This is a genomic window from Ruegeria sp. CI5, assembly GCF_056536885.1.
On record NZ_JBQFQN010000002.1, the window covers coordinates 227,634 to 342,976 of the forward strand.

At 61.6% G+C, this 115,343-nt stretch carries 97 protein-coding genes and 2 pseudogenes (2 of these 99 cut by a window edge); 37 read left to right on the forward strand and 62 right to left on the reverse strand.

Going from position 1 to position 115,343, the window contains the following annotated elements:
* The 10 genes from ACR0BA_RS09890 to ACR0BA_RS09935 all read right to left on the reverse strand — a co-directional run.
* Positions 1 to 71 carry the 5' portion of a glycosyltransferase family 4 protein gene (locus ACR0BA_RS09890; RefSeq protein WP_480727721.1) on the reverse strand. It extends 1,063 nt beyond the left edge of the window, so the window shows 71 of its 1,134 coding nt (coding positions 1–71); it begins with the start codon at positions 69 to 71; the stop codon falls past the left edge of the window.
* Positions 68 to 1,069, reverse strand: coding sequence for a glycosyltransferase family 2 protein (locus tag ACR0BA_RS09895; RefSeq protein WP_170341704.1), 1,002 nt, complete (start codon positions 1,067 to 1,069; stop codon positions 68 to 70). The genes ACR0BA_RS09890 and ACR0BA_RS09895 overlap by 4 nt, the downstream gene beginning before the upstream one ends.
* On the reverse strand, positions 1,066 to 2,019 hold the full coding sequence (locus ACR0BA_RS09900; protein ID WP_480727723.1) for an NAD-dependent epimerase/dehydratase family protein: 954 nt from the start codon (positions 2,017 to 2,019) through the stop codon (positions 1,066 to 1,068). The genes ACR0BA_RS09895 and ACR0BA_RS09900 overlap by 4 nt, the downstream gene beginning before the upstream one ends.
* A 215-nt stretch (positions 2,020 to 2,234) precedes the next feature.
* Complete coding sequence (locus ACR0BA_RS09905) at positions 2,235 to 3,449, reverse strand: DegT/DnrJ/EryC1/StrS family aminotransferase (protein WP_480727724.1); 1,215 nt, start codon at positions 3,447 to 3,449, stop codon at positions 2,235 to 2,237.
* A 19-nt stretch (positions 3,450 to 3,468) separates the two neighbouring features.
* Positions 3,469 to 4,596 carry a CDP-glucose 4,6-dehydratase gene (gene rfbG, locus ACR0BA_RS09910; RefSeq protein WP_480727726.1) on the reverse strand — a complete coding sequence of 376 codons (1,128 nt, stop codon included), beginning with the start codon at positions 4,594 to 4,596 and terminating at the stop codon, positions 3,469 to 3,471.
* Positions 4,597 to 4,603: 7 nt separating this feature from the next.
* Positions 4,604 to 5,413 carry a glucose-1-phosphate cytidylyltransferase gene (gene rfbF / locus ACR0BA_RS09915; protein WP_093963249.1) on the reverse strand — a complete coding sequence of 270 codons (810 nt, stop codon included), beginning with the start codon at positions 5,411 to 5,413 and terminating at the stop codon, positions 4,604 to 4,606.
* Positions 5,414 to 5,520: 107 nt separating this feature from the next.
* Entirely contained in the window at positions 5,521 to 7,143 is a 1,623-nt protein-coding gene (locus ACR0BA_RS09920; protein ID WP_170341715.1) for a hypothetical protein, read from the reverse strand.
* A 164-nt stretch (positions 7,144 to 7,307) separates the two neighbouring features.
* On the reverse strand, positions 7,308 to 9,431 hold the full coding sequence (locus tag ACR0BA_RS09925; RefSeq protein ID WP_480727728.1) for a polysaccharide biosynthesis protein: 2,124 nt from the start codon (positions 9,429 to 9,431) through the stop codon (positions 7,308 to 7,310).
* A 474-nt stretch (positions 9,432 to 9,905) separates the two neighbouring features.
* On the reverse strand, positions 9,906 to 10,772 hold the full coding sequence (locus tag ACR0BA_RS09930) for a sulfotransferase family protein (RefSeq protein ID WP_170359606.1): 867 nt from the start codon (positions 10,770 to 10,772) through the stop codon (positions 9,906 to 9,908).
* A 65-nt stretch (positions 10,773 to 10,837) separates the two neighbouring features.
* Positions 10,838 to 12,058 (reverse strand): polysaccharide biosynthesis/export family protein, encoded by a 1,221-nt coding sequence (locus tag ACR0BA_RS09935; protein ID WP_480727729.1) that lies wholly within the window; start codon positions 12,056 to 12,058, stop codon positions 10,838 to 10,840.
* A gap of 668 nt (positions 12,059 to 12,726) precedes the next feature.
* Between ACR0BA_RS09935 and ACR0BA_RS09940 the strand changes: the two genes are divergently transcribed.
* The 14 genes from ACR0BA_RS09940 (at position 12,727) to ACR0BA_RS10005 (ending at position 30,207) form a co-directional block, all read left to right on the forward strand.
* On the forward strand, positions 12,727 to 13,353 hold the full coding sequence (locus ACR0BA_RS09940) for a sugar transferase (protein ID WP_480727730.1): 627 nt from the start codon (positions 12,727 to 12,729) through the stop codon (positions 13,351 to 13,353).
* Positions 13,350 to 14,264: a methionyl-tRNA formyltransferase gene (locus ACR0BA_RS09945; RefSeq protein ID WP_480727732.1), complete on the forward strand. Its 915-nt coding sequence runs from the start codon at positions 13,350 to 13,352 to the stop codon at positions 14,262 to 14,264. The genes ACR0BA_RS09940 and ACR0BA_RS09945 overlap by 4 nt, the downstream gene beginning before the upstream one ends.
* A complete protein-coding gene (locus ACR0BA_RS09950) occupies positions 14,261 to 14,956 on the forward strand; it encodes a PIG-L deacetylase family protein (protein ID WP_170391568.1) in 696 nt (231 codons plus the stop codon). Before ACR0BA_RS09945 ends, ACR0BA_RS09950 begins: the two co-directional genes overlap by 4 nt.
* Positions 14,957 to 14,969: 13 nt before the next feature.
* Positions 14,970 to 16,151, forward strand: a complete 1,182-nt coding sequence (locus ACR0BA_RS09955; protein ID WP_480727734.1) for a DegT/DnrJ/EryC1/StrS family aminotransferase — start codon at positions 14,970 to 14,972, stop codon at positions 16,149 to 16,151.
* A gap of 78 nt (positions 16,152 to 16,229) precedes the next feature.
* Positions 16,230 to 17,348 (forward strand): glycosyltransferase, encoded by a 1,119-nt coding sequence (locus ACR0BA_RS09960; RefSeq protein ID WP_480727735.1) that lies wholly within the window; start codon positions 16,230 to 16,232, stop codon positions 17,346 to 17,348.
* A 12-nt stretch (positions 17,349 to 17,360) separates the two neighbouring features.
* On the forward strand, positions 17,361 to 19,307 hold the full coding sequence (asnB, locus tag ACR0BA_RS09965; RefSeq protein ID WP_480727737.1) for an asparagine synthase (glutamine-hydrolyzing): 1,947 nt from the start codon (positions 17,361 to 17,363) through the stop codon (positions 19,305 to 19,307).
* A gap of 129 nt (positions 19,308 to 19,436) precedes the next feature.
* A complete protein-coding gene (locus tag ACR0BA_RS09970; protein WP_480727738.1) occupies positions 19,437 to 20,780 on the forward strand; it encodes a hypothetical protein in 1,344 nt (447 codons plus the stop codon).
* 176 nt (positions 20,781 to 20,956) lie between these two features.
* Positions 20,957 to 22,465: an ArnT family glycosyltransferase gene (locus tag ACR0BA_RS09975; RefSeq protein WP_480727740.1), complete on the forward strand. Its 1,509-nt coding sequence runs from the start codon at positions 20,957 to 20,959 to the stop codon at positions 22,463 to 22,465.
* Between the two features lie 106 nt (positions 22,466 to 22,571).
* Complete coding sequence (locus tag ACR0BA_RS09980; RefSeq protein ID WP_170341738.1) at positions 22,572 to 23,012, forward strand: GtrA family protein; 441 nt, start codon at positions 22,572 to 22,574, stop codon at positions 23,010 to 23,012.
* Positions 23,013 to 23,321: 309 nt separating this feature from the next.
* Positions 23,322 to 25,163, forward strand: coding sequence for a GumC family protein (locus ACR0BA_RS09985; RefSeq protein ID WP_170341739.1), 1,842 nt, complete (start codon positions 23,322 to 23,324; stop codon positions 25,161 to 25,163).
* Positions 25,164 to 25,305: 142 nt separating this feature from the next.
* Positions 25,306 to 26,736 (forward strand): hypothetical protein, encoded by a 1,431-nt coding sequence (locus ACR0BA_RS09990; RefSeq protein ID WP_480727741.1) that lies wholly within the window; start codon positions 25,306 to 25,308, stop codon positions 26,734 to 26,736.
* 75 nt (positions 26,737 to 26,811) lie between these two features.
* Positions 26,812 to 27,750 (forward strand): UbiA family prenyltransferase, encoded by a 939-nt coding sequence (locus ACR0BA_RS09995; RefSeq protein WP_170372067.1) that lies wholly within the window; start codon positions 26,812 to 26,814, stop codon positions 27,748 to 27,750.
* A 252-nt stretch (positions 27,751 to 28,002) separates the two neighbouring features.
* The gene (locus ACR0BA_RS10000; RefSeq protein WP_480727743.1) at positions 28,003 to 28,722 is read left to right on the forward strand and encodes a class I SAM-dependent methyltransferase; all 720 of its coding nucleotides are present in this window, start codon (positions 28,003 to 28,005) and stop codon (positions 28,720 to 28,722) included.
* Between the two features lie 393 nt (positions 28,723 to 29,115).
* Complete coding sequence (locus ACR0BA_RS10005) at positions 29,116 to 30,207, forward strand: hypothetical protein (RefSeq protein WP_480727745.1); 1,092 nt, start codon at positions 29,116 to 29,118, stop codon at positions 30,205 to 30,207.
* Positions 30,208 to 30,216: 9 nt separating this feature from the next.
* On the opposite strand, the gene ACR0BA_RS10010 is transcribed toward ACR0BA_RS10005, so the two are convergent.
* The 5 genes from ACR0BA_RS10010 to ACR0BA_RS10030 form a co-directional block, all read right to left on the reverse strand.
* Positions 30,217 to 31,452, reverse strand: coding sequence for an O-antigen ligase family protein (locus ACR0BA_RS10010; RefSeq protein WP_170444769.1), 1,236 nt, complete (start codon positions 31,450 to 31,452; stop codon positions 30,217 to 30,219).
* 125 nt (positions 31,453 to 31,577) lie between these two features.
* Positions 31,578 to 32,465, reverse strand: a complete 888-nt coding sequence (locus ACR0BA_RS10015) for an NAD-dependent epimerase/dehydratase family protein (protein WP_480727746.1) — start codon at positions 32,463 to 32,465, stop codon at positions 31,578 to 31,580.
* The gene (locus ACR0BA_RS10020) at positions 32,462 to 33,496 is read right to left on the reverse strand and encodes an ATP-grasp domain-containing protein (protein ID WP_170444776.1); all 1,035 of its coding nucleotides are present in this window, start codon (positions 33,494 to 33,496) and stop codon (positions 32,462 to 32,464) included. Before ACR0BA_RS10020 ends, ACR0BA_RS10015 begins: the two co-directional genes overlap by 4 nt.
* A gap of 1 nt (position 33,497) precedes the next feature.
* Positions 33,498 to 34,283 (reverse strand): metallophosphoesterase family protein, encoded by a 786-nt coding sequence (locus ACR0BA_RS10025; protein ID WP_170367453.1) that lies wholly within the window; start codon positions 34,281 to 34,283, stop codon positions 33,498 to 33,500.
* A 315-nt stretch (positions 34,284 to 34,598) separates the two neighbouring features.
* Positions 34,599 to 36,812, reverse strand: a complete 2,214-nt coding sequence (locus tag ACR0BA_RS10030; protein WP_480727747.1) for an NADP-dependent isocitrate dehydrogenase — start codon at positions 36,810 to 36,812, stop codon at positions 34,599 to 34,601.
* 297 nt (positions 36,813 to 37,109) lie between these two features.
* Between ACR0BA_RS10030 and ACR0BA_RS10035 the strand changes: the two genes are divergently transcribed.
* A complete protein-coding gene (locus ACR0BA_RS10035; protein ID WP_480727749.1) occupies positions 37,110 to 39,416 on the forward strand; it encodes a Tex family protein in 2,307 nt (768 codons plus the stop codon).
* A 21-nt stretch (positions 39,417 to 39,437) separates the two neighbouring features.
* Here the strand turns inward: ACR0BA_RS10035 and ACR0BA_RS10040 are convergent, their stop codons facing one another.
* Positions 39,438 to 40,712 (reverse strand): replication initiation protein, encoded by a 1,275-nt coding sequence (locus ACR0BA_RS10040; protein ID WP_480727750.1) that lies wholly within the window; start codon positions 40,710 to 40,712, stop codon positions 39,438 to 39,440.
* Between the two features lie 582 nt (positions 40,713 to 41,294).
* Between ACR0BA_RS10040 and ACR0BA_RS10045 the strand changes: the two genes are divergently transcribed.
* From ACR0BA_RS10045 to ACR0BA_RS10060, 4 genes are all read left to right on the forward strand, one after another.
* Positions 41,295 to 42,680 (forward strand): AAA family ATPase, encoded by a 1,386-nt coding sequence (locus ACR0BA_RS10045; protein ID WP_170371875.1) that lies wholly within the window; start codon positions 41,295 to 41,297, stop codon positions 42,678 to 42,680.
* Positions 42,673 to 43,740, forward strand: a complete 1,068-nt coding sequence (locus ACR0BA_RS10050) for a ParB/RepB/Spo0J family partition protein (protein WP_480727752.1) — start codon at positions 42,673 to 42,675, stop codon at positions 43,738 to 43,740. Before ACR0BA_RS10045 ends, ACR0BA_RS10050 begins: the two co-directional genes overlap by 8 nt.
* Before the next feature lie 509 nt (positions 43,741 to 44,249).
* Complete coding sequence (locus tag ACR0BA_RS10055) at positions 44,250 to 47,396, forward strand: adenylate/guanylate cyclase domain-containing protein (protein WP_480727754.1); 3,147 nt, start codon at positions 44,250 to 44,252, stop codon at positions 47,394 to 47,396.
* Positions 47,397 to 47,551: 155 nt separating this feature from the next.
* The gene (locus tag ACR0BA_RS10060) at positions 47,552 to 48,472 is read left to right on the forward strand and encodes a hypothetical protein (RefSeq protein WP_480727755.1); all 921 of its coding nucleotides are present in this window, start codon (positions 47,552 to 47,554) and stop codon (positions 48,470 to 48,472) included.
* Between the two features lie 86 nt (positions 48,473 to 48,558).
* Here ACR0BA_RS10060 and queF read toward each other — a convergent pair.
* The 6 genes and pseudogenes from queF to ACR0BA_RS10090 form a co-directional block, all read right to left on the reverse strand.
* Positions 48,559 to 49,004 (reverse strand): annotated as a pseudogene (gene queF / locus ACR0BA_RS10065) (preQ(1) synthase).
* Between the two features lie 74 nt (positions 49,005 to 49,078).
* On the reverse strand, positions 49,079 to 50,542 hold the full coding sequence (locus ACR0BA_RS10070; protein ID WP_480727756.1) for an aldehyde dehydrogenase: 1,464 nt from the start codon (positions 50,540 to 50,542) through the stop codon (positions 49,079 to 49,081).
* Positions 50,543 to 50,553: 11 nt separating this feature from the next.
* Positions 50,554 to 51,591 carry an LLM class flavin-dependent oxidoreductase gene (locus tag ACR0BA_RS10075; protein ID WP_480727758.1) on the reverse strand — a complete coding sequence of 346 codons (1,038 nt, stop codon included), beginning with the start codon at positions 51,589 to 51,591 and terminating at the stop codon, positions 50,554 to 50,556.
* 1 nt (position 51,592) lies between these two features.
* Complete coding sequence (locus ACR0BA_RS10080; RefSeq protein WP_480727760.1) at positions 51,593 to 52,507, reverse strand: flavin reductase family protein; 915 nt, start codon at positions 52,505 to 52,507, stop codon at positions 51,593 to 51,595.
* Complete coding sequence (locus ACR0BA_RS10085) at positions 52,504 to 53,319, reverse strand: alpha/beta fold hydrolase (RefSeq protein WP_480727762.1); 816 nt, start codon at positions 53,317 to 53,319, stop codon at positions 52,504 to 52,506. Before ACR0BA_RS10085 ends, ACR0BA_RS10080 begins: the two co-directional genes overlap by 4 nt.
* A complete protein-coding gene (locus ACR0BA_RS10090; protein WP_480727764.1) occupies positions 53,291 to 53,893 on the reverse strand; it encodes an amino acid synthesis family protein in 603 nt (200 codons plus the stop codon). Before ACR0BA_RS10090 ends, ACR0BA_RS10085 begins: the two co-directional genes overlap by 29 nt.
* A 102-nt stretch (positions 53,894 to 53,995) precedes the next feature.
* Here ACR0BA_RS10090 and ACR0BA_RS10095 point away from each other — a divergent pair, with 102 nt between their 5' ends.
* Positions 53,996 to 54,697 (forward strand): GntR family transcriptional regulator, encoded by a 702-nt coding sequence (locus ACR0BA_RS10095; RefSeq protein WP_480727765.1) that lies wholly within the window; start codon positions 53,996 to 53,998, stop codon positions 54,695 to 54,697.
* 12 nt (positions 54,698 to 54,709) lie between these two features.
* On the opposite strand, the gene ACR0BA_RS10100 is transcribed toward ACR0BA_RS10095, so the two are convergent.
* The 27 genes from ACR0BA_RS10100 to ACR0BA_RS10230 form a co-directional block, all read right to left on the reverse strand.
* Positions 54,710 to 56,212, reverse strand: coding sequence for a mannitol dehydrogenase family protein (locus ACR0BA_RS10100; RefSeq protein ID WP_480727768.1), 1,503 nt, complete (start codon positions 56,210 to 56,212; stop codon positions 54,710 to 54,712).
* A complete protein-coding gene (locus ACR0BA_RS10105) occupies positions 56,212 to 56,985 on the reverse strand; it encodes an L-iditol 2-dehydrogenase (RefSeq protein ID WP_480727769.1) in 774 nt (257 codons plus the stop codon). The genes ACR0BA_RS10100 and ACR0BA_RS10105 overlap by 1 nt, the downstream gene beginning before the upstream one ends.
* The gene (locus ACR0BA_RS10110) at positions 56,982 to 57,986 is read right to left on the reverse strand and encodes an ABC transporter ATP-binding protein (protein ID WP_480727771.1); all 1,005 of its coding nucleotides are present in this window, start codon (positions 57,984 to 57,986) and stop codon (positions 56,982 to 56,984) included. Before ACR0BA_RS10110 ends, ACR0BA_RS10105 begins: the two co-directional genes overlap by 4 nt.
* 10 nt (positions 57,987 to 57,996) lie before the next feature.
* Positions 57,997 to 58,827, reverse strand: coding sequence for a carbohydrate ABC transporter permease (locus ACR0BA_RS10115; protein WP_170341115.1), 831 nt, complete (start codon positions 58,825 to 58,827; stop codon positions 57,997 to 57,999).
* 13 nt (positions 58,828 to 58,840) lie between these two features.
* Positions 58,841 to 59,707 carry a carbohydrate ABC transporter permease gene (locus ACR0BA_RS10120; RefSeq protein WP_149775359.1) on the reverse strand — a complete coding sequence of 289 codons (867 nt, stop codon included), beginning with the start codon at positions 59,705 to 59,707 and terminating at the stop codon, positions 58,841 to 58,843.
* Positions 59,708 to 59,814: 107 nt separating this feature from the next.
* The gene (locus tag ACR0BA_RS10125; protein ID WP_170341744.1) at positions 59,815 to 61,116 is read right to left on the reverse strand and encodes an ABC transporter substrate-binding protein; all 1,302 of its coding nucleotides are present in this window, start codon (positions 61,114 to 61,116) and stop codon (positions 59,815 to 59,817) included.
* Between the two features lie 98 nt (positions 61,117 to 61,214).
* On the reverse strand, positions 61,215 to 62,246 hold the full coding sequence (locus ACR0BA_RS10130) for a LacI family DNA-binding transcriptional regulator (protein ID WP_170359665.1): 1,032 nt from the start codon (positions 62,244 to 62,246) through the stop codon (positions 61,215 to 61,217).
* A 112-nt stretch (positions 62,247 to 62,358) separates the two neighbouring features.
* Positions 62,359 to 63,258: an FAD:protein FMN transferase gene (locus ACR0BA_RS10135; RefSeq protein ID WP_480727774.1), complete on the reverse strand. Its 900-nt coding sequence runs from the start codon at positions 63,256 to 63,258 to the stop codon at positions 62,359 to 62,361.
* Positions 63,255 to 63,773, reverse strand: coding sequence for a nitrous oxide reductase accessory protein NosL (locus ACR0BA_RS10140; protein WP_480727776.1), 519 nt, complete (start codon positions 63,771 to 63,773; stop codon positions 63,255 to 63,257). The genes ACR0BA_RS10135 and ACR0BA_RS10140 overlap by 4 nt, the downstream gene beginning before the upstream one ends.
* On the reverse strand, positions 63,770 to 64,591 hold the full coding sequence (locus ACR0BA_RS10145) for an ABC transporter permease (RefSeq protein ID WP_480727777.1): 822 nt from the start codon (positions 64,589 to 64,591) through the stop codon (positions 63,770 to 63,772). Before ACR0BA_RS10145 ends, ACR0BA_RS10140 begins: the two co-directional genes overlap by 4 nt.
* On the reverse strand, positions 64,588 to 65,481 hold the full coding sequence (locus ACR0BA_RS10150; protein WP_480727779.1) for an ABC transporter ATP-binding protein: 894 nt from the start codon (positions 65,479 to 65,481) through the stop codon (positions 64,588 to 64,590). The genes ACR0BA_RS10145 and ACR0BA_RS10150 overlap by 4 nt, the downstream gene beginning before the upstream one ends.
* Positions 65,471 to 66,727 carry a nitrous oxide reductase family maturation protein NosD gene (locus ACR0BA_RS10155; RefSeq protein WP_480727781.1) on the reverse strand — a complete coding sequence of 419 codons (1,257 nt, stop codon included), beginning with the start codon at positions 66,725 to 66,727 and terminating at the stop codon, positions 65,471 to 65,473. The genes ACR0BA_RS10150 and ACR0BA_RS10155 overlap by 11 nt, the downstream gene beginning before the upstream one ends.
* A 3-nt stretch (positions 66,728 to 66,730) precedes the next feature.
* Positions 66,731 to 68,644 (reverse strand): TAT-dependent nitrous-oxide reductase, encoded by a 1,914-nt coding sequence (gene nosZ / locus ACR0BA_RS10160; RefSeq protein ID WP_170439455.1) that lies wholly within the window; start codon positions 68,642 to 68,644, stop codon positions 66,731 to 66,733.
* A 14-nt stretch (positions 68,645 to 68,658) separates the two neighbouring features.
* Positions 68,659 to 70,839, reverse strand: a complete 2,181-nt coding sequence (locus ACR0BA_RS10165) for a 4Fe-4S binding protein (RefSeq protein WP_480727783.1) — start codon at positions 70,837 to 70,839, stop codon at positions 68,659 to 68,661.
* Positions 70,830 to 71,294, reverse strand: coding sequence for a DUF2946 family protein (locus ACR0BA_RS10170; protein WP_480727785.1), 465 nt, complete (start codon positions 71,292 to 71,294; stop codon positions 70,830 to 70,832). The genes ACR0BA_RS10165 and ACR0BA_RS10170 overlap by 10 nt, the downstream gene beginning before the upstream one ends.
* Positions 71,295 to 71,414: 120 nt before the next feature.
* Entirely contained in the window at positions 71,415 to 71,678 is a 264-nt protein-coding gene (locus ACR0BA_RS10175) for a hypothetical protein (RefSeq protein WP_480727786.1), read from the reverse strand.
* The gene (locus ACR0BA_RS10180; RefSeq protein WP_480727788.1) at positions 71,635 to 73,188 is read right to left on the reverse strand and encodes a cytochrome D1 domain-containing protein; all 1,554 of its coding nucleotides are present in this window, start codon (positions 73,186 to 73,188) and stop codon (positions 71,635 to 71,637) included. Before ACR0BA_RS10180 ends, ACR0BA_RS10175 begins: the two co-directional genes overlap by 44 nt.
* Entirely contained in the window at positions 73,163 to 74,377 is a 1,215-nt protein-coding gene (gene nirJ / locus ACR0BA_RS10185; RefSeq protein ID WP_480727790.1) for a heme d1 biosynthesis radical SAM protein NirJ, read from the reverse strand. The genes ACR0BA_RS10180 and nirJ overlap by 26 nt, the downstream gene beginning before the upstream one ends.
* 5 nt (positions 74,378 to 74,382) lie before the next feature.
* Positions 74,383 to 74,865: a siroheme decarboxylase subunit beta gene (ahbB, locus tag ACR0BA_RS10190; RefSeq protein ID WP_480727792.1), complete on the reverse strand. Its 483-nt coding sequence runs from the start codon at positions 74,863 to 74,865 to the stop codon at positions 74,383 to 74,385.
* A complete protein-coding gene (locus ACR0BA_RS10195; protein ID WP_170341142.1) occupies positions 74,862 to 75,314 on the reverse strand; it encodes an Lrp/AsnC family transcriptional regulator in 453 nt (150 codons plus the stop codon). Before ACR0BA_RS10195 ends, ahbB (ACR0BA_RS10190) begins: the two co-directional genes overlap by 4 nt.
* Positions 75,311 to 76,300, reverse strand: coding sequence for a siroheme decarboxylase subunit beta (ahbB, locus tag ACR0BA_RS10200; RefSeq protein ID WP_480727793.1), 990 nt, complete (start codon positions 76,298 to 76,300; stop codon positions 75,311 to 75,313). Before ahbB (ACR0BA_RS10200) ends, ACR0BA_RS10195 begins: the two co-directional genes overlap by 4 nt.
* Before the next feature lie 3 nt (positions 76,301 to 76,303).
* Positions 76,304 to 77,452, reverse strand: a complete 1,149-nt coding sequence (locus ACR0BA_RS10205; RefSeq protein ID WP_480727795.1) for a cytochrome D1 domain-containing protein — start codon at positions 77,450 to 77,452, stop codon at positions 76,304 to 76,306.
* On the reverse strand, positions 77,449 to 77,799 hold the full coding sequence (locus tag ACR0BA_RS10210) for a c-type cytochrome (protein ID WP_170391604.1): 351 nt from the start codon (positions 77,797 to 77,799) through the stop codon (positions 77,449 to 77,451). Before ACR0BA_RS10210 ends, ACR0BA_RS10205 begins: the two co-directional genes overlap by 4 nt.
* Positions 77,792 to 78,553 carry a uroporphyrinogen-III C-methyltransferase gene (cobA, locus tag ACR0BA_RS10215; protein WP_170366048.1) on the reverse strand — a complete coding sequence of 254 codons (762 nt, stop codon included), beginning with the start codon at positions 78,551 to 78,553 and terminating at the stop codon, positions 77,792 to 77,794. Before cobA ends, ACR0BA_RS10210 begins: the two co-directional genes overlap by 8 nt.
* A 213-nt stretch (positions 78,554 to 78,766) precedes the next feature.
* Complete coding sequence (locus tag ACR0BA_RS10220) at positions 78,767 to 79,174, reverse strand: cupredoxin domain-containing protein (RefSeq protein ID WP_170359694.1); 408 nt, start codon at positions 79,172 to 79,174, stop codon at positions 78,767 to 78,769.
* 54 nt (positions 79,175 to 79,228) lie between these two features.
* The gene (locus ACR0BA_RS10225; protein ID WP_480727796.1) at positions 79,229 to 81,016 is read right to left on the reverse strand and encodes a NapC/NirT family cytochrome c; all 1,788 of its coding nucleotides are present in this window, start codon (positions 81,014 to 81,016) and stop codon (positions 79,229 to 79,231) included.
* A 145-nt stretch (positions 81,017 to 81,161) separates the two neighbouring features.
* Positions 81,162 to 82,838, reverse strand: coding sequence for a cytochrome D1 domain-containing protein (locus tag ACR0BA_RS10230; RefSeq protein WP_170359698.1), 1,677 nt, complete (start codon positions 82,836 to 82,838; stop codon positions 81,162 to 81,164).
* 233 nt (positions 82,839 to 83,071) lie between these two features.
* Here ACR0BA_RS10230 and ACR0BA_RS10235 point away from each other — a divergent pair, with 233 nt between their 5' ends.
* Entirely contained in the window at positions 83,072 to 84,265 is a 1,194-nt protein-coding gene (locus ACR0BA_RS10235; protein WP_170452722.1) for an NnrS family protein, read from the forward strand.
* A 5-nt stretch (positions 84,266 to 84,270) separates the two neighbouring features.
* Here ACR0BA_RS10235 and ACR0BA_RS10240 read toward each other — a convergent pair whose 3' ends face one another.
* On the reverse strand, positions 84,271 to 85,377 hold the full coding sequence (locus ACR0BA_RS10240) for a Hint domain-containing protein (protein ID WP_480727798.1): 1,107 nt from the start codon (positions 85,375 to 85,377) through the stop codon (positions 84,271 to 84,273).
* Between the two features lie 244 nt (positions 85,378 to 85,621).
* Here ACR0BA_RS10240 and ACR0BA_RS10245 point away from each other — a divergent pair, with 244 nt between their 5' ends.
* From ACR0BA_RS10245 to ACR0BA_RS10270, 6 genes are read left to right on the forward strand one after another with little or no spacing between them, the layout of a single operon-like run.
* Positions 85,622 to 86,071: a c-type cytochrome gene (locus tag ACR0BA_RS10245; protein ID WP_005977183.1), complete on the forward strand. Its 450-nt coding sequence runs from the start codon at positions 85,622 to 85,624 to the stop codon at positions 86,069 to 86,071.
* A gap of 15 nt (positions 86,072 to 86,086) precedes the next feature.
* Positions 86,087 to 87,454, forward strand: a complete 1,368-nt coding sequence (locus tag ACR0BA_RS10250; protein WP_170341159.1) for a cbb3-type cytochrome c oxidase subunit I — start codon at positions 86,087 to 86,089, stop codon at positions 87,452 to 87,454.
* Positions 87,455 to 87,459: 5 nt separating this feature from the next.
* Positions 87,460 to 88,269 carry a CbbQ/NirQ/NorQ/GpvN family protein gene (locus ACR0BA_RS10255; RefSeq protein ID WP_260066647.1) on the forward strand — a complete coding sequence of 270 codons (810 nt, stop codon included), beginning with the start codon at positions 87,460 to 87,462 and terminating at the stop codon, positions 88,267 to 88,269.
* A gap of 8 nt (positions 88,270 to 88,277) precedes the next feature.
* On the forward strand, positions 88,278 to 90,200 hold the full coding sequence (locus tag ACR0BA_RS10260; protein ID WP_480727800.1) for a nitric oxide reductase activation protein NorD: 1,923 nt from the start codon (positions 88,278 to 88,280) through the stop codon (positions 90,198 to 90,200).
* Positions 90,197 to 90,745 (forward strand): cytochrome c oxidase subunit 3, encoded by a 549-nt coding sequence (locus tag ACR0BA_RS10265; protein WP_480727801.1) that lies wholly within the window; start codon positions 90,197 to 90,199, stop codon positions 90,743 to 90,745. The genes ACR0BA_RS10260 and ACR0BA_RS10265 overlap by 4 nt, the downstream gene beginning before the upstream one ends.
* A gap of 4 nt (positions 90,746 to 90,749) precedes the next feature.
* Positions 90,750 to 91,025, forward strand: a complete 276-nt coding sequence (locus ACR0BA_RS10270) for a cytochrome C oxidase subunit IV family protein (RefSeq protein WP_480727803.1) — start codon at positions 90,750 to 90,752, stop codon at positions 91,023 to 91,025.
* A 58-nt stretch (positions 91,026 to 91,083) separates the two neighbouring features.
* Here the strand turns inward: ACR0BA_RS10270 and hemA are convergent, their stop codons facing one another.
* On the reverse strand, positions 91,084 to 92,307 hold the full coding sequence (gene hemA, locus ACR0BA_RS10275; protein ID WP_480727804.1) for a 5-aminolevulinate synthase: 1,224 nt from the start codon (positions 92,305 to 92,307) through the stop codon (positions 91,084 to 91,086).
* A 179-nt stretch (positions 92,308 to 92,486) separates the two neighbouring features.
* Between hemA and ACR0BA_RS10280 the strand changes: the two genes are divergently transcribed.
* Complete coding sequence (locus ACR0BA_RS10280) at positions 92,487 to 93,188, forward strand: Crp/Fnr family transcriptional regulator (protein WP_170359769.1); 702 nt, start codon at positions 92,487 to 92,489, stop codon at positions 93,186 to 93,188.
* Positions 93,189 to 93,198: 10 nt separating this feature from the next.
* Here ACR0BA_RS10280 and ACR0BA_RS10285 read toward each other — a convergent pair whose 3' ends face one another.
* The 6 genes from ACR0BA_RS10285 to ACR0BA_RS10310 form a co-directional block, all read right to left on the reverse strand.
* Entirely contained in the window at positions 93,199 to 94,194 is a 996-nt protein-coding gene (locus ACR0BA_RS10285; protein WP_170366031.1) for an ABC transporter ATP-binding protein, read from the reverse strand.
* Between the two features lies 1 nt (position 94,195).
* Positions 94,196 to 95,224, reverse strand: a complete 1,029-nt coding sequence (locus ACR0BA_RS10290; protein ID WP_480727806.1) for a Gfo/Idh/MocA family protein — start codon at positions 95,222 to 95,224, stop codon at positions 94,196 to 94,198.
* Positions 95,221 to 96,060 carry a carbohydrate ABC transporter permease gene (locus tag ACR0BA_RS10295; RefSeq protein ID WP_170341791.1) on the reverse strand — a complete coding sequence of 280 codons (840 nt, stop codon included), beginning with the start codon at positions 96,058 to 96,060 and terminating at the stop codon, positions 95,221 to 95,223. The genes ACR0BA_RS10290 and ACR0BA_RS10295 overlap by 4 nt, the downstream gene beginning before the upstream one ends.
* 14 nt (positions 96,061 to 96,074) lie before the next feature.
* Positions 96,075 to 96,989: a carbohydrate ABC transporter permease gene (locus ACR0BA_RS10300; protein ID WP_093963180.1), complete on the reverse strand. Its 915-nt coding sequence runs from the start codon at positions 96,987 to 96,989 to the stop codon at positions 96,075 to 96,077.
* A 68-nt stretch (positions 96,990 to 97,057) separates the two neighbouring features.
* Complete coding sequence (locus ACR0BA_RS10305) at positions 97,058 to 98,308, reverse strand: ABC transporter substrate-binding protein (RefSeq protein WP_480727808.1); 1,251 nt, start codon at positions 98,306 to 98,308, stop codon at positions 97,058 to 97,060.
* A gap of 31 nt (positions 98,309 to 98,339) precedes the next feature.
* A complete protein-coding gene (locus ACR0BA_RS10310; RefSeq protein WP_480727809.1) occupies positions 98,340 to 99,233 on the reverse strand; it encodes an N-acetylmuramic acid 6-phosphate etherase in 894 nt (297 codons plus the stop codon).
* A 157-nt stretch (positions 99,234 to 99,390) separates the two neighbouring features.
* Here ACR0BA_RS10310 and ACR0BA_RS10315 point away from each other — a divergent pair, with 157 nt between their 5' ends.
* The 7 genes from ACR0BA_RS10315 to ACR0BA_RS10345 all read left to right on the forward strand — a co-directional run bounded on the left by ACR0BA_RS10315 (position 99,391) and on the right by ACR0BA_RS10345 (position 107,137).
* Positions 99,391 to 100,278: a glucosamine kinase nucleotide-binding domain-containing protein gene (locus ACR0BA_RS10315; protein ID WP_480727810.1), complete on the forward strand. Its 888-nt coding sequence runs from the start codon at positions 99,391 to 99,393 to the stop codon at positions 100,276 to 100,278.
* Entirely contained in the window at positions 100,275 to 101,042 is a 768-nt protein-coding gene (locus tag ACR0BA_RS10320) for a GntR family transcriptional regulator (protein ID WP_170341797.1), read from the forward strand. Before ACR0BA_RS10315 ends, ACR0BA_RS10320 begins: the two co-directional genes overlap by 4 nt.
* Positions 101,043 to 101,050: 8 nt before the next feature.
* On the forward strand, positions 101,051 to 102,082 hold the full coding sequence (locus ACR0BA_RS10325; RefSeq protein ID WP_480727812.1) for an SIS domain-containing protein: 1,032 nt from the start codon (positions 101,051 to 101,053) through the stop codon (positions 102,080 to 102,082).
* Positions 102,079 to 103,230: an N-acetylglucosamine-6-phosphate deacetylase gene (gene nagA / locus ACR0BA_RS10330; protein WP_480727813.1), complete on the forward strand. Its 1,152-nt coding sequence runs from the start codon at positions 102,079 to 102,081 to the stop codon at positions 103,228 to 103,230. The genes ACR0BA_RS10325 and nagA overlap by 4 nt, the downstream gene beginning before the upstream one ends.
* Before the next feature lie 152 nt (positions 103,231 to 103,382).
* Positions 103,383 to 104,300, forward strand: coding sequence for a dihydrodipicolinate synthase family protein (locus ACR0BA_RS10335; RefSeq protein ID WP_170444875.1), 918 nt, complete (start codon positions 103,383 to 103,385; stop codon positions 104,298 to 104,300).
* A 3-nt stretch (positions 104,301 to 104,303) separates the two neighbouring features.
* Complete coding sequence (locus tag ACR0BA_RS10340) at positions 104,304 to 105,800, forward strand: aldehyde dehydrogenase (protein ID WP_480727815.1); 1,497 nt, start codon at positions 104,304 to 104,306, stop codon at positions 105,798 to 105,800.
* Positions 105,797 to 107,137, forward strand: a complete 1,341-nt coding sequence (locus tag ACR0BA_RS10345; protein WP_480727817.1) for an NAD(P)/FAD-dependent oxidoreductase — start codon at positions 105,797 to 105,799, stop codon at positions 107,135 to 107,137. The genes ACR0BA_RS10340 and ACR0BA_RS10345 overlap by 4 nt, the downstream gene beginning before the upstream one ends.
* A 42-nt stretch (positions 107,138 to 107,179) precedes the next feature.
* Here ACR0BA_RS10345 and ACR0BA_RS10350 read toward each other — a convergent pair whose 3' ends face one another.
* Complete coding sequence (locus ACR0BA_RS10350; RefSeq protein ID WP_480727819.1) at positions 107,180 to 108,730, reverse strand: trimethylamine methyltransferase family protein; 1,551 nt, start codon at positions 108,728 to 108,730, stop codon at positions 107,180 to 107,182.
* A gap of 161 nt (positions 108,731 to 108,891) precedes the next feature.
* On the opposite strand from ACR0BA_RS10350, the gene ACR0BA_RS10355 reads away from it, so the two are divergent.
* Together ACR0BA_RS10355 and ACR0BA_RS10360 are read left to right on the forward strand one after the other, a co-directional pair.
* On the forward strand, positions 108,892 to 110,517 hold the full coding sequence (locus ACR0BA_RS10355) for a GMC family oxidoreductase (protein ID WP_480727821.1): 1,626 nt from the start codon (positions 108,892 to 108,894) through the stop codon (positions 110,515 to 110,517).
* Between the two features lie 34 nt (positions 110,518 to 110,551).
* Complete coding sequence (locus tag ACR0BA_RS10360) at positions 110,552 to 111,517, forward strand: cation efflux transmembrane domain-containing protein (protein ID WP_480727822.1); 966 nt, start codon at positions 110,552 to 110,554, stop codon at positions 111,515 to 111,517.
* Here the strand turns inward: ACR0BA_RS10360 and ACR0BA_RS10365 are convergent.
* The 4 genes and pseudogenes from ACR0BA_RS10365 to ACR0BA_RS10380 all read right to left on the reverse strand — a co-directional run.
* The gene (locus ACR0BA_RS10365; RefSeq protein ID WP_480727823.1) at positions 111,511 to 112,176 is read right to left on the reverse strand and encodes a D-lyxose/D-mannose family sugar isomerase; all 666 of its coding nucleotides are present in this window, start codon (positions 112,174 to 112,176) and stop codon (positions 111,511 to 111,513) included. The genes ACR0BA_RS10360 and ACR0BA_RS10365 overlap by 7 nt on opposite strands.
* An 18-nt stretch (positions 112,177 to 112,194) precedes the next feature.
* A complete protein-coding gene (locus tag ACR0BA_RS10370) occupies positions 112,195 to 113,121 on the reverse strand; it encodes a carbohydrate kinase family protein (RefSeq protein ID WP_480727825.1) in 927 nt (308 codons plus the stop codon).
* Positions 113,122 to 113,160: 39 nt separating this feature from the next.
* The gene (locus ACR0BA_RS10375) at positions 113,161 to 114,204 is read right to left on the reverse strand and encodes a glucokinase (protein WP_480727892.1); all 1,044 of its coding nucleotides are present in this window, start codon (positions 114,202 to 114,204) and stop codon (positions 113,161 to 113,163) included.
* Positions 114,190 to 115,343 (reverse strand): annotated as a pseudogene (locus ACR0BA_RS10380) (GH1 family beta-glucosidase); its annotated part runs 145 nt beyond the window's last position; the annotation flags it as partial. The pseudogene ACR0BA_RS10380 and the gene ACR0BA_RS10375, both read right to left, overlap by 15 nt.

Consider the following 115,343-nt stretch of genomic DNA (forward strand, 5'->3'; position numbering starts at 1 on the left):
GCTGCAAGAACCGAGACAATCTTTTCGGCACCGCCAGCTCCGAACCCACCCTGAACGATCAGTATCTTCACTGCGCCCGCTCCACCATTTGCGTGCTGTCGGCACGGTTCTGTTTCCCAGACGTGTTCAATTGTTCCACCGGGCCATTCAACTCGGTTTCGACCACGGGCTGGTTAAGGTTTTTGGCCTGCAGAAAAATCCGGCCGACATATTCCCCAAGGATGCCAAGGAACATCGCATTCAGGGTCATCGACAAGAGCAGCAGGATTGTCGTGGTTGCAAAACCTGCGGGCCAATCCTGGCCAAAGAACAGCTTGCCGACAAGGTAGCCGATCATCAACAGGAACATCGACAGCCCTACTGTAAGGCTGATCAGCGAAGCCAGGCGCAGCGGGAGCAGGGAATGGTTGATCAACCCGTCCACAGCCAGCGCCAACATCGCCCGGACCGGAAACTTGGATTCACCCGCTGTCCGGGCCGCGCGATCATATTCGAATCCGACCTGCGAAAACCCCATGCCGCTGATCAGTCCACGAACATAGGGCGAGCGGTCATCAACCCGGCGCAATTCGTCCAATATCCGCCTGTCAGTCAGACGAAACTCACCCGCGTTTCGCGGCAGATTATCGTTGCTGATCAAGTCGATCAGTGCATAGAACCCCCGCCGTGCAGCGGCAACGACAGGGCCATCGGGCAGGCTGCGGCGAATACCATAGACGACATGATTCCCCTGCCGCCACAGATCCAACATCTGAGGGATCAACTCGGGCGGGTCCTGCATATCGCAATCGAGCTGCACCGCGCAGGCCCCGGTCGCCGACCTGTATGCTGTCAGAACCGAAGCCTGGTACCCCATGTTCCGCGCAAAGCGGATCACACGGACCCGAGGATCCTCCCCCGCGATTTCGGACAGGATTTCAAACGTCCGATCCTCGGAATGGTTGTCGGTGAAGATGATTTCAGGCTCGTACCCATCCAGTTTGTCGAACACCGCCAGCACGCGCTCATAGGCCATACGGACGTTGTCTTCCTCGTTGTAGGCGGGGATCAGAATGGAAATGACCGTCATGCGTTTTGTCCTGCCATGTTCTTCCGCGCATCCAAAGAGATGGCCCAATCGACTGTATCCCGCAGGCCGTCCTCCAACCCGATCCGCGCGGTCCAGGGATAAAGGGAATGGATAAGTCCGGGATCGTTGACCAGGTGCATCGGCTCACTTGGCGGGTCGGCATAGTCGAGCTGACCGGGTCCGGAACCGGTCAGCTCAGCCAGGATCGCGGCCGCGTCACGGACTCGAGTAGCCACTCCGGTACTGACATTCACCAGCGGAACGTCAACCCGCGGTGCATCGGCCAACATCAGAAGGGCACGCACGGCATCGCCGACATGCAGAAAATCCCGGATATCATCGGGGCGTCCGATGCGCGCGGCATCCCCGTTCAGCAACGTGCGGATCAGATACGGGACCAACTGGGGCCCGGTCTGACCCGGACCATAAGTCAGCGAAAGCCGTGCCGTCATAGCCGTGAATGGCAGGCGCGGCCGAAGCATGGTCAAGTACTTGGTCCCTGCCAGCATAGATGCCCCATAGCTGTCGCGCGGCATTTCGCATTGGGTTTCAGTGTAGGGAGAAGGAACCTCACCGTATTCGGCAATGGTTCCAAGACGGATGAATACATCCGGCGGTGCGTCGCAGGTCGCAGCGGCGCCCAACACAGCCATCAATGGCACAAGATTGTCGCTCACGCTGGCTTCGGCATCTTTGAGGCCGGGCCGCGCTACAGCCCGGGTGTTTGCCGCCGCATGAAACACAACCTCTGGCCGGGACGTGTCAAACACGCGGCGCAAAGCATCCCTGTCGCTCAGGTCGACACGCTGCAATTCCACATCGGGCATTCCATCAGAGAGGAATCCGGGTCGGACCACGGCCACGACCTGATCCCCTCTGTCCATACAGGCTCGGAGCAGATGCTGTCCGATGAACCCTCCGGCCCCGGTGATCAGAACGCGCCTCGTCATGACAAACCGCCGCCGGCCATGTTCTGGGCCGGATTGGTGAAAACCGCGCTTTGCGGGTCACCCGTATCATGATCAGTTGTCATCAGTTTCATTCCTGCGCCCTGGCCGGTCCCTTCGATACTATGGAATTTGGGACCATTGGGATAGTTGCGCCAACACCGATCACTCCGCACCCACCACCCGCAGACGGAAAGCGACCACTGGAAGACCTCGGATCAAGATGCCTTGCGCGGCATCCCGGTCAAATACGGCTTGAGGAATTCCTGCGTCTTTTCATGCATATAGTCGATATGAGCCTGAGTCAGCCCGTGATGGCATGCCAACAGAATGCCCCCGCGCATCACGGCATCGGACACAGGATAACCTGCGGCATCCGCGCGATACTCAACATCTTTCATGGCCGGTTGGCGCATAATGTTGCCGGTAAAGACCGGCCGGGTCTGGATGTCCGCCTTCTCCAGGAAAATCTGCATCTCGCGACGGGTAAACGGAGCACCTTCTCGCAGAGTCAGCGGAAACGCCAGCCAACCGGTGCGTGCGCCCGGCAGCTGTTCGGGCAGAATGAACCATTCCTCATACTGCGCAAAGAACGCGCGATGCGCAGCAAAGGCTTCCTCGCGGACCCGAATGTTGTTCTCAAGCTTGCCCAACTGCACCAGGCCGAAAGCAGCGCTGATCTCGGACGGTTCAAGATTGTAGCCGAGCGCCTCAAACAGGAACTTGGCATCATATTCGATCCCATCCAGCTGAACGTTGAAGCGGTTCTCGATGGCCTCGGATTCGACGAACAGAGACGAGCTACGCCCCCACGACCGCATCAGCAATGCCTTGCGTGCCAACTCATCATCATTGACGCACAGCATTCCGCCATTTCCTGCGCCGTTGATGACATGGCTGCCGTAGAAGCTGGTGGTCGAAACATCCGACCAGACGCCCGTGCTGGTACCGTCGATCGTGGCACCCAATGTGTCAGCGCTGTCTTCGATGACCTTCAGGCCATGTGCGTCGGCCAGTTCCCGGATCCGACGCCAGTCCGGGAGGTTGCCAATCAACGAGGGGATCATCATCGCCGAGGTTTTGGGCGATATCATCCGCTCGATCTGTTCGACATCTATGTTGTAGGTTCCCTCGGCCGCATCAACGAATGCAGGTACAAGCCCTTGCCGCACCAGCGGAGCGACCGTGGTAGCAAACGTCAAAGCCGGGGTGATCACCTCGGATCCTTTGGGAAGATCCAGGATTTCGACGGCCAGATAGTTCGCCGAGGACCCGGAATTGACCATGATCCCATGTGCCTTCGAAAACAGTGCAGCGACTTTCTGCTGCATCTCCCGGACTTTGGGTCCCATTTGGGTGGATGTTTTCAGAACCTCGACGACGGCGTCGATCTCTTCCTGGCCGTGGACTGTCTGTCCGTAATTCACTCTCATCAAATAATCTCCTGAAAATCTACTGTGCGGCCAGCCCGGTTTGGTCGCAACCCGTGCCGGACATGAGGTCTTGGTACGCGGCGATCTGCGATTGAGTGACCTTACCCATGTCGTCACCCGCCGCGTGTGCCTTGTACCAGTCGGTTGTCAGTTCAACGGCTTGAGACAGTTCAAGCCGAGGCCGCCAGCCCAAACAGGTCTGCGCCTTGGTGCTGTCCAACCGAAGTATGCCAGCTTCGTGGGGCGCCGTTGCGGACTCATCCGGGAACCGGAACCCGGGCGCGCCTGCCCCCCAGGCGCGCCACATCATATCCGCCAGATCCCGGACATTGACGGTGCCCGAAACGTCTGGCCCGAAATTCCATGCCCCGGTAAAACGCTGTCCGTCGCTCAGAATCTTCTGGGCCAGCAGCAAATACCCTGCGACCGGCTCCAGCACATGCTGCCATGGCCGAACGCTATCCGGGTTTCTGATGGTCACCGGCTGGCCATCATGCCAGGCTCGAATGATGTCCGGTATCAACCGGTCTTCGCCCCAGTCTCCTCCGCCAAAGACATTGCCCGCCCGAACCGTCGAAAGCTGAGGGCCATTCGCGTCAGAAAAGAAAGAATGCGCATAGGACTGAGCCACAAGCTCGGTTGCCGCCTTGGAGGCACTGTACGGATCCTTGCCGCCCAAAGGGTCGTTTTCGCGATAACCCCACAGCCATTCCCGATTGTCATAACACTTGTCGCTGGTGATCACGACCGCGGCCTTCAGCGATGGCATTCGACGCACGGCCTCCAGAACGTTGACCGTACCTTGGACATTGGTCGCAAATGTCTCGGCCGGTTCGCGGTAGGATTTGCGCACCAGAGGTTGCGCAGCCATGTGAAACACCACTTCGGGATCCAGACCCTCGGTCGCCCGTGCCAAGGCCGCCGGATCGCGGATATCGGCAAAGCGGCTGTCCATGGTCCGATCAAGTCCGCACGCCTGATAGAAGGAAGGCCCGGGCTCGGGCGGCAAGGCAATGCCTGTGACCTGCGCACCCAGCCGGTTCAGCCAGGTCGAAATCCACCCGCCCTTGAACCCGCTATGCCCTGTCACAAGCACCCGGCGGCCGGTGAATTGACCGCCGAAGATCTGATCGGACTGACCAGTCATTGGTTCCTCAGATCGCTATGGCGGGGTAATCAGAGGAGGGCTTGGCATCAAATTGCAGCCAAGGCGGCGTATCATCCTCGCAAAGGGCCTCCAACGCGTTGCGGTCACGGATCGTATCCATCGGATGCCAGAAACCCTCGTGGCGATAGGCCATCAGTTCACCGTCGCGGGCCATCTGAGACAGCGGTGACTGTTCCAGCGGCTCCATATCGTCGACCATGTAATCCATGACCCCCGGCTCGAATACGAAATACCCACCGTTGATCCAGGTTTCGCGGCGGCGCACCTTTTCGGTGAACGCATCCACGCGGTCGCCCTTTAACTCGATGTTGCCGAAACGCGCTGGCGGCTGAACCGCCGTAACCGTTGCCAGCTTGCCGTGCGACTTGTGAAAATCGATCAGCGCGTTGATGTCGATATTCCCCAGACCATCAGAATAAGTGCACATGAAGGTCTCGCCCGGATCCAGCCATTCCTTCAGACGCCGGATGCGCCCGCTTGTCATGGTATGAGCCCCGGTATCGACCACCGATACGTTCCAACCGCCGGGCGCCGAAGGCACCAGCTTGAGCTCGCCCGTATCCAGAGCGACCGAGATATTGTTGGCGATGAGGTGGTAATTCGCGAAGAACTGCTTGAGCAAAAGCGCCTTGTATCCGGCGGCTACGACGAAATCGCGGTGCCCGAAATGGCTGTAGATATCCATGACGCGCGCGATGATCGGCCGGCCGCCGATTTCGACCATCGGCTTGGGGATCGAGACTGTTTCCTCGGCCAGCCGAGACCCCAGACCGCCAGCAAGCAGTATCGTTTTCATTCGTGCCACTCCCTCAAAATACTTGTTACTAAAATCTGCATGTCTGCGTGGGCCTCACACCGGCCGCTTGACGAACCGACCACCAGAGACCGCGGATCGAATTGGGCTCATTCCGTTGCTCCCGATGGCTTCAAGTATACCACACCTTGCCCGTAGCGGTTGCCCAATCCCGAAATTTCCACGGGCTGGTAGCCGTTTGTTTCCGCATAGCGCAACAATGGCTGCTCAAGAGCCGGATCATATCCCAGCAGGAAAGCGGAGGGAGGATTGGAATCAAACACTGCCTGCAACCCGGCCGCATCCGCCATCACGTATTTCGAGGCCAAGTCAGGTTCCGTGTAAGGCGCGATCCGATAGGCAAAGGGGCCAGTAGACAGTTCGGGATAGACCGGCAGTTGCGCTTCAAGCGGATAGATCGGCATGATCGTCGCTACGGGTCCGTCCGGATGGGCACTCTCGGCAAGTGCGGTCTTCAAAGCCTCGGCACCCTGCGCCACTCGGGTGGTCGTGAAGCCGCTGGGATCGCTCAGCGCTGCCAGACCAGGAACGAGGCGCGGCGCGCCCAGCACTGCCAGGAGAACGAAACCGGCGGCAAGGACCGGGGTGACCTGCGAACGCTGCTCTGACCCGACCTTTCGGAAGACCAATGCGCCCAGCAGAGGGATCATGACCAAGGGCTGAATGTAGTACTGCGGAAACCCAGGCGACGGTACAAAGCTGAACGCGGCTGTCACGGCGATCAGAACCAAAACCAACAGAACCGCGCCGAGCTCGGAGAGCAGCATGCCGCCCGATCTGGCCAAAACTGTCAGATAGGCAACGACGAACAGGCAAACCAGCGCCGCTCCACCCAACCAGACCGAATAGGCCAACTGCACTTTGCCCCCAATGCCCAGAGCCAGATCGGGTTCAGAGGCGGCGTTGGCCTGCCAGTAGGCCACGTGCGGACCCGTATGGAACTTGAGGACATGCGCGATGAAAACCGCGGGATCAACGGCCATGTACCAGAACAGCGGCAAGGCACCCAGCAGCCCACCCACCAGCATCGGCAGGGTCACCCGTCGAACACGTTCTGCAAACGCCATATATCCCGGCATCAGAAAAGTGGCAATCGCGACGGGCGGAATGAAAACCACCGCGCTGACTTTCATCCCCGCTGCGATCGACAGGCAGACTCCAATCAGTACAAAAACAACTGGCCGCGGATGGTCGCGCTGGGTTTCAAGCAGAAAACCCCCGACACCCCATACGACGAAGGGTAACGGCAGCAGGTTGTTGCTTGCGGCCATTCCGGCCTGGGCCAGAAGTGTTCCGTCAACCATCAAGACCGTGATGAAGAATGCCGCAAGCAGAGCCGATCCGGACAGGCGCCAGGTCACCCAACCGGTACCGCCGATCAACGCAATCCAGCCAAGAAACACACCAAGGCGTGCTGAGCCCAGCAGACCCTCCTGACCTGTGATCAAATAGAGACCGCGGAAATACCACGCCGAATCCGGAACGTGATTGTAGAAGAAGTCCTGGTACAGGCGCCATTGGCCCAACAATTCTGCCGGTGCCACGAACATCAGTTCGTCCCGACGCAAACCAAACGACATGATCCGGCCGAACAGAGCCGCCAACATCACGGCCAGCAGCCCCCCAAACAAGAGCCACAGCACCGCGCGACGACGACCAGACCCGGCCTGAGAAACGGCCCGGTCACGCATATGTTCGGCCTCAGCCGTCATATCCCTCTCGCTTTGCCCGTTCGGACGGGCCCGCCAAAATCTGCAGGTTGCCGTAAACCGCCAAGGTCGCAAATAAACATCAACGATATGCTCCGAAGAGCCCTCTTGAAATCGTAACCCGCGGCTGAAAATGCCGCTCACTTAAATGTACTTTTGACAAAATTTTAGCGACCGGCGTTAATCGTCTCCAGGTTTTTCTGCAGTGCGAAGTTTGCAATCCGCTTGGGCGTCGGCACAGGTTTGATCTGCGACTTGCCGGTACGCGCGGCCAGCTCTTTGCCATCGATCGGGCGCAGACCGTTTGCACCGTAACCCGGCACCAGATCCTTGAGCAGCTTTTTGACCCCAAGATCATTGCCGTCCTGAGCAGCCTGTTCCAGCTTGAGGATCAGCGCCCGCAAACGCGCGGCAGAGACGCCTTCGGGAATTGCCGAGGAAACGCCAGGAATACCGCTTTCGCGACGCTCTTCGGTCACGTCGAACAGCTCTTCGTACAGCTTTTCACCCTGACGGATACCGATGAATTTGATGTCGATGTCCTGATAGGGCTCGAGGCCGGCCAGACGGATCATGCGCTCGGCCAGGTCCACGATCTTGACCGGCCGACCCATATCCAGAACGAAAATCTCGCCGTGGCTGTCTTCAAGGTTCAGACCCCGCGCGGCGGCAACCAGCGTCAGCTGCACGGCTTCACGGATGGTCATGAAGTACCGCTCCATTTTCGGATCAGTCACCGTCAGCGGGCCACCTTCCGAGATCTGGCGCTGGAACAGCGGGATCAGCGAACCGGACGACCCCAGCACGTTACCGAACCGAACCGAGAAGAAGCGGGTCTTCTCGTCGGTTTCGTTGGTCACACGGTCCTGAGCCTGAACGTAGAACTCGGCCACGCGCTTGGTGGCGCCCATGACGCTGGTGCTGTTCACCGCCTTGTCCGTCGAGACCTGAACCATGGCGATTGCCCCCACATTGCGGGCCGCGTCCGCCACATTCCGGGTTCCGATCACGTTGGTCAGAACGCCTTCGCAAGGGTTCAGCTCAACCATCGGCACATGCTTCAGTGCGGCAGCATTGAAGACCAACTCGGGGCGGTGACGTTCAAAGATCGCGTTCACGCGGGACGCGTTGCGAATGTCGGCCACGTAGATGCGGCGTGCGACATCCGGGAAGTTTTGCCCCAGATCCATATCGATGGAATAGGCGTTATATTCCGTGTTCTCGATCATCACCAGCTCGGCCGGCTCGAACGAGGCGATCTGGCGTGTCAGCTCGCTACCGATCGACCCTCCGGCGCCGGTGATCAGGACACGGCGGCCCTTGAACATCTCGCGCAGCATCGAGCGTTCGACCGCTTTCTGCGGACGGTCCAGGATGTCTTCGGGATTGACGGTCCGGATGCCATTGCTCTCGGTGCCAAGTTCTTCGAGTCCCGCCAGACGCGATACCGGAATGCTGTTGGCCTCAGCCCAACGGGTCAGCTTGCGAATGCCATCGCTTTCAAAATGGGTTACGGGCTCGGTCAACAAAACGCGCTGCGGCAGTTGGTCATAATACTTCAGACGTTCGATGACGGCGTCAGCATCCAACAGCGACCCGATGATCTTCACATCGTGGAAATACAGGCCCTGCGTGTTCCGCGCATCGTCGATGATCCCGACAGGTTCATACTTGGATTCCTGATTGTGCAGCGACCGCACGAACAGGTCGCAGCTGGCGCCGGTTCCGACCAGAATAACCGGGATTTTCCCGTTAGACGCATCCGGGCAACGGCGCGCCGGATCGCTCGTCAGCTCGGTGCTGCGCGCCAGGACGCGCAGAGTACCAAAGGCGGGAACCAGCAGCAGGAACTGAATGACATAGACCGCCAGCGGCACCTGCGCGGTAACGGGAAGGGCAGCACCCAGCAATGCCAACAAAACAACCGACAGCCCTGCAGCACGCACGATCAGCGTCACATCGCGCAGCGAAGTCGACCGTGTGTGCCGTTTGTAGATACCGGAAAGCGGCAAAACCGCCAGCGCCACCAGGCAAGTCATCACCACCAACGGCAAAAGAACGGACCCGAACTGTTCAGGAACGATGCCACCATTAGCCAGAACGACGGCCGCGGCCACAGCTCCGGCGGATGCGAATACATCTCCGATCAGCAGGCGCCGGTTGGCGCTCAATTCGGTCAGCTTCTGTCGCAGCTTCGACTGGATGTCTCCGAAGGCGCGATCCTGTTCGATCGTGCTATCTGCATCCGGTCCACTCTTGAGCTTAACCAACTCTTGCTCGTACATACTCATAAGAACCCCCGGCAAAAATTGCCACTTACCACTCGACTGAAATGAGACGGGCCAAACACACCCGCTCCACCACTAAAAAGCCTCAATTCCCGATCGACACCACATGGCGCCGGCCGGCAAACACATTGCTTCGCTAAAAGTCCCCCACGTGAATCCGGGCGCCTAGAAACCTCCGCCCTGAACCAAACCCCCTTTTAACTCGTCAACTCGTTACACTACACGTGGTCTGGCCCATCACACGGTCCCGACCACGAACCCACGACTTCAACGCTACCACACCAACATTGGTATCAAAATCCCCTTTCCACCACTTGGACACCATAAAATCACAGAAATGCCATTTTTTGCAGCAGGTGACCGCCGTCGCAGTTTCATTTGTTGTATCCTCACGGCCCGATATTCCCGGTTCATCGTGCACGCACAAAGCCCTAAGGCGCTTTTGTTTCCTGAATGGAAACCAAATTCTGGCTTCGATCATGACATGGCCTGCGATTCGCTTCTGTGAATTGCATCCGAAACCGTCCAATTCAGGCAGAGTCCCGGATTGCGGCGGGCAAGCCATTCCACGTCGGTCGCATAGAACTCGGTCATCTTCGCCTCCAGCTCGGGCGACAGGGCCGGGTAGGTCACCTTTCGAGCGACAGCGTTTCGGATGGACCGCACCGGCCAGGTGTGACGTACAGGGTCCAGAACAGCTCGAACCGGCTTTAGCACACGACGCAGCGACAGTGGCACCATGGGTGTATTCTTATCTTTGACTTTCTGCTGCACAGGCGGCTCCAGCTGTCCGTCATATCCAATATGGCCGGCCACCTTCTTCAGGTTCCCATGAGGGTTCACGCGGACATCCTCATAGGCCAACAGCAGGATCTGGTCCTCTGGGAACAAGTCGTAGAACCGCTTCAGATGGTGGCCATATCGCCCATCGGACAGAAAACGCTGGTCGGCCGCGACCGCCGGATCCAGATAATCTTCGATCCTTCCCGAGACCTCGCCGCGGCGGAACAACATGCAATAGTCGGAATAGGCGCGCTGAACCGGGTCCCGCATCTGCAGGATCAACCGAGTTTCAGGGAAATGCTCCCGAATGCGTTGCGCAGCCGGGGGTTCAGTCAGGTACGAATTCGATTTTTCACCAATCAGATCTGCGCCATCGCAGTCTCCGAACTGGTCACGATACCAGTCCAGTCCGTTTGCATAATACCGAGAAAAGAAATGCAACTCGGGACCCGGCATATGGATGGCCGGCGTCTGCATCAGCGACTTTTGCAACCAGGTGGTTGCACATTTCGCGGCACCGAAAATCAGAAAGTCGACTGGACGACCGTCAGGGAGAGACATAGGAATACTCGTGACCTTGCGAACAGACTAAAAAAACAAACCCGGCAAACCCCGCGCCGGAACACTCAATTCGACGTGACAATGGTTCTTCGTACGACTTCTATGGTATCCCCGGGCTGAACCGCCTCGGTCCCTTCCATCTTGCGTGGCGCCGTGCCACCCGCCCGTGTGACGATGTAGTCAATTACAACTTCACTGGCGATATCATCGTCGCTGAGCAAACCAGCGGCAGCCAGTTCTCCGTGCAGGCTTGCCGCGGTATCAAGACGCGTCCGAAGCGAGGCCAACTCGCGTTCGACCGCATTCAACTGGACCAGAGCATCCGAGCGCGCCTTGTCATCCAGTTCCAACTCGTCGCGCTCGGCACGGTTCAGCTCCTGACGAGCCAGCATCAGCGCAACCTCCTGATCCAGACGCTTGGATTCCAGATCGTTCAGAAGATTGGTCATGGTCGTCACCCGGTTCGATACGGTCAGACCTTTCTCCTTGAGCTGGTTCAGGTTTTCCAACTCCCGGCTGACATTCTCGATCTGGGTTTTGCGAAGCTCCAACTGGATGGTCAGGCTCGAGATCTGCTCTTTGAGCATCTCCTGCAGATCCCGAATTCGTTCACCCAAACCCTCGCGGGCGTTCATTGTCGCCTCGAGGATTTCACCCTCGAGCCCTCCGGGAGCGTCAGGCGCCGCGTCGGTGCCGGTCTCAATCCCTTCTTCCTGGAGGCTCGCAAGGTCAGCTTTCAGCCTCTGCCTCTCGTCTTCCAACTCATCGATCTGAGTGGAGAGCAGCCGCATTTCGCCGCCCATCCGCATGATCTGAAAATCATTGTTTGCCCCAAACTGGATCGGAGGACGGATCGGACCACCTGCAAGGGCCAGAACCTGCTGGGCAGTCATCCCGGGATGGTAGGCATAAGCGCCCGGCGAATTGACGTCTCCAAGAACAAAGACCGGAAGATGGCTGATCACTTCAAGCGCGACCTTGGGCGGCTCGGCCATGCCGGTCTGGCTGCTGAGCTCAAGCTCCAACATCTGCGACAGTTCCAGCGTGGTCAGCCCGGCCGCCTCAACCTGTCCCACCAGCGGAAACATCAGCGTTCCATCACCGGCCAGAGCGAACTCGCCGGACACGCCATCCCAAATCATGTAACTTGCGGACAATGGGTCCCAACGCATGGCACGAACCGACAGGCGATCCTGCGGCAGCAGGCGATAGCTTTCGGCCAGGGCCGGCAGAGCGGCCAGCGCAAACAACAGCGTCGCCAGAATTACTCGAAAGAAGCTGCGCAAAACCTTGCCTCCCAACTCTTAAACACCAACAAGCCGGGCGTGGGTGCCGGGCACGATACTCAAATCTCGAAAACACAAACCGCACCCACAGCGCAAGTCGGTCGTCAAAAGCAATTTCGGTCATCGGCGGGACAGAAACGATCCCGCTCGGCAAATCATAGGCGCTTGGCCTCAGGCTGACAAGCAAAGCCAATGGCGCGTCGCCTTTGGCGCTGGCTTTCCTGTCGACACTGACCTGTCAGCGCCTGGGCCGCCGCCTCCGCCGCGTTCACAACCCCCTGTGAATGCAGCCCGAAGGCTGGGTGTTTTACGCGAAACACCCGATCAGAACACCCCGCCTTGTTTCGCGGCAATCACGGCGCGGCTTGGGCTCCTGCTTTTCCTGACTGGCAACAATTCACGGCATTAGTTCGAATCGTTGACGCAATACAGCAGCCAAATCAGCATCAGCGTCTAGTCAGCCCTGCATTCTCAGCCCCCGCATCCCGCGGCGGCATCGACGGCTTGCAAACAGAATCCGTTTCGACCAATCTTGCTGTATCGCCGCTTGTCGACCCGGGTTGTCGGTATTTCAGTCGCGGTTGCTCGGGTGGCGTGTCGCGTCCCTTTGTATTGGTTGATTTTTTGTGTGTCGCGGGACCCCGCGTGTTGCGAGTTGGATTTGATTTGTGAACCGGTTGCTTGAAATCCTGATCTGCCTGCTGCTGGGCCTGCTCGCGCTTCCCTTCTTTGTCATTGCGTGCGTCGTGGTGCTTTTGTCCATCGGCCGTCCCTTGATGTTTTCGCAGATCCGAGCCGGACGACAGGGTCGCAATTTCCGGCTCTACAAACTGCGCAGCATGAAAGAGACACGCGCGGCGGATGGATCGTTGCACCCCGATGCGGATCGCCAGACGCGCGCCACGGCAATGATCCGGCGCCTGCGCCTCGACGAGATCCCGCAACTTGTCCTGATCCTGCAGAACAAAATGGCCCTGGTTGGGCCACGCCCCTTGCTGCCTGAGACGATCGAAGACTTCGGACCCGCCGGGCAATACCGATGTTCCGTTCGGCCTGGGCTGACCGGGTGGGCGCAGGTCAGCGGCAACACCAACCTCAGCAACAGTGAAAAGCTGAGCCTTGATCTATGGTACGTGGCGCATCGGTCACTGGCGCTGGACCTGCAGATTTTGGGCGAAACAGTCGGAGCGGCCCTACACAACGAACCCCGCCGCGACGACCGGATCGAGGCGGCGCGGAAATGGATGGACTCGAATGGCTCGCTAGCCCAGGACATGCAGGAGATGAACGCGTGAATATCGTACTTGTCGGCGCCGTCGAGACCACGCTTGCAGCTCTGATGTCGATGTGCGGCGCCGGGCATGTGCCGGCCCTTCTGGTAACCCTGTCGCCGCGCCTGTCCGCGCGGCATTCGGATTTCGTCGACCTGTCACCGACGGCCGAGAAGTATGGCGTCCCGGTTCTGCATATCGAAAAAACCAACGACCCCGAGACCCTTGAACAGATTGCCAAGGTCAAACCCGACCTGATCCTTGTGCTCGGTTGGTCACAGATCTGCGGCCCCGAGTTCCGGGCATTGGCGCGGATTGGCTGCATCGGGTTTCATCCGTCGGCCCTGCCCCGCCTGCGGGGGCGCGGTGTCATCCCCTGGACGATCCTGTTGCAGGAACGAAACGTCGGGTCCTCGCTTTTCTGGTTGGGCGAAGGCGCAGATGACGGCCCTATTGCCGCTCAGGCCATCTATGCGGTCGATCCCGAAACCGTCACCGCACGCGAGTTGTACAATCGAGCCTTGCGTGCCGTCTCAGGACTGCTGCCGCCTCTGTTGAACCAGATCTCCAATGGCGACATCCCGGCCGAACCGCAACGCACCGACGGAATCAGCCTGTGCGCCCGCCGCCGCCCCGAAGACGGCCTGATTGACTGGACCAATCCTGCCGCGGACATCCACCGCCTGATCCGTGCATCGGGTCCGCCCTACCCCGGCGCCTACACCTTTGGCCCCGATGGCGTGAAACTGGTTCTGACAGGGGTCAGGTATACCGAGCCGGAGGGCTACTTCATCGGCTTGCCCGGCCAGATCCAGGCCATCGGCAACGGCGGCTTTACGGTGGCCTGCGGCGACGGGCGTTGTCTGGACATAACTGAATGGTCAGGGGCCGTCACACCCCCTGCCCTTCACGCGAAACTGAGGACACGTCCATGATCGCTTCCGACCTGACCACTGGCCACGCCGGCCCCGCGCTGATCGTCGCTCCGCATCCCGATGATGAGGTTCTGGGCGCCGGCGGCACGATGGCCCGCATGGCCGATGCTGGGCGCGAAGTGCATGTGGTTGTCGTCACTCGTGGCAAACCCCCGAAGTTTACCGATGAACAGGTCGCAACCACACGGCGCGAGGCACTCAATGCGCATCATCTGCTGGGCGTCACCGAAACACATTGGATGGACTTCAATGCGGCGGAGTTGTCAGAACATGCCCATTCGGACCTGAACGGCGCGCTGGGAAAGCTGGTCCGCGACATCGCCCCCAGCCTGATCCTGGCTCCGCATCCAGGCGACATCCATATGGATCACCAGCTGAGTTTTCTGTCCACGCTGGTGGCAAGCCGCCCGCATCAACATGACTATCCGGCCAATATTCTGGCCTACGAAACCCTTTCCGAAACAAATTGGAACGCCCCCTATCTGACCCCGGCCTTCGTGCCAAACGTGTTTGTCGACATCTCGGACACGATCGAGCGGAAGCTGGAGGCGTTCGGCAAGTTCGAAAGCCAGGTCAAACAGGCGCCGCACGAACGATCGGTCGACAGCTTGCGCGCACTGGCCACCCTGCGCGGCGCGACGGTGCACCGGTCGGCGGCTGAAGGCTTTGTTCTGGTCCGATCGGTGATTTGACAGGAGGTGCGAAATGCAGATGTGGCCCATCTATGATCAGGAACAGATCGACGCCGTAGCGCAAGTTCTGGCCTCTGGCAAAGTCAACGCCTGGACCGGCCCAGATGTTCGCGCATTCGAGGCCGAATACTGCGCATATACCGGAGCCAAACACGCGATCGCCATGGCCAACGGGACAGTAACGCTGGACGCCGCGATGCTCGGGCTAGGCCTGCAACCAGGTGATGAGGTCATTGTAACGCCGCGCAGCTTCATCGCCTCGGCCAGCTCGGTGATGCTGGCGGGCGGAGTTCCGGTCTTTGTCGATGTCGATCCCGACACCCAGAATATCACGCCCGAAACCATCGCCCCGGCGATCACGCCGCGCACCCGGGGGATCATACCTGTGCATCTGGGTGGTTGGCCCTGTGACATGGACGGCATCATGGATCTGGCCCGCGCCCACGACCTTTGGGTCATCGAAGACTGCGCCCAGGCCCACGGTGCGATGATTGGCGACCGCCATGTCGGAACCATCGGGACCTTGGGCTCGTTTTCCTTCTGCCAGGACAAGATCATGACCACAGGCGGCGAAGGCGGACTGCTGCTGACCGACGACTCTGATCTCTGGAGCCGCATCTGGAGCTACAAGGATCACGGCAAAGGTTATAACACCGTGTTCAACACCGAACACCCGCCCGGCTTTCGCTGGCTGCACGACTCGGGACCCGGCACCAATCTGCGGATGAACGGCCCTTCGGCGGCACTTGGTCGAATACAGCTGAAACGCCTGGACGCATGGCGCGCGCACCGGACGGCAAATGCGGATATCCTGCACAACGCCCTTGCGACCTGCCCGGCCTTTCGCGTGCCAATGCCACCCGACGGCGTTACCCACGCATTTTATCGGTTCTACGCATTTGTGCGGCCGGAAACACTTGCGCCCGGCTGGAGCCGGGACCGCATCATCGCCGAGATCGCCGAGGCCGGCTTTCCCGCCTTTTCCGGCAGCTGCTCTGAGATTTACCTCGAGAAAACCTTCACCAGCCGAGGCCTGGGACCCAAGGAACCGTTGCCCGTGGCGCGCGAGCTGGGCGAAACCAGCCTTGCCTTCCTGGTCGACCCGGCCTGGTCCGCCGAGAACGTCGCTCGTCTGGCGCAGGTCATCGTTGATGTGGGCCAAAAGGCAACGGCCCGCCACATGGCGCAGGGCTGAGCGCGAACTGGTGATGTGTGGCCGATCAACATACAGCTTGAATCGAACACCCGCCGGTGAGCTGCGGAGGGTGACCCGATGATCTTGCATGTCACCACTGATTTCTCGGGCCAAGGTGGCGCACAAGCCATGTTGGCCCGACTTTTGGCCCATTCGGGCGAACGGGCCTGCGTCGTCGCCCTGACCGAGGTTTCGGAGCGCTGCCGCGCGATGGCGGCGAATGACAAGGTCGAATACGTTTCGCTGCGTGCCAGATCGCCATTGGCCCTGTTACGCGCGGTTTGGCAGATCCGACGTTTGATCCGGACCCATCAGCCTGATGTGGTTCTGTGCTGGATGTACCATGCAATGGTACTCGGCCTGATTTCCGGCAAACTTGCCGGGCGGCGCGTTCCCGTCGTTTGGACCGTGCGGCAAGCGCTGGACGACCCGGCTGCCTTCACCCGCAGCACCCGCGCTGCGGTGGCGCTGTCTAAGGTGCTTTCCCGATTCTGTCAGGGGATCCTCTACAACTCGACCCGCGCTCAAACTCAGCACGAGAAATACGGCTTTGCCGGGGACCATTCCACGGTGATTCCAAACGGGTTTATCCTTCCGCCCAATCCAACGGCGCGGCCGGGGCCCGCCCGCGTGCTTGGAGTGGCGGCAAGGTTTCACCCGCAGAAAGACTTCGAAACCTTCTTCCGCGCCTTCTCGGTTGCGCGCCAGTCCGTCCCGGACCTGCACGCCCGTCTGGCCGGAGACGGCGTGACGCTGGAGAACCCCGAGATCCGCGCGATGCTGGCCGACAACGATCTGCCCGAAGACAGTGTGACATTGTGCGGCGACCTGCACGATATGTCCGAGTTCTATGCGAGTATTGACCTGCTGGTTCTGGCCTCGCGCACCGAAGGCTTTCCGAATGTGATCGCCGAAGCCATGAGCCACGGCCGCCCGGTCGTGACGACTCATGTCGGCGACAGCGCCAGAGTGGTGGACTCGTGCGGCTATGTCGTGCCGCCACGTGATCCGCAGGCATTGGCGAAGGCCCTCGTCCAAGCTTCCAACTGGCCGCCCGAAACCTACAAATCCCATAGCAATGCTGCCCGCGACCGCATCGCCACACATTACTCCCTCGACGCGATTGCCCGCGCCTATGATCAGGCCCTGAACCAAGCTGCCAACCCTGCGCCACCCACAGCGCCCCAAGTCGAATAAAGGACCTGACCCATGTGCGGTATCGCCGGATTTCTGACTTTTCAGCCGATGGGCTCCGACTCGGGCCGCGCCACGCTGCAGGCCATGTGCGACGCTATTCAGCACCGGGGTCCCGATGCCGACGGGTTGTTTGTCGATCCAGACGCCGGCGTGGCTCTGGGCCACCGCCGCCTTTCGATCGTCGACCTGTCGGAGACCGGGGGGCAGCCAATGACCTCGCCCAGCGGCCGGTTCACCATCGTCTACAATGGGGAAATCTACGGCTTTCTGGCCCTGCGGCAGACGTTGCTGAACAAGGGCGTCACGTTTCGCGGCACATCCGATACCGAGGTGCTACTGGCGGCGATGGACCGCTGGGGCATCCGCAAGACACTGGAACAGGCGCACGGCATGTTCGCCTTCGCGGTCTTGGATCGCAAGCTGAACCGGGTGGTTTTTGCACGCGACCGGCTGGGCAAGAAACCCCTGTATCTAGGCCTCAAGTCCGGCCAGCTTTTGTTTGGTTCCGAACTCAAGGCGCTGCGCGCGAACCCCGCATTTGGCTCGCCGGAAGCCGACCGGCGGGCCCAGGCGCAATACGCCCGCTACGGATATGTGCCGGCACCACTTTCGATCTATCGCGAAGTTATGAAGTTGCCCGCCGGATCAATGGTCGAAGTCCGCTTGGACCAGCCGCCCGCGACGGCTCAGGACCTGGTAGATGCCATCCGGACGTTCTGGGACCTTCGCGACTGCGCGAAACGGGGACTTGCCGCACCGATCCACGACGAAGAACGGGCGCTGGCTCGTATTGAAGAGGAACTGCAGCGTGCCGTGCAGGAGCGCATGGTCGCGGACGTCTCGGTGGGGTCCTTCCTGTCCGGCGGGATAGATTCAACCCTGATCACTGCCATGATGCAGGAACAAACCAACGGCAAGGTAACAAGCTTTACAGTCCGTTTCGAGGAAGAAGGCCTGAACGAAGCAGACCATGCCGCCGCAATCGCTGCACATCTGGGCACGGACCATCACGAGGTCACTGCAACACCATCCATGGCGTTCGAATTGCTCGATGACCTACCACACGTTTATGACGAACCTTTTGCCGACCCGTCCGGCGTTCCAACCCTGCTGGTTTCCAAACTGGCCCGCGACCAACTGACCGTCGTGCTGTCGGGTGATGGCGGCGACGAGTCCTTTGGCGGGTACGAACGCTATGCCCGAATGATGGCGATGGAACGCCTGGGCCGAAAGCTTCCTCGGCCGGCTGCGTCGATTTTGACAGCATCGCCTGATGCCCTGCGTGCAGCCGTTGCGCCGATCCTGCGTAAATTCGTTTCAGGCACTATGCGCGACCAGATCACAGCCGACAGGATCTCCAAAGTCGCCTCGGTCATCGCGCAGCCTGATTTCAGAAGCCGATACAATACCCTGTTCAGTCTTTGGGACCCGGCAGCAGCGCTGAAGGACGTGAATGACGGCGGGGTCTATCAAACACTCGGATTGCCCAACGGCCTTGATGAAATCGACACGATGCTGCTGCTGGATTCCTGCCTGTATTTGCCCGAAGGCATTCTTGTGAAAGTCGACCGAGCATCGATGGCCGTCGGTCTTGAGGCGCGTGCGCCCTTGTTGGATGACCGCGTCGTCGCCGCCGCTTGGCAGGCGCCCCGATCCCTGCGTTTCGACGGCAAACAGGGCAAGGTGGCCCTAAGGCGCCTCGTGGACAAGCGCGTACCAAAGGCCTTGTATGATCGCCCAAAACAAGGGTTCGGAATTCCCGTCAACGACTGGCTGCGTGGCCCGCTGAAGCCTGTGGCAAACGAGGTTTTTTCAACAGGACAAGGGGTCGAGGACGTATTCGACACAGCCACCTTGGCGCGACGATGGCGCGAGCATCTCAGCGGGCGTCGCAATTGGGGGCCCCATCTGTGGACGGTTCTGATGTATCATTTCTGGCAGAAAAAATGGCTGGTCTGATCCTCGAAGCGCGGACTTCTGTTCACCAAATTCGCACAAAAGGACGCAATTCAGCCGATTATCATGCGAAACAGACGTGCACGCCCCTATTGTTTGTCACGCGCCGTACCGACGTGCCTAAGTCTGTTCATGGCTGAACTGATTGCATCCTGCTCGGGCCTTTGGCGCGATATCCGGTCCGAATTTCGGTCTTCACACTCTTCTTCAACGAGACGGCGGGCGGGCCTGGCGCTACTGCTTCTGTTTGGCGTGGTCTTTGCATTTTTCTATTTCCGGCTGGAATTCGCGCGGCAGTTTCTGGACATGCCCGCACCGCCGGGCAAACCGTTTTACAACGACGACTGCATCCTTGCCTCGGACCCTGGCCGTTACTCGCATGGCTTGTTTCAGGGGCACTACCTGGCTTTCCACCTTGCGCGCCACCCACTGGTCGTGATGCTGAACGCCGCCATCGCCGAGCCGTTGACTTGGTTGGGCATCCGGCAGCCTGTCGCGATTTCGATCAGCCTCGCATTCTGGGCTGCCATGTCGTCTGTCACGATTGCACTATTCCTGCTGCGCCAACACCTGTCGCTCTCCGTTTCCATTCTGGCGACGCTTGCTGTTCTCCTGACCTTCGGAACCGTCACCACGCTCAGCGTTGTCGAGACCTACAGCGTCTCACTCTGGGCGATCGCCATGTCATTGTTGATCATGGCCGAGATGGCCAGACACTGCGGCAAATACCCGGCCCTTACCAGCGTGATCGCTGGCCTGGCTTGCGGTGTGCTGGCCGGATGGTCCCATTTGCCGGCGGCTGCATTCTCACTGGTTTATGCTGGATTTGCATGGGCGTCTCTCAACGGAGGTGTCGGGCGGAAACTAACTTTCGGACTGGTGGTTCCGTCGGTGATCGCCGTAATCTGCATGATGGCTCCGGTCGTTTTTCTGGGCATCGTTCTGGACGGTGATCCTTTCATGGAACCGACCGAGATGGTTGGCCGGTACGCGGACGCTGCGAACTTCACCAACCCGGAAATCTTCAAAGACTATGCCGCCGGCTTCTTCCTGTTTTCCTGGGTCTCGCCGGCCGAAACCGTTCAGTGCCGCTTTTTGCTGGATCGGCTATGGGAGATTCTCCGCGATCCAAGCCGCTTGGCCCTGACAATTCTGGCGACAATCCTGGTCGGATGGGCAATTGTTTCCGGCACCAGAACACCTGGCCGCGCCCCGCTTGTGCTGGCCGTGTGGACGTTGGTGGGCACGTTCTTTGTGTTCTACCTGTTTTTCAACCCACTCGAAGTGTTGCTTTACAGCTCTCACTGGACCACGGCCATTATCTTGGGTTCGGTCGTTCTGCTGAGGGAAAAGCCGGGACTTGTCTTGCTGTTTAGTGGAATTGTGGCGCTCAGCCTGTATGTGAATGTATCGCCTCTTGCGGATCCGGCTTCATTCGATCCGGCGCAATGCTGTCCGCACGGAGGTCGAAACTAGGCCGGTCTGGGCGGCGGCTGTGGGTAAACTTGACAACAAAAGTGACCCTACTTAGCGTTCTGGGTCATCGTCTCCGCCGGTGAAAATTTAGGACACGCCGAATTCGCAAACGGTTACTTGCGCCATTCGGCAATGTTTCACGCTGTTGGTTGTAAAAGTGTTTTTGGGTTGAATTCATGCGGCAGTCCACCGAACTGAAGGTATTTTTCTTTTTCCTCGTTGCCTGTGCGGCCGGGCTTTTTGCCGCCGGCACATGGCACGGAATCGGAATGCGTCCGGATTCTATGGCCTATCTGGGGCTGTCCCCCGACCGGTTTCAACAGGCGCCAACCTATACCGCGCTTATTGATCTGCTGGCCGGAATGGGTGTCCAGCCCGTGCTTGCGGCCACCGTACTGAATATCCTCAGCCTGATCCTGAACATCACTTTGATGTTCTTGATCCTGAACGACTGCAAGGTTCGGCCACGGATGATCTTTCTGGCAGCACTGATCATGGTCCTGAGCCCCCAGTTCATGTACGCGCATGTCACGATCCTGTCGGAACCGCTCACGACAAACTGCTTGCTGGGCACCTATTTCTTCATGTCCCGTTACCTGCGCGGCGACAACGTGTCCGCCTTTGTGTTGGCAAGCTGTCTGGCCGCCCTGTGCGTGCTGACCCGGTTCGCATTGGTCCCACTGATCGCGGCCTGCTCGCTGACAATCCTTGTTTATGGGCACGGTGATCTGCGCCGTCGACTGGTTTCGGCGATTGTGTTTGGCCTGATCGCATCCGCAATCATCATCGGGTGGTACTTGTACAATCAAACCTCCGGTGGGACCGGCATCGGGCGTCAAGCAGCGTTCCTTGGGGATCCCGACACCGAGACCTTCCGCGCGGCACTGACCACGCTATCAGCCTACGTGCTGCCAAGCTCTCTGCCGCCGATTATCACGTTGACCGCTTTGGTTGTGGTTTTGGGATTCGTCATTGCTCTGATCGGCACAGCTTTGAAGGTTCAGACCAACCCTGATGACCTTCCCGGTCTGCCAGTTGCGCGTACGATCTCATTCTTTTTGCTGGTCTACGTTCCTTTCCTTGTTCTGGCCCTGTTTATCGAGGCCAATCTGACCATCCATGCCAGGTACCTGTTGCCAGTGTTCATTTCGACTCTGGTTCTGGGGTTTGCTCTCGTTGGCGGTCAGCCCGGAACGGATATGATGAACCGGCTGCGTCCCGCAGCTCTCATACTTGCGCTGGCGTTGACCGGAACCTATGCCGTACGTACGGCAGCGATGACCCGCACCCACATGACGGAGGGGAATTTCTATGCCTCACCGGTCTGGAAGAACTCTCCGACTTTGGCGCATCTGGACAATCTGCGGGACGGTGTCGTGGTTTACTCAAACGGCTATGATGTCATTCGGCTGGTCAAGGGTGTGGATGCGCTCAAGTCCCCTGAGTTGTTCGAGCGCAGAACCGGCAGGCCGGACCCTGGTACGTCGCCAGAAAAAGAAATTCAGGAGGTCCGCAAACGCGTGGCCGACCAAAACGCGGTTGTCGCCATCCTGAACGAGATCGACTGGCGGTTCTATCTGGTCGATGAGGAACGGCTGATCCGCGAAGCTGATCTGACCCTACTCTATGAGGAGGCCGACGGGCGGATCTATGGATCTCCCGCCAGTTTCAAACCGACCGAATGAAGGATCGTATGTCATGAAGCTTGTTCCAACACTCGGGGCCGAACAATGATAGGATCGATGATATTCAATCGGGTGGCTCTGCATTCACGCCCTGAAGGATTGATTGATGAAGTTTGAAGACCTCAAACACGTCTCGGTTCTGGTCGGTCGCTATTTCGTGACCGGGTGCACGGCCGTCGTCATCCATTTCTCGGCGATGGCGTTCTCGGTCGAGGTCTTGGGCATCTACGAAACGATCGCTTCGGCAATCGGGTTCCTGATGGGGGCCACATTCAATTACTGCATCCAAAGACTATGGGTGTTTCGGTCCAGCGTTCCACATCGCAGTGCCCTGCAGAGGTTCATTTTGGTCACGGCGACGACGTCGGCGATAAACGTGGCGCTGTTCTCTCTTCTCTTTGCGTTGTTGCCTTTCCACTACTTGATCATTCAGGCGTTCGTGACCGGGTGCATATTCCTTCTGAATTTTACCCTGAACTGGAAAATCACCTTTCGCGAGCCTGCTGCTGAACCACCGGAAGCCCGGGCGCAGGACGCCCGAAGGTAGGTATGCCGGACCAAACCCACTGTGTCGTATTCGGAAACAACGCCGACAACCAAGCGATTTGTTCACGATTTTAAGACCTCGAAAAGGCAGCTCTTCGCCCGACGCCAGAATGGCCAAAAACTCTCTGCTCTCGGATTTGCATCGCTTTTTTTGCCCGCCAAACGCACAGGGACGGCCTTTTGGCCTGATATGGCTAGATAAATCTATCGAGCCGATCAAAGTACAGGTAAAACAATATGATAAATAACAGTTCGATTCTGACGCCGATTTTAAGCCGTATTCACGGTCCGAAAAAAATGGAGAACACTCGTGCAATCCGGTGACGACGTAATTGCCAACCAGCATGAAACCAACGATTTCATCAATATCTGGTTGCTACTGCGCCGGAACCTTCTGGTCATCTTTCTGTTGGTCGTCGGTGCGGTCTCGGCAACAGCCTTCTACATGTCGACCATCCCCGACCAGTATCGGTCGGACGCACAGATGGTTTTGGCTCTCACGGAAACACGATTCAGCGAGTCGACCGGACAGCTGGAAACCTATGAACTGAACCGGTCGAGCGTGGAAACCGAGTTGGCCCGACTGCGGTCTCGCGACTTTGCCGAGCAGGTGGCAGACCGCCTGGGTCTGTTCGACGACCCCAGCTTTGTGCGCCGTGCGCCCGGCGCGGACAGCGAGGCGGATGAAGAGATTCACCGCGCTGCGGTCACCGACAAGGTTCTGGCCTCTTATTCCGTCTCCCGCGCGGGAGAAAGCCTCGCCATCAGCATCGAAGGCCGATCCACATCGCCGGTGCTGGCTGCAGCCCTGCCCAATACCGTCATTGCCGTCTATATCGCGAACGAGCGCGACGCACGGGTCAATCGCTTGATGACATCGATCGACAATCTCAAACGCCGGGTCGGTATCCTCGGCGAAGAATTGACCCAGGCGGAATCGAATTTGGCCGAGTTCATCCGTGAGGACAATCTGGATGACGAACAGGTCGTGACCCGGCTGCGGGCCGAGGTTGAGCGGCGCAAGGCCCAGCTGCGCATCGGCATCGAACGCAACCTGCCGGAAGACGAAATTCTGGCCCTCCAGGAACAGCTGGTCACATCCGAGCAGGAGCTGGAGGCCCGCACCCGTCTGGAGCTGTCGTTGCTGCGCCGGGAACGCGAAGTCGAACTACTGCGAACCCGCTATCAAACCACGATCGACAACCTGACCTTGCTGGAAACTCGCATCGGCCAGCTTGAGGACGGCACGATTCAGGTTTCCAAAGCACGAATTCCGGTTGAACCCTATGCCCCCAGCAGGTCATTGATCACGGTGCTGGCCGGCCTGTTCGCAATGATCGTTGGCTTCATCATCGCGCTTGTGCGCGAGGGCCTGGACAGAACGGTGCGCAGCGAAAACCAGATCTTCCGAATGACCGGCCTCAGCAACCTAGGATATATCGCCCGGCAGCGACGCAGCAAAATGTTCGCCGGTGAAAACAAGGCGATCGAAAACCTGTTGCAGAGCCAGAAATCACCCCTGGCCGAAGCCGCCCGGGGCATCTTGACCAATTGTATCAAGTTCCAGCATTCCAAGGTGATCCTGATCACCTCAGGCCTGCCGAACGAGGGCAAATCCTTCGTCAGCAGCGTTCTGGCGACCTCGGCGGCGGTCGACGGACTTAACGCTCTGCTGATTGATCTGGACACGCACCGTCGCGGCGCGACGAAGACGTTCATTCCGGACATGGATGAGGTGCAACTTTCGGAAATCTATTCTGACAGTGTCACCCTGCAACATGCTCTGACCACCGAAACCAAAGGGTCACTGGATCTGATCACCGCAGCCTCGCCTACGCACGAGCTGTCTGATGCCGCGTCAAACAAACTCAAGCAACTCAAAGAAACGCTGCTGGATCAATACGATATCATTATCGTGGACACACCCCCGGCACTGGTGATGGATGAAGTGTACCGCAACGACATCCTCGCCGACGCCGTTCTGCTGGTCGCGCGCTGGGGAAAAACGCCACAGCATGCGTTGCAAGCCGCGGCAAAACGGCTTCAGTCATCCGGCTTCAATGTACTGGGTACGATTCTGAATGACGTCGACCCCAAGAAATACCGCTGGACCACCTACGAAGGGTATTACGGTACTTACGACGACTACTAGAAAATCCGGCGACCGCGCCGTTCCGGCCACCGGGGATGTCTGGTGGCCGAGTCTGTGCTACCATGCAGGCACCGAATGCTGCGCGCGGGTACTGACCGACGTGCGGCGCGGTCGGAATACCTGACTTTGCTTGGAGTGGGTTTTGGGGAAAGCTTCTTCAAGGGCAGATGAAAACGGGGGGCTCATAATCATCGCGCTGGCACTGGTCCAGGCGGTGATTCAGACGGCTTTTCCCTTGGTTGACGTGAACTTCTCCAGTGACTCGGCGGACTACGTTCAAGCCGCCGCTTATCGCGGCTTTGCATATCCTTTTTTTCTGGACCTTTTCGACGGGTTCGCGGACCCGCTGCGCGCCGCTGTTGTAGGCCAGATCTGGGTATTCTCGGCTGCTGCATGTCTGTTGTCGGTCACGCTGGCCCGGGCCACTGGCCACTCCGGTGCCGGTCTGGTCCTGCTTGGAATTCTGATCATCAACCCGATGACGATCTACTTCAACTACAGCATCCTGTCCGAGTCTCTGTTCCAGAGCGCGACATGCGTCTATCTTGCCTGTCTGGTGCAAGCGATCCACGGCCCCAAGCCCTGGCACTTTGCAGCCCTGGGCATGACAGTCGGCGCCATGATCGCGATCCGCCCAGTTGGTTTTGCTCTTTTGCCCATCCTTATCGTGGTGGTTCTTTGCGCGAGCTATATCAATGGCAGGCGCCCGTGGGCTGGGCTGGCTCTGGCAGTTCTGGGCGTCACCTTCGTGCTGCTTGCAGACCGCGCCGCTTACGATCTTCGCCACGATGAACCTCGCGAAAGCGTGCTGGGGAACGTCTTATTCGCAAAAAGCGCCATGTTCGCTGCAGGCCCAAGTCCCTATGCCCCCGATGACCCACGAACCGAAGTCTGGATTATTCTTGAAGAAGAGGGTCCGGCAGACGCACGCGAGGCGATTTCCCGGGCCCCATTTGGACCGGTCTCCTTCTTTCTGATGCACAGCTACGAAGCCAGTTTGATGTTTCTGTACGAGAAGGACCGGTTGCAGTCCATTGCCGACCAAATTGGCATTCCAAAGACTGAACTCATGGCCGAAATCGGTTCAAGACGAATTCTGGCGAACCCGACGGGGTTTCTGCGGTTGCCGCTACAGCACTATGTCGCCCTCTGGCAGCCCTTCTACCATGCCGTGACCGCGAACGACATCACCGCCTACATCGCGCAGAATGGGCCGTTCCCGGTCGACAATGCGCTCGGCTATATCACCCGCGATGTATTTGATCCGCCGTATGCACGTCTTATCCATTCCGCGCTTGCGATAGGTTGGCTGGCTTCGATCTTGATCCTGGCGGCCTCAATCCTTTGGCTGCGCCGAAACTGGGCCGGACGTCAGATGCTGACCCTGGCCGGGTTGGGGGTGCTGAGCCTGCATGCGCTATTGTTTCTGTCTGCAACACTATCCATTGCGTCGGTAAGGTATCTTGCAGCACTTTGGCCTATCGTCGCGGTGGTCATATGTGCTAGTTTCCTTGTGGTTTTGAAGCTTTATGATCGCCGGAAGAAGCACGCAAGGCGCAGTCTGGAAATCTGACATGCCGCCCGTACTGTTCTGTTTCCCGCCTTTTCGGGTCCGGCAAATGTTGTTGTGTCGGTGAAAGTGGTTGCAATGGTAAAAGCCGGATTCAAAGACTATCTGTCCATTGCGCGCATCGACCATTGGTTCAAGAACATCTTCATTCTGCCGGGTGCCGTTCTTGCGGTCATAATGGGTGCCGAGTTCACCGGTCGGTCGGTAATCGACCTCGCCGTCGGGATCTTTTCGATCTGTCTGATCGCATCGGCCAACTATACCATCAACGAGTGGTTGGACCGTGAATTCGACCGACACCACCCGAAGAAGAAAGAGCGTGCCTCGGTCGTGACCGAGATCGACGGCCGGATCGTCTGGTTGCAATGGCTGGGTCTGGCCATCGTTGGTCTGGGACTCGCGCTGCTGATCAATACGCCGTTCTTCCTGACGGCGCTGTCCCTGCTGATCATGGGGATCATCTACAACGTCAAACCAATCCGATCCAAGGACCGCGCCTATTTGGACGTTCTGAGCGAGGCCATCAACAACCCCATTCGGTTCTTTGCGGGCTGGTTCATTATGGTTCCGCCGATTGTTGCACCATCCAGCGTGTTGATCTCGTACTGGTTCGGAGGCGCGTATCTGATGGCGATCAAGCGCTTTGCCGAATATCGTACCATTGACGACCCGGCGCTTGCCGCGCGGTACCGCGCATCTTTCAAAGACTACGACGAGTCGAAGCTACTGGTTTCGGCGCTGGTCTACGCAATCTTGTCCACCGCTTTCCTGGGCGTTTTCCTGACCAAGTACAAAATCGAGCTTCTTCTGTCTCTGCCCTTCGTGGCGATGTTGTTCGGGCGCTATCTTGCCGTCGGGCTGGCGCGGGACTCGATCGCACAGGCCCCCGAAAATCTGTACAAACAACGCGGCCTTGTTTTTCAGGTTATTCTGCTGGTGGTGGTCATGTTCGTTCTGCTCGAGATCAAGCTTCCGTTCTTTGAACAGTTGCTTGAAATCCGGCCAGTCGGGTCATAGGTGCCGGGCAACGGACCGGCTTGCTGCCAGACTGGAGGTGATGCGCGCATGGTGAACCAGCCTTCAGATGATGTTGTTTCCGCACCGGCCCGGCGATGCTGGTTGTGCGGCACCGGCGGCCTCAGGAGGATAAAGGAAAGCACCCTGCGCGGGGATCCGACGTCGCGGAACTTTGAAATCTCGAATGCCGACTACGGTACAACCGCCGCGATCGACCAATGCGTCCGCTGCGGTTTTTGCCAATGCACGGATATGGTCGATGTCCTTAAATTCTACGAAGATCTCGAAGACCCGGCCTATGAGATGACGCGCCCCCAAAGAGCGCGACAGAAGCGGGTGCTGCTGAACAGATTGCCAAGACCCACTGCCGGCGCGAACCGGCTGCTGGATGTGGGGGCCGGAACCGGTATTCTGGTCGAGGAGGCCATCGCCTGTGGTTACGACGCGATCGGGGTTGAGCCGTCGCGACGGTTTTGCGCACGCGCAAAACACCATGGCCTGCCAGTGGTCCAAGGCGTTCTTCCACATCCCGATCTGACCGGCCCCTACGATGTAGTCACTCTGGTAGACGTGGTCGAACATGTTCCGGATCCGCTGGACCTGATCACTCAGGCTGCGCGGTTGCTGGCCGATGATGGAGTACTGGTCGTCGTTACGCCTGACCGCTCGTCCCTGTTGGCGCGTATCATGGGAGACCAATGGTGGCACTATCGTGTTGCGCATATCGGCTATTTCGACCCTGAAACACTGCGCTTTGCCTTGGCCAAAGCTGGCTTGCAACAAACCGAATTTCATCGGCCAACGTGGTATTTTCCGTTAGGATATCTGGTTGAAAGAGTGCATCGTTATCTACCCGGATGGGCGCGCTTCAAGGTTCCGGCACGGCTGTCTGACCTGGTGATCCCAGTGCACCTGCGGGATTCAATGATGGTCTGCGCGACCAAAGCCCAAACCCGGGGCACTGCGCCCTAGACCAAAGGCAGAAGAATTTTGACAACAGCCAAGGTTTTTAGAATGCCCATTGCAAAAAGGCCAAGACTGCTCGCCGTATTACATGGTTCGCTATTTGCGACTGTTCTGGCGATTAGCTGCAGCCCCGGTACGCTGTTGGCCGAGAACGCGAACCGGTCACTTTCGGCGCAATTGCCAGATGGCTCCCAAAGAGCATTTCCCAGCGCCGAAGGGCATGGCGCCGCGGCCAAAGGTGGGCGCGGCGGGCGCGTGATTTATGTGACGACTACCGAAGAATTCGGGCCCGGCTCCCTGCGAGCATGCATCGACGCCAAAGGTCCTCGAACCTGCATCTTTCGGGTCAGCGGAACGATTACACTGGAAAAGGCGTCTCTGATCGCAAACAGTCCTTTTTTGACCATCGCCGGAGAAACCGCTCCGGGCGGTGGGATTGCGATCCGAAACGGCCCACGTCAATTGCGCCCATCACTGGAAATCCGGACGCATGATGTCATCGTGCGCCATGTTCGGTTCCGGCCCGGGCCGCACGAAGTAGAATCCTGCTGTTCAGGGGCCATTGGCGTCTACACCAAAGCCGCGCGTGACGTGATCTTCGACCACATTTCCGCCAGTTGGGGCAGCGACGAGACCATTGACTCAGAAAACGCCGAACGGCTGACCTTTCAGTGGAGCATCGTCAGCGAGCCCCTCTTGCATGGCGGACCAGGCAAAAGCAACCGGGCCCGCAACATGCTGCTGACAAAGGGCGGCAACTTCAGCATCCATCACAACCTGTTCTCTCACGGGATGTTCAGAAACCCGCAAATTGCGCCACAGACCCCGGGGACCACGACCGAGATCGTAAACAACCTGATGTACTCACCGATCTGGCAATATGTCGTTTCGCTGGACAATCGCTGGACCGAGCTGGACGCCAATATCATTGGCAACCTGAAGCTGTCCGGTGAAAGCATCGATTCCAATCTACTGGTGCACCTGTTCGACGGCTTCAAGAACGGCTACCGGTTGTACCTTCGGGACAATCTTGATGAAGACAACCGCAACAGCCTGGACCTTCCCGAGGAACTCGTCCTTGCCCCCGAGCATCGTGTCTATGTGGTTGATGAGCCGGTCACCCCACCTTTGATCCAGGCCGATCCGGTTTCGACAGTGTTCGAAACGGTCCTGCAAAACGCTGGAGCGACACGCCCGTCTCGCGACGCGGTGGATCAGAGGGTTGTTCAGGAGGTCCGAGATCGATCCGGCAAAATCCTAAAGAAGAACCCTGAAAAGGTCGGCGGTTGGCCCGAGCTTGAAAGCGCCCTGCCCTATGCAGACAGCGATGTCGACGGGATGTCTGATGAATGGGAAACGCAATGGGACCTGAATCCCACGGACCCGACGGATGCAATTGCGGATTCGGACGAAGATGGCTGGACCAACCTCGAGGAGTTCCTGCACGAATTGGCTGGCGACGGGAACGGCATGGGACAAAGCAACCCGTGACGTGAAACGCTAGCGGCGCCGGTACCGATCGGACGCAGCCAACAGCCCCAATGCCACGATCCACGGGATCAGCATACCGCGCTGGTAAACATGGGTGTAGTTCATGGACAGCGCCGCAAAGGTCAGCGTGACCGTCACCACGGTCGCGCGCCCGTACACCCTGTTCGGCACATTATGCCGGGCCATTACGGCGTAGACGATGGCGGACCCCAAAACGAAGCACAATCCCAGTAAGGCCAGAATGCCCCCTTCGTTGGCCAGCAACAGGTACAGGTTGTGAACGGGAATGCCTTGACTGCTCAGTTCGCGATACTGTCCCGCGCCCATACCCACCAGAAAGTAATCCGGCAGAAACCGCCAGGCCTCGATCATGAGATCGGCGCGGTCTTCAAATGTACCCGCATGACTCAGGTCCCCCTCGAGCAGAGGTGACAATACCCGGTTGCGGAACGTCGGCGGAAAGATGAACTCGGCCCATTGGATACTGATCCAAGCCATCGTCGTCACAGCTGTTCCCCAGATCATCAGCACGCGCTGATTTCCGACCAGCAGCAGGAACAGAGCACCGCAGATGACCGCACCGGCAAGGCTGGAATTCGAACTTGCGTAGATCAAAGTGATGGCGAGCAGCCCGAAGAGGGCCAAGAATGGCAGTTTTCTTAGCGCACCCGTCAGCCCAAGATACCACAATACCGGGAACCAAAGCACGATCAGTCCAGCCAACCCGTTTGGATTATCCACCAGCCCCGCAACGCGGTAGTTGCCGCTGACCAGCATGAAATACCGGGATTCGCCACCGGAATAGCCCACGCCATAGGCGATCATCCCGACAAGACAGTTCAAGGCAATCGAGATCACGCCGACCTTTGCAAGAGTAACCGCCTCTTCATACGCGCGGCCCAGGATCGCCAGAGGCAGAAGGACAAACGAAAAGAAATACTGCACGATGACGACGAAGGCCGACACCGGATCGCCGTGCGCGATAGAGCCGATCGACAGTCCCGCCACCATCATCAGCATGCCGATGAACCAGACCGAGGACGCGGAATGCAACGGAAACAGCGGCAGGCTGCGGTTGCACCGCAGGATCACGGCAATCGTCAGAAACATGTCGCTGGCCGTGAACAGAACCGCCGGATGGCGAAAGGCAGTGAACGTGCTGAACAGCAACGCAGTCATCAGACACGCGAATTCGATCTGCTCCAAAATCGGCTTAGGCCGGCTGATACTGTTGACTGGCACCATATTCTACAATCCAAACGGCGGTGGGTTACCTGGCCCGCAGACTGGTACCCGGAATACAAGGGTAACACCCAAGATACCTTCAAAAAACATGTTTCCGGCTCCCATCGCCCGGCTGCCGGACCGGGTCATGCCGCTGCCGGCAGCAATTGGCCCCTCAACGTCATTTCCAGACCCGTTGCAATGTCCACAACCGGCGCATAGCCGAATGCTGCCCGGGCTGCGTCCGAGGACAGATCGAAGCGGGTGAATGGCGGACTGTCTCCGGGTCGGGTTTCGATCACACCCCGGCCACCTGCGACGGACATGATCTCCTGCGCCAAATCCGCCAAGGAAACCGGACCTCCGCCGGAGATATTGAATACACCGTAAGCTTCGGCATGGGCCGATTGCAAAATCGCCCGGCTCAGGTCATGCGCATGCACGAAATCAATGCTGTTCTTTGGACCTGTTACTGTGATGTTTTGCCCCGCGGCCGCATCATTAAGCATCCGCACAAGAAACTTGTCATCAGGCAGCCCATGACCATAGAGCGCCGAAGGTCTGAGCACGGTCACTCGCGCTCCAGAAGACTGGGCAAGCTCAGCCAGCCCCGCTTCGGCCAAACGCTTGGTTGTAGCGTAATCACCCCCAAGCGGCCCCGGGGCGGTTTCCGCGCTTTCGTCGATTCCGCGGGCATGAGGATCGCGATAAACTGACCCGCTGGACACAAAGATGAAGTGCACGTCACGATCTGCCGCCCAACGCGCCGCATTCAACGTGGCTCGCACATTGCTGTCAAACAGCACCTGCCAAGCCGAGCCGTCATCCGCAGGCCCGGCAAGGTCAATCCGGGCCGCGCAGTGCACAAATACATCCGCACCTTGCGCCAGTTGATCCAGCCTGACATGGGTGATCGCGTCCTGCAGATCCCAGTTCGACCGGTCGATCCGCGCAACAGGAATGTCACGTCGGCTTAGCCAGGCCACAAGATGGCGACCCAGCAGGCCGGTCGCCCCTGTCAGGGCAACTTTCATGGCGTCCCGCCATAGAGGCTGAACTGGGCCGGGATCTGAGGTTCCAACTGGCCGGCCTGATCCAATGTGTCTGTCATTGAACGCGGAACGACCAGCTCGCTCCAGTACCGCAGAACCATGCTGTCCCAAGCGATTTCCGGCTCATAGGGAAGGCCGCGATCGGTCTTGAGGTAACATTCGACCGGATTGAAACCCAGTTGAGCACAAAACGGTGTAGTGCCCGAGAACCGGGCATTGATTTCGAACACCTTGGGTACTCCGTCGTCGCCAAGGCGCAGCTGAAAATTGCAGGCCCCTTCGACGTCCAGCTTGCGCGCGATAGCTGTGACATAGTCTTCGATCACCGGGTTCCGCTCGGGAATGGCCCGATATGTATCGCCCGACCGAAGCACTCGGCGCAGTGCCAGAACCGGCGACAGGCTCCCCTTCGCCCCGACGATCGTGCACGTAAACTCGCGCGCGTCATCGCCGATCAGTTCCTGTACGATGGTTGCCGCTAGATCACCAGGGTAGTTGGCCAGCTCTTCCCGAGAATTCACCCGCTCGACCCCGATGGACCGAAACCCGACCGCCGGTTTGGCAATAACCGGGTAGACCAGATCATCCATTTCCAAAGCCTCGGCCATAGGCCAAGTGCGCGGATGGGGCAGCCCGTTATTCGCCAAAAAAGCCGAGGTCAGTCCCTTGTCATCGGCAATTCGCACCGTCTCTGGACTGTTGACCACGACCTTTGTCCCGAAATGTTCCGCAATGCGATCCCGGTTTTCGGCACACAATGCCAGTTCGATATCCGTTCCGGGGAAATAGTAGTCCACGGACTCTGACTGAAATATCCGCGCCAGTGAGTCGAGATATCCCGGCGAGCGGCACCCTTCGACCAGAAAGGCTTTGTCGCAAGCATAAAGGCCGGCAGATAGGGCGGACATGTCGGCTCCAAGAATACGCAGCGGCAAATCAGAAATCAGCCTGAGCGACTTGATGATGCCCTGGCCCACTCCGCCACCCGCACCTGTAACCAAAACCGTGATCAATTCATTTCTCCATGAATGAAATAAGCCGTTCCTTTGTCCCCTGACTGAGGTCAGTGGCCTGAATATCCGCGCGGATATGTTCCAGATCGAAGCTGATCGACGGGATGTCGATTCTAACCCGGTCGCCATCCAGCTCGAGGGTCAGATAAGACAGGCCCGTGCCCCGCCCCTGCCCGACCGCTCCGGGATTCAGCAGTAGCACAGACCCTTTCGGAATCCTTATCCACTTGCGTTGATCCGCAGGTGTCGGTCTTCCGGCTTCGTCGATCATGACGGCAAAGGCCCGGTGCGAATGCCCAAAGACCCCGACCGTCTTTCCCATGTGTCGCAAGGCCGCTGCCGCTGGCGCCCATTGTTCCGGTTTCGAGACATAGGACCAGTCCCCATAATCGTAAGGGTTGGCATGTGAGAACAGGATCGGCCCCATGCTATGGCGGTCGGCCCATGGGTATCGGTCAGCCAACGGTGGGTCGCCCCGGACCTCACCATGCGTCCATTCGACGGACTCCAACACAAATCCTGCAATGTTGTCGTAGAAGGACGGGTTACCTTTATCCAGATCGAAATAGAACTGGTCGTGGTTGCCGCGGATGAACACGCAGTTTTGGCGAGCCATCAGTTGGTCGGTCAGTTCCAACACCTGCCGAGGGCGCACACCATATGTCAGCAGATCGCCCAACATGACGACGACATCCGGCACAAAAGCTTCGGCCTTTTGGATCGCGGTCGCATACGCCGTGGCGTTTCCATGTATGTCGGACAGTACCGCGATCTTCAGCGTACTCATGACCACTCTCCGCCGACCGTGTCCGGCAATCCAAATCCAGCGCCAGCCCTGGTTCCAATTTCTGGGAACACAGGAGCTCTGAAACACCCATTAACAAATCAACTGCACTGTCCGGCCGAACCGTTCGACGGTGCAAACTTTCTGGGATGATACCGGCTGAGAACCGTGCCGCAACTCCCTTTGTCCAACCCAGGTCGTGCTGGAACTGTTCAGGTCCGGCCAATCAAGCAAAAGCAAACAATAGCTCGGAAAAAAAATAACTGTCGCCTGATCCGACGAAAAAAAGGCCGGGCTCATTCGCCCGGCCTTCTGAATTCAGCCAATGATCGCGTTCAGTGTCGCGCTGGGGCGCATCACCGCCGCAGTTTTGGTGCGATCGCCGTGGTAGTAGCCGCCCAGATCTGCAGGTTTGCCTTGAGCGGCCAGCAGTTCGGACAGGATCTGCTCTTCCTTCTCCGCCAGTTCTTTGGCGATCGGAGCAAAATGCGCGGCCAGTTCAGCATCATCCGACTGCGCGGCCAGTGCCTCGGCCCAGTAGCGGGCGAACCAATAGTGGCTGTCGCGGTTGTCCGGCTCGCCAACCTTGCGGCTGGGCGAGCGGTCATGGTCCAGGATCCCCTGCGTCGCGGCCTCGGCTGCAGCGCCCAAAACGGCGGCCTTGGCGTTTCCGCGGCTGTCGGCCAGGAAGTTCAGCGATTCACCCAGTGCGCAGAATTCGCCCATCGAGTCCCAACGCAGGTGGTTTTCCTCGACCAGCTGCTGCACGTGCTTGGGCGCCGAGCCACCTGCACCGGTTTCGAACAGGCCGCCGCCATTCATCAGCTTGACGATCGACAGCATCTTGGCCGAGGTGCCCAGTTCGAGGATCGGGAACAGGTCGGTCAGATAGTCGCGCAGCACGTTGCCGGTGATGGCGATGCTGTCCTTGCCGGCGGTGATGGTTCCCAGCGACTTGCGGGTCGCCTCACGCGGCGCCAGGATCAGGAACTTGTCGGCTACGCCCGCAGCCTCGAGCGCCGGCTTGACGTATTTGATCAGCTCGGCGTCATGGGCGCGGTTCGCATCCAGCCAGAAGATCGCCTCGGAGCCGGTCAGACGCTGACGGTCCATCGCCAGTTGGATCCAGTTCTCAATCGGGGCTTTCTTGGCGGTGCAAGCGCGCCAGATGTCACCCTTTTCGACCTCATGCGAATGCAGGGTTTCGCCATTGGCCAGAACGATGCGAATCGTGCCGTCGGCGGGCGCCTCAAATGTGGTCGGGTGGCTGCCGTATTCCTCGGCCTTCTGGGCCATCAGGCCCACGTTGGCCACCGAACCGGCGGTCGCCGGGTTCAGCGCACCGTTGGCTTTGAAGAAATTGATGGTCTCGTCATAGACCGGCGCATAGCAGCGGTCGGGGATCACGCAGTTGGTGTCGCCCTTCTTGCCGCTCTCGTCCCAGCCCTTGCCGCCCGCGCGGATCACGGCCGGCATCGAGGCGTCGATGATCACGTCCGACGGCACGTGCAAGTTGGTGATGCCCTTGTCGCTGTCCACCATGTACATTGAGGGACGGTCTGCCTTGACCGCTTCGATCGCGGCCATGATCTCGGCATCGTCCTTGACGCGGTTCAGAAGATCGCCCAGGCCGGAGTTCGGGTTGACGCCCAGCTGAGCCATGCGGTCGCCGAATTTTTCGAACACCGGCGCCAGCCACGACTTGACGGCATAGCCGAAAATGATTGGGTCACTGACCTTCATCATCGTCGCCTTCATGTGCAGCGAGAACATCGTGCCGTCTTTCTTGGTGTCCTCGATCGCGGCATCCAGGAACTCCGACAGCGCCTTGACCGACATGAAAGTGGCGTCCGCAACGGTGCCCTCTTCCAGCGTCCAGCCTTCTTTCAGGACGGTAACACCACCGTCCTTGCCCACGAATTCGATCCGCGCATCACCGGCCTGGTCTGCGGTGATGGTGGCCGATTTCTCGTTGGCATAGAAATCATTGCCCGGCATCGACGACACCTTGGTCTTGCTGTCGGCCGACCATTCGCCCATCGAATGCGGGTGCTGTTGCGCATAGCGCTTGACCGCCTTGGCGGCGCGGCGGTCGCTGTTGCCCTCGCGCAGAACCGGGTTCACGGCCGAGCCCTTGATCGCGTCATAGCGGGCGCGGATCTCTTTTTCGGCGTCGGTCTTGGGGTCCTCGGGATAGTTGGGTATGTCGTAGCCCTGCCCCTGCAGTTCCTTGATGGCCGCGACCAGCTGCGGCAACGAGGCCGAGATGTTGGGCAGCTTGATCACGTTGGCCTCGGGGGTTTTCACCAGCTCACCCAAGGCGGCCAGATCGTCGGGCTGACGCTGCTCTTCGGTCAGGTTTTCGGGGAAGGCCGCGATGATGCGCCCGGCCAGCGAAATATCCTTGGTTCCAACGCTGACGCCCGCGGCCGAGGCGAATTTGCGGATGATGGGCAGGAACGAGGCACTGGCCAGCTCCGGCGCTTCGTCTACGATGGTATACAATATGTCGAAGTTCGATTTTTCTGCCATGTTCCCTTACCTTTTTTAAGCCTTTCAGGGGCGTGCGATCCGAGAGTTGTGCCGCGTGCGGCGCGGCGTGCGAGGAGCGTGAATGCTGTTCCGCTCCGGGGTGACTCTGATTTGACAGGGCTTCCCTTAAATCACCCGGGGCCCGGGATCAATCGCAACTGAATGCGCATTTTGACCCAGTTTGCGCAAAACCGCGCATATGCCCGTATTTTCAGCCCGCCGACGATACGCAACGCCTTTCCCTTGGCGCGGGCGCTGGCTAAGACGGTTCTCTAACCCGAGATCAAGGAGGCCCCGTTGGACCGTATCGCCCGCACCATCGCCACGGAAATCAATGCCCGCCCCGAACAGGTGGACGCGGCGGTCAAGCTGCTGGACGAAGGCGCCACCGTGCCCTTCGTGGCGCGCTACCGCAAAGAGGTGACGGGCGGGCTGGATGACAGCCAGCTGCGCACCCTGTTCGACCGGCTGGCCTATCTGCGCGAGCTTGAGGCGCGGCGCGAGACGATCCTGAACTCGATCAAGGATCAAGGGAAGCTGACCGACGATCTGGCCAAATCCATTGCCCGCGCCGAAACCAAGGCACAGCTGGAAGACATCTACCTGCCCTACAAACCCAAGCGTCGCACCAAGGCGATGATCGCGCGGGAAAACGGGCTGGAGCCGCTGGCCGACGCGATCCTGGCCGACCGCAGCGCCGACCCCGAAGTTCTGGCCCAGGCCTATGTGACCGAGGCCGTGCCCACCACCAAGGACGCGCTGAATGGCGCGCGCGACATCATCACCGAGCGTCTGACCGAAAACGCCGCACTTCTGGGCGAGCTGCGCAGCTTCATGCAGGCCGAGGCGCTGCTGACCTCGAAGGTGATCGAGGGCAAGGAACAGGAAGGCGCCAAGTTCAGCGACTATTTCGACCATGCCGAGCCCTGGGCCAAGGTGCCTTCGCACCGGGCGCTGGCGATGCTGCGCGCCTCGAAAGAGGGGATCGTGACGCTGGACATCGCCCCCGACCCGGAAACCGGCGCCGCCCGGGCCGAGGCGATCGTGGCCGCCCATCTGCAGACGCGCAGCGACGGGCCGGGCGATGCCTGGCTGCGCAAGGCCGCGGGCTGGACTTGGCGGGTAAAGCTGTCGCTGTCGATGATGGTCGAACTTATGGCCGATCTGCGCAGCCGCGCGCAGGAGGAGGCCATTCTGGTTTTTGCACGCAATCTCAAGGACTTGCTGTTTGCCGCCCCGGCGGGCCCCCGCCCCACCCTGGGGTTGGACCCGGGCATCCGCACCGGCGTCAAGGCCGCGGTGGTGGACGCGACGGGCAAGCTGGTGGCGACCGACACGCTGTATCCGTTCCAACCCAAGAACGATCTGCGTGGCGCACAGGCCACCATTCTGAACCTGATCGCAACGCACAAGGTCGAACTGATCGCCATCGGCAACGGCACCGCCAGCCGCGAGACCGAACGACTGGTGACCGACACGCTGAAACTGCTGCCCAAGGGGGTGCAGGCGCCCACCAAGGTCGTGGTGTCCGAGGCCGGGGCCTCGGTCTATTCCGCCTCGGAACTGGCGACGCGCGAGTTTCCCGATCTGGATGTCTCGCTGCGTGGCGCGGTGTCGATCGCCCGCCGCCTGCAGGACCCGCTGGCCGAGCTGGTCAAGATCGAACCCAAGAGCATCGGCGTCGGCCAGTATCAGCATGACGTCGATCAACACCGGCTGAGCCAGTCTCTGGAAGCGGTGATCGAGGACGTGGTGAACGCCGTGGGCGTCGATCTGAACACCGCCTCGGCGCCGCTGCTGGCCCATGTCTCGGGCCTGGGCCCCGGTCTGGCCGAAGCCATCGTGGCGCATCGCGACCTCAATGGCGCGTTCCGGTCGCGGCAGGATCTGCTGAAGGCCGCGCGCCTCGGCCCCCGCGCCTTTGAACAATGCGCGGGCTTTCTGCGCATCCGCGACGGGGATGAGCCGTTGGACGCCTCGGCCGTCCACCCCGAGGCCTATGACGTGGCCCGCCGCATCGTGCAGGCCTGCGGCCGAGACATCCGTCAGATCATGGGCAATGACGGAGCACTGCGCGGCCTGCGCGCCGAACAGTTCGTGGATGACCGGTTCGGCCTGCCCACGGTGCGCGACATCTTTGCCGAGTTGGAAAAGCCCGGCCGCGACCCGCGCCCCAGCTTCGTGACCGCCAGTTTCAAGGAAGGTGTCGAGGAGATCACCGACCTCAAACCCGGCATGGTGCTGGAAGGCACCGTGACCAACGTCGCTGCCTTTGGCGCCTTCGTCGATATCGGCGTACATCAGGACGGGCTGGTGCATGTCAGCCAGCTGGCCGACCGTTTCGTCAAGGATCCACATGAGGTGGTCAAGGCCGGTCAGGTCGTGCGCGTCCGGGTCGTTGAGGTGGACGTGCCGCGCAAGCGGATCGGGTTGAGCATGCGCAAGGATGGCGGAGCTTCTGCCCGGCAAGATCGCGACGTCAAAGGCCAGAACGCGCGTGAAAAGAATAAAGGCATCCCGAAATCACAACGCGCAAAATCTGCCCATAATGCGCAGCACAGCGCGATTGGGGATGCGCTGCAAAATGCACTGAAAAATCAATAAGCCCCCTACCCCGCCTGAGCCTCAGGCGGGGGTTTCCGTCTGGAACGCATCGGGCTCCAACTCTTCCCAAAAGGCAAAAATGGCGTTGGCGTTCAAACCTGATCGCCATCCGTGTTGCCGGAAGTTCTCTCGGTCTAGCTCGTCCGACAAAGTCGACATGAACAAGCGTTTGTCGGCATCCCGTTGAGTGGGGTTTCGCCGCGAAACCAGGTCTTCGACGATGGCCAGCTTGCGGGCACGCTCAGCACGTTCTGCCACCCGCGCGGCATAGGCTTGATCTTCGCGTGCCTTCTCTTCCTCCCGCTGCTTGGCTGCGGCCAGCGCCTCGGGACTAGGCGGTTTCACTGTCTTTGCCGCAGGGGCCTTGTAGTCATCGCGCAGGGCGGCCGAAAGATACCCCAGCGTTGATTTCACGTCCCCCTGCCCGGCTACATAGTCCAGCTTCTGCTGCACATAATCCTCACCATGCTCAGAGATCCACTGACGCGCCAGCCGATCGGACACCCCTTGTTTGCGCAAGGTCTTGTAGACCGCCAGGTTCCGCACCCCATCGCTGTCGTCGATCTCGAACATTGCCTTCTGCGGGTTCGCCTTGATCAGGAACCGAATGTCGGTGACGCTGCGGCCCTTCTTGCGGAACTCGGGTTCGATCAGAATATCGGAGCTTTTGTTCACCTCAGCCACTGCGGGTTTGATGATCTTGGCATTCAGGTGTTTGAAGCTCGTGTAATAGTCACTGCCGTCCACACCCATCAATTTGCGGAACACCTCGAGCGCCCACCACCCGGTCGACCCGGTGCGCACGAATCGATAACAGTTTTCATACAAGGCCAACCCGTGCCCCGAGCTGAAATTGCGCTGGATATGCACATTGATCAACGCATAGATCTTCGGATCGTACAGCTTCTGCGCCAAGGCCGGGGAATAGGCGTATTCGCAGATCCCGCCCTTGAGCTTGGCGAAACTCAGCAACGACGACACGCCCCACTCTTGCCGCCCTTTTTCATCGAGCATGTCCCATTCGGCCACTGTCTCGGCAAGCGCTCTCAGGCTGGCGCGCAAAGTGTCGAAGTCGTTCGAGTTGTAGCCCACCATCATCGCCAGGGTGCGGGCATCAATCGTATGGGTCTGCGCCGTGGTCAGAGAGTCGTAGGCATTGAGAAGCAACACGTTGGACAGCTTGCGCTGCAACAGCGTCAGCTTGCCGCTGATATGGATCGCGGCCACATTCTTTTTCACCGTTTCCCGACGCAAAGCGCCTGAAAGGTGATCCGTGTCCAGTTGTGTATCCGGCATGATTCTGCCCGGCTGCTCGTTTCCCAAGTTTGTGACACAAAAGGTACCCGTGGATCAACCAAATTTGGGTCCCCATATGCAGGATGGAGTGAATCCCGTAGACAGGTACCTATCCGAATCGGCGACCCAGTTATCCACAGAAGCGGGCGCCAATTGGTTCAAACTTGGAGTCGTGACCCGCGTAGGCGGCGATCAACGCACTCGGATTAGACCCTAAATAGTCCACGATAGAGCCGAACCGCGAATCGGTGCCCTTCTCCCCGGATTCGGGACCCTTTGATCCTGTATACAGGTCCCTTTTAACCCGAAGCCAGGAACCCTTGGTCCTGTATCCGGGTGCCGATGCGACCACAAATATATGATTTATTTATGTTTTCTGTCGTCAAAGAACCTAAAACCCTTAAAGAAAATAAACTCTTTGGTGTGCCCTTTTCTGAGAATAAATGCCGGTTTCGTCGCGAAACCGAACTCTTCGGCATTCTTCTGTGGAAAACTGCTCTTTCGAGGATAGCGCAGAAGGAAAATGTTCGGTACATTTCCTGATATACGCCGGAAAGGCGAACATTATTCGAGGCATCGACAGTGACAAAATCTAAACAACCTGCTCTACCGCCGTACTTCAACCTGGATCCGGCCAAGGCTGCATCAAAGTTACCCGATCCTATCGGGACATCACGATTCGCAAAAGCTGCAACCTTCTGTGCCAAAGGGCGCGAAGATCTAGCCCGCCGCGGGTATGCGCCCGATGGCGAAAAGCGCCTCCGCCGGTTTTCGATTTGGGAGATTACCAAATACCTGATCCCGGTGGCTCCGGCCCACCTGCGCCGCGTCCTCAAGGCAAATCCTGACCTCCCGCAAGGCGAAGGCGAAGCAGGATCGAAATGGTTCACCCTCGAAGAAGTTCTGACCTTGAGGCGCCATTTCGCGGCCGAAGGTGTAAGCACCAAGGAATACCTGCCCTACCGGCCGGAAGATCTGCCGGCAAAAGTTGTTGCCGTTGCCAATTTCAAAGGTGGCGTGGGCAAGACGTCCACCGCTGCTCATCTGGCAATGTCGGCCGCGTTGGACGGTTATAAAGTGCTGGTGATTGATCTTGATAGCCAGGGATCCATGACGTCCATCCTGGGTGGTCGCGTCGCGGATGAATGGCAGACGGTCTTCCCCTTGATCGCAAAAGACTATGCGCGCGCGGTCCAGGAAGAGAACAGGGTCCGCGCCGCTGCCGGTCAACCCGAAATTCCGTTGGACGAAACTCTGCAAGAGGCATTGAGGACCCAACCTCAGGATGTCATTCAGAAGACCCACTGGCCCAACATTGATCTCATTGGCGCTCAACTGAACCTGTATTGGGCCGAATTTCAGATCCCGGTCTGGCGGATGGGCCTTCGCAGCTGGCCGCTGTGGGACGGGCTCACCAACTTCTTGCAGGACGAGGCCGTATTGAATGACTACGACATCGTGTTCCTCGATACTCCTCCTGCACTTGGGTACCTAACGATCAATGCGCTGGCCGCAGCGGACATTTTGCTGGTGCCGCTCGGAGCCTCATTCCTCGAGTTTGACTCCACAGGGCGCTTCTTCGACATGCTCTACACCACGTTCGCCAGCATCGAGGATGGCGAGAACGCGGCACAAAGGGCGGCTGGGTTGCCCGAACTGAAGTTCGAGTGGGATGTCGTGCGCGCAATCATCACCCGGTTCGACGCCAGCCAGCAGACGGACATGGCCAACGTGATACAGGCGTATTTCGGTGACTTCATGAACGCCTATCGGCAGGATTACACCGCCTTGGTCGGTCAGGCCGGAGAACAGGTGAACGGAATCTATGAAGCGGACTACCGTGACTTTAACCGCGACACCTATGTCCGAGGGCGAGAAACCTTCGATCGGACCTACGCGGAGTTCAAAGAAGTACTGATCGGGTGTTGGTGGCGCGACGCCCAGATGGGAGGACAGGCAGATGGCTAAACGCAGAAGACTGACGGCGCCGGATGCGGCGGAACTTGAACAACTCGAGGCTGGTTTCGCCGCGAAACCCTCGATCAGCCCGTTCGAGGCCAACCCGACAACTCCGCCAATCGCGCAGGTCGCGGCCGAGGCCGCAACGCTGAATGGCATGGCAGCAGTGACCGACCGCGCAACCCTTGCAAAAGACCAGGGCGACGCTGCGCGTTGGCGGGATGCCCAGGACGCGGGCTTGGTCGCAGAGATGTTACCCATCGACCAGATCGACGCCGATTTCTTGCGGCGCGACCGCATGGTCGATGACGAAGAGGCAATGTCCGAGCTGCTGGAATCTTTGCGCTCCAATGGACTGAGGACGCCGATCGAGGTGACCAAAACCGAGGATGGTTATGGCCTGATTTCGGGCTATCGCCGGTTGGAAGCCTTCCGCCGCTTGGCTGGCGGTGACCCGAAATTCGCCCAAATTCCCGCGTTCGTGCGCCAGGCTGGCGCAGGGCAGGGCGCCTATGTTTCGATGGTCGAGGAGAACGAACTTCGATCAAACCTCAGCCCGTATGAACGTGGGCGCATCGCAGTCCTCGCCGTGGGGCAGGGTGTCTTCCCGTCAACCGAAGCCGCCGTGGATGTTCTGTTCGCCGCAGCCTCCAAGGCCAAAAGGTCCAAGGTCCGCAGCTTTGCGGTGGTTCACGAGGCCTTGGGCGACTTACTGCAGTACCCGGTTGCGTTGTCGGAAAAGGCAGGTCTCAGGATTGCCGCGGCTATCCGGGATGGCGCGCAGGCCAAGCTGAGGGAGGCCTTGTCCCGGGGTGAGGCCACGGACCCGAAATCGGAACTGACCGTGATAGAGGCTGCGTTGAAAGACGCGCCTGCACCGACTCAGGAAAAGCCGCGTGGGGGCCGCCCGAAACAGATTCAACGGCTGCCTATTCAGACGCTGCCCAAAGGCGGAGAATTGCGAGCAGAGGTATCAGCGGGCGAATTGCGGATACATCTTCGCGGCCGGACTCTGAGCGTAGACGAAGCCGCGCGGTTGTTGGAACGGCTAGTTGAGCATTTGGGCTGACCATTTTTAACCATTGGTTTGGCCTGTGCTTCCACCGGCCAAACCTTCCTGTAAACAGGTACCTTTCCGCCACTTCCCCTGTAGTATGCAAAAAGGCATGATTATGATCATTATGACGGACGCTCGGTTTGTTTCCAATACGCCGGCGTTTGACCATTTTGACGCCGAACCGCCACCGCTATGAGTAGCGGAGAGACAGACTGAAACTTGGGTAGTGTGAACGTCGGCTGGGCCAATTCTGGCTGGATGCGTTCTTGATTGAATCCCGCTTGGCCCGAAGGTGCATTTTGCCAGCCAGTAGACGCAAATTCCGACTTGGGATAAGTTCGTGTTGGGGCAACAATGCGGGCGTTCCGCCTTGCATTGGCAATTAATACGCAACGCGCTGACTATAAGGGCCGGCATACGGTCGGACATATTTTAGCTTCGTCAGAAACCAGGTCTCTCTGACTGACGCCGATTGGACAAAAGGCAAAGCACATTGAAGTAATTTCGACCGAGGACTGAAGATGGCTGACATCAAGGCGTGGTTGGAGAGGTATTCCCTTGAGAAGTACCATGATGTGTTCGCCTCGAACGCGATCGAATTGGATGTTCTTGCCACCCTCACTGAAAATGACCTTGTCGAGCTTGGACTGAACCTCGGGGATCGCAAACGCATGATGCGGGCGATCGAGGCGCTTCGCTCGGATCAAGGTGGCGTTTCACATTCCGAGAATGCTCTCACGTCATCGCAAACTGGGCCTCACGCGCCTCAACCCACGGCATTGGAAGGTGTCCCCGAACGCAGGTATCTGACTTTGGTCTTTGTCGATCTCGTTGGATCGACTGAATTGTCCAGTCATCTGGATCTTGAGGAGTACCGCTCCGTTCTGCACGACTATCAAGCCCTTTGTTTTGATGTCGTGACCCGGCACCAGGGGCACATTGCCCAATTCATCGGAGATGGAGTGGTTGCTTATTTCGGTTATCCGACGGTCGAAGAGAACGATGCGGAAAGGGCTGTTGCCGCCGGACTGGAAATCTGCGGCTCCATTGGTCGTATCAAACACGGCAAGGGTGAGGTCATCGGGGTTCGGGTCGGGATTTCTTCCGGGGAAGCCGTGGTTGACAATCACTCGACTTTGGGAGGTCTGGTGGTCGGTGAGGTGCCGAATTTGGCGGCCCGTATCCAGGAACTGGCGGACCCTGGGACGGTCGCCATCAGCGAGCACACCAAGCTGCTGATCGGGAGCAACTTTCGCTGCGAGTGGAAGGGGAAGCAAAGCCTCAAGGGGTTTGAGAACCCGATCGGCATCTGGAAAGTTCTGAGTGCGGAAGAGCCGATGCTGCGGTTTCAGGCGCGTCCCGGGGTTCAAGGCTCGCCCTTCGTCAACCGGGTCGATGAGATCGCGACGATCAAGAAGCATTGGCAGGCCACACTGAACGGGGCAGGGCAGGCGGTTATGGTTTCCGGTGAGGCCGGCATCGGAAAATCGCGTCTTGTCGAAGAAGCGACCCGCGGATTCGAAGAGAAACAATATCTGCGGCTTGGCTTCCAATGCTCGCCCAACCACGAGCGAAGTGCCCATTTCCCGGTGCTCAGCTGGATCAGCCACATGGCCGATTTCCGCAGAACCGACACCGACCAGCGGAAGCTACGCAAACTCAGGCAACTGTTTCAGGAGTGGTCGGAGGTTCCGGAAGACTACCTTCCTCTGTTTGCCTATGCCATGTCCTTGCCGGTGGAGGCCGAGGAAGACCTGCTGAAACTGCCCTTTGACCGGCTCAAGCAACAGTTTCAGGATGCCATGGTGCAGACCGTTGCTGCGCTGGCGCGGCATCGACCGGTTCTGTTGCTGTTTGAAGACCTGCATTGGATCGATCCGTCGACAGAGGAAATCATCGCTTTGTTGATCGAGCGCTTCAGGTCCATGCCCGTCATGATCATGTGCACGTTCCGCCCGTCCTACCATCCACCGTGGGAAGGCCGGGATGGAGTGGTCCCACTGACTATTTCCCGCCTTGACCGGGACCACGTCCACCAGATGCTGGATGCGCTTTTGCAGTCCAAACAAGTGACACAGACCATGAAGGACCGGATCGCGAACAGGACGGATGGCGTCCCTCTGTTTGCGGAAGAGATGGCACGAATGATCCAAGGTGGGTTCTTTGACCAGACCGACGCGTCCGCAATGCAGATGCAACAGGCACTGCCATCGACGCTCAAGGAACTCTTCTGGGCAATGTTTGACCGGCTGAGCACGGCCCGCGATATAGTGCCGGTCTGCGCCGCGATTGATCGCAACATCCTGCCTGCGATGGTCAGTTCGGTCAGCGGTCATTCGTACGAGGCGACTCTGCGCATGTTGGACGAGTTGGTCGAGGCGCAAATATTGGTGCGCCGCGGGGTCAGTATGAGAGGCACCCATGCGTTCCGCCACGCTTTGATACGTGACGCGGCCTATGACCTGATGTTGCCCAGTCGGGCGCGGGCGGTCCACAGCCGGATCGCCGAGGTGCTGGACACTTCGTTCAGTGATCTGGTGGGTCAGAACCCGGAATTGCTGGCGCAGCATTATGCCCGCGCGGACATGCCCAAACAGGCTCGGGACGCGTGGCGCCGGGCGGCAGTCATCTCGGGCGAGCGATTTGCCAACGAAGAGACCATCCACCATCTTGATGAAGCCTTGACGGAGAACGACAAAATCGCCCCAAGCCCCGAACGGGATCGAGAAGAGATTTCGCTGCGCAAGATGCTGAACGTGGCCCTCAGTACCAGGGCGTTCGGGTCGAAAGAGGTTTTGGCCAATCTGGACCGGTTCCGCCACCTGCTTGACCGTTCTTCAGCCAGTGTGACGGATGCGTTTCTGGCCGTGCATGTGCAGTTCGGTGCTCAGTTGACCCTGGGCGATCCGATGGGCGCGTTGGCTTTGTGTGACTATCTGGAGGAGGTCGCACGGCGCGCGGAAAACCCAACGATGGAGGCGCTCGCGGCGCACAATATCGGCATGAGCAACTTCATGCTTGGGCGTCTCGAAGTCGCAATCTCTGCTTTCGATCGTGCGATTGTGTTGCGCGGGGCAACCGGCCCGGACGATCTGCTGAATTATCACGAGGCAGACATATACTTGGTTGATCAGGCGATGCGGTGCTGGGCAATGGCGCTGCAAAGCGAAGACGGCGGAACGTTTCGCGCCGAGCTGGCGGAACTGGCTGGGCGGATCGGTCGTGAACCGCACGATTTCACCCGGTGCTACGGGCTGAACATCCTGGCGACCATCTATCAGATTTTTGGCGACACGGGTGCATTGCTGAATATGGTCAACCGGGCTCTCGAGATCAGTGGGCAACGGGAGTTCCACTACTGGGATGCCTGGGGCCGAATCCTGCACGGCTGGGCGCAGGCATCAGAAGGCCACCATGCCGAGGGGATCGCCGAGATCGCGGCCGGGATCGACGCCTATGTTGAAACAGGTTCAACTCAGATCGTTCTCTACGCTCAGACGTTGCTCGCAGACGCGCACTTGATGGCCGGAGAGATCGCTGAAGGCTTGAAGGTGATCGAATTTGTGCGAGCGGGTGAGAAATCCTGGAGTGTCCGGTACCAGCTCCCATTCACCGACCGGGTCGAGGCGGCCTTGCGCAATGCGCAGTCCGAAGTCGCAATGAAGTGAACCACCCGGTTCGACGCAGTTTTTACGCCAGGTTTTTGGTCTGGACATAACTTCAGCAGGGCCGCCGAAAGGTGCAATTATTGAAACATATACGAAAATTTGATAGTGTTTGATGGCATTGTTTCGATTTTTAGATCAAAAAACTGGGGATAATCATGTTCAGACTTAAGGCTTTAGGCGTTTCAATTCTTGGCGCAGCAATGGCGCTTGCAATCCACGGACCAGCAACGGCACAGGAGATTTTGTCCGAAGACGGAACCGTAAAATTTGAAGATGGGATACCGCAGTACTCCGGCGGCACCGAGTTGTTTACTTTTCAGTATCATCAAGTCGTCGACGAAAATGATCCTGAGAACCTGTTGTTTTCGGCGGACCGTCAGTTGGTTTCCTTGGATCCCGTCGAACTTTTCCGGGAATACGGAGACTCCACACGGGTTTTAGAAGCCCCCGGAATGTCGGCGCTTATGGCGCAGTCCCTGGAAGGCGGTTTTGCATCGTCCTTTTCGGACATGGTTCTGACAGAACTTGCGGTGCTGCAGAAGAATTGTGTCGTCAACGGTGCTCCGATCCAAAGTGCAACCATCAAGCCGGTTTACAGCGTTCTGAGGCTTCACACGAACCCGATTAGAACAAACGCCGTGCTGAACATTTTTTCGTACAAGTTGCTGGAATGCAGTGAAGACGGAGTTGATATTTCCATCCCGCTCAAGCGCCGGTGGGTTATCTCGATTGGTTCTGGGTTGGAACAGGGGCCGATCGACAAGACAATCGGTGGGGTCCAGATGAACTACAAGATGTTCGCGCAGGGTAAATCGATCAAGCTGATGGCATATTATTCCAATCTGACACTGCATGGCGAAAGATGGGGACCGGATATGCGTCTAATTTCCGGGTTTGACCAACTCGGCAATGTCGACCCCAGAAACAAGTACTACACTCCGAAGGCCGCAAGTTGCCTTGATATCGACTTCAAGAACAAGCCGCCGAATGATGTTGACGTTTGGTCTGTTGCGCCCAGCGACATGAGGTTCTGCGCCCGTGGGTGCATTCCCGGAGATGTCAGCGCCACCAAGTAAGGCTGTTTCTGTTCAGGTTTGACCAAACCGCAGACCCTGCGCCCGCGACATTTGTCGACTGATCAAGGCGCAGGGTTTTCAAAGGATTAACCGTGTCCGCGATAGGGCGCACGCGCTGATCGGAGATCCAGACATTTTCGGGCATCGCGCATGTCTGCATGAACACGTCGATAGGGATGCCGCCACGTGGATACCAATACCCACCAATCCGCAACCATCGCTGCGTCAAAAACCTGACCCGGCGCCGTGCAATGGAACCGGTGCAGTCCTCTTGGAAGGCGCCGTGGTTTCGGATCGATCCCAGAAACAGTTTCAGCGACTTCGACCTGACAAGCCGGTCCCCCGGAATGTAATCGATCGCCAGATGGGCAAAGTCAGACTGTCGCTTCATCGGGCAGAGCGAAGTGAACGCGGGCGCGGTGAAGCGCACGCATTACTTGAAATCGGCTTGTGGATTCTGAATCCCTGTTTGCAACCTGGGTAGGCTGCAACCGGGTTGCGCAGTGTTTAAAGGTGGGCAATCTACTGCCAAGCCGAAACGTTTTGTAGTCTCGAACGTCTCTGAGTTTTCTGCTGAATATTGCGCATTTTCCGGTGTCCAGCGGGTCACCGCATGACAAAAGGATCAGGAATAGGGTCGTCGCTGGTGCGCAGCCAAACGGACTTGATTTTTGTGTAGTCCAGGGCAGCCTGCAACCCGCCCTCGCGCCCATGCCCCGACAATCCATGCCCCCCAAACGGAGCGATCGGACTGACTGCGCGATAGGTGTTGACCCAGACAATGCCGGCTCGGATTGACCGAACCATCCGATGGGCCCGCGTGAGATTTTGCGTGAACACGCCCGAGGCCAGGCCAAACCGGGTATCGTTTGCGATCGCGATGGCCTCATCCTCTGTTTCGAAAGAAACAACCGACAGGACGGGGCCGAAGAATTCGTGCGTCAGGCAATCAGCATCGCGCGCCCGACTGCAATCCAGAATGGTCGGTGGAAAGTAGAATCCCGCGCGATCAAGTGGCTGGCCGCCAGTAATCAATTGCGCGCCTTGGGCCTGCGACCGGGTGACAAGTTCGGCGGCCCAATTCTGCTGTCGCTGCGTGCACAGAGGTCCGACTTCGGTTGCCATCTCATCCGGTGCGCCGATCACGACCGATTCGGCCTTTTGCCGCAGACGGTCCAGGACCGCGTCCTTGATCGATGCCTGAACCACAAGCCGCGACCCGGCAACGCAGCTTTGACCCGACGCTGCGAAAATTCCGGAGACCTGAGCGTTGACCGCACTGTCCAGATCCGCATCCTCGAACACGATGAAGGGCGACTTTCCACCCAACTCCAAAGAGGTAGAGGCCAGGTTTTCTGCCGAGTTTCGCACAATATGCCGAGCCGTTTCCGGCCCGCCGGTAAAGGCGACATGGGCAATTCTTTCGTGCCGGGTCAAGGCAGCGCCGACATCGGGCCCGCCCGTCAGGACATTCAGAACGCCTTCGGGAAATCCGGCCTTGTGAAAAATCCGCGCGAATTCCAGCATTGGGGCAGGGGCCTCTTCCGAAGCCTTCAGCACCACAGTGCAACCGGCGGCCAGGGCCGGGCCGATCTTGACCGCCGACAGGAACAATTGCGAGTTCCAAGGCACGATCGCCGCGACAACCCCCACGGGTTCTCGCCGCAGCCAAACTTCCATATCTGGCTTGTCGATGGGCAAATGGGCGCCTTCGATCTTGTCCGCGAGGCCCGCGTAGTAACGATAGTAATCCGCGACATAGGCAATCTGCGCCGAGGTTTCGCGGATGATTTTGCCTGTATCGCGGGTTTCCAGCTCGGCCAGTCTGGGCGCGTTTTCGGCGACCAGATCTGCCAATCGATATAGCAGCTTGCCCCGCGCCGTTGCGGTCAATGACGCCCATTCCGGGGAATTGAAGGCCTGGTCCGCTGCCATCACGGCCTGGTCCACATCGGCTTGGCTGGCGGCGGGCATCTGCGCCCAAGCCTCACCTGTAGATGGGTCGACACTTTCGAACCAAGTGTCGCCATCGCGGAAAGTGCCGCCGATATAGTTCTGAAACCGTTGCATCCAGAATTCCCCTATTGAAAGGCCGGCATCACATCCTTGATGAAACGCTCCAACGAGGCCTTTTTGCGTTCAAACGGCATGCTGGAGTCGATCCAGAATGAATACTCGTTATACCCCAGTTCCTCGCATCTCCGAAGCCGGTCGATCACGGTATCGGCTGTTCCGATGACAAGGTCCCGCTCCATGTTCTGGGGCGAATAGAACGGATGCTTGGCGATTTCGGCATCACTCAGCGGGGCGATCAGGCCCTGTGTGACGTCACGCTTGTTCATGAACCATGCACCGAAATAGCAGTAGAACCGGTTCAACTCGATGGCGGCCTGTTTCACGTCGTTCTGATCTTCGGCCACGTAAGTGTGGCGCAGCAACATGATCTTGGGGCGCGGCATGTCAGGAAACTTTGCGCAGGCGGCATTGAACTTGGCCATCAGGTCGATGACCTCGTCGTCGCCGTTCCACAATGGCGTGACCTGTACGTTGCACCCTGAGCGTACGGCGAATTCGTGGCTGTTGGGGTCGCGTGCCGCCACCCAGATGGGCGGCCCACCAGGTTGCAGGGGCAGGGGCGACGAGGTGGTCTTGGGAAATTGGTGGAATTCGCCGTCATGGGCGTAATCTCCCTGCCAGAGCTGTTTCACGGCAGGGATGAGTTCGCGCATGCGCTGCCCGGCTTCCCAGGCATCCATTCCAGGCATCATGCGTTCGTATTCGTAACTGTAGGCACCGCGGGCAATGCCCAGATCCAGCCGACCGTCGGTTATGATGTCCGTCATCGCGGCCTCGCCTGCCAAACGGATCGGATGCCAGAACGGCGCGATCACGGTCCCGGTGCCCAGCCGGACATTCCGGGTGTGCCGAGCCACGTCAATCAGGCTGAGAAACGGGTTGGGCGCTATGGTAAAGTTCATCCCGTGGTGCTCGCCCGTCCAGACGGCATGCATCCCGCCGTCGTCGGCGATTTTGCACAGTTGGATGAACTCGTCATACAACTGCTTCTGGTCCTGCTCTGGCGAAATCCGCTCCATATGCGCAAACAGCGAGAACTTCATTTCAACTCCCCCGAACCAACGGTTTGACCTGTCCGCTGGTTTCATCTCCGTAGTATATGCCGAAATTGCCCAAACGGCTTTCCCGGGCAAAACGTTCCAGCATTGTACAGATCGCCGGGTCCGCGACATCCATCAGCGTCGACTCGACGATCTGCGTAAAAGCCCCGTTGGCTGGGGTCCCGTCCTCGGCTTGGCAAAGGAACGAGATATGCTGTCGTCGCGACTTGTCCTGGTAGACCGAATAGATGAAGCCCGGTTCTGCCTTGATCCCACATCCCGCGATCAACTGGGCCAATGCAGTATCGGCGCCGTTGGCCATGTCCTCGGTCGCCGGAATGGTCAGCCCACCGTTGCCATCGTCCAGCAGAAGGATCTGGCCGTCCCGCTCGATCAACGCGGAAACCACGACGCCCGCGCGACGGTTCAGCGCCCGGGCTTCGGCGGCAGGCGTTACGTAGGCGCCGCGGGCATAACCCAGGCCAGGTGCGATCGAGTGGTCGAAGGCCTCGACCCGACCGATCAGGATCAGGTGGTCGCCGGCTTCGACCGTCTTGAAAACCGAGCAGTCAAACCAGGCTGAAACCCCGTCAAGGATTGGTGCGCCGTTGGGTCCTGGCTTCCAATCGACACCGGCAAACCGGTCCTGCGAAGGGCGTGCGAAGGTGTTCGAAACGCTGATCTGATCCTCCGACAGGATGTTGACGGCGAAACCGGCGGCTTCAGAGAATGTGTTGAAATTGCTGGAAGTATTGGCAAGACAGACCGAGATCAGCGGAGGGTCCAGCGAAACCGAGGAAAAAGAATTGGCGGTAAAGCCGATCGGTCGGCCGGATTCGTCATGGGTCGTGACCACCGTGACACCGGTGAGAAAGGTTCCGAACGCGCTGCGCAGGGCGCGAGGGTCGAAATCGGTCATGCGGGCGACCTTTCGTGCGTTGGGGTCTTCAGCCATTGAACAAGGGCCGCGTTGACAGTCTTTGGATCAGTGAGGTTCACCATGTGCCGATGACCCTCGATGATAACCGCCTGCCCTTTGGCGGCCGCGGCGATGGCGCGGGTCATGTCGGGTGTGGAATTCGGATCCTCAGCACCCGTCAACGCCAGCAAAGGGCAAGAGATCTGAGGGTAGCGATCAGCGTAGACCATGTCGCCCCGGGCAAAGGCATCGTAGGCCGCCGAATAGCCGTTTATGTCGACCGCGGCCAACCATGCGGCGACCCTGTCCCGAGCGGTGCGGTCGGCCGGACTGTTTGCGAACCAGCGTTGCAGCGGGGTTTCCAGATCAAACGTTCCGGCGTTGATCAAGCCGGCGCGCGCCAGCACAGAGTCCCGGGCCTGGTCATCCCGACGAAACACTCCGTTCAGCAAGGCGACGCGCCGGACCCGATCGGGATGTTCGACCGCAAACCCGCCGGCAATCAGTGCGCCCATCGAATGACCGACAAGGTTCACGTGATCCAGGTTCAAAGCGTCCAGCGCCGCCCGCAGCCACTCCACAAATGCTGGTAACTGCGCCCCCGCAGAGATCGGGCCGGACTGGCCATGCCCTGGCAGATCCAGTGCGTAGACCGCATGCAAGTCGGACAAGGCATCGATCTGCGGCGCCCAGGCCTCCGACTGCATACCGACCCCGTGCAACAGGACCAGAGGTTCGCCATCGGGGGGGCCGGCGAAGCGCAAGCCAAGACGCCCGAATGGTTCAGACAGCTGCCGGATTGTCGACGTCATGTCCCAAATCCTTCAGATCCTGATACCGATCCCCGATGCGGTGATGCGGGCGCCCTCCGATCGAAGCGCCCAAAGCGATCATGATCTCATCCGGGGCCGGAGCGTCGGCGACCTGCAGGTGGATGGTCAGATAGTGGCTGCGCCGCCCACCATCATTCTTGTCCATCATGGGAATTTGCATGGCCGCATTCGCCGGTCCGCGCGTATTGGTGAAGGCAAGGTAGGATTTTGCACCAACCGCCTCGCGATATGCATTTCCGAACCTCAGGGTATGGATCAGGGCCGACCCGTGCTCGACCTCGCCATTCACTCCGACAACGGCGGCTTTGCCATAGGCTTCAACCCGGTCACCGCCGCCGGCCGCCTCGAGAATCATCTCGGTCAGCATGTGGCCCAGCCCCGGAGCACAATCGTGTATCTCTGGATGCAGGTCTTCGACAAAGCCGCGACCGGCCCAGGGGTTCGTCACAACGGCGACCGCCGCGATCAAGGTCAAAGGGCGCTCGGCGGCTTTGCCACCTTCGATCAGCGTGTTTTCGACATGCAGCAGTGTTTTACGGATGGTGGCGGGCATCGCAAAGGTCCTGTGATTCCGTTTCCGGCATGATGGTATACCATAAGACAGGATGTCAATCATACCTTGCTGAGGCAACGCGCGACCGATAGATTCCCGTCCATGACATCGCCAAGACTGACCAAGATCGATCATCCCCCGGCAACCCTGCGCGACATGGTGCAGGAGCGCATGCGCGAGGCCATCATCGAAGGTGTTTTCCAGCCCGGCGAACGGCTGGTGGAACGTCCGCTATGTGATCAGCTTGGTGTCAGCAGGACAGTCATCCGGGAAACGATCCGCTATCTCGAGGCCGAGGGGCTGGTCGAAATTCTGCCCGGGCGCGGGCCGATCGTGGCTTCGATCACACGGGACGAGGCACGGCAGATCTACGATATCCGCCGCATGCTGGAAACCGCGGCCGCCGAGAACTGCGCGCGCAATATCACATCAGACAGGGCCAGCAGCCTGCATGGGGCGCTGGTGCGGCTCAAGCAAGGTTTCGTGGACAAGACACCGGGCTCGATCTTTCGCGCCACTTCCGATTTTTACTCAGAAATATTCGAGGGAGCAGGGCATCATGTGGCCTGGGATGTGGTCCAGCGCCTGAATGGTCGGATCAGCCGGTTGCGGATGATGACGTTGACGGCAACAGAACGCGACCGCCCCGGGATCGAACATATGGAGGCCATCTGTTCTGCGATTCAGTCAGGCGACCCCTCCGCCGCGCGCCGAGCCGTCGAACGGCATCTGGACGATGCGGCGTCGGTTGCTGAAACCCTGTTCGAAGCAGAAGAGGGCCCGGGCAAAGCCGCACACAGCTAATTCATGCACCGGTCAGGGTTGGTCGCCCAGATACGTCGTCAGGGCCTGACGCGCTCCCTGATCCCAGATCACCCTGAGCCAAAGGTCAAACGCGTCGCGAAACGCGCCGGATTGTGACAGGTCCTGATAGTACTGGATCTGCTCAAGCCAGGTGGTCGGGTTGTCACGGGCCGCGTTGGCCGAGGTGACCAGATCGGACCAGTTGGGATCGTTGGGTTCGATAATACTTCCATCCTCGCGAGTGCCGGCACACATGCGGGCCCACAGCGCCTCGACCAGGGCCAGCCCATTGATCGGCGCGCTGGCGGCCAATGCATCATAGACGGTGGGAAGCACAAATCCCACATGCCGGGATGATCCGTCAAAAGCAACGCGCCGCGTGGTGTCGACGATGGATGGATTGCGGAACCGCTCCTCGATCAAGTTGATGTAGTCCGCCACCGACTGGTTGGGCACCGGACGCACGAAAGGCGCGATTTCTTCGACCAAAACCTTTCGGAAGAATGCTGAAACCAGCGGATCGGCCATGCAGTCTGCGATCGTATTCAGGCCCAGGATCTCGCCGACATTGGCCAGAACCTGGTGGCCCGCGTTCAGAATGCGCAGCTTCATGACCTCATAGTCATGAACGCGGTCGGTAAATGTGGCGCCGACCTTGTCCCAATCCGGGCGACCGGCGCAGAAGGCATCCTCGATCACCCATTGGCGGAAGCTTTCATGGGTGACGGGGGCGGCGTCGTCGATCCCCAGCGCGCGCACCAGCTCCAGTTCGGTCGGGCCGGTGGCGGGCACGATGCAATCGACCATCGAGTTGGGAAAGGTGCATTGCGTGGCGATCCAGTCGGCCAGATCCGGGTCCGACAGTCGCGCCAGCCCTACTACGGCCTGACGCAGAACCTGCCCGTTGCCGATCAGGTTGTCGCAGCTCAGCCCGGTCAGCGGACCGATGCCCGCATCGCGCCGCCGTCGCAGGCCCGCGACGATGGCACCGAAGGCGGTGCGCGGACGGTCGGGATTGGCGGCATCGTGGCGGATGTCAGGGTGGTCGGTGTCCAGCCCCTTGGTCACAGCGTGCACGAAATAGCCGCCCTCGGTCACGGTCAGCGACACGATGCGGATCGCCTGATCGGCCAGTTGCGCGATCAGCGGGCCGTTGTCCTCTTGCGGGGGCAGGTAGTCGATCATCGCGCCCGTCACCTCGGCACGGCGATGGCCCTCGGTCAGCTCGACCAGCGTGGTCAGACAGTCCTGCGCCAGCAGCTTGCGCCGCATCTCGGCGTCATAGGCGCGCACGCCGGCGCCGATGATGGCCCAATCCTGCGCCGCGCCCTGTTGCATCAGCCGGTGCAGGTACCAGGCCTGATGCGCGCGATGAAAATTGCCCACCCCGATATGCACGATCCCCGGCGTCAGCGCCGCGCGATCGTATTCGGGCCGCAGAATACCTTTGGGCAACTGGCTCAGATTGGCCTGACACAACCGGACCGGTCGGGTATCCGCGGGGCGCTCCACCATCAGCTCATCCAATTTCCACCATCCACGTTGTATGTCTGGGCCACGATGTAATCGGCCTCGGACGAGGCCAGAAACACCGCCATTCCGGTCAGGTCCTCGGCCCGGCCAATCCGGCCGAAGGGCACCGCTTCGCCCACTTCCTTCTTTTTCTGACCCGGCGCCTTGCCCTCGTATTTGGCAAAGAAGGCATCGACGCCGTCCCAGTGCTCGCCATCCACCACGCCGGGGGCGATGGCATTCACGTTGATCCCGTGTTTGATCAGGTTCAGCCCGGCCGATTGCGTCAGGCTGATCACCGCCGCCTTGCTGGCGCAATAGACCGCCACGAGCGGCTCGCCCCGGCGGCCGGCCTGGCTGGCCATGTTGATGATCTTGCCGCCGGTGCCCTGGTCGATCATCTGGCGCGCGACCGCCTGCATCGTGAACAGGGTGCCGGCGACATTGATGTCGAACACGCGCTGGTAATCCGCGCGGGTGATTTCCACGATCGGGGCGGCGGTGAAGATCGCGGCGTTGTTGATCAGGATGTCGATCCCGCCCATCCGCGCCGCGGCGTCGGCCACGCCCGCCTCGATGCTGTCCTGTTGCGAGACATCCATTTCGACCGCAATCGCCTGCGGCCCGATCTCGCGCGCGGCTTTGCGCGCCTGCTGCACGTCGATGTCGGCCAGCGCCACCTGCGCGCCCTCGGCGGCATAGGCCTGGGCAAAGGCCAGCCCGATGCCCCGCGCCGCCCCGGTGATAAGGGCCCGTTTTCCAACCAGCCGGTTCATGCGATCCGCAGCCCCGCCGCGTCGAACCGGTGGATCTTGTCCTCCTCCGGCGTCAGATGGATCGTGTCGCCGTGGCGCAGGCCGACCTCGCCGCCGGCGCGCACGGTCATCGGCTCGGCGAAGCCGTCCACATGGACGTGAAAGAACGTGTCCGAGCCCAGATGTTCGGACACCCCGACCGTGCCTTTCCACAGGCCCTCGCTGGGCGAGGCGGCAATGTGCTCGGGGCGGACGCCGATCGTGTGGGCGCCGTGCTTTTCGGCCTCGGGGCCTTCGATGAAATTCATCTTGGGCGAGCCGATGAAGCCGGCCACGAACTTGTTGCGCGGCGCGCGGTACAGTTCGAGCGGCGAGCCCACCTGTTCGATCACGCCTGCCTGCAGGACCACGATCTTGTCGGCCATGGTCATGGCCTCGACCTGGTCATGGGTGACGTAGATCATCGTGGTTTCCAGCCGGTTGTGCAGCTCGGAGATCTCAAGCCGCATGCCCACGCGCAGCGCGGCGTCCAGGTTCGACAGCGGCTCGTCGAACAGGAAGGCCGCCGGTTCGCGCACGATAGCGCGGCCGATGGCGACCCGCTGACGCTGGCCGCCCGACAGCTGGCCGGGGCGGCGGTCCAGATAGTCTGTCAGGTTCAGAACCTCGGCCGCCTGTTCGACGCGGCGGTCCTGCTCGGCCTTGTCCAGCCCGGCCATCCGCAGCGGAAAGGCGATGTTCTTGCGCACGGTCATGTGCGGATACAGCGCGTAGGACTGGAACACCATGGCCAGGCCCCGCTTGGCCGGTGGCACCGCGGTGGCGTCCTGATCGTCGATCAGGATGCGGCCGCCGCTAACGTCCTCTAGCCCCGCGATCAGGCGCAGCAGGGTGGATTTCCCGCAGCCCGAGGGGCCCACGAACACCACGAATTCGCCGTCGTTGATTTCCAGATCCAGCGGCGGAATGACTTCCACGTCGCCAAAGCTCTTGCTGACTTTCTCAAGTACGATGCGTCCCATGTGTCTTTCCTTACTTCACGGCGCCGAAGGTCAGGCCGCGGACCAGTTGTTTCTGACTGAACCACCCAAGGATCAGGATCGGGGCGATGGCCATTGTCGATGCCGCGCTGAGCTTGGCGAAGAACAGGCCCTCTGGGCTGGAATAGCTGGCGATGAACGCGGTCAGCGGGGCCGCGTCGACGGCGGTCAGGTTCAGGGTCCAGAACGCCTCGTTCCAGGCCAGGATGAAATTCAGCAGCACGGTCGAGGCGATGCCCGGCACCGCCATCGGCGTCAGGATGTATAGGATTTCCTCTTTCAGCGTGGCGCCGTCCATGCGCGCGGCTTCCAGGATGTCGCCGGGGATTTCACGGAAATAGGTGTACAGCATCCAGACGATGATCGGCAGGTTGATCAGCATCAGAACCACCACCAGCCCGGCGCGGCTGTCCAACAGGCCCAGTTGGATGAACAACAGGTAGATCGGGTACAACACCCCCACCGCCGGCAGCATCTTGGTGGACAGCATCCACAACAGGATATCCTTGGTGCGCGCCGAGGGCACGAAGGCCATGGCCCAGGCGGCGGGCACCGCGACGATCACGCCCAGAAGGGTGGACCCGCCCGCGATGATGATCGAGTTCCACAGATACCGCATGTAGTTCGACCGCTCCTGGACCACGGCATAGTTCTCCAGCGTCCAGTCGAAGTTCAGAAAGATCGGCGGGCTGGCGATGGCCTGGGCCTCGGTCTTGAAGCTGGTCAGGATCGTCCAGAGGATCGGGAAGAAGATCAGCAGGCCGACAGCCCAGGCAAAGGCGGTGTTGATCAGCTTGCGTGGTGTGGTGACGGTGCGGGCCATGTTTTCGTCCTCCTCACGCGTCCAGGTTTTTGCCGACGATGCGCATCAGGAAGATGGCGACGATGTTGGCAAGGATGATGGCATAGACTCCGCCGGCCGAGCCCAGCCCGACATTCTGGCTTTCCAGCACGCGCTGGTAGATCAGATAGGTCAGGGTGCGGGTGCCGAAGGCGCCGCCGGTGGTCACGAAGATCTCGGCGAAGATCGACAGCAGGAAGATCGTCTGGATCAGGATGACGATCGTGATCGCGCGGCTCAGATGCGGCAGAATGATGAAAAAGAAGCGTTTCAGCGGTGGCGCGCCATCCATTTCGGCGGCCTCCAGCTGTTCGCTGTCCAGCGACTGGATCGCGGTCAGCAGGATCAGGGTGGCAAAGGGCAGCCATTGCCAGGACACGATCATCACGATCGACGGCATCGACGCCTCGGACAGCCACGAGATTGGCTCTGCCCCGAAGAACCGCCACAGATGGGCAAACAGGCCGTTGACCGGATCCATGAACATGTTCTTCCAGACCAGCGCCGAAACGGTGGGCATTACGAAGAACGGGGCGATCACCAGAATGCGCACCACGCCCTGGCCCCACATCGGCTGATCCAGCAGCAGCGCCAGCAGGATGCCCAGCACCACGGTGATGGCCAGCACACCGCCCACGATCACCAGCGTCGCCTGAACGGCGGGCCAGAAGGAACTCGAGGTCACGAACCGGACGTAGTTGTCGAACCCGACCCAACCCAGGTCACCGCCGCGCAGCGGCAGGTATTTCTTGAAGGAAAAATACAGAGTCATCGTCAGCGGAACCAGCATCCAGCCCAGCAGCAGGACCACGGCGGGCGCCATCATCAGGCGTGCGACGGATCGGGAGTGTTGAGTTGCCATGACGCAAGACCTCTCTGTTCAGGCGACTTGTTGCCTGCGAGACTAACACGGGTTGTGGAAGGGGGAGAGCGGGGGACAGAAACCTGCCCACCCGCCGGGAGGAGGCCTCAGTACCCTGCGGCTTCCATTTCTTCGGCCGTGAAGGCCTGTGCCTTGGCCAGAGCTTCGTCAACCGACTGCTGTCCGGCATAGACCGCCGAGAATTCCTGGCTCACCTGGGTGGCGATGCCCGCGAATTCGGGGATGGCGACGAACTGGATCCCGGTATACGGCGTCGGCTTGACGCAGCAGTTTTCCGGATCGGCCGCAAGGATCGACTTCAGCGTCATCTGCGCGAAGGGGATGTCCTTGTAGTCGGGGTTCTCGTACAGCGAGGTGCGCGCACCCGGCGGAACGTTGGCCCAGCCCTCGTTCTCGGCAACCAGTTCGATGTATTCCTTCGAAGTGGCCCATTCGATGAACTGCTTGGCGGCGTCCTCTTTCTGGGTGCCGGCCGGAATGGCCAGGGCCCAGGCCCACAGCCAGTTGGCGCGCTTGTCAACGCCTTCCGAGTTCGGCGCCAGAGCAAATCCAACCTGATCGGCGACAGTCGAGTCGTCGGGGTTGGTCACGAAAGATGCGGCAACGGTGGCGTCGATCCACATGCCGCATTTGCCCTGCTGGAACAGCGACAGGTTTTCGTTGAAGCCGTTGGTGGCATACCCGGCGGGGCCGGATTCGTTCATCATGTCTACGAAGAAGGTCAGCGCCTCTTTCCACTCGGGCTGATCGAACTGGGGTTTCCAGTCTTCGTCGAACCAGCGCGCGCCGAACGAGTTCGCAGTCACGGTGATGAAGGCGCCGCCCTCACCCCAACCGGCCTTGCCGCGCAGGCAGATGCCGTTGATGTCGTTGTCGCGGTCCGTCATCGCAGCCGCCGCTTCGCGGATGAACTGCCAGGTCGGCGCCTCGGGCATCTCCAGACCGGCCTTCTCCATAAGGTCGGTGCGGTACATGATCATCGAGCTTTCGCCATAGAACGGCGCCGCATACAGCGTGCCGTCGTGGCTGAGGCCGCCGCGCATGGCGGGTAGGATGTCGTCCACGTCATATTCCGCGGACATTCCGTCCAGCGGCACAAGCCAGCCGTTCGCGCCCCAGATCGGCGTTTCGTACATGCCGATGGTCATGATGTCGAACTGGCCGCCCTTGGTCGAGATGTCGGTGGTCACACGCTGGCGCAATACGTTCTCTTCCAGAGTGACCCATTCCACCTCGTGGCCGGTCGCTTCGGTGAACTTGTCGGTGTATTTCTGCATTCGGATCATGTCGCCGTTGTTTACGGTGGCGATCGTGATCGTCTCTGCAGTTGCGGCGCCGGCGGTCAAAGCCGCTGCGCTTGCCGCCCATAGAACGGATTTCAGGTACATTCTTTCCTCCCTGGTGTCGAATTACCTGGAGGAAAGCATCACGAATTATTTGGCGCGCGTCAACTAAAATTTTACGCGCGTAAAAAAGGTGTCGAAAATCAGGCCGAACTCCGCAGTATCAGACGTGCGGGAAACAGGGTTTCGGTGCGGGCGCTCAGCCGCCCACCGGATTCGACCAGTTGCGTCAGCGTCTCGACGGAGCGATTCGATACTGCGGTGTAGTCATGCGCCGCGGTGGTCAGCGACGGGCAGGTGAACTTGGAAAACGGATGGTCGTCATGCGAGGCGACGCGCAGGTCGCAATCCTCGCCCAACCCGACCCGCAGGCCCTTTTCATAGCAGGCCGACAGGAACCCGATGGCCAGCCGGTCATTGCTGCACAGGATGGTGCGAGAGGGCAGGCTGGGCTGTTCCAACAGCTTGAACGCGCCCTGACGGCCGATTTCCTCGAACCCCCAGCCGCGACCGTCGACCTTGATCACCTGCGGCTCAAAGCCCAGGCTCTCCATTTTTTTGATGTAGGCGATGCGGCGTTTGTTGGCGTTGGGGTTGGCGGGGTGCCGCATCTCGAAGAACGCGGGCGGTTCGCCGCTGCGGCACAGGTAATCGACGGTCTGTTCAATGAAGCTCGCGTTGTCCGACCCGACAAAAGCCGCGCCCATGCCTTCCAGGTTGCTGTCGAACAGGATGGTGGGGATGTCCTTGCAGAATTTCTCGATGAACGACCGGTCGGAATCGCGCCCCAGCGGTGCCAGCAGCACGCCCGCCGGCTTCAGCGCGCGCAGGCTGTCGAGGATCTCGGCCTCCTGCGCGGGGTCGCCATAGGCGCTGTAGAGCGTCGGGCGGAACCCGGCCTCGATGCATTTTTCTTCGATGTTGCGGGCGATCTCGGCAAAGAACGGGTCGGCCAGATAGGGCACCACGATGCCGACATTCTTGGTCAGCTTGCGGTTCTGGTTCATGGCAAAGATGTTGGGGCGATAGTCGAACCGCTCCAGCGCCTGCTCGATCCGTTCGCGGGTCGACCGTCGGACGCTGTCGGGATCGTTGAAATATTTCGATACCGTCGGGCGCGAGATCCCGCTGACCGCCGCAAACTCCTCCATGTTCCGGATTTTTCTGGGTGCCATGCCTTGCCTCTGGCGCGGGGCCAGGCCCGCGCCGCTCTGAATTTGTCGCTGTTTTACCTTTTCTTATCGCGCGACAAATTTCAACGGCAGAGTTTCGGGACGGCCATTCCGGTCAGATCAGCATCTCGAGTCGGGCCTCGGGGAAGCGTTGCAGAACCGGCGTGATCCGGTCGGCGGGCAGCAGGCACAGCGCGGTCGACAACCCGTCGGCCAGCGCCGCGTCAGGGGCCGAGACCGAAACCGCCCGATGCCGGACCGTCTGACCCTGCGGGCCCAGAATGTGGCCATGACGCCCGGCCAGCTGTGTCGCATCGGGGGCCGAGGTTGCCACCGCCCGGTCGCGCAGTTCGATGCGCCGGGTCACGCCCTCGGGGCCGGCCAGGCCGACGCGCCAGTCCGACCCGTCGGCGCGGGTGCCGATGGCGGCAATCTCGCCCATGTCGACCAGTACATCGGTCAGCCCCTGCGCCGGCAACAGCGCCGCGATGCGGTCGGTCACGGCGCCCTGCGCGATCCCGTTCAGTGTCAGCGCCGAACGGCCCGGATGAGGCAGGCGGATCGCTTCGGCCGAAACCGAAACCCCCTGCCAGCCGACCAGCGCCCGGGCCTGCGCCACTTCGGCATCCGGCGCGCCGGTCGCCAGCGCCATCCACAGCGGTTGAACGGTGGGGTCGAACGCACCGCCGGTCGCGTCATGCAGGGCGGCGCTTTGGGTCAGAACCTGCAGCAGTTCCGGCGCCGGGGCGGGCAGGGTGCCGTCACGGTTCAGGCGGCTCAGCTGCGAATCCGGGCGGTACAGGCTGAAGATATTCTCCAGCCGGTCCAGTTCGGCCTCGAGCGCGGAGATGATCGGCGCGGCCTGCGCGTCACTCAACCCGACCAGCTGCAGGCTGGCGGGTGCCCCCAGCGCGGTGCCGCGCCAGTGGGCCACCGGTGCTGCGCGCGCCACGGTCGGCAAGGCGGCGCAGGCGGCCGAGATGGTCAGGAAACGGCGTCGGGACAGGCGGGTCATGCGGGTGTCTCCAGGGATTGGGTCAGATCGACGGGGCCAAGCGCCGCATCGTCGGGAATGTCGGTTAGGGGCAGGGCGGTGCCGCCATAAGTTTCGATGAACCGCGCGGCGGCGTCCGGCGTGGCAAAGGGCACGATTTCAGGTGCGCCCATGCCGCCGGCCACGCCGGCGCCCACCACGAAGGTGGCCTGGTCGGCGGCGATCCAGTTCGATATGCCCGGCGCGTGCCAGCTGGGGGCCGCGCCCATGTCGCTGACATAGACCGCAGCGATCTCGGCATCCCGCTCGGGGCTTTTGAGATAGGCCACCATGTCGCGCACCTGGGCAAAGAACAGCGGCGCGGGATAGCCCTCCAGATGGATCTGTCCCTTGGGCCCGCCATGTTCGGCCACGTTCATCTGGCAGAAATAGCTGAGCGCGGTTTCGGTCAGATCGACCGGATCCGGCGGCGCGGCGGCCTGTTCTTCCTTGCAGGCCGCCAGCGCGATCAGCGCGATCAGGGCAAGGCGTGTCATGGCTCGACCCTCCGGAACGCCAACCGGGCCAGGGCAAAGCCCAGAACCGGCCAGACCAGCAGCGAGGCGGGCGCCGCCCAAGTGGGCAGGGCCTGCGCCGCGCCGGTCATGCCGGACGCCATCGCCACGCCTTCGGTGGCGGCGATGTTCCACAGACGGAAAGCGTCGGCCGGGTTGGCCACCATCACCCATGGAAAGACGGATTGGGTGAAGACGCCGCCCTTGTCCATGACGACGGCTCCCAACAGCCCAAGATCATAGAGGACGACGAAAACTAGCCAGAGCCCGGCCGACAGACCTGCCGCCGCCGTTGCGCCCCTCGCCAGGGCGGACAACAGGTATCCCAGCGCCAGAAACACGGCGCCCAGCAGGATTGATGTAAAGATTAGCCGGCCAAGCGCGAACAGGCTGTCCGCGCCCGCGCCGCCGAACCACGCGGCGACCGCCCCGGCGGTGCCGAAACCGACCGTCATGGCGAAGGCCAGCGCCGCAAGATGGGCGGTAAACTTGCCCAGCAGAATTTCTCCGCGCCCCGCCGGATAGGACAGCAGCAGCGACAGGCTGCCCCGGTCCACGTCACCGGCGATGGCGTCAAAGGAAATCATCAGCGCCAAGAGCGGCGCCAGATACACTGAAAGCGTGGTCATCGAGGCGACCGACACCGTCAGCATGTCGACCCCCAGCGTGCCAGTGGGGGCGCTTCCGGCAAAGGTCAGCGCCAGCGCGAACAGAACCATGATCAGCGTCGCCACCAGCAGCCAGCGGTTGCGGCGCAGGATCAGCATCTCGGTGCGGGTGATGGCAAGGAAACGGGTCATTGCAGCGCCTCCTGAGCATAGTGGCGATAGAGGTCTTCCAGCTTGGGCGGGGTCATTTCCACGTCGGCCACCGCATCGCCCAGCCCGGCGATGCGGCGCAGCGCCTGCATCTTGTCGGCGGGCGAACACAGCAGCTCGACCGAGGCGCCGTTGATCCGGTTGCCGCCCAGTTCGGCGGCCAGCGCGTCGGCATTGGCGCGCGCGCGAACCCGCAGCCGGATCGGTAGCCCGGCCAGCGCCGACAGGTTGGCTAGCGTGTCATCGGCCACCATCCGGCCCTTGCGCATTATGGCGATGCGGTCGGTGCGGGCCTCGACCTCGGTCAGGGCGTGGCTGGCGATCAACACCGCGGTGCCCTGCGCGGCCAGCTCGTCGATGATGGCGTACAGGTCCTGGCGCGAGATCGGGTCCAATCCCGATGTCGGCTCGTCCAGCAGCGCCAGTTTCGGCTGGCCCAGCAACACCTGCGCAAGGCCCAGCCGCTGCCGCATCCCCTTGGAATAGGCGCCGATCCGGCGGTCCATCGCGTCGCCCAGCCCGACACGATCCAGCAGGGCGGGCACGTCGGCGCGGGTGCCTGACAGCTTGGCGAACAGGGTCAGCTGCTCGCGCCCGGTCAGGGCCGGGTGGAACGAGACCGCCTCGGGCAGATAGGCCGTGTCGCGACGCGCCTGCGCGCTGCCGGGGGCGGCGGTGCCGATGCGGATCGTGCCGGCCTGGATGGGTGTCAGGCCCAGGATCGACTTGATTAGGGTGGATTTTCCGGCGCCGTTGTGGCCCAGCAGCGCCACGCGCTGTCCGGGCTCGAGCGTCAGGGAGATATCGCTCAGAACGCGGGTCTTGCCGCGATCCTTGCAGACCGTTTCGATGGTCAGGGCCTTATCCGTCATGAGGCACCTTTTTCATGGCTGGGGGTTGAGGGGCTTGCATCAAGGGGTGGCTGTCGATCACGCCGCCCGGCAGCAGCGCGGGAAAGGCCGATTGCGACCAGCGCACCAGCTGCACGGCGGGCGAGCCGAGCAGCAGCTTGGCTGCGGGTTGGGTCCACAGCACATGGTCCATGCTATCGTTGGGGCGATAGGGGGCGTCGGCGATGCCGTCGCCGTTCACGTCATAGGCGGCAAAATCGGACCAGTAGTTGCCGCGGCCGTCCTCCGACCACTCGACCCATTTGGTCGAGACGTATTTTACCTGTGTCCGGTTGCCGACAAAGGCGTTGCCGACGATCCGGTTGCGTTCGCTGCCGGCGGTGAAATGGATCCCGATGCCGCAGCCTTGGAACCAGTTGTCGGTGAATTCGTTCTTGTTGGAATTGTACAGAAAGGTGCACTTTCCCTTGGCGCCTTTCACCACGTTGCCCGAGATCACGCTGTCATTGGCATAGTTCAGCATGACCCCGTGTTCGCGGTCGCCGACCGAGACGTTGTTGATCACCTGCACGTTCGAGGTGAACATCACCGCATAGCCCAGATCGTTGCCGATCGAGACATTGTCGCTGACGATGGAATCGTCGGCATACATGTAGTGCACGGCAAATCGCAGGTCGCGGAAGCTGTTGCCGATGAAGGTGTTTTTCTTCGACGAGTTCACGAAGATCCCGTCGCGGCCAAAGCGGATGTCATTGCCTTCGACCACAGCGCCGGGCGCGTTCCAGACATAGACCCCGTTGCCGCGGTCGTTCATCCGGCGGTCCTGCCGGCCCTCGATCCGGTTGCCGCGCACGATGCTGTCATCGGCGCCGTGGATGTCGATGCCGTAGAGATTGCCCAGCAGCACGTTGTTTTCCACCACGGCGGCGCGGGCCGTCTTGGTCAGCTGGATGCCGCTGTCGATCTCACCATGGTCCGACCCCGACCCGATCACGGTCAGGCCGCGCAGGGTGACGTCGGGCCCGGTCACGGTGATGACGCTGCCGGTGCCCTGACCGTCGATGGTGGCCTGGCCCTGCCCGTCGATGGTGACGGGCCGGTCCAGAACCAGGCGTTCGGCATAGACGCCGGGGCTCAGGCGGAGGGTGTCTCCATCCGCCGCCTGCGCCAGTGTCTCGGTGATGGCCCCCGCCCGGTTGGGCACGTCCCAGTCCGCCGCCCAAAGCGGCGAGCCGAGCAGAAGCGGGATGAGCAGGGGCCAGCGCATGGGTCAGGCTCCTTGCGGTTCGACCAGCATCCGGCCGCGCATTTCCATGTGCAGCGCGTGGCAGAACCACTGGCAATAGAACCAGTGCACGCCCGGACGGTCGGCGGTGAAGGTGATCGAGGCGGTGGCCTGCGGCGCGACCTCGAAGGCGATGCCGTAGTTGCCCAGGCAGAAGCCGTGGGTCACATCGTCCACGTCATCCAGGTTGGTGACGTAGATCGTGACCTCGTCGCCCTGTTTGACGGTGAACTTCTCTAGGCTGAAGGTCGGGGCCTGCGAGACCATGTAGACCCGCACCTTGTTGCCGTCGCGGATGGGCTCTTCGGCGCCTTCCTCCAGATCGACGCCATCGGCCTCGGCCTGTTTGCGCGCATCTTCCCAGGTCGGGTCGTTGCGGTCCCAGACGTTGACCGGGTTCACGATGTCGCGCCGCACGATGATCGAGTCATGCGGCTCGGCGAAGGTCGGGCCGTCATGGACCACCTTCATCTCGTCGGTCGAGATGTCGATCACCTGCTCGTTCTCGGGCTTGAGCGGACCGGTGTTCAGGAACCGGTCCTTCGAGAACTTGTTCATCGAGATCAGCCACTTGCCGTCGGCGTCTTTGGTCTCACCCATCGAGGTCGAGTTGTGGCCCGGCTGATAGTGCACGTCGACCTTCGAGATGATCGGGTCCACGTCCTCGCCGTTGTAGGCGCGGATGGCCTTGTCGATGTTCCATTTGACGATCTGGCTGTCCAGGAACAGCGTGGTGAAGGCGTTGCCCTGACCGTCATAGGCGGTGTGAAGCGGGCCAAGGCCCAGCTGCGGCTCGCCCACGATGCACGACCGCGGATCGGCGTCGCTTTCGAACAGCGCGTCCAGCTTGGTCACGTCCATTATCGACACGGTCGGCGACAGCTTGCCGTTGATGCAAACGTGCTTGCCGTCGGGCGCGGTGTTGATGCCGTGCGGCGAGTTCGGGATCGGGATGTAGCGGGTGTATTTCTTGTTCGACCCCTTGCGCCCGTCCAGAACCTTGACGCCCTTGATCTCCTGATAGTCGCCCGCGGCGATGCCGGCCTCGATTTCCTTGAGGTTGAAGACGACCACGTGGTCCATCTCGCTCTCGGTCATCTCGGCCAGGTTCATGCCCATTTCCGAGTTGTACGAGGTCGAGAAGGCGTATTTGCCCTGATAGTCGCAATCGGTGTTGTCGAGGTTGCCCGACACCATCACCTGCCAGGCGATCTCCATCGTGTCACCGTCGATGGCGGTGAAGATGTTGACGTATTGCGACGGATCGTCCAGCACGCTGCCGTCGTTGATCAGCGGGGTTTCGTCCTCACCATTGGCAAAGACATAGCCGGTGCGCGGGAATTTCTGCGGGCGCAGACCGTGGATCGCCTTGGCGTTGGGGATCTCGATGATCTTGTCGCATTTCATCACGTCGCAGCGCACGCGGGCCACGCGGGTGTTGGCCTTGTCGTTCATGAACAGATAGCGGCCGTCATAGGTGCCGTCGGTGAACGACATGTGCGGGTGGTGCAGGTCGCCGTTGTCATAGGTTTTCATGCCGCGCTTGGCCAGGAACTCCTTGGTTTCCGGCAGCAGGCCCTCGGTCAGGATCTTCAGCGACTCGTTGGTCTGGCCCCAACCGGTGGCCGAGCAGCGGTTGAACACCGGCACCCGCATCAGCTCGCGCATGGACGGGAAGCCCATGATGCGCAGCTCGCCGGTCTGGCCCGAGGACCAGAAGCCGTAATATTCGTCCAGCTCGCCGGGGGCCAGTTCGACCTTCGCGGCGGCGCTGGCCTGCTTGGCGGTCATCAGCGTGCCGCCGACGCCCAGCCCGGTTCCGGCCAGCACGGCCCCGGTGGCCGAGGCCCCCAGCAACCCGCGGCGGGTGATGTTCAGTTTGGTGTCATGATCCGACATGATCGTTCCTCCTTTTAGGAAACGGTTTGCGGTTTGGCGTTTGGATGGTTCGCCGGTGGTTGTCCGAGGGGGGTCTTGAGTTTGACCGACCCGGTCTTGGCCCGCCGTTTCAGCTGGCGGATGACGACGGGACATTTGCTCTCGGACTGGTAGAGCACCTGACAATGCAGGCAGGTGACGCACTCGTTCGGGTTGATCTCACCGGTGGGGTGGATGGCCTGAACGGGGCATTCGTTGGCGCAGGTCTGACAGGGGTTGCCGCAATCCTTGTAGCGGCGCAGCCAGTCGAACATGCGGATACGGGCGGGGATCGCCAGCGCCGCGCCCAGCGGGCACAGATAGCGGCAATAGAACCGTTCGATGAACAGACCGATCACCAGCAGACCCACCGCAAAGACCACGAAGGGCCAGTCGCGCATGAATTTCAGAATGATCGCGGTCTTGAACGGCTCGACCTCGGCGTATTTCTCGGCAAGCGGGATCGACACCATGCTCAGGCCGAACAGCGCCAGGAAGATCATGTACTTGATCGGCCACAGGCGCTCGTTCAGGCCCCAGGGCAGGGTCCATTGCGGCACTTTAAACGCGCGGGCGATCTTGTTGGTCAGCTCCTGCAGGGCGCCGAAGGGGCACAGCCAGCCGCAATAGGCCCCGCGTCCCCAGAACAGCAGCGCGGCGGCCACGGCGAACCATTGGATGAACACCAGCGGGTCCAGCAGGAAGGCATCCCAGGTGAAGCCGCTGCGCAGGCTGCCGGCCAGCGCCATGATGTTCACCACGCTCAGCTGCGCATTGGCGTACCAGCCGATGAAGAAAAGCGTCATCGTCAGGAACCCGATGCGGAACCAGTAGAAGACCCGCGCGTTCATCGTCGCGTGGAACTGGAAGAAGAATGTGATCGTCAGCACCAGCAGCATGGCGCCCAGCACGGCGATCTCGACCTGGCGGTCCTTCCAGATGCGCTGCCACAGGGCCGACTTGGCGGCGGCCTCGCCGGTGGCATCGTTCACCACCTTGGGCGCGGCCGCGACCGGCAACAGGTACTGTTCGGGCAGCTTGTAGCCCAGATCGAAGGTCAGGAAGGTCTTTTCCACCGCGCCGATGGCCCGCTGCACCAGCAGTTGCAGGCGGAACGGTTCGGTCGGGTCGAACTCGGCATCGGCAGGGATCTTGAAGATGTCCAACTCGGTAAAGCTGGGTGCATCCTCGGCGGCCACCGTGCCGAGGCGACGGTGCTGGCGGTCGAAGAACCGCACCGAATTGTCGCCCTGGATCAGTTGGATCCGGTCGAAGATCCCGCCGCGCACATAACCCGAGCCTTTGAAGCTGTACTTGCCGCGGCCCAACACCAGGATGGCGTGTTCGCCCTCGTCCAGCCAATTGACTAGGTTCTGGTACTCGGCCTCGCCCAGCAGCGACTTGCCGATCGAAGGCACCGAGACCAGCGCCACATGCATGTCGATGAAGGTGTCCTCGGGGTTGCCCTTCTCGGGGCGCTTGATCGCGCGCTGGTCGCCGGTGGCCTCGAAGGCGGCATTCACCTGACCCACGTCCAGCGTCAGCCGCCGGATCGAGCCGTCGCCCGAGAGCGTGGCCCAGTCACGGGTGTCGGCCTTGGCCATGTCGACTTGACGCTGGGGGCCGTCGGCCTGTACTTCGGACAGACCGCCCAGACCCAAGGCGCGGGCCACCTTGATGCCGCCGCGCACAAGGCTGTCATCGATCACCATGATCGTCACGGTCGCCCCCGAGATGATGTCCAGATCATGTCCCTCGCCGCCTGTCTCGACCTCGCGTTTGAGGTCCAGCCCGGCATAGCCTTCGGTCAGCTCGACCATGCGCGCGTTGGGAATGCCGATCAGAACGATGGGTTCGGAATGTTTGACCAGCTTGACGCCGGTCAGCACCGCATCACCGTCGATGGCGGCGACGATGTGAATGGGCTTGCCGGAATAGCCGGTGGTGCCCACGAAATCGGATGTGAGAAAGGCCCAGGCGACGGTTTCACCGCCCTTCAGCACCGGGGCCACCGGCACGTCTTCACGCACCGGACCGATGGCATCGGCACCGGGCGCCAGTTCGGCGGGTTCGATCTCGGGCAGGAAGCTGGCCAGACTGTCGGCCCGCGCGCCAAGCGCCAGCAGGCAAAACAGGACAAGGGCAACAAGGAAATGGGCAGCGCGGGTCACGACCACGGCGCACCTCCTTCGGTTCGGGTTGACGCCATGGACGCGCGCGGCGCGCGTTCGGTTCTGATTTCGGGCGCGGCCGGGGGGCCGCGGGTTTCGGGCCACAGCCGTTCGGACTTGTACAGATCCAACAGATCAGTGAACGTACACCGTGGGATTTGTACAAACCCGGGCTGTTGCACCTGCGGCAGGTCCGGGACCGGCGCCGCAGCCGTAATCGCGCACAGGGCGCAATCGGCGCATTTCGGGCAGGGCGCGGTCGGGTCGCCAGTGTCTTCTTCCAGGTCCACCTGGACCCAGACCGCTCCTGCCTCCGAGCAGATCTCCATCCAGGTGCCCTGGCCGGGACTCGCCAGCGCTGGCCCAAGCACCTGCAACATCAAAAGAAAGATGCCCGCCAGCCCGGCGGCCACGCGTGTCGCGCGGACAGGGAGGCTGTGGTGTTGGCGGGCGGCGGGCATGGAGACTCCGACTCGAATCTGATGTTGCCCGAGTCGTAAGGGATTGGCAGGCGGCGCGACTTGACTTCGATCAGGTGGTCAAAAAAATGGCACTTCGGTTTGGCGGCCGTTCGCCCGGGATCAGCCGTCGGCCTCATCCATCAGCCGCCGCACCCAGCGCCCCGCCAGCCAGCTGGCCGGAACCCCAAGGGGCACACACCAGATCAGCGCGCCCACCGGTGTCACGGCGCCGAACCCCAGCGCATGGACGATCAACCCGGCCAGAAACAGGTTGATGGCGACGGTCAGCGCAGTCGCCGGATACAACAGAATGGCCAGTTTCCAGACTGGCCAGCGCCCGTCAGTGGCTGGTGCCTTCCGAGAAGGTGATCTTGTTCCAGACATTGTATTTCCCCGAAGGTTTGCGCATCGGCAGGCGTTTGATTTCCTCGAGCGTCTGCGCGTCATAGACGATCACCGCGCCGTCATCCTCCCAGATCGACACCAGCGCATGGGCGCCGTCGCGGGTGAATTCCACATGCGCCACGGTCTTGCCCGGCGCAGGCCGCAGGGTTTTGACGATCTCGAGGCTCTGCTTGTCGATCACATGCATCGCGTCCTTGTTGGGGCCGAAGAACACGTCGGCCCAGACATAGGGCGAGTTCTCGTGGCTGCGCATGAAAAAGCCCGGGCCTTCGGTCTCGATCCGCCTGATCGTTTCCCAGGTGCCCATGTCGATGACCGAGATGGTGCCTTCGGTCAGGTGCGGCGTCGCCATCACCGTGGTGCCGTTCCGTTCCCAGGTGATGCCCGAGCCCAGATGCGGCATGCCGGGCAGGTCCAGATCCGCCACTTTCTGCCCGATAACAAGGTCGATCACCTGACCGCCCTTGCCATTGCGCGACGCGCCCATGACGTATTCATAGCTCTGGTCGAAAAAGAAATCGTCCAGATAGTCGGGCGTGGTGATCTTGCGGACGGGGAAGGGGTCGGGGTTCTTGAACTGCCCCTCGATCCGGAAATCATGGCCCAGCCCGAATTGCGGCGGGTTGTCGCCATAGAACACTTCCCAGATCTCGGGCACGTCCTTGAGCGCCAGCACGAAGCTTTCGCGCGGCGGTGCCTGGTACACGGCCGAGACCCGGCTGGGCTTGCCCTTCTTGCCCTTGACCTCGGCCACCCTGGCCACCGACAGATCCTCGGTCGACAGCAGGGTCAGGCTGTTGGGCAGATAGTTCGCAACGGCCAGCCACTTGCCGTCGCCCGACATGGCGATGTTGCGGCTGTTCAGGCCGGCGCGGATGCGGCCCACCTGTTTCAACGCCCAGATGTCGTATTTCTGCACCCAGCCATCGCGCGACATGATGAACACATAGCGCCCATCGGGGCTGAACTTGGGGCCGCCATGCACGGCAAAGGGGGTTTCGAACCGGTCCAGAACCTCGAACGTGTCGCCGTCCAGAACGCTGACATGGTGATCGCCGGTTTCCACCACCAGCGTGATGTTCATAGGGTCGCTGTCCCAAACCGGCGCATCGACCGGTGCGTAATCGGCATCCAGCGTGCGGCTGGCCATGATCTGTTCGGCATCCCATTCGGGGTCCACCTCCAGCGGAGATTTCAGCCAGCCCGCAAGCTCTTCGATCTGCAGCGCGTCCAGCTCGTGCGCGAAGGCGGGCATCTGGGTGGCCGGGCGCCCCTCGGCGATGACGGCGGCCACGCGGGGGCCGCGCATGCGTTTGAGCGTTTCGGGGATCAGCGCCGGGCCGACGCCGCCCAGCCGGGCCTCTCCATGGCAGCTGGCGCAATGTTCGGCGTAATCTGATTGAGCATCCGCCCAAGCCGTTCCAGCCAACAACACCGAGCACAAAGTACCGAATTTGAGTGCCTTAAAAGAACTGATGCGCCGGATCATGGCTTTTCCCCCGGAAAGGCGTGACCTGCAGGCGCTCGCCCGCGCCGTCCACGCCGATTTCTTCATTGGTCAGGTAGCAGGCCGGGTCTTCGGCCCACGGGTCGCCGGTCAGCTGCAGGGCGCGGATGCGCGTGTTGCCGCCGCAGACATCCTGCAACCGGCAGGCGCCGCAGCGCCCCTTCAACGGGCGTGGCCGCGTGCGCAGCAGGGCCAGCATCGGGTCATCCCCGGTCCACAACTCGGAAAACGGAGTGAGTTTGACGTTGCCCACCGTGTAGTCCGACCAGTAGGTATCGGGATGGACGCGGCCCAGATTGTCGATATTGGCCACGCCCAGACCGCTGGAATTACCGCCCCAATGGGCCAGGTGTTCGCGCACATGCGCGACGGCGTCGGCGTCGAACCGGGCGGCGGCCCAGTTCAGGAAATACCCGGCATCCGCGTCGTTGTTGCCGGTCACGATGTCCAGCGGGCGTCCGCCCGAGGCGGCCTCCCATGCGCGGTTCAGCAACAGGTCGAGCCCCTGCCGGGTGCGCTGATGTTCCGCGTCCTCGCCCCGGTTCTTGTCGCCGCGCCCGGCATAGACCAGATGCGAGAGATAGAACTTGTCCACCCCCTCGTCGTCGCACAGTTTCAGCAGGTCGGGCAGGTGGTGCTGGGTGCCTTCGGTCAGGCAGAACCGCAGGCCCACCTTGATGCCGCGTTTCTTGCATTCGCGCACGCCGCGCAGGGCGTCATCAAAGGCGCCCTCGACCCCGCGAAACCAGTCATTCGTGGCCCCGATCCCGTCGAGCGAGATGCCGACATAGTTGAAGCCCACGTCGGCGATCATGTCGGCCGTTTCGTCGTGGATCCGCGTGCCGTTGGTCGACAGGGCCAACATCGGCACCAGCTGGCGCGCGCGCCGGGCGATGTCGAAAAAATCGAACCGGTCCAATGGCTCCCCGCCCGAGAGGATCAGGGCCGGGACGCGAAACTGGCCCAGATCCTCAAGGGTGACCATGGCTTGCTCGTGGCTGAGCTCGCCCGGGAAGGCCACATCCGCAGACACGGTGTAGCAATGGCGGCATTTCAGGTTGCAGCGCCGGGTCAGGTTCCAGATCACCACCGGCTTCACCGGTCCGGGGCGGCGTTTGCGCACCGGCGTCGGGTTGACAAGCTGCTGCATGTATTCGGTCAGGCGGAACATCGGTCTCAGCCTTTCGCTTTCAGGCGCAGCCCGGTTTTCTTCAGGATGCGCGTGGAATAAAGGATGTCGCTGCCGCGGCAGGCCGATCCAAGGATCGCGGCGATCCGGCCGCGTTTCTGTTCGACCTCATCGGGCGAGCTGCCATGAACCATGGCGAACAGGTTGTAGGGCCAGTGGGGCAGGGCACGGGGCCGTTCGTAGCAATGGGTGACGAAGGGCAGCGCTCCGATATGGGCGCCGAGTTCGCCGATCAGGTCGTCCTGCACGTCCCAGACGGTCATGCCGTTCGAGGTCATGCCCAGCTTGTAGTGGTTGGGGGCCGCGGCGATCCGCCGGATCACCCCGCGCGCCTTCAACGTGGCCAGCCGATCCAGCAGGGCGGCTTCCTCGATCCCCAGATCGTCGGCGACCTGCGCATAGGGCGCGGGCACCAGGGGCAGCCCGCCTTGGAGAGCCTCGATGATCCGTCTGTCGGTTGCGTCGATCATGCTGCCACCCGGAAGCCGATGAAAAATTCCTGCAGTTTCGGGAACCGGTGAACCGTGATCCCCGTCTCGCGTTCGATCGCGTCGGCCGTGGCGGTGATCGCCTCGGGCGTTTCGGTCGCCAGAACAAACCACATGTTCAGCCGGTGCGTACGCTCATAATTATGCGCCACCTCGGGATGCGCATTGACTTTGGTCAGGACGGTTTCAAACTCGGCCTCGGGCACCGCCATGGCGCACAGGCAGAAATCCCCGCCCATGGCGGCGGCGTCGAAGAACGGGCCGAACCGGGTGATGATCCGGTCGGCCTTCATCCGCGCCAGCCGGTCCAGCAGGTCCTGCTCGGTGATCCCCAACTCGGCCGCCACGTCGGCATAGGGGCGGGGGGTCAGCGGCAGGTCCTCCTGCAGGCGGTTCAGCAGGCGGCGGTCGGTGTCGTCCAGCGGGGTCATGCGGCGGCCTCTTTTGGTTTGATCAATGCGCCGGTCTGTTTGAAGCAGCGGGTCGAGAACAGAACCTTGTGCGCGGCGCCCGACAGTTCGGGCAGGGCGGAGGCGCCGGCCAGGATACCCCGCGCCTCGGAGCGCGACCGGGCGTGGATCATGGAATAGAGCCGGTAGGGCCACACGCCCTTGACCGGCTGGCGTTCATAGCACAGGGTCACGCCGGGATGCGCGGCCAGTGCGGGGCCCGCGTGGTCGATCCGGTCGGCGGGCAGGTCCCACACGACCATGGCGTTGGCCGACCACCCCAGCGCCCGATGCCGCACGATGACCCCCAGGCGCGAGATGACGCCGGCCTTGTGCAACACCCGGATGCGATCCATCACGTCCTCAGGAGTGCGGTTCAGGGATTGGGCCAGCGCCGCATAGGGGTCGGCCATCAGCGGCAGCCCCGCGCTGAGCGCCTGCAGGATGTCGCGGTCGCCTTGCCGCAGAACGCTCCGGTCGACCGTACGCGGCCGAGGCACGCGGCGCGAACAATCGGACATGCGAAAACCCAGATCGACGTTGAACGGGCGGACCAGACGCAGATCCAGCACGCGCAGCCCGGTGCGGTCGCTGATCCGGGCCAGTGTGGCATCCACATGCGCCCGGTCGGGGCCGGTGGCCACGAACCACAGGTTCCAGTCATCCTCGCGCTGGTAATTGTGGTTCACGCCCGGTTCGGCGTCGATCAGGGCGGCGATCTGTTCCACCTTCTCCTCGGGCGCGGCGACGGCGGCCAGGGTGCTGGCCGAGGCCACGCCGGGCGCGACCGTCGCGCCGACGCGGGTGATGCGCCCGGCGGCGCGCATGCGGTTCAGGCGGTCGATCACTTCGGCCTCATCCAGTCCCAGCGCCGCGGCCAGCACTTGGAACGGCCGGTCGGTGACGGGAAAATCGCGCTGCCAGTCATCCAGCAGCCTTCGGTCGATCGGGTCGGTGATATGGCACATCGCTTACAGCCCCGTTCTGTGCGCACGCGCGGTGAAGAAGATGCCCGAGGGGCTGTCGGCCGGGATTTCCCGCAGCTTTTCAAAGCTGTGGGTGTCATAGACCATGATCTTGTTGGCATCGCGCACGCTGATCCAGACCTCGTGCCCACGCGGGGTGAACTCCATGTGCAGCACCGCCGGGCCGGGTTTGAACTCGTGGATGACCTGTTTGCTGACCGTGTCGATCACCTGGATCGTGTCGTTCAGCGGGTGGGCGAAGTTCACCCAGACCTGCCGGCCGTCGGGCCGCGCCATGGCAAAGACGGGCTGGCCATACGTCTGGGTGCGCCCGGTTTCCGTGAGTGTGTCGGCATCGACCCAGAGCACCTGGTGATGGCCGACGGCCGGCAAGACGAATTCGGCGCCCGTATGCGCCCAGCCTTCCAGATGGGGCATCTTGTAGACGGGCATCTCTTGTTGGCCGCGCCCATATCCGGGCAGTACCCGGATCGGTTCGGGGGTGTCTGCCCACAGGTCCAGCGCGGTCAACCCGTCCTGCCCGAAAAGGCCGGTGATGTAGGTGCGGCCATTGGCGGTGATCAGCGCGTCATAGGGTTTTTTGCCCATGTCGGTGATCTTGGTGATTAGCGGGTCGGTGCCGCGGGCGAAATCGGCGATCCAGGTCTCGCCCGTATCCCACATGGTGAACACGAAACGGCGGCCCGGTGCATCGACCAGGCCGATGGTCTTGCTGCCGGTAGGGATGTCGGCCACCAGATCCAGCGTGTCGGCGTCAAAGACGTGCACCCCGCCGGGTTCATAGTTCGACACTGCCACCAGCGTGCCGTCGTCAGAGATCGCCCCGCCGATGGCGTTCCCGGCCTGCACGACGCGCTTGGCGATCTGACGGGTCACGATATCGACCTTGGTCAGCCCGCCGTCGCGCCCGAACACATAGGCGAAGCGTTCGTCGGGCGAATAGACCAGCGAGGCATGGGACAGATCGCCCAGTCCTTCGATCCGGGCCAACGCGGCGCGGTCGGACTGATCGACCAGCAGGACCGAGCCGGTGGCCCGTTCGATCACCAGCCCCAGGTCTCCGGTGGCGGTGGGTTCGGCATGGGCTGCGGTCATCAGCAACGAGGCCGCGAGGCCAAGGACAAACTGTTTCATTGGGCCTCCGGTTTCAGCAGATAACGGGCGATCCATTCGGCCTCTTCCTCGCTGATGAGGGGCCGCCACGGCGGCATGGCCGTGTCGGGGATGCCGTCCAGGATTACGCCGGTCAGGATTTCGGGGTCATAGTGCTGCAGGTTTCCGGCTCGCAGATCGGGGCCCAGCCCGCCTTTCAGGGTCAGGCCGTGGCAGGACCCGCAATCCTGATGCACCAGACGCTTCAGCGCGTTGGGGTCCAGCGTGTCGGCGGCGAAGGCCGAGGTGGCCACCAGCACGGCGGCGGTCAGCACCGCGCGCCCGGGCCAGTCCCGACGGGCCGGTTCAATGGGCAGAGTCCTAGCCATGAGCGTGCTCCAGCAATTCGGCAACCGGCCGTTCGGCATAGAGCGACACGACCTTGCCGATGATGAACAGGGTAGGGGCGGCCAGACCGGCCGCGCGCACGTCGGCGGCGACACGGTCCAGACGCGAGACAAGGCGGCGTTCGTCCGGGGTTGTCGCCTTGCCGACGGCCAGGACGGGGGTCGTTCCCGGCAGGTTCTCGGTCATCAGGCCCATGGCGATCTGGCCAATATTGGCGACGCCCATGTAGATGACCAAGGTGGTGTCAGGGTCCGCCAGGCGCTTCCAGTCGAGGTCCAGCACCTTATCGGCCTGACGATGGCCGGTGACATATTGAACCGAGGTGGCCAGCCCGCGATGGGTCAGCGGCACGCCGGTCGAACAGCTTGCCCCCTGCGCCGCGGTGATGCCGGGCGCGTATTCAACCGCAATGCCATGGTCCATCAGAAACGCCGCCTCTTCCGAGCCGCGGCCAAAGATCATCGGATCGCCCCCCTTGAGGCGGGCAACCCTGTGGCCCGCGCGGGCCTGTTCCAGCAGGATCTGGTTGATCCGGTCCTGCGGCACGGTATGGCATTTGGGCGCCTTGCCCACGGGGATCAGCCGCGCACCGGGGGCGTGCATGGCCAGGATCTCCTCCGAAACCAGACGGTCGTAGACCACCACATCCGCCTCGCGCAGCATGCGCAAGGCGCGCAGGGTCATCAATTCGGGGTCTCCGGGTCCGGCGCCGATCAGAAAAACCTTACCGCTCATGGTGCAATCTCGCTTGGTCTGAATGTCATCGGGACCCGGGCGTTCCGGTCGGTTCCGAGCGCGGACAGAGCGGCGGATCGGGACGTTGCTGGGGTGGCCGGGCGTGTCATGGCCGCAGACTGGCGCATTCGCAAAGGGGCCTCCTTGACATAAGTTAAGGAGCGCGGGATTTGCGCCCGCGCTCCTTTAGTTTGCCTGTATGTCTGCCTGCGTTCAGGGCTCGACGGTGACCATGCCGACCATGTTCTGCGTTTCCCAATGCGGGCCGCACAGATAGTTCTGCGGGCCGGGTTCAAGGAACGTCATCTCGACCGATTCCTCGGGGAAGATGCGGTCGGATTCGGGCTGGCTGCCGTCCTTCAAAAGCACCGAATGGCTGGTGCGCTTGTCCACGTTGACCCAGCGCACCGTGGTGCCGGGCTTGACCGTGATCTGGGCCGGACAGAAGTGGTACTTGTACATCAGCACCACCTCGGCATCCAGCACGGCGTCGGAAGGATCGCCGAAGAGTTCGACATAGCTTTCCTCGGCCTCGGCGCAGATCTGGTCGGCTTCATCGGCTAGGGCTGGCAGAACCATCGCTAGGGTCAGGACTGCGGTCAGAAGGGGCTTGGTCGTCATGGTCGCGTGTCTCCTCGGCCGTGGAAAATGGGCCGTATCGCCGGCCCCTTTTCGTTACTGTTTGACCACGTTGATGTCGGCGCTGTCGTCATCCAGCGCGAGGCTGGTGTTCAGCGTGACGTGGTGGAACCGTGCGGCCGAGTGGTCATCGTGGATGGCAAAGCCCACCGTGTAGGTCTTGCCCGGCTCCAGCGGCACGTCGCCCGGCGCGCCCGAGTTCAGCGGACGCGAGAATACCACCGTCCACATGCCGCCCGACAGGCTGGCCGAGGCCGAGATCTCGCCATCATTGACCACGCGCTGTTCCAGCAGATAGCCGTTGGTGGCGCTGCCGTCGGCATAGACGCGCATCAGGTCAAGGAAATTGCCGTCCTGCAGGTACTGCGCGATCTGCTCTTCGGCCTGCAGCTTGTCCCAGCCGCCCAGCGGCTTGCCGCGCCGGCCTTTGACTTCGACCTCGGTGCGGCTTTCGCTGATGTACTTGGTGACGGTGTCCTTGGCCGTCAGGCGTGCGGCCACGTCCGTGTTGGCGGCGATGGTTTCGGCATCGGGCGCAAAGGGCATGTAGGTGTTGTCGGCGTGGCACGAGGCCCAGCACCCCACCTGTTCGCCCAGCTCGATCCCGGTGCCGGTGATCATCATGGCGACCTTGATCGGGTTGTCCGGGTCCATCTTGCCGCCGTCGACGAAGGGCACGGGATTGTGGCCCGCATCCGCCCATTGCAGCCGGATATACAGGTTTTCGTCGTCATGCGCGGCCTGAACCGTGGCGTCGATCACCCCGCGCTTGCCGGGGATCGGGGTCGGTTCGAGATCACCGCCGGCGACGATCTTGTTGCCGATCGCGTCCAGCTCCTTGGCGTGGCAGGTCGAGCACTGGTCGCCACCTTTGGTCAGCGGACGGGCGCCGCCGTGGGTCTTGCCGTTCTGCACCCATTCGAACGAAGCCTGTCCCGGATAGAACAGTTTCAGATCGGTGCTGGCCACGGCGTTCCAGTCGATGTTGCCACCAACGTCGCTGCCGCCCGAGGCCGCGGCGTCGGTTGCGGTGCCATCGGCCTTGGCGCGTTCCTCGGCCAGTGCGGCGTCGACCGCTGCGGCGATCTGTGCCTGCACCGCCTCCTGCTGGGCCTTCCGAGCGGCTTTCTCGGCCTCGGCTTCGGCGGCCTCCTTGGCTTCGATCCGTTCCAGGCTGGCCAGGTATTCCGGCGGGATCGGACGGGCGAAGGCCGGGTTCGGGGCTTCGAGCTCTTCCAGGAAATCCTCGGGCGCGCGGTCACGGATGTTCGAGTGCGCGATGCCCTTGTGGCAGTCGATGCAGGTCTGGCCGACCTCCATCGCGTTAAGGTGCTGCTGTCGTGCCCGCGGTTTCTGGAACTCGGGCATCATCGACTCGAAATCGTGGCAGTTGCGGCATTCGCGCGAGTCGGTCTTTTTCATCCGCTGCCACTCGTTCATTGCCAGATGGATGCGCTTGGCCTCGAATTTCTCGGGCGTGCTGATCGAGCCAACCATCTTGCCGTACAGCTCTCTCGAGGCTTTGATCTTGCGGATGATCTTGTGCGTCCAGTCCTTGGGCACGTGGCAGTCCGAACAGACCGCGCCCACGCCCGAGCGGTTCACGTCATGGATCGTGCCCTTGTACTCGGTGTAGATATAGTCGCGCATCTCATGGCACGAGACACAGAATTTCTCGGTGTTGGTGGCTTCCATGGCGGTGTTGAACCCGCCCCAGAAGATGATGCCGGCGACAAAGGCCGCGGCGATGCCGGCCACGGGCATTCCCCACAGGAAATACCGGCGCCAGATCGGTTTTTTCTTTTCCGGTTCGGACTGGGTCATGTCCAGGCTCCGTTTTGGCTGTCATGTCTGGCCTTGGATTTCAGGCCGGTTGGAATGGCGGTTGGGATGCCGGGCAGGGCGCCGCGGACAAACGTGGAAAGGGCGGGCGAGGGGCCCGCCCTTTCCTGTGCTTGCTGCCAACCCGTCAGGTGACGTGGTTCGAGCGGTTGTAGACGTTGAACTTGCCGGTCGGCGCATAGAGCCCGTCGATACGGCCGATCTCTTCCAGCGTCTTGGCGTCGAAGATCACGATTTGACCGTTGGGCTCCTTGGAGTCCGACAGGTTCCACTTGGAGACCCAGACCTCGGTGCCGTCGGCATTGAATTCAAAGTGAACGGCGGCACTGCCTTCGTCTTCGGTGATCTGGATCGTTTTCACGATCTCGCCGGTCTCTTTCGAGATGACTTGCACCGACTGCTGGATTTCCGGCTCGGGGTGTTTGGTCTGGTCAGCCCAGATGTAGTCTGAGTTCGGGTGGGTGCGGACAAACAGGCCGGGGCCGTCCGTCTCCACTTCGTAGCAGACCTTCCAAGCCTGATCCGGGTGGCCTTCGGGGTCGTTGCCCCAAACGGTCACGGTACCCACGCCTAGGTGGGTCGTGCCGGCAACCGGTCCACAGTTCGGATCGACCCAGTTTGCGCCCGGTCCGGGGTGCGGCAGGGCGGCGGTGTCGATCATCGCCTCCAGCTTGTGGGTCTCGGTATCGACGACCACCATTTTGTTCGACGCGTTCGCGGCGATCTGAAAATAGCGGCCCGTCGGGTCAAAGAAACCGTCATGCAGGAACTTGGCGCTGTCGATCTTGTCGATGCGCAGGTTGTCGAGGTCCGTGTAATCGACCTGCCACAACTGGCCCAACTCTTTCACGGCGACGATCCAGGTCGGTTCGTTCGGTGTCGTGTAGATCGCGGCCACGCGGCTTTCTTCGACATAGTCGCCGTCCACGTTCACGCCGCGGGTCGAAACGACCTTGAGCGGTTCCATGGTTTTGGCGTCAACGATCGCGAAGTGCGGCGGCCAGTAACCACCACCGATGACGTATTTGCCATCGCCGGAAACTGCGACGTCGCGGGCGTCATAGGCGATCTTGACCTCAGAGACCAACATCTTGTCCGGCGTCTGCCAGAGGTCGATTTTGGTCATCTTGCCGTCGCGACCCATGGTGTACCAGAAGCGGCCGGGATGTTCCGGTTCGGTCAGGCTATGGTGTTCGGACGCTTTCAGAACGTGCACGGCATAGCCGGTGGGGATGTGGGTCAGCACCTCTTTGGTGTCGCCGTCGATTACGGCCACCTTGCCCACGTCACGTTCGATGACGACGAAGAAGTTCTCCCAGTTGCGACCGTGCAGCGGCTCGGTCGGATAGTCTGCCTCTTCGACATAGACCTTGCGGGTCGCCTTCATCTGTTCCAGCGACATTTCCGGCGGCTTGGGCGGGTCCATCATGATGTAGGTCGCCATGTCGCGGATCTGCTCCTCGGTCATGATGTCCGAGAAGTTGTTCATACCGCCTTCGGTGCCCCACGCGATGATCTTTTCAAGGCGCTCCTGGCCCAGTTGCAAGGTGCCGCCTTCGGTCACGGTGCCGTCGGCTGCGGTTTTCTTCCAGTGCGGCTCGAGGTTCTTGCCGGTGGCGCCCTTGCGCAGCACGCCGTGGCAGCCGGCACATTGTTCGAAGTAGAGCTGTTTCGAAGCCTCGAAGGCTTCGTCGCTCAGGGTTGGCTCTTCGGCGAATGTCGGAGCAGCGACGCTGCCCAACAACATGGCCAGACCGACCCTGAAGGCGCGGCCGGTGGTGTAATGGCTGATTCCAAGTGACATGATCACTCTCCGTTTGCTGGTGAGGCAGGCCGGACACTGCGCCGGGACGGGCGTCTTCTCCTTGACGAAAGTCAACGGAGGGGGTGTTCAGACGGAAATGACGCGGAAAAAAGCCATGAAAATAAGTGCTTTTTGGGGTCATGTTTTCGCCGACGCTTGATTTTGGTTAAGGGGCGCGGGTCCGCCGGTTGCTAGTGCTTGGCCATCGAACAGCTTGGCCAAGGAGAGCAGGCATGCCATCGGCAATCACGCGCGTTATGGGTGAGGGGTTCCGGGTCTTTTTTCTGTTTGCAGGTCTTTACGGCGTGTTTGCCGGTCTGGCCTGGGGAGGGTGGCTGGCAACGCTGGCCGGGGTCGAAATGTGGACCGAGGCGCCCTATGCCATGAGCCCGCCGATGTGGCACGCGCACGAGATGATTTTCGGCTATGCCAGTGCCGCACTGGGCGGGTTCTTTCTGACCGCCGTTCCCAACTGGACCGGTGCCCCTGAGGCGCGGCGTTTGTTTATTGCCGCTGCAGCGGCGCTGTGGTTGGCCGGGCGCGTGGCACTGTGGTTTTCGGGTGTGATCGACCCGGTGATTGTCGCGGTGCTCGATCTCGCCTTCGTGCCGGTTCTTGCGGCCAAGATCGCCACCCAGCTGATCCGGCGACCAAAACCGCAGAACATGATCTTTCTTCTGTTGCTGGCCTACATCTGGGTGTCCAACCTGTTGACCCATCTGGACTGGATCGGTGTGACGGTCGGAACCCTCGATGTCGGTCTGCGTACAGGACTGCTGGCCTTGTGTTCCATGATCTCCATTCTGGGTGGTCGGATCACTCCGGCCTTTACGCGCAACGCAATGAAGCGCGCAGGCGTGCCCGAAGCTGAGTGGCCTGTCAGTCGCGATTGGATGGAAAAAAGCAACATGGTGCTGGCCCTGCTGCTGCCCGCTGTGATGCTGATCTTCGGGGCCGGGCACGCGGTCGCGATTTTGGCGCTGGTCCTCGGAGCGATACAGGGCTTGCGCCTGTCAGGTTGGCGGGGGGCTTGGGCTGTCCGGCAGCCGATTCTGTTTGCGCTGCATCTGGCCTTGGGGATGCTGGGCCTTGGACTGGTTCTGTGGGGAATGGGCTTGTTGGGCCTCGGCAGTGAACTTGGTGCGCTGCATGTGTTGGGCATCGGCTGCGTCGGTGGCATGACGCTGGCGGTCATGAGCCGCGCGGCGCTTGGCCATAGCGGACGGGCGCTGGTCGCCCCCGCGCCGGTGGTCGTCGCCTACGGAGCTATGGCTCTGGCTGCGATTCTGCGCTGGATTGGGTCCGGGTTGGACGCGCAATTCTTGACTGCCATGCTGGTTGCCGACGGGCTGTGGATCAGCGCGATGGCGCTGTATGTGGTGGCGATGTGGCCGGCCTTGGTGGGTCCGCGTGCGGTACCGTCCTGAGCGGCTCAGGCCCGGTCGATCAAAGGTCGCGCGTTTTTGACATGCCGATAGATCATGTGCCGCGCACGCTTGCCGGTTTCGGGAATGGGCCGAGCGGCGATCGGGACATGATCCGGGTCGTCAAGCTCGGGGAAAATCTCGAAGATCTCGTCTCGGGCATCGCGGCCAATGCTTTTGAGTGCTTCGGGCCCGGTGTACAGGCTTTCCGACGGAGCCCCTTCGGCGGTCACGATTTCATGGCGGTCGAACAGAATGTGGTAGTACGTCACGCTGCTGACGGTTTCATCGGCATGAACGCCGGGAACGCCGACCAGCTTGTGGGCTGGGATCAGCACCTCTTGGGCGTCGAACATGCGCACGGCAATCGCCGAGCGAACCAGCATCCGGTGCTGCGGAGAGACCCGCAGGTCGCGCCGCGGTAGACCCGCCCCCAGCGCTCCGGCTGATACACAGATCGGACGCAGGCGTGGGTTGGCCTGCAAATCGACCGACGTCAGGATGCGCGAGCCGACCCAGCGAATCGGTTGCGGGCCGTGATCGAGCGTCAGCACCAGATCGCCTTCGGCCAGATCTTCTATCGCCTTGGCGCCGGTGGGTGTTTCGATCAGCGTACCGGCGGTAAAACAGGGCACGTCGACAATGGCTGTGGGATCGGTGGTGTCCGGAGCGTTTGAAGGGGTCACATTCGAACGAATGAAGGAATAGGCGGTACCGGGTACCAAAGGTTCGGACGTGATGTATCCGACAAGATTTCCTTCAACCTCGACCCGGAAAACATCGATCGTACCGCCGCCCGGTTTGGTCAGGGCATAGGATTCTTCCAGATAGATAGCGCCGGAATCAAAGGTGGTTGATCCGTCAAGGCTGGTGACGACGCCTGTCTGTGTCAGGTCATCGCCGACTTCGTTGTTGAAACGGTCGCCGTTGAAATCAGTTCCGTTGTCCGGATCTCCGTTCACGAGCGTTCCACCGGCCGCGTCGGTTACGTCAAATACCCGGCGATCGGTGTTCGGATCATAGCCTGAACTCAGAGTGATGGTACCGGAGTTAAACCCGGTAAAACTAAGTGAAATCACCCCTGGCGCGTAGCCGATATAGGAATAGTTCGCCATCTCTTACTCGTTCACTCGCTCAATCAAAGACACCGGAATAGCACGTCACGGACCCGGAAACTCCATCTGACTTCGCACCCTGATAGCAGCGGTTCAAGGCGATTTCGGGGCATTACACGCTTATTTTAAGGGAATGTAGCCTATTGGCCGCGTGCCAGGACAGAGTCTTGACTTTCGTTAAGGCGGCAAACCGCCCATCCCGCCATTGTCCCCCCACCAGCAAAGCGGCGCAAAGGAGAGCGCAATGCGAGAAGTCATGACCAAGAGCATGGCCCGCAACATATTCTATGGCGGGTCACTGTTCTTCATCTTAATCTTTCTGGCCCTGTCGGCCCACTCACACCTGTACATCGTCAATTCGCCGAACTCGGCGAAGCTGGATGAGAGCGTGATCCGGGGCAAACACGTCTGGGAAAAACACGCCTGCATCAACTGTCACTCGATCATGGGTGAGGGTGCCTATTTCGCCCCGGAGGTCGCCAACGTGATGACCCGCTGGGGCGTTCTGGACGACCCGGAATCGGCCTTTGAATCTCTCAAGGGCTGGATGGAGGCGCAACCCACCGGCATTCCCGGTCGCCGGCAGATGCCAAGGTTCAACCTCAGCGACGAAGAGATCCGTGATCTGGCCAACTTCCTGATCTGGACGGACAACATCGACGCTCAGGACTGGCCCCCGAATGACGCGGGCTGAGAAGGGAACGGAGCAATGAAATACGAATCCCAAAAAGTGGCCTATGCCTATTTCGCATTCGCAATGGGCCTGTTCGCGATCCAGGTGATCGGCGGTCTGCTGGCCGGCTGGATCTATGTATCCCCCAACTTTCTGAGCGAGCTTCTGCCGTTCAATATCGTGCGGATGCTGCACACCAACGCGCTGATCGTGTGGTTGATCACCGGCTTTTTTGGCGCGGCCTATTTCCTGATCCCCGAAGAGGCCGAGCGCGAGATCCACTCGACCAAGCTGGCCTATATCCAGCTGGCGATCCTGATTCTGGGCACGCTGGGTGTGGTGCTGACCTATGTCTTCAACCTGTTCGAAGGCAACTGGCTGCTGGGCAAAGAGGGGCGCGAGTTCCTTGAACAACCCAAATGGGTCAAGGCCGGCATCGTCGTGGCGGCGCTGATCTTCCTCTACAACGTGTCGTTGACCGTTTTGAAGGGCAAGAAGACCGCCATCACAAACATCCTGCTGCTGGGCCTGTGGGGGCTGGCGCTGCTGTTCCTGTTCGCCTTCTACAACCCGGGCAACCTGAGCCTCGACAAGCAGTACTGGTGGTACGTCGTTCACCTGTGGGTCGAAGGCGTGTGGGAGCTGATCATGGCCTCGATCCTGGCCTACCTGATGCTCAAGCTGACCGGAGTTGACCGCGAGGTGGTCGAGAAATGGCTGTATGTCATCGTCGCCGCCGCGTTGTTCTCGGGCATTTTGGGCACCGGCCACCACTACTACTGGATCGGTACGCCGGGTTACTGGCAGTGGATCGGGTCGATCTTCTCAAGCCTCGAGGTGATCCCGTTCTTTGCGATGATGGCCTTTGCGTTCGTCATGGTCTGGAAGGGCCGTCGGGACCACCCCAACAAGGCCGCGCTGCTGTGGTCGCTGGGCTGTGCCACGCTGGCCTTCTTCGGTGCCGGTGTCTGGGGCTTCCTGCACACGCTGCACGGGGTGAACTACTATACCCACGGCACGCAGATCACGGCGGCGCACGGGCACCTGGCCTTCTACGGCGCCTATGTCTGCCTCAACCTGGCGATCTTCACCTATGCGATGCCGATCCTGAAGAACCGTGATCCGTACAATCAGGTGCTGAACATGGCCTCGTTCTGGCTGATGACCGGCGGCATGGTCTTCATGACCTTCGTGCTGACCTTTGCCGGCACCGTCCAGACGCACATGCAGCGCGTGGTGGGTGACTACTACATGGATGTGCAGGATCAGGTCGCGATCTTCTACTGGATGCGCTTCGGCTCCGGTCTGGTCGTGGTCATCGGTGCGCTGCTGTTCATCTACTCGATCTGGGTTCCGCGCAAAGAGGTCATCGAACCCGGCGTCGTGGAAACCCCGGCGGAGTGATGGATATGGACGGCTCCATGAAACTGGGAACGGGGGCGGCAGACGCCCCCTTCTACCTGCCCCAGGGCGACGAATGCGACGTGTTCGCCGCCGCCTATACCAACAAGCTGCCGGTCCTGCTGAAAGGGCCGACAGGTTGCGGCAAGACCCGCTTCGTGTCCCATATGGCCGCCAGTCTGGGTCGGCCGCTCTATACCGTGGCCTGCCACGACGACCTGGCCGCGGCCGACCTGATCGGGCGCTACCTGCTGAAAGGCGGCGAGACCGTTTGGGTCGACGGCCCCCTGACCCGCGCGGTGCGCGAGGGCGCGATCTGTTACCTGGACGAGGTGGTCGAGGCGCGCAAGGACGTGACCGTGGTGCTGCACCCGCTGACCGACGACCGGCGCATCCTGCCGATCGATCGCACCGGGGAAGAGCTTGAGGCCGCGACCGGCTTCATGCTGGTGGCCTCCTACAACCCCGGCTATCAGAACATTCTGAAAACCCTCAAACCCTCGACCCGGCAACGGTTCATCTCGCTGGAATTCGACTTCCCCTCGCCTCAGATGGAGGCCGAGGTGGTCGCGCAGGAAAGCGGTCTGCCGCTGGAGCGCTGCAAGCCGCTGGTGCGGCTGGCGGGCAAGCTGCGCGGGCTCAAGGGTCAGGACCTCGAGGAAGGCGTATCCACCCGCCTGGTCGTCTATGCCGCGACGCTGATCGCGCAGGGCATGTCCACCGACCGCGCCATCCTTGCCGCCATGATCGAACCTCTGACTGATGACGAGGATATCAAACGCGGGCTCCTCGATCTTGTCACCGCCGTCTTTGGGTGAGGCCGGCGATGGTCAGGATCGACTTTGAGCCATGGGAACCCGAAGAAACCATCGGGAAACTGTGGCACAGCCTTGCCAGCCGCCTTGATGCACCAGAGGTGCACGAAGGAGCCGCGGTCGACCTGTCGCAGGTCGCGGGGCGGCTGGCCGTTCTTTTCCGGGGGCTTGGGGGCAGTCCGGGCGTCGAACTGCGCCCGGTTTCGCCCGAGCTCTCGCGCCACCGGCTGGGCTGGCGGCGCAAGCTGGCCACCGAGGCCGAGCTGATCCCGCGCGCCAGTTTCGACGGCGAGGTCCTGCGCCTGCCCGACCGGCTGGCGGTTTTTCCCGCGCGCGAAGCCAATGGCGCGCTTTATGTCTGGCTGGCGGCGGTGGCCGCCCATGCCGGAACCCGCATCGACGAGGACGATCCCCTGCGCGCCGATCTGCGCGCCCTGCAGGCGGCCCGCGCGATGGTCGCCGCAACGCTCGAGGACGCGCCGGGCCTGTGCCCGCTTTACACCGAACTATGCAAGGGCGTGCTGTATCAGCGCAATCTGCCCGGCCTGCCCCCGGCCGAGGCCGCCGTCGAAGACCTGATCCGCCGGATGCTGGGTGATCCGGCGCCCCTGTCCGGCCGCGCCCAGGCCTATGACGCCCTGGGCGACGACGTGGCCGCCCCGCGCGGGTACCAGCCGTTCCGCCCGGTGCCCCTGTGGCCCGAACTGCGCGCGGTCGCCTTTTCCGAACACACCGAGGTCGAAAGCCGCGACACCGACGGCCCACCCGAGGAATCGGGGGAAAAGACCCACCGCGCCCGCCGCCGCAAATCCGACCAGGCCGAGCGGCAGGACAGTCTGATCCTGCACAAGTTCGAGGCGATCCTCAGCTGGGCCGAATTCCTGAACCTCAACCGCCGGATCGACGATGACGACCCGGACAACGCGAAAAAGGCCGCCGACGATCAGGACGAAATCGGGCTGGGCCAGATATCGAAGGCGCCGCCGACGCGGCTGAAGCTGCATCTCGATCTCGCGCCCGAAGACGTGAACCGCGAGCGCCTTTCGGGGCGTGTGCTGTACCCGGAATGGGATGTGCGCACGGGGCAGTATCTGCCCGATCACGTCAACGTTCTGACTTCGGATGCCGAGATTCGCGAGGATGCCGCCGATTTCGGCAAGGACCCGGCCACCGCCCGCCGCATCCGCGCCGTCAAACGCCAGTTCGAGGCCCTGCGCCCGGGCCGCGTGATGACCCGCGGCCATCTGGACGGCGACCAGCTGGATATCGAGGCCGCCGTGCGCAGCGCCGTGGACCGCCGCGCCAATGGCGAGGGCAACGAGCGCATCTGGATGCAATCCCGTCCCGAGGCGCGCGACCTGGCGGTGTCGATCCTGCTGGATGTCAGCCGATCGACCGAAAGCGCGGTCGCGGGGCGTGCGGTGATCGATATCGAACGCGAGGCACTGGCGGCGCTGGCCTGGGGTCTGAACGCCTGCGGCGACGATTTTGCCATCCACGCCTTCAGTTCGCTGAAACGCCAGCGGGTCTATGTGCAGCGCTGCAAAAGGTTCAATGAGCCCATGACGGCCACCGTGGAGCAGCGCATCGCGTCGCTGCGACCGGGCCATTACACGCGGCTGGGGGCGGCGATCCGTCATGCCTCGGCCGATCTGGCGGCGCAGGCGCGCAAACGCCGGCTGCTGCTGGTGATCACCGATGGCAAGCCCAATGATCTGGACCACTACGAGGGCCGCCACGGCATCGAAGACACTTGCATGGCCGTACGCGAGGCGCGCCGGGCGGGGCAGTCGGTCTTTGGCGTCACCATCGACAAGACTGGCAAAAGCTGGTTCCCGCGCATGTTCGGGCAGGGCGGGTTCGCGGTGATCCCCGACCCCAACCGCCTGACCATGGCCCTGCCGCAGATCTATCGCCAACTGGTCGGCGCATGAGTGATGCTTCGCTGATCGACGAGCTGCCCGGCGAATTGCTGATGTGGGTTCTGATCGTCTCGGAACTGCTGGTGTTCGGGGCCGGGTTGATCGCCTTCATGGGTGTCCGTCTGACCGATCCGGCGGGCTTTGCCGAGGCGCAATCACATCTCTACCGCACCGCGGCCGCGCTCAACACGGGGGTTCTGGTCACCTCGGGTTTTCTGGCGGCGCGGGCCCTGCGCTGGCGACAGGCAGCGCGCCGCGGCGCCGCGCGGCTGTCCCTGATCGGCGCGGCCCTGCTGGGCGTGATTTTCCTGATCATCAAGGGCGCGGAATATGCCGGCAAGGCCGCGCAAGGCATCAACTACGAGACCCACCCGTTTTTCCTGTTCTACTACCTTCTCACCGGGTTCCATGCCGCGCATGTGCTGGCCGGGGTCGCCATTCTGCTGCTGGTCGCCTGGCGCGACGATCCCCGCAACATCGAGGCCGGCGGCCAGTTCTGGCACATGGTCGATCTGGTCTGGATCCTGCTGTTTCCGGTGATCTACCTGCTGGGGTGATGCGATGCCGAGTTTTTCCTGTGTCCGATACACCCATTCGGATCGCTTGACCCGCGCCTGGGCCGGCCTGATCGCGCTCAGCCTGGTTTCGGCCCTGCTGACCCTCGTGCCCATTGAGCCCCGGCTGGTCGGGAGCGGCATCCTGCTGCTGGCCTTGTTCAAGGCCCGCATCATCCTGGCGCGGTATCTCGACCTTGAATTCAGCCCGGCCTGGCTGCGGGGCTTCACGTTGGTGCTGAGCACCTTTGCGGCACTGATCTTCGCGCTCTACCTGGTCTGAGGCAAAAAGAACCGCCGCGCACAGGGGCACGGCGGCTTGCCAGTTCAGGGACAGAAATCTATTGCGCGGCCATCGGCATCCGGGCGATCTGGCACCGCTGCCACAGCGCCGAGAGCGCGCCGACCAGATGGTCGATATCGACATCGGTATGCACGGGCGAGGGCGTGATGCGCAGCCGCTCGGTGCCCTTGGGGACGGTGGGATAGTTGATCGGCTGGATGTAGATGCCGAACTCTTCCAACAGCGTGTCCGAGATGAACTTGCACTTGACCGGGTCGCCCACCATCACCGGGATGATGTGGCTGGGGTTGGGCAGATGCGGGATGCCCTCGGCGTCGAGCCGGGCGCGAACCTGGGCCACGCGTTCCTTCTGCAGGTCGCGTTCGGCATTCGACTGCTTCAGATGCCGGATCGAAGCCGCGGCCCCGGCGGCGATCGCCGGGGGCAGGGCGGTGGTGAAGATGAAGCCGCTGGCAAAGCTGCGCACGAAGTCGCACAGCGCGGCCGACGCGGCGATATAGCCGCCCACCACGCCGAAGGCCTTGCCCAGCGTGCCCTCGATCACGGTCAGACGGTGCATCAGACCCTCGCGCTCGGCGATGCCGCCGCCGCGGGGACCATAGAGGCCGACGGCATGGACCTCGTCCAGATAGGTCATGGCGCCGAATTCATCGGCCAGGTCGCAGATTTCCTTGATCGGAGCGATGTCGCCGTCCATCGAATAGACCGATTCAAAGGCGATCATCTTGGGCGCCTCGGGGTCGGCGGCGGCCAGCTTGGCGCGCAGGTCGTCCAGATCGTTGTGATTCCAGATCACCTTCTGCGCCCGCGAATGGCGGATGCCCTCGATCATCGAGGCATGGTTCAGCGCGTCCGAGAACACGATCAGGCCGGGGATCTTTGCCGCCAGCGTCCCCAGCGCCGCCCAGTTCGAGACGTAGCCGGAGGTGAACAGCAGCGCCGCCTCTTTCCCGTGCAGGTCGGCCAGTTCGTGTTCCAACAGGACGTGGTCATGGGTGGTGCCGGAAATGTTGCGGGTGCCGCCCGCACCGGCGCCGCAGCGGTCCAGCGCATCATGCATCGCCGCCAGAACCGACGGGTGCTGGCCCATGCCCAGATAGTCGTTCGAACACCAGATGCGCACGTCCCGTGCCGCCGCGCCATCGGTCTGGCGGGCATTGGGAAAGGCGCCGCATTTGCGCTGCAGGTCGATGAAGACACGATAGTTGCCCTCGGCCTTCAGGTCGCTGAGGCTCTGGCTGAAAAAACGCTCGTAATCCATGTCTCGATCTCCCCGGAAAACTGGCTGTTGGCGGGCAGACTATGGGTGCGCGCACGCCGGGAACATGACAATAGTCAAGCGACGCCGGGAAAAGGGTGGTGCGCGGCGCGCGGGTTTGGCATAGGCTGGCGCAGGGATGGATGGGCCGGGTTTTCGGCCGGACAAAAGGGGATGCCTTCGTGGCGCATGAAGCACAAAAAGCCATTGCGCGGCAGTCGCTGCTGCTCAAAAGCCTGCCGGATCAGCATGTCGAAACGTTGCTGAGCCACGCGATCTGGCGTCAGTATGACCGTGGCGAGACGATCTTTGTGCAGGAAGAAAGCGCCCAGGCCGTGCATGTGGTGCTGGCCGGATGGGTCAAGCTGTTCCGCATGTCGCCCACCGGGGCTGAGGCCGTGGTCAGCGTCTTTACCCGCGGCGAAAGCTTTGGCGAAGCGGTAGCGCTGCGCAACGTGCCCTATCCGGTTTCGGCCGAGGCGGTCTCGGCCTGCGAGATCATGCACATTCCCAGCCCGGTGCTGATTTCCTTGATGAAGACCGACCCCGAGATCGGGATATCGATCCTGGCTTCGACCTTCACCCATCTGCATTCGCTGGTGTCCCAGCTGGAACAGCTCAAGGCCCAGACCGGGGCGCAGCGGGTAGCCGAGTTCCTGCTGAACCTGTGTGACTGCGACGAAGGTGCCTGCGAAGTCGAGCTGCCCTATGACAAGATGCTGATCGCCGGGCGTCTGGGCATGAAGCCCGAAAGCCTGAGCCGTGCGTTTTCACGGCTCAAGGCGGTGGGAGTAAAGATCAACCGCAACCACGCGGAAATCTCGAACATTCCGCAGCTGCGAGACTATGCCGACAGCGACCCGGCCGACAATTGGGGGCGCTGAACGCGCCCGGTCAAACCCGCAACCCGTCCTCTCCGAAGGTCAGTGCATTGGCCGGATCATAGTCGATGCCGACCTGTGTCCCCGGGGACACCTGATGCTGACCAAAGGCCCGAACGGTAAAAGGCTTTTCGGTACCGATATCGACCAACACGTTGGTATCTGCGCCAAGGTTTTCCACGTGAACGACTGTGCCTGAAAGCGGACCCGACTGCCCAAGGCGAGCGTATTCAGGGCGAATGCCGATGAGTTGCCGGCCAGATCCACCGACCCGATCGGCGGGCACGAAATTCATCGCGGGAGATCCGATGAACTCGGCCACGAACCGGTTGGCGGGGTTGTTGTACAGCTCCATCGGGCTGCCGATCTGTTCGACTCGGCCGTCCCGCAACACGACGATCTTGTCCGCCAAAGTCATCGCCTCGGTCTGGTCGTGGGTCACGTAGATCATGCTGGCGTCGATCTGGCGGTGCAGGTTTGCGATTTCGACCCGGGTGTTCAGGCGCAACGCGGCATCCAGGTTCGACAGCGGTTCATCGAACAGGAACAGTTTGGGGTTCCGCACGATCGCGCGGCCAATCGCGACGCGCTGGCGCTGACCGCCGGACAACTCGGCCGGGCGACGTTCAAGATAGGGATCCAGTGACAACATGCGGCTGGCTTCGGTGATGCGGCGCGCGATTTCGTCCTTGGGATGCCCGGCCTGCTTCAAGCCCAGTTCCATGTTCCCCCGAACAGTCAGATGCGGATACAGCGCATAGGACTGGAACACCATTGCAATGCCGCGCTTGGCGGGTGGGACCTCGTTGACGGTCTGGCCATCGATTTCGACCGTTCCCGAGGTCGCCTCTTCAAGCCCCGCGATCACGCGCAGCAGGGTGGACTTGCCGCATCCCGAGGGGCCTACAAAGACCACGAATTCGTTTTCCTCGACGGTCAGGTCGATGTTTTTCAGCACGTTCACCTGTCCGAAGGACTTGCACACATTGGTCAGTTTCAGGGCGGTCACGTCACGTCTCCTTCAGGTCGACCGGCTGGCCGGATCGAATGCTTTGGTCGGCGGCAAGGCAGATCCGCAGGGATTGCACCGCGTCATTCATGTGGCGGGTCAGGTCGATGTCCTGCGCGATGGTTTGCAGCATGTAGGCTTGTTCCGCGTCGCACAGTTCCTGGTGGCCGGGTTCGCCATCCATCTCGATCAGGGTGTCGCCGCTGGCTTTGTGCACAAGAATTCCCCCCACCTTCGTGTGGCCGTCAACATCGTCGGATGCGCCCTTGTTGCCTTCGGTAATGGAAGCCGCGCCATTGGGTGAAACGATGTCCTTCACGAAGAACGCCGTTTCGGACATCATCGGACCCCAACCGGCCTCATACCAACCAACCGAGCCATCTTCGAACACCACCTGGAACTGGCCGTAATTGTACATGTCGGGCGCGATCTCATCTGACAAACGCAGGCCCATGCCGTTGACCCGAACGGGCCGGGAATCGGTAATCTGGCACATGACGTCGACGTAATGCACACCGCAGTCCACGATAGGTGAGGTGGTTTGCATCAGCGCCTTGTGCGTCTCCCATGTCGGGCCGTCGGACTGCTGGTTCAGGTTCAGGCGAAAGACATAGGGGCCGCCCAGGTCACGCGCCTCGGATATCAACCGCATCCACGAGGGGTGATGCCGAAGGATGTAACCAACCACCAGCTTTCGGTTGGCGTCAGTGGCCTTCTCGACGACACGGCGTGCGTCTGCGACCGTGGTGGCCAGGGGTTTCTCGACAAATACATGCGCACCGGCGTCCATTGCGGCACAGGCATAGTCGGCATGGCTGTCGGAATAGGTGGCAATCACGGCCAGATCAGGGTTGGTGTCTGCAAGCGCCGTATGGAAATCGGTGAAGACCGGATACCCCTGCAAATCCGGGTGATCCACTGTCCCGGATCGGTTCACCAGACCCACGATCTGGGCGTCGGGATGGTGATGATGCGCCAGCGCGTGGCTGAGGCCCATGTTTCCCAAACCTGCGATCAGAACCCGGATCATTTGACCGCCCCCGAAGTGATCCCGCGGATCAGTTGCCGCGAGAAGATGACATACAGAACCATGACCGGCAGGATCGCCATGCTGAGTGCCGAAAGCACCGCGTTCCAGTCGGTGACGAACTGACCGATGAAGACCTGGCTACCGAGGGTCAGGGTCTTGGTCTCTTCGGCCGGGGCCAGGATCAGCGGGAACCACAGGTCGTTCCAGATCGGGATCATGTTGAACACGGCCACGGTCGCCATGGCCGGACGCACCAGAGGCAGAACCAGGCGGAAGAAGATGGTGTATTCGCTCAGCCCGTCGATGCGGCCTGCATTCTTGAGGTCGTCGCTGACTTGCCGCATGAACTCGGACAGGATGAATACGGCCAGCGGCAGGCCCTGTGCGGTGTAGACGAGGATCAGCGCCATCAGCGTGTTGACCAGACCGGTCGCCACCATCATGTCAAGGATCGCGACCGTGCCGATGCGGATCGGAATCATGATGCCCAATGCAAGGTACAGGCCCATCAGCGTGTTGCCCTTGAACCGGTATTCGCTGAGCGCGAAAGCCGCCATTGCGCCGAACAGCAGGATCAGGAACAGCGACACGACGGTGACAATCATCGAATTCTGGAAATACAGGAAGAAGTCGCCCTGTTTCATCACCGTCTGGTATCCGATCATCGAGAACGAGTCGGCATCGGGCAGGGCCAGCGGTTCACGGAAGATCGCCTTGCGCGACTTGAAGCTGTTGATCACGATCACGAAGACCGGAAACAGGGCGATCAGCGTATAGAGGATCAGCGCGCCATGCATGGCAGCGATGTTGAAGGGGTTTCTGCGGGCTTTGTTCATGCTCTTTGGGCCCCTCAGAACTGATACCGGCGGATGCGGGTCTGGATCAGGAACAGATAGATGCAGACCCCCGTCAGGATGATGGCGAACATGCCCGTTGCGATGGCCGATCCCATATGCGGGTCACCGAGTTGCAATTGGAAGCCGAAGAAGGTTCGGTACATGAACGTGCCAAGGATGTCGGTCGAGAAGTCCGGCCCCGCCAGCGCACCCTGAGATGCGTATATCAGATCGAACGCATTGAAATTGCCGACAAATGTCAGGATCGAGATGATGCCGATCGAAGGCAGGATCAGCGGAAGCTTGATCTTCCAGAAGGCGGACATGCCGGTGATGCCTTCGACTTCGGCAGCCTCGAGGATCTCTTCGGGGATCGACAGCAGGGCGGCATAGATCAACATCATCGGAATGCCCACGAACTGCCAGACCGAAATCAGGGCCAGCGTGGTCAGCGCGTATTCCTCTTTGCCCAGCCAAGGCGCGAACAGAGATTTGAGTCCGACCGCGGCCAGCATATCGGGGGCGATGCCCCAGATCGGCGACAGGATCAGCTTCCAGGCGAAGCCAACGATCACGAAGGACAGGATCGTCGGGATGAAGATGGCCGAACGGTAAAACGCCGCAAAGCGCAGGCGTGGGTGGCTGAGGATCGCCGCCAGTGCGATCCCGATCGGATTCTGCACCAGCATGTGAATGAAGAAGAACCAGAAATTGTTGCCCAGTGCGTTCCAGAACGCATCCGACCAAATCGGGTCGCCGAACAGGGTGCGGAAGTTGTCCAGGCCTACGAACACACGGGCCTGATCGACCTCGGTGTACAGTGCCAGCCGCAGCGTGTTGAAGAGCGGAAAGACCATGACGGCCGAGTAGACCAGCACTGCGGGTGCCAGAAACACCACGATGTGCCATTTGATCCGGCGATTGCCCATGTTGTTCCTCGAAAGCTCAGGGTGGCTCTGGCCGCCTGGCCAGAGCCGTTTGCGTTACGAAAGACGGGTTACTGGTGCGGGGGGTACCAGCTGGCCAACCCGTCCTGCAGGCGCTTGCCGGCGTCCTCGGGCGATTCCTCGCCCTTGATCACCTGAGCCGATGCGTTCCAGGTCTCGTTCTCAAGGTTGGGCGTTCCACGCGACAGGATCTGATAGGTGGACCGGATGGTCGAGTTGCACTCGTTCCGCCAGCTGACGAATTCCTGCGCCAATGGGTCCTCCATCGCTACGTCGAAGCTGGAGAGCGAGAAGAACCCGGGCAGCGCGTTTGCATAGATCTGCGCGAATTCCTCGGACCCGACCCAGTTCAGGAAGGTGCGTGCCGCATCGGCGTTGGGCGACGCTGCGTTCAGGCCAATGGCGATGTCGGTGTGATCCGAGATATAGCACTCGTCCCCGGCATTCTGGACCGGCGGCTTGAAGGCGCCCATTTCGAATTCGGCCAGGTTGTTGAAGCCGCTGATCTCCCAGCTGCCGGCCGGATAGATGGCGGCGCGGCCCAGCGTGAACAGGTTCTGGCTGTCGGGATAGGTCTGCGCTTCGAACCCGTCGCCCAGATAGGCGCCCCATTTGGCCAGCTGGCGGTAGGGGGCGACCCACGGCTCGTCCGTCAGTTTCTGAGAACCTTCGATCAAGGCGAGGCGACCTTCTTCGCCCTTCCAGTAGTTCGGCCCGATGTTGTTGTAACCCATGGTGGCCGCTTCCCACTGGTCATTGGTGCCCATGGCCATGGGGATATAGGTGCCGTCTTCCTTGATCTTGTCCAGAACGGCAAAGAACTCGGCTTCGGTTTCCGGAACCGACAGGCCCAGCTCGTCGAACGCGTCCTTGTTGTAGATGAATCCGTGGATCACCGAGGCCATCGGCACGCAGAAGGTGGCCGATCCGTCATCGGTCTGCCACGCCGATTTGGCGACGTCCGAGAAATTTGCCATGCCTTCCAGGTCAGAAAGATCGGCCAGTTTGCCTGCCTCGTACAGGCCAAGTGAGGTGTCGAAGGGACGGCAGGTAATCAGGTCTCCGGCCGAACCGGCATCCAGTTTGGCGTTCAGGGCGGCGTTGTATTCCGCCGGGGCCGACGGGGTGAACTTGATCTTGATGTCGGGATGCTTGGCCTCAAAGGCCGGGATGATCTTTTCTTGCCACAGGGCCAGGTCGTCGTTGCGCCAGCTCTCGATGGTCAGCGTGGTTTCGGCCATTGCCGCACCGGCCAGGGCCGATGACGCCAGTAGCACGGCGGTCAGTGTGGTTATTCTCATGATGTATTCTCCCTTTGGTCTTCTTCTTGGTTCAAATCTGGTCCAACGCAGGGCGCAGATGACCGCCCGATGCCGTCAGCAGTTCACTGGCCTGCGCCGGTGTTGCGGCACCGGCGGCCAAAAGTACGGCAAGCTTCAGGTTGCCTTCGGCGCGATCCAGGGCATCAGCGGCGCGCTGAGGTGTGGCGCCGGTTATGTTCCGGATGATTCCTTCTGCGCGCTGACGCAGCTTGGCATTGTCGGCGACCACGTTGACCATCATGCCGTCATGTACATGGCCCAACCTGACACCCATGAGGGTCGAGAGCATGTTGAGCGCCGCCTTTTGCGCGGTTGCGGCGCCCAGTCGGGTCGATCCGGCAATGACTTCGGGCGGGGTGTTCAGGCAAATTGCGCAATCGGCGTGCTCGAACAGGGGTGCGTCGGCGTTGTTGGCGATGCAGATAGTTTTGGCGCCGCGGGACTTTGCAATTCCGGCAAAGGTCAACGGGTAGGGCGTGGTGCCGCTGGCGGATATCGCGATCACCGTGTCTGTGGGGCGGAGGTCGGCAGCGGCGATTTCGGCCGTCCGAGTGTCATCTTCGGTGTGGCCCGGCATCTCTGCCCCGGTTGGTATGCCGCCGGCCATGCAGATGGCGATCGAATCTGGCGACAGGCCGAATGTTCCCGGTATTTCCGCCCCATCGGCCAAGCCCATCAGCCCGGACGACCCGGCGGCGGCATAATAGAGCCGCCCGCCGGCGCGGATGGTTTCTGCCATCAATGCCGCACCTCTCGAGATATCCGGAAGGCAAGCATCCAGCCCGTTCAGCGCGGCTTTCTGCGCATCCAGCAGCAGGCGCAGAACTTCGGCGTCCGGGCGCAGGTCCAGCCCCTCGGATTCGTCGCGCAGCATTTCGGTTTGCGGCAGCATGTGCGGCGTCATGTGATTCCCCTTTGGCACCGAAGATAATACCTATATAATACCTTTTGTCTACCATTCGTTTCATATCACCAAATACTCACAAAAAAGCGCAAAAAATAGCGAGTCTTGGCCACAAGAGGTCTTTTTTTCATCCGAAAGGTATTGTAAAGGTATCTATATGGATGAGTCCCTCCCATATCTCATTGCAATTGACGGTGGCGGTACGCGCTGCCGGTTTGCCATGGCCGGCCCCACCGGGCGGCATGATCTGGTTCTGGGAAGCGCCAATGTCTATTCGGATCGCGCGGCGGCTATCTCAACGCTGAATGCCGGGCTGCGGGCACTGGCCGAGCGTGCTGCGATGCCCGAAGCGGCTTTGACCGGGATTCCGATCTACGCAGGGCTTGCTGGCGTGACCGACGCGGACACAGGCGCTGAAATCGCACGGCACCTGCCATCGCGCATTGTGCAGGTCGAGGATGACCGCCGCTCGGCCGTGGTTGGGGCGTTGGGGCCGGTCGATGGATGTTTGATCGGGATCGGCACCGGATCGTTCCTGGCGCGGCAAAGCAATGGCGAAATCCGGTTGATTGGCGGATATGGGGCGCTCATCGGTGATGATGCGTCCGGGTATTGGCTGGGACAGCAGCTGCTGCGGCGGGTGTTGCTTGCAGCGGACGCAATAATCCCCGACAGCGCGCTGACGCGGTCCATACGCAGACGTTTTGACGAAGACCCGATGCAGATCGTGCGATTTGCGGGGCAGGCACGGCCGGCCGAAATCGCAGACTTCGCGCCCGAGGTCATTGCGGCGGCTCAAAAAGGCGATGTGGTGGCCGTGGCCCTGATGCGCGAGGGCGCCGACTATGTCGCTGCAGGGCTTCAGGCCCTTGGTCGCGATGATGCCGAGCCGGTCTGTGTAGTAGGCGGGGTGGCATCGCATTACGTCGACTATCTTTCCGCCGAGGTGCAGAGCGCGATGATCGAACCTGCGGGCACCGCCCTTGACGGGGCGCTGCAGCTCGCCGCACAGCTGGCCGAGCGCGCCAGATTGGGGGCAGCATGACCGCCGAAACGATCGAAACCTTCCTCAGGACCGGTGACTGGATGCAGCAGGCCGTGGGGCCGCGGTACGTTCGGTTGCGCAAGCGGATCGAAGAGGGCATCGAGAACGGTCTGTTGGCGGAAAGTGCACCGCTGCCGGCCGAACGCGAGATCGCAAACCTGACGGGCCTTTCCCGCGTCACCGTGCGTCGGGCGATGCAGGATCTGGTAGATCGGGGAATCGTCATTCAGCGCCAAGGCTCGGGCAGTTTTGTGGCCGACGGAACGCCTCGGGTCGAGCAATCCCTGTCACGGCTGACCTCGTTCACCGAGGACATGAACCGACGCGGTCTTGAATCCTCAAGCGAGTGGCTCGAGCGCGGTGTTCACACTCCGTCGCCCGAGGAGGTGATGGCGCTGGCCCTGTCCTCGGGCGAAGCGGTCGCGCGCATCTCGCGCCTGCGTATGGCCAACGATCGGCCCATGGCGATCGAACGGGCCTCGCTGCCAATCGACATTCTGCCGCGCCCGCAGGAGGTCGAAGCCTCCTTGTACGAAGTCTTGGAGCGGGATGGAAACCGGCCCGTACGGGCGCTGCAGCGCATATCGGCGATCAATCTGGACAGCGCCGACGCGGGTTTGCTTGGGGTCGAACCCGGTGCGGCCGGGCTTCGCATCGTTCGTACATCATACCTGTCCAATCGGCGGGTCGTTGAATTCACTCGGTCGATCTATCGCGGCGACGCCTATGATTTTGTCGCCGAATTGCGGTTGGCCAACAGCTAGGACACATCATGCAACAGCAGATCACCCGGATGCGCCGGGAAATTGATGAAATCCCCGTGGCCGTAGAGAGGCTTCTGAGTCGGGGCCAGACCGACATTGAGGCGGTCGCCTCGGTTGCCCGCGAACTGGACCCTACATTTGTCGTGACGGTCGCACGCGGGTCTTCCGATCACGTCTGCACCTATCTCAAATACGCCTCGGAAATCCTGTTGGGTGTGCCGGTGGCCTCGGTCGGGCCGTCGATCGGATCGATCTACGACTCGGTTCTGCGCATGCGCCGGGCGATGTGCCTGTCGGTGTCGCAATCCGGCAAAAGCCCCGACATCGTGGCCATGGCCCGCAATGCCCGACGCGACGGCGCATTGACAGTAGCGTTGACCAACGACGCGGCTTCACCGTTGGCCGAAGTCAGCGATCACGCCATAGATATACAGGCGGGCCCCGAACTGAGTGTTGCGGCCACCAAGACCTTCGTCACTTCGGCGGTGGCCGGCTTGTGGCTGTTGGCAGAGTGGGGGCAGGATGCGGCGTTGCTGGCCGCGTTGCGCGACCTGCCCGAGCAGTTGGATCAGGCGGCCCGGATCGATTGGCCCGAAGTGCGTGACGCAATCGGTGCTCACCCGTCCTTGTTCACGCTTGGCCGGGGCCAGGCACTGGCCGTATCGAACGAAGCTGCGCTGAAGTTCAAGGAGACCTGCCAGTTGCACGCTGAAAGCTATTCCTCGGCCGAGGTTCTGCATGGGCCGGTGTCCATCGTCGAGGACGGCTTTCCGGTACTCAGCTTTGCAGCGGCAGATGCGGCGGAGCCTGCGTTGGCGGAGGTAGCCGACGCAATCAGCGCCAAGGGTGCCCGTGTCTTTGCGACCACGGACAGGGTTAATGCCGCGACGCGCATTCCGCATGTCCGCACGGGGCATTCCCTGACTGATCCGCTGAGCCTAATCGTCTCCTTCTACGCGATGGTCGAGGCCTTCGCCGCCTCGCGCGGGATCGATCCGGACGCACCGCGGCATCTGAACAAGGTGACGGAAACCGTATGACCAGCGAACTGCAGGCTCTGGTGGGCGCGGACATTCTGACCCCTGCAGGTATGCTGCAGGATCATACCCTTCTGTTCGCGGAAGGGCGTATCGAGGGCGTGAAGCCCGTCTCCGACACTCCTGGCACAGCGAGGGTGTCGCAGCTTGACGGTGGCCTGCTGGTTCCGGGCTTCGTCGATCTGCAGGTCAATGGCGGCGGCGGGGCAATGCTGAACAACGCCCCCGATCTGGAAACGCTCCGCACCATGTCGGTGGCACATGCGCGTATCGGAGCAACGTCGATCTTGCCAACGCTGATCACGGATACGCCTGGGGTCACGCGGCGGGCCATCGCGGCCACGATTGCCGCCGTGAACGAAGGTATTGCCGGCATTGTCGGGCTTCATCTGGAAGGTCCGCACCTGTCCCAAGCCCGCAAGGGTGCACATGATGCTGCCCTGATCCGACCGATGGCGCAGGCTGATCTGGATTTGTTGCTGGATACAGTCGCGCGGTTGCCGATTCTCAAGGTTACGGTGGCGCCGGAAAGCGTGACGGATGATCAGATACACGCCATGACCCAAGCGGGGATCGTCGTCTCGCTGGGCCATACGGATGCGAGTTTTGAAACCTGTCAGAAAGCGGCTCAGGCCGGGGCGCGTTGCGTCACACATTTGTTCAATGCTCAGAGCCAGATGGGTAACCGAGAGCCCGGCGTCGTAGGCGCGGCGCTGGCGCTTGGCGAGCTGTCTGCGGGCCTGATCGCTGATGGAATTCACGTCCACCCGGTTTCAGTGCGCAATGCCATCCGGGCAAAAAATGGGCCGGGTAGTGTCTTCCTTGTCAGCGACGCGATGGCGACCGCCGGATCGGATATCGACAGCTTCCTGCTGAACGGACGGCAGATCTTGCGCGACGGCAACCGGTTGACCCTCGCCGATGGAACGCTCGCCGGTGCGCATCTCGAGCTGTTGGACGCGGTTCGCAACGTGGTTGCATTTGCGCAACTGCCTTTGCAAGCTGCTTTCGACATGGCGACCCGGTTGCCTGCGGACTTGATCGGTAGATCGGATCTTGGCCGTTTGGCGGCCGGTGCCCGCGCCAATGTGCTGCATGTCTCCGATCATGGGCTTCTCCGGGTCTGGCAGGAAGGTCAGGCACTGGACTGACGGTGTCCACGGCGACCCATGGTCGTCTGATTTTCCTCGACATGTCGGACCCTGGGCCGTTCATGTCGGGAATCTACATTGTGCACATCTTGTATTTTTCTTAGCCTTGGTGTCGGGCGCAAGCTTCACGCGTGCCCGGCAAGAGGATTGAGATGACGCCCGTGTTCAGATTTCAGGGGATCTATACCCCGGTGGTGACGCCCTATGCGGATGATTATAGCGTCGATTGGGATGCCTTGGCCGAGGTGATCGAATACCTGGTCGAGAATGGCGTGCACGGTCTGATCTCGGGCGGGTCCACGGGCGAAAACTATGCCCAGACCGTTGATGAAAGGCTGGAACTGGCGCGTTTCACTCACCAGCGATTGAAAGGTCGTCTGCCTTTGGTGGTCGGGACCGGCGCGATGTTGACGCCGGATTCGATCGCGTTGGCCCAAGGCGCGCGCCAGATCGGGGCCGATGCCATCCTGCTGGCCAGCCCGCCCTATTCGGTACCGACGGACCGGGAAAACGCCCTTAATGCGCTGGCCATCGACAAGGCGGCCGATCTGCCGGTGATGCTGTACAATTATCCGCACCGCACCGGCACGATGATGGGGGCTGAGTTCCTCGACCGTGTGGGGCGCAGCCGCAATTTCTGCGGCATCAAGGAAAGCTCGGGCGACATCAACCGCGTACACATGCTGGCGCGGGACTATCCGCATATCCAGCTGGGCTGCGGCATGGACGATCAGGCGCTGGAATTCTTCGCCTGGGGTGCGCCGTTCTGGGTCTGTGGCGGGTCGAATTTTCTGCCGCGTGAGCATGTAGCGCTGTATGAGACCTGCGCGCTGCAAGGCGATTTCGCCAAGGGCCGCCGGATTATGTCGGCGCTGATGCCGTTGATGCGGGTCCTCGAACAGGGCGGCAAGTTCATCCAGACCATCAAGCATGGGGTCACGATGAACGGCATCCCGGCGGGCGCGGTTCGGCCGCCTCTGAAGGGGCTGAACAAGGATGACAAGCGCGCGCTGGAACAGGTGACCCGGGTGCTGAAACGCAAGATCGCAGACATCATGGCGGAGGGCTGAGGCATGGGCTTGCTGACACGGGATGAATACGCATCCATCGCCGCCGGGCTGAACCTGCCCACCGGCGCTTTCATCGACGGCGGCTATCGCCCGGCGATCTCGGGCGCGGTGTTTCCCACGGTGAACCCGGCCACAGGCGCGGTGCTGACCGAGGTCGCGGCCTGCGCCGCCGCCGATGTGGACCTGGCCGTGGAAAAGGCTCGCGGGTCCTTCGACGATGGCCGCTGGTCGCGCCTGCACCCGTCGGCGCGCAAGGATGTGCTGATCCGCCTGGCCAAGCTGATGACCCGCAATGCCCGCGAACTGGCGGTGATGGAAAGCATCGACAGCGGCAAGACCATCTTTGACTGCGAAACCGTGGATGTGCCCGAGGCGATCCACTGCCTGAAATGGCACGCCGAGGCGATTGACAAGATCTATGACCAGGTCGCGCCTGCCAGCGACGACCACATCGCGATGATCCTGCGCGAACCGGTCGGGGTGGTGGGGCTGGTGCTGCCGTGGAACTTCCCCTTGCTGATGCTGGCCTGGAAGATCGGCCCGGCGCTGGCGGCCGGGTGCTCGGTGGTGGTAAAGCCGGCGATGGAAACCCCGCTGACCGCGCTGCGTCTGGCCGAACTGGCGGCCGAGGCCGGGCTGCCGCGCGGGGTTCTGAACGTGGTTCCGGGTGGCGGCGCCGAGGTGGGCGAACCCATCGGGCGGCATATGGATGTCGACATGGTGTCCTTCACCGGCTCGACCGTAACGGGCAAGAAATTCCTGTCCTATGCCGCCGAAAGCAACGCCAAGGAGGTGGTGCTGGAAATGGGCGGCAAGAACCCGGCCATCGTGCTGGAGGATGCCGAGAACCTCGACCGGGTTGCCGCCCATGTGGTGAACGGGGCGTTCTGGAACATGGGCGAGAACTGCTCGGCCACGTCGCGCCTGATTGCGCACCGTGCGGTCAAACCCGAGTTGCTGGAGCGCGTCGCCCATCATGCCCGCCAGTGGAACGTGGGCGACCCGCTGGACCCTGCAACCCGGCTGGGCGCGCTGGTCAGCAAAGACCATTTCAACAAGGTCTGCGGCTATCTGGACAAGGCCCGATCAGTCCTTCTGGGCGGCAAGGCCGAAAACGGGTTCGTTGAGGCAACCGTGGTTGAGCTGCCGGACAATGACGCGCCGCTGGCGCGCGAGGAAATCTTTGGGCCGGTCCTGTCGGTGATCGAGGTCGCGGGGTTCGATGAGGCCATCGCGATGGCCAATGACACGCCATATGGGCTGTGCGCGTCGCTATTCACCGCCAATGCCAAGCGTGCCCTGCGCGGTGCCCGCGCGATCCGGGCCGGAACCGTGACGGTGAACAGCTTTGGCGAGGGCGACATCTCGACCCCGTTCGGCGGCTACAAGCAGTCGGGCTTTGGCGGGCGGGACAACGGGCTGCACGCGCACGACCAGTACACGCAGCTGAAGACACTGTGGATCGACCTGTCGGATGATGCCGACGAGGCGGTGGATTGACGCGGTTCACCGCTTGCCGCCTGCCGGTACAGCGCGGTCCGGCGGCGTGGAATGCCCTGCTGGGCCCGCAACATCCCGCGCGGCAGCTTTCGGAAAATATCACCGCCGATTTCACCATCGTGGGCGCAGGCTTTGCCGGGCTGTCTGCGGCGCGGCGTTTGCGGCAACTGGCGCCCGATGCGCGGATCGTGGTGCTTGAAGCCGGGCGCGTGGCGGAAGGCGCGGCGGGGCGCAACTCTGGCTTCATGATCGATCTGCCACATGATCTGGCCTCGGACGACTATGCCGGGGCGGGCGATGACCGGGCGATGATCGGGCTGAACCGCCGGGCCATCGCCTTTGCCCGCGCGGCGGTCGAGGAATACGGCATCGACCCCAATTATTTCGATCCGGCGGGCAAGGTGAACGGCGCGGCCAGCACGGCGGGACACGCGCACAACCAAAGCTATGCCCGCCATCTGGACAGCCTCGGCGAGCGATCCGAGATGCTGGACCGGCAGCAGATGCAGGAACTCACCGGGTCCGGGCACTATGTCTCGGGGCTGTACACGCCGGGCACGGTCATGCTGCATCCGGCGGGTTATGTGCGCGGTTTGGCGGCGGGGTTGGCGGCCGATGGGGTGCAGTTTTTTGAAAACAGTGCGGTCACGGGGTTCCAGCGCGACGGGGCGGGCTGGCGCGTGCAGACCACGCGCGGGCAGGTCTCGACCGGCCGGCTGATCCTGTCGGTGAACGGCCATCTGGAAAGTTTCGGGGTGGAACGTGGCCGGCTGATGCAGCTGTTTCTGTTCGCGGCGATGACGCGCGAACTGGAGGCCGATGCGCTGGCCCGGTTGGGTGGTCAGCCGCGCTGGGGCGTGACCCCGTCCGATCCGATGGGCACCACCATGCGCCGGATCGACACCGGGCAGGGCGGCAACCGGATCATCACCCGCACCTGCGCCGTGATGCGCCCGGGCATGGAGGCGCGGGCAGCGGACCTGCGGCGCGCAGCTGCGGTGATGCGGCGCAAATTCGACCGGCGCTTTCCGCAGTTGTGCGGCATCGCGATGGAGTACGAATGGGCCGGTCATCTGTGCCTGAGCCTGAACGGCGTCTCGGTCACCCGCGAGATCGAGACCGGCGTTTATTCCGCCTGCGTCCAGAACGGGTTGGGCACCGCGCGCGGTACCCTGACCGGGATCGCCGCGGCCGAAATGGCCTGTGGCGTGCGGTCCGGGATCAGCGAGCATTTCGGAGCCGAGGACCGTCCCAAACGCCTGCCGCCCCGACCGTTGTCCGAAATCGGCGCCAACATGGTGCTGCGCTGGAAGGAATGGCGCGCGCGCAACGAATGAAAAAGGCCCGCCTGACAGGCAGGCGGGCAAGTGGAGTGTTTCCTAACAGTGCTGGTTCAACTCGTCGGCGGCGGGGATCTCCCGCTCGCGCCGGGCGATGTAGTCGCATAGCGCCTCGTCGGTGGCCGGGTCCAGGCGGGGCTCTTGATACTCGGCCAGCAGCTTGCGGGCGTGGTTCAGGGCGCGCTCGGTGATCTCGACCTCGCCCTCGGCCACCCATTGTTCGATCGAGTTGTTGTCGAACAGTTCGGGCATGAAGAACGCCTCTTGGAAATTGTCCTGCGTGTGCGGATGGCCCAGATAGTGGCCGCCGGGGCCGATATCGGACACGGCGGCAACGGCCTCGTCGAAATCGTGCCATTTCGGGCCCTCGGCCATGCGGTAGGCCATGGCGCATTGCTCGGCATCGACAACGAACTTGGCGGTCGAACAATGCATCCCGGCCTCGTTCCAGCCCGCCGAATGCCAGATGTAATTGGCCCCCGCATGGATCACCGCCGACAGCGTGGTGGCGGATTCGTAGCCCGCCTGCGCATCGAATGTCTTGGCCCCGCCCAGCGTGTTCGAGCTGCGCCAGGGCACGCCGTAGTGCCGGGCCATCTGGCCGATCATGAAGTTCATCAGGCTGATTTCGGGCGTGCCCGCCATCGGCGCGCCGGATTTCATGCTGACGGTCGACAGGTAATGACCGTAGATCGCCGGACAGCCACGCCGGATCACCTGCGTATAGGCCAGCGCGCTCAGCGCCTCGGCGTTCAGCTGCGCGACCGTCGCCGGCACGCTGGCCGGCGTGTTGGCCCCGCCCAGCACGAAGGGCGAGCACAGCACCGGCTGGTTGCGGCGGCAGAAGGCGCGCATCGCCCCCAGCATGGTCTCGTCCCAGACCAGCGGCGAGTTGCCGTTGCAGTTGCCGGTGGTGACCGGGTGATCCTCCATGAACTTTGCGCCGAACAGGATCGCGCACATCTCCATCACGTCCTCGGCGTTTCTGGGCGAGGTGGTCATGCCCATAAAGGTCTTGTCGGAATATTTCATCGACGAATAGGTGATGCGCAGGTGGCGCTGGCTGATCGGGTGGTCATAGGGCTCGACGATGTGGTGAGCCGAGGAATGCAGCGCCGGCAGCATGTGGCTGAGCTTGTGGAACATCGCCAGATCGTCCAGCGTTGGGTTGCGGCGTACGTCGTCGAGATCGCGCAGAAACGGCGCGCCGGTCATCGGCACGAAGATCGCGTGCGGCCCGCCGAGGCGCACATTCTTGTGCGGGTCACGGGCGTGATAGGTGAAATCCGACGGGATCGTCGCGATCAAGTCGCGGACCAGCCCGCGATCAAGATACACCCGCTCGCCGCCGACTTTGGCACCAGCCGCCTTCCAGTCGGCCAGCGCGATCGGGTCGCGGAACTGCACGCCCACGTTTTCGAGGATATCCATAGAGGCCGCGTCGATCCGCTCGACCTGTGATCCGTCCATCACCTCGCACAGCGGGATGTTGCGGGTCAGACCCGGCAACATGTCAAAGCAGGGCGCGGTGCGCAGTGCGCGGCGGGCGGCGCGGCCTCCGGTTCGGGCGCGGGTGGCGGTCTGGGTCATTCTGGGCCTCCTTTGACACCAGTCTGACCGCCGACCGTGGGCGCGACCTGCAGGATTGCGAAATACTGTTGCGGAATGCGACATCGGACCCGTGCATTGCCGGCGACAGCTGCTAAGCTGCGCTCCGCAGGATCAGGAACAATGCACAGAGCAGACCGAGAATGAATTCCGCCACATCTGAAACCGCCCAGCTTGAGGGTGAATACGACTATGTCATCATAGGCGCGGGTACCGCTGGCTGCGTGCTGGCAAACCGGCTGACCGAGGACCCCAAAACACGGGTTCTGCTGCTCGAGGCGGGCAAGTCGGACAATTACCATTGGGTCCACATCCCGGTGGGGTATCTGTACTGCATCGGCAATCCGCGCACCGACTGGATGATGAAAACCGCACCCGAGCCGGGTCTGAACGGGCGGTCGCTGGTCTATCCGCGCGGCAAGGTGCTGGGCGGGTGCAGCTCGGTCAACGGGATGATCTACATGCGCGGGCAGGCGGCCGATTATGACCATTGGCGGCAACTGGGCAACGCGGGCTGGGGCTGGGACGACGTGCTGCCCTATTTCCTGAAATCCGAAGATCACCATGGCGGCGACAGCGAAATACACCGGTACGGCGGCGAGTGGAAGGTTCAGAAACAGCGGCTGAGCTGGGAGATCCTGAAAGCCGTACAGGACGGCGCGCGCGAGATCGGCATCCAGCCGCGCGCCGACTTCAATGACGGCAACAACGAGGGCTCGGGGTTTTTCGAGGTCAATCAGAAGAACGGCGTGCGCTGGAACACGGCCAAGGGATTTCTGCGCCCCGCGATGAAACGGCCCAACCTGCGGGTCCTGACCGAGGCCGAGACGCTGGGCCTGATCCTCGAAGGCAAGACCGTGCGTGGCGTGCGCTTTGCCCGTGGCGGCACCGAATACCGGGCCTTGGCCGGGGCCGAGGTTCTGCTGGCGGCGGGGTCGATCAACTCGCCCAAGCTGCTGGAACTGTCGGGGATCGGCGACCCTCAGGTGCTGGCGGCGCAGGGGATCGCGGTTCAGCATGAAAACGCGGGCGTGGGGGCAAACCTGCAGGACCACCTGCAGATCCGAACCGTGTTCAAGGTGCAGAACGCGAAAACTCTGAACACCATGGCCAACAGCCTGTGGGGCAAGGCGCGCATCGCGGCGCAATACGCCCTGACCCGGTCGGGTCCGATGGCGATGGCGCCCAGCCAGTTTGGCATGTTCACCAAATCCGACCCGATGCTGGCCACGCCGGATCTGGAATATCACGTGCAGCCGCTGTCGACCGACCGGCTGGGCGATCCGCTGCATCCGTTCCCCGCGATCACCGTCTCGGTTTGCAATCTGCGGCCCGAAAGCCGGGGGCACTGCCATATCACCACGCCCGATCCGAAGGCCCAGCCCGAGATCAGGTTGAACTACCTCTCGGCCGAGCGTGACCGGCAGGTGGCGGTCACATCCGTGCAGCAGGCCCGACAGGTGATGGCTGCGCGGGCGCTGGCACCCTACCACCCGCAAGAGGTTCTGCCGGGCCCTGAGATCAACGACCAACAGGGCCTGCTGGATGCGGTGGGCGACATCGCCACCACGATCTTTCACCCGGTCGGCACCTGCCGCATGGGCAGTGACGCCGCCGCGGTGGTCGATCCACGGTTGCGCGTTCGGGGTCTGGAGGGGCTGCGGGTGGTCGATGCCTCGGTCATGCCGAAAATCGTGTCGGGCAATACCGCCTCGCCCGTGATCATGATCGCGGAGATGGCTGCCGACATGATACGCGGACGGGCATGAAAACGGGGCTTGCGCCTTGGCCCGTCGGACATAAATGACCGCCAGCCTCATCAACCGAAAAGCTGAACCGATGCAGGACACATTGATCTTTGAACGCCGGTCGCTGAACGCGGCAAAATGGGCCAGCCTGTTCATGGCGGGCGCCGGGGTTGTGGCCGGGTTGCTGGCAAACTCCGATGCGCTGTTGCTGGACGGGCTGTTCTCGGGGCTCAATTTCGCAACGGCTGTGGTGGCGGGATGGGTCGCCGCCTCGATCCGTCGCGCCCCGGACCAGAACCGCCCCTTTGGATACGAGATCGACGAATCCGTCTTCGTGATGTTCCGCAGCCTGCTGTTGTTCGGGATCATCCTGATGGCAGCCGGTTCGGCGGTGAACCGGCTGCTGGCCTATGCCAAGACGGGCGAAGCCGCGCCGGTGGTTCTGGAATGGATCCTGATCTATGCCGGGGCGATGGCGGCGATCTGTCTGACGCTGTTCGCCTATCATCGCTGGAACTGGCGCCGCACCGGCAAAACCAGCGATCTGCTGCGGGTCGAGTCCCGGGCCGCGATGGTCGACGGGGTGCTGAGCCTTGGGGCCGGGGCGGCGTTTTTCGCGATCAACCTGCTTGAGGGCGGGCCGCTTGCCGGTCTGGTTCCGGTGTCGGATGCGCTGGTGGTGTTGTTGCTGTGCCTGGCGTTGCTGCCGCAGCCCATCAAGGTGTTTCTGGGCGCGCTGCGCGATATCGTGGGTGTGGCGCTGCCGGCCGATGCCCGGGCCGAGATCATTGGGCAGGCCCGCCGGATCTGTGCAGACAGCCCGTTTCAAGTGCTGGACGTGGCGACGGTGCGCAGCGGGCGGGCGCTGTTCCACCTTGTCTATCTGAAACCCGCCGAACCCGTGACGATCGAAGCCTTCGAGGCCGTCCGCGACCGGCTGGCCCAGGCCGCAAGCCCGGGCCGGGTCGCGTTGACGCTGGCCTCGGATCCGCCCTTTGGTCCGGCCCCGCGCGCTCAGTAATCGGCGACCAGCAGGAATTCGGGCGCGGTGTCTTCCTCGATCGTGGCAAAGCGCGGGATCGGCTGTTCGAACACGTTGTCGGTGCGGTCGTCATTGACGGTCGAGACCTCGCCGATCAGACAATCGCCCTTTTCCGCCCAGAAGGCGTGCCAGATGCCGGGCATCAGCGTGACGCTTTCGCCCGGTTTCAGGCGCAGATGCTCGCCGGGCTGGATGGTCACCGGGCAGGCGTCGCTGGGCACGGTGACGGGGGTGTCGCGGTCGATGCTGCCATCGGGGGCCGAGGCGTAGATCTCCATCACCAGATCGCCGCCGCCGCGGTTGATGATGTCTTCGGCCTTGACGATGTGGCGATGCATCGGTGACAGCTGTTTATCACGCGAAATCAACAACTTCTCGGCATAGAGCATGCCCCGTCCTGCGCTCAGGTCCTTTTCGTCTCCATTGCGCAGGGTGAACAGGAACAGGCCCAGCTCGTCGAAGCTGCCCTGGCCGTAATCGGTGATGTCCCAGCCAAGGCCACGGGCGCGGATGCCGGCGGCCTGCGGGCTGCGCATTTGCTCGGGCGTCCAGTCGGCAAAAGGCGGCAGGGCAAAGCCGAACGAATTGATGAAGGCCTGTGCCTCGGCCTTGATGCGGTTGATCTCGGATCGTTTCATATCGGTGCTTTCGATGACTTACAGCTCGTGCGCCCAGGGCGGGTTGGCCCCGGCGCGGGATACGGTGACGGCAGCAACCTTGCCGCCCAGTTCCAGCGCGGCGCGCAGGTCGTCGGGCGAGATCGCACGGAGCGCCTGTTTGGTCAGCAGCCCGGCGCGGTGCAGTTGCGCCAGAACCCCGGCGTTGAACGTGTCGCCCGCGCCCACCGTGTCGACCACCTGAACCGGCGTGACCGGCACTGAAACCGTGCGGTCATCGGCCAAATACCCGGTCGCGCCCTGGCTGCCGCGCGTGACGATCACCACGGCGGGGCCGGCCTGCAGCAGCAGCGGCACCTTTTCTTCCAGCGTTTCAGGGCCGGGGACGATCCAGTCCAGATCTTCGTCCGAGACCTTGACGATGTCGGCCTGCGCGATCATCCGGTTCAGCCGGGTGCGATAGCGGGTCTGGTCCTGGATGAAGCCGGGGCGGATGTTGGGGTCGATCATCACCGCGCGCTCGGCGCCGTGACGGTCCAGCAGGGCGGCATAGGCATCGGCGCAGGGCTCGCAGGCCAGGCTGATGCCGCCGAAATACAGCGCCGAGGTCGCGGTCAGCTGGTCCGGCATGTCCTCGGGGCGCAGCATCCGCCCGGCCGAGTTTTCATCGACGAAGGAATAGGTGGCGTGCCCGTCCTGCAGTTGTACGAAGGCCAACGTGGTCGGACGGTCCGAAAGAACAACCTGCGAGCCATCCACATGACTGTCTTTCAGGGCCTGCGCCAATTGCTGGCCGAACATGTCGCTGGACAGCCCGGTCAGCATTCCGGCAGGCGCACCCAGCCGGCCCAGGGCGATGGCGGTGTTGAACACCGCACCACCCGAATGCGGCACGAAACCTTGCGCGCCCGAAACCGTCGGCTCTGCGATCATGTCGATCAGGGCCTCGCCACAGCACAGGATCATGTCCCGGCTCCTTCCTTCTGCAAAGATCTGGCGGTGAGTTTACCGCGCGAGCGCATTTTTGCAGAAGTTGTTAGCGCCAACAATGCCAAATTCAGCCTGTTCCGACACATAAACGCCAAAGCCCCGCCGCAGCGCGTCGAACCGGCCGCCGGCGTTGAAGGCGGCCAGGAAGTCGTCGCCGAACAGCCAGCGGTTCTTCTCGGCCACGCCGCCCACAAGGAAGACGCCGCCGGTGGGCATCACGGTGACGGCCATGTCGCCCATCACGGCGCCCAGATGGGTGGTGAAGATCTGCGCGGCGCGCATGGCGAGCGGATCGGACCCGTCGCGCGCGGCCTGCAGGATGTCCTTGGCGGGCAAGGCGGACGTTTCGGGCTGGCCCGCGGCCATGCCCACGGCGCGGTACAGGATCGGCAGGCCCGTGCCGCTCAGGAACATCTCGGCCTCGAGCGTCAGGCTGTCGCCAAAGAAACACTCGGGCGCGATCCGGCGGGCGGCTTCGAACACGTCCACCTCGTCGCGGGTACGGGGCGACAGACCGACATGGCCGCCCTCGCCCGAGACGGTGTGATAGTGGCCTTCGGAATACAAAAGCGCGCCGACGCCCAGCCCGGTGCCGGGGCCGACCACCAGTCGGGTGCCCTTGGGCGGGGTCGGGTCGCCCTGCAGGGCCTGCACGTCATCGCCGGTGATCTCGGCCACCGACCATGCGGCGGCGGTGAAGTCGTTGATGACAAAGGTATGGTCCGCGCCGGTGGCCGTGGCGATGTCGGCCTCGGACAGGTCCAGATTGGCATTGGTCAGACGGATCGTGCCATTGCGCACCGGGCCCGCGCCCGCGGCGACTACGGCGCGCGGCGGCGTTCCGATCTCGGCGCATAGGTCGTGCAGGGCGGCCAGAAACTCGGGCAGGGAGCCGGTCGGCGATTTGCGCAGATCGGTGAGCGTGCCATTGGTGACGACTCCCAGCCGAGTGTTGGTGCCGCCGATATCGGCCACCAGGTTCCAGTGGTCGTGCATCGCGCCCCTGGGCTGCGCCATCGGAACCGAGACCGGATCCCCCTGGGCCAACGCGGCCTGCATCGCCCGGAACGAGGCCTTGGGGCGCCGTTCCAGCGTGTCGAAATCGACATCGACCAGGCCGAACCGCTTTTCGTATCCCAGCGCCCATTCGTAGTTGTCCAGCAGCGACCAGATGAAATAGCCCGTGACCGGAACGCCCTGATCCAGCGCGTCCTGCACCGCAGCCAGATGCTGATTCAGATAGTCGATGCGGTCGTCATCCTGCTGCCGCTCTGGGCTGGCCATGCCGTTTTCGGTGACATAGATCGGCAGATCGCCCGTGTAGTCCCGGGCCGTACAGGTCAGAAACCGGGTCAGCGCGCTTGGCTCGATCTCCCATCCCATCTGCGTCTTGGGCAGGGGGCCGGGGATCTCTTGGAGGCTGGGCCAGGGCGTGTCGGCGGGCGCGATCAGCTTGCGGGTATAGTAGTTCAGCCCGCACCAGTCGACCGGCGTGCCGATCGTGTCGAAATCATCCTGCCACCCGTCGGGCAGGTGGGCCTGAAGCACCTGCAGGACATTCTCGGGGTAGGCCTTGTTGAAAACGCCGCCCAGGAAGAACCGGTTGTAGATGCCGTCGTACAGATCGGCGGCTTCGCGGGCCTCGGGGGTGTCATCGGCAGGTTCGGCCCATTCAAGGTTGAACACCGCGCCCAGGTTCGACATGCCAAGGCCCCGCATCGCCTGAACCGCGCGGCCGTGGGCCAGAAGGACGTGATGCATGGCGCGGGCCGTGGCGCGGATGTCGCGCAGGCCGGGGGCATGGTGGCCTTCGAAATGGCTCAGCCAGCTGACGCACCAGGGCTCGTTTATCGGGGCGACGCTGTACATGCGGTCGCCGATGCGGCCCATGATGATCTCGGTGAAATCGGCGAACCAGTGGGCGATGTCGCGGTTGCGCCAACCGCCCAGATCAGCCAGCGGCGAGGGCAGTTCCCAATGATACAGGGTGGCGCAGGGGCGGATGCCGCGTTCCAGCAGGGCGTCGGCCAACCGGTCATAATAGTCCAGCCCGGCCTGATTCACCGGCCCGCGCCCTTCGGGCAGCACGCGCGCCCAGCTGGTGGAAAAACGGTAGCAGTCGAACCCGGCCTCGCGGATCAGGTCGAAATCCTGTTCGTACCGGTGCAGGTGGTCGCAGGCGAGATCGCCGTTTTCGG

Coding starts and splice junctions, on each gene's coding strand:
- ACR0BA_RS09895 (WP_170341704.1), bottom strand. CDS start 1,069: ATGACGGTCATTTCCATTCTGATCCCCGCCTACAACGAGGAAGACAAC.
- ACR0BA_RS09900 (WP_480727723.1), bottom strand. CDS start 2,019: ATGACGAGGCGCGTTCTGATCACCGGGGCCGGAGGGTTCATCGGACAG.
- ACR0BA_RS09905 (WP_480727724.1), bottom strand. CDS start 3,449: ATGAGAGTGAATTACGGACAGACAGTCCACGGCCAGGAAGAGATCGAC.
- rfbG (WP_480727726.1), bottom strand. CDS start 4,596: ATGACTGGTCAGTCCGATCAGATCTTCGGCGGTCAATTCACCGGCCGC.
- rfbF (WP_093963249.1), bottom strand. CDS start 5,413: ATGAAAACGATACTGCTTGCTGGCGGTCTGGGGTCTCGGCTGGCCGAG.
- ACR0BA_RS09920 (WP_170341715.1), bottom strand. CDS start 7,143: ATGACGGCTGAGGCCGAACATATGCGTGACCGGGCCGTTTCTCAGGCC.
- ACR0BA_RS09925 (WP_480727728.1), bottom strand. CDS start 9,431: ATGAGTATGTACGAGCAAGAGTTGGTTAAGCTCAAGAGTGGACCGGAT.
- ACR0BA_RS09930 (WP_170359606.1), bottom strand. CDS start 10,772: ATGTCTCTCCCTGACGGTCGTCCAGTCGACTTTCTGATTTTCGGTGCC.
- ACR0BA_RS09950 (WP_170391568.1), top strand. CDS start 14,261: ATGATCGCTTCCGACCTGACCACTGGCCACGCCGGCCCCGCGCTGATC.
- ACR0BA_RS09955 (WP_480727734.1), top strand. CDS start 14,970: ATGCAGATGTGGCCCATCTATGATCAGGAACAGATCGACGCCGTAGCG.
- ACR0BA_RS09960 (WP_480727735.1), top strand. CDS start 16,230: ATGATCTTGCATGTCACCACTGATTTCTCGGGCCAAGGTGGCGCACAA.
- asnB (WP_480727737.1), top strand. CDS start 17,361: ATGTGCGGTATCGCCGGATTTCTGACTTTTCAGCCGATGGGCTCCGAC.
- ACR0BA_RS09970 (WP_480727738.1), top strand. CDS start 19,437: ATGGCTGAACTGATTGCATCCTGCTCGGGCCTTTGGCGCGATATCCGG.
- ACR0BA_RS09975 (WP_480727740.1), top strand. CDS start 20,957: ATGCGGCAGTCCACCGAACTGAAGGTATTTTTCTTTTTCCTCGTTGCC.
- ACR0BA_RS09980 (WP_170341738.1), top strand. CDS start 22,572: ATGAAGTTTGAAGACCTCAAACACGTCTCGGTTCTGGTCGGTCGCTAT.
- ACR0BA_RS09995 (WP_170372067.1), top strand. CDS start 26,812: ATGGTAAAAGCCGGATTCAAAGACTATCTGTCCATTGCGCGCATCGAC.
- ACR0BA_RS10000 (WP_480727743.1), top strand. CDS start 28,003: ATGGTCGATGTCCTTAAATTCTACGAAGATCTCGAAGACCCGGCCTAT.
- ACR0BA_RS10010 (WP_170444769.1), bottom strand. CDS start 31,452: ATGGTGCCAGTCAACAGTATCAGCCGGCCTAAGCCGATTTTGGAGCAG.
- ACR0BA_RS10015 (WP_480727746.1), bottom strand. CDS start 32,465: ATGAAAGTTGCCCTGACAGGGGCGACCGGCCTGCTGGGTCGCCATCTT.
- ACR0BA_RS10025 (WP_170367453.1), bottom strand. CDS start 34,283: ATGAGTACGCTGAAGATCGCGGTACTGTCCGACATACATGGAAACGCC.
- ACR0BA_RS10030 (WP_480727747.1), bottom strand. CDS start 36,812: ATGGCAGAAAAATCGAACTTCGACATATTGTATACCATCGTAGACGAA.
- ACR0BA_RS10040 (WP_480727750.1), bottom strand. CDS start 40,712: ATGCCGGATACACAACTGGACACGGATCACCTTTCAGGCGCTTTGCGT.
- ACR0BA_RS10050 (WP_480727752.1), top strand. CDS start 42,673: ATGGCTAAACGCAGAAGACTGACGGCGCCGGATGCGGCGGAACTTGAA.
- ACR0BA_RS10055 (WP_480727754.1), top strand. CDS start 44,250: ATGGCTGACATCAAGGCGTGGTTGGAGAGGTATTCCCTTGAGAAGTAC.
- ACR0BA_RS10060 (WP_480727755.1), top strand. CDS start 47,552: ATGTTCAGACTTAAGGCTTTAGGCGTTTCAATTCTTGGCGCAGCAATG.
- ACR0BA_RS10070 (WP_480727756.1), bottom strand. CDS start 50,542: ATGCAACGGTTTCAGAACTATATCGGCGGCACTTTCCGCGATGGCGAC.
- ACR0BA_RS10075 (WP_480727758.1), bottom strand. CDS start 51,591: ATGAAGTTCTCGCTGTTTGCGCATATGGAGCGGATTTCGCCAGAGCAG.
- ACR0BA_RS10080 (WP_480727760.1), bottom strand. CDS start 52,507: ATGACCGATTTCGACCCTCGCGCCCTGCGCAGCGCGTTCGGAACCTTT.
- ACR0BA_RS10085 (WP_480727762.1), bottom strand. CDS start 53,319: ATGACGTCGACAATCCGGCAGCTGTCTGAACCATTCGGGCGTCTTGGC.
- ACR0BA_RS10090 (WP_480727764.1), bottom strand. CDS start 53,893: ATGCCCGCCACCATCCGTAAAACACTGCTGCATGTCGAAAACACGCTG.
- ACR0BA_RS10095 (WP_480727765.1), top strand. CDS start 53,996: ATGACATCGCCAAGACTGACCAAGATCGATCATCCCCCGGCAACCCTG.
- ACR0BA_RS10100 (WP_480727768.1), bottom strand. CDS start 56,212: ATGGTGGAGCGCCCCGCGGATACCCGACCGGTCCGGTTGTGTCAGGCC.
- ACR0BA_RS10105 (WP_480727769.1), bottom strand. CDS start 56,985: ATGAACCGGCTGGTTGGAAAACGGGCCCTTATCACCGGGGCGGCGCGG.
- ACR0BA_RS10110 (WP_480727771.1), bottom strand. CDS start 57,986: ATGGGACGCATCGTACTTGAGAAAGTCAGCAAGAGCTTTGGCGACGTG.
- ACR0BA_RS10115 (WP_170341115.1), bottom strand. CDS start 58,827: ATGGCCCGCACCGTCACCACACCACGCAAGCTGATCAACACCGCCTTT.
- ACR0BA_RS10120 (WP_149775359.1), bottom strand. CDS start 59,707: ATGGCAACTCAACACTCCCGATCCGTCGCACGCCTGATGATGGCGCCC.
- ACR0BA_RS10125 (WP_170341744.1), bottom strand. CDS start 61,116: ATGTACCTGAAATCCGTTCTATGGGCGGCAAGCGCAGCGGCTTTGACC.
- ACR0BA_RS10130 (WP_170359665.1), bottom strand. CDS start 62,246: ATGGCACCCAGAAAAATCCGGAACATGGAGGAGTTTGCGGCGGTCAGC.
- ACR0BA_RS10135 (WP_480727774.1), bottom strand. CDS start 63,258: ATGACCCGCCTGTCCCGACGCCGTTTCCTGACCATCTCGGCCGCCTGC.
- ACR0BA_RS10140 (WP_480727776.1), bottom strand. CDS start 63,773: ATGACACGCCTTGCCCTGATCGCGCTGATCGCGCTGGCGGCCTGCAAG.
- ACR0BA_RS10145 (WP_480727777.1), bottom strand. CDS start 64,591: ATGACCCGTTTCCTTGCCATCACCCGCACCGAGATGCTGATCCTGCGC.
- ACR0BA_RS10150 (WP_480727779.1), bottom strand. CDS start 65,481: ATGACGGATAAGGCCCTGACCATCGAAACGGTCTGCAAGGATCGCGGC.
- ACR0BA_RS10155 (WP_480727781.1), bottom strand. CDS start 66,727: ATGCGCTGGCCCCTGCTCATCCCGCTTCTGCTCGGCTCGCCGCTTTGG.
- nosZ (WP_170439455.1), bottom strand. CDS start 68,644: ATGTCGGATCATGACACCAAACTGAACATCACCCGCCGCGGGTTGCTG.
- ACR0BA_RS10170 (WP_480727785.1), bottom strand. CDS start 71,294: ATGCCCGCCGCCCGCCAACACCACAGCCTCCCTGTCCGCGCGACACGC.
- ACR0BA_RS10175 (WP_480727786.1), bottom strand. CDS start 71,678: ATGTCTGGAACAAGATCACCTTCTCGGAAGGCACCAGCCACTGACGGG.
- ACR0BA_RS10180 (WP_480727788.1), bottom strand. CDS start 73,188: ATGATCCGGCGCATCAGTTCTTTTAAGGCACTCAAATTCGGTACTTTG.
- nirJ (WP_480727790.1), bottom strand. CDS start 74,377: ATGTTCCGCCTGACCGAATACATGCAGCAGCTTGTCAACCCGACGCCG.
- ahbB (WP_480727792.1), bottom strand. CDS start 74,865: ATGATCGACGCAACCGACAGACGGATCATCGAGGCTCTCCAAGGCGGG.
- ACR0BA_RS10195 (WP_170341142.1), bottom strand. CDS start 75,314: ATGACCCCGCTGGACGACACCGACCGCCGCCTGCTGAACCGCCTGCAG.
- ahbB (WP_480727793.1), bottom strand. CDS start 76,300: ATGTGCCATATCACCGACCCGATCGACCGAAGGCTGCTGGATGACTGG.
- ACR0BA_RS10205 (WP_480727795.1), bottom strand. CDS start 77,452: ATGAAACAGTTTGTCCTTGGCCTCGCGGCCTCGTTGCTGATGACCGCA.
- ACR0BA_RS10210 (WP_170391604.1), bottom strand. CDS start 77,799: ATGGCTAGGACTCTGCCCATTGAACCGGCCCGTCGGGACTGGCCCGGG.
- cobA (WP_170366048.1), bottom strand. CDS start 78,553: ATGAGCGGTAAGGTTTTTCTGATCGGCGCCGGACCCGGAGACCCCGAA.
- ACR0BA_RS10220 (WP_170359694.1), bottom strand. CDS start 79,174: ATGACGACCAAGCCCCTTCTGACCGCAGTCCTGACCCTAGCGATGGTT.
- ACR0BA_RS10225 (WP_480727796.1), bottom strand. CDS start 81,016: ATGACCCAGTCCGAACCGGAAAAGAAAAAACCGATCTGGCGCCGGTAT.
- ACR0BA_RS10230 (WP_170359698.1), bottom strand. CDS start 82,838: ATGTCACTTGGAATCAGCCATTACACCACCGGCCGCGCCTTCAGGGTC.
- ACR0BA_RS10235 (WP_170452722.1), top strand. CDS start 83,072: ATGCCATCGGCAATCACGCGCGTTATGGGTGAGGGGTTCCGGGTCTTT.
- ACR0BA_RS10240 (WP_480727798.1), bottom strand. CDS start 85,377: ATGGCGAACTATTCCTATATCGGCTACGCGCCAGGGGTGATTTCACTT.
- ACR0BA_RS10245 (WP_005977183.1), top strand. CDS start 85,622: ATGCGAGAAGTCATGACCAAGAGCATGGCCCGCAACATATTCTATGGC.
- ACR0BA_RS10250 (WP_170341159.1), top strand. CDS start 86,087: ATGAAATACGAATCCCAAAAAGTGGCCTATGCCTATTTCGCATTCGCA.
- ACR0BA_RS10255 (WP_260066647.1), top strand. CDS start 87,460: ATGGACGGCTCCATGAAACTGGGAACGGGGGCGGCAGACGCCCCCTTC.
- ACR0BA_RS10260 (WP_480727800.1), top strand. CDS start 88,278: ATGGTCAGGATCGACTTTGAGCCATGGGAACCCGAAGAAACCATCGGG.
- ACR0BA_RS10265 (WP_480727801.1), top strand. CDS start 90,197: ATGAGTGATGCTTCGCTGATCGACGAGCTGCCCGGCGAATTGCTGATG.
- ACR0BA_RS10270 (WP_480727803.1), top strand. CDS start 90,750: ATGCCGAGTTTTTCCTGTGTCCGATACACCCATTCGGATCGCTTGACC.
- hemA (WP_480727804.1), bottom strand. CDS start 92,307: ATGGATTACGAGCGTTTTTTCAGCCAGAGCCTCAGCGACCTGAAGGCC.
- ACR0BA_RS10290 (WP_480727806.1), bottom strand. CDS start 95,224: ATGATCCGGGTTCTGATCGCAGGTTTGGGAAACATGGGCCTCAGCCAC.
- ACR0BA_RS10295 (WP_170341791.1), bottom strand. CDS start 96,060: ATGAACAAAGCCCGCAGAAACCCCTTCAACATCGCTGCCATGCATGGC.
- ACR0BA_RS10300 (WP_093963180.1), bottom strand. CDS start 96,989: ATGGGCAATCGCCGGATCAAATGGCACATCGTGGTGTTTCTGGCACCC.
- ACR0BA_RS10305 (WP_480727808.1), bottom strand. CDS start 98,308: ATGAGAATAACCACACTGACCGCCGTGCTACTGGCGTCATCGGCCCTG.
- ACR0BA_RS10310 (WP_480727809.1), bottom strand. CDS start 99,233: ATGACGCCGCACATGCTGCCGCAAACCGAAATGCTGCGCGACGAATCC.
- ACR0BA_RS10315 (WP_480727810.1), top strand. CDS start 99,391: ATGGATGAGTCCCTCCCATATCTCATTGCAATTGACGGTGGCGGTACG.
- ACR0BA_RS10320 (WP_170341797.1), top strand. CDS start 100,275: ATGACCGCCGAAACGATCGAAACCTTCCTCAGGACCGGTGACTGGATG.
- ACR0BA_RS10325 (WP_480727812.1), top strand. CDS start 101,051: ATGCAACAGCAGATCACCCGGATGCGCCGGGAAATTGATGAAATCCCC.
- nagA (WP_480727813.1), top strand. CDS start 102,079: ATGACCAGCGAACTGCAGGCTCTGGTGGGCGCGGACATTCTGACCCCT.
- ACR0BA_RS10335 (WP_170444875.1), top strand. CDS start 103,383: ATGACGCCCGTGTTCAGATTTCAGGGGATCTATACCCCGGTGGTGACG.
- ACR0BA_RS10340 (WP_480727815.1), top strand. CDS start 104,304: ATGGGCTTGCTGACACGGGATGAATACGCATCCATCGCCGCCGGGCTG.
- ACR0BA_RS10350 (WP_480727819.1), bottom strand. CDS start 108,730: ATGACCCAGACCGCCACCCGCGCCCGAACCGGAGGCCGCGCCGCCCGC.
- ACR0BA_RS10355 (WP_480727821.1), top strand. CDS start 108,892: ATGAATTCCGCCACATCTGAAACCGCCCAGCTTGAGGGTGAATACGAC.
- ACR0BA_RS10360 (WP_480727822.1), top strand. CDS start 110,552: ATGACCGCCAGCCTCATCAACCGAAAAGCTGAACCGATGCAGGACACA.
- ACR0BA_RS10365 (WP_480727823.1), bottom strand. CDS start 112,176: ATGAAACGATCCGAGATCAACCGCATCAAGGCCGAGGCACAGGCCTTC.
- ACR0BA_RS10370 (WP_480727825.1), bottom strand. CDS start 113,121: ATGATCCTGTGCTGTGGCGAGGCCCTGATCGACATGATCGCAGAGCCG.
- ACR0BA_RS10375 (WP_480727892.1), bottom strand. CDS start 114,204: ATGCAGGCCGCGTTGGCCCAGGGGGATCCGGTCTCGGTTCCGATGGCG.